Below are 114,543 nucleotides of genomic sequence, written 5' to 3'. Positions count from 1 at the left end.
CTGTTCATTGCGGTCACGCTGTTCCTGCCCGATGGCGTGGTGGGGCTGGTCAAGAAGCTCAAGGCAAAAATGACAACCACGAAGGGAGCCGCGCAATGACGCCCGATCTGATGGAAGAAGGCGCGCGGCGGCTGCAGAAGACGCTGGCCCCCGCTGCACTGGGCCAGACCGAATCGGGTGGCCGCGCTGCAGGCTTCTCGCGCATTGCCACGCCGGGCGAAGTGGACGTGACCCACGGCCGCATCCTGTACCTGGAAGACGTGCATGTGAGCTTTGACGGCTTCAAGGCCATCAACGGCCTGAGCCTCGATATCGCCCCCGGCGAGCTGCGCTGCATCATTGGCCCTAACGGCGCGGGCAAGACCACGATGATGGACATCATCACCGGCAAGACGCGGCCTGACAAAGGCACGGTGTTCTTTGGCTCCACCATCGACCTGCTGCGCCACAACGAGCCCGAGATTGCCAGCTTAGGGATAGGCCGCAAGTTCCAGAAGCCCACGGTGTTCGAGCAGCTCAGCGTGTTCGAGAACCTGGAGCTGGCGCTCAAGACCCACAAGGGTGTGAAGTCCAGCATGTTCTTCAAGCTCGACTCCGCTCAGTCGGACCGCCTGGCCGAGATCCTGCACACCATTCACCTGGCCGACAGCGTCACGCGCCAGTCCGGCAACCTGAGCCACGGGCAAAAGCAATGGCTGGAGATTGGCATGCTGCTGATGCAGGACCCCAAGTTGCTGCTGCTGGACGAACCCGTGGCGGGCATGACCGATGAGGAGACCGCCCGCACGGCGGAGCTGTTCCTCACGCTCAAGGGCAAGCACTCGCTCATGGTGGTGGAGCACGACATGGGCTTCATCCGCACCATCTCCGAGAAGGTGACGGTGCTGTGCGATGGCTCGGTGCTGGCCGAAGGCACGCTCGACCAGGTGCAGGCCGACGAGCGCGTGATCGAGGTGTACCTCGGCCGGTGAAGGTATTTACTATCAAAAATATAGCTGTCAGCGCATATTGAACCAGCGCTAGCGGCCCAAAACATCCCAAGTCACCATGCTCACCGTCCAGAACATCAACCAGTACTACGGCGGCTCCCACATCCTGCGTGACGTGAGCCTCACCGCCAGCCCGGGCAAGGTCACCGTGCTGCTCGGCCGCAACGGCGTGGGCAAGACAACGCTGCTCAAAAGCCTCATGGGGCTGGTGCCCATCAAGAGCGGCTCCATCCAGTTTGACGGTAAGCCCATCGACAAGGCCACGCCCTATGACCGGGCGCGCGCAGGCATCGGCTTTGTGCCGCAAGGCCGAGAAATCTTCGGCCGCCTCACCGTGGAAGAAAACCTGCGCATGGGCCTGGCCTACAAAAGCGGCTCCACCCCTGTGCCCCCGCATCTGTACGAGCTGTTCCCCGTGCTCAAGCAAATGCTCAAGCGCCGGGGCGGTGACCTGTCAGGTGGTCAACAGCAGCAACTGGCCATTGCGCGTGCGCTGGCCCCCGGCCCGCGTTTGCTCATCCTGGACGAGCCCACCGAAGGCATCCAGCCCAGCATCATCAAGGACATCGGCCGCGTGATCCGCATGCTGGCCGACCAGGGTGAGATGGCCATCCTGCTGTGCGAGCAGTACTACGACTTCGCGCAGGAACTGGCCGATGAGTACCTGGTGATGGAGCGCGGCGAGGTCATCGCCCGCGGGCCAGGTAGCGAGATGGAAGCCAAGGGCATTCGCAACCTGGTGGCTATCTGACGTCTCACGGCCGTTGCATCACGGCGCCGAGGGCAGGGCGCCGCCAGCGCGACACGCTCTCCATGATGAGTACGGTGCACACCATCCACGTGCCGCCCAGCAGCCAGCCTGCCAGCACATCGCTGGCGTAGTGCACCTGCAGCACCACACGGCTCCAGCCGGTGGTGAAGATGAGCGCACCTGCCAGCACCACCGCAGGCAGGTGCCAGGTGCGGGGCAAAAGCCGCGTGGCCAGGTAGGCCAGCATGGCATAGGCCACCATCGATGCGCTGCTGTGCCCGCTGGGAAAACTGTAGCCGCTGGCCTCTGCAATGCCGTGCGTGTGCTCGGGTCGCACGCGCTCGAACAGATTCTTCAGCACCTTGGTCAACGCGCCGTTGCCTGCCATGGCCACCAGCCATCCGGTGGCCAGCAGGCGGTGATGGCGCAGCCACAGCGCGGCCGCCACGCCCAGCGCCAGCACCGTCAGCACCCAGGTGTCTCCCAGGTGGGTGAGGGTGGCAAACCACTGCAGCACGGTGGCCGATGCCTGTGCTTGCAGGCCTGCGGCCAGCGCGTCGTCCAGTGCGCCCCAGGTGCCTGGGGCGCGCCCGCTTTCGGCCAGCTCTGCCAGCGCGGCACCTGCCAGAGCCAGCGTGCAGGCTGATACGGCCATGGCGGCCACCAGCACCCAGCGCGCCTGTGCCGGAAACACGCGGCCCAGCGGTGCGCCTGCGTGCTGCCGCAGGCTGCGCAAGCCGGTCAATCCAGCGCTACCCAGCAGGGCAAACGCCAGCACGCCAGCCATCCACCAGCCCAGGGGGTGTTGCGCCAGCAGGGCGCCGATGTCGGTGGCGGCCAAAACGCTGGAGGTCGTGGTCATGGAGATAGTGGGTCCTTTCTGTTGATGCACCCGCAGGGCGTCTGCCCATGGAGAGAAGCCGTGGGTTGTACCGAAGTTCCCAGCATCCCGTTGCGTGATGGGTGTATTGCATCTTCGCTGCAGCTGTCGGAGCAGGCTGACAGAGGGTAGGCGTGGCTACCGGCTGCGCGCGGGTCGGCCGCTTGTCATCATGGAGTGCCCTGTCATCCGTGCTGGCGCTCCTGGCGTGGTGTGGGCCTGCGGGTTCGCCCGGCGCCTGCGATTTGTCCAGTGCGCTGTGGGGTTGCTCTTGTTTGTTGCAGAGTTTTTGAATGACACCTTCGGAATACACCCTACCTCCCCAGCCCCGTGGCCCTATCCATCTGGTGGTGCCACGGCGGCCAGGTGCCGACCTGGACCTGCTGCGCGCCAAGCTCGAAGGTGTGCCTGCCCTGCAGGCGCATGACGTGGTGTGGCACGTGCCTGACCGGCGCGCCGACATCGTGCAGCTGGCCGAGCAAGCCGCCCAGGCCGCGCAGGACGATGGTGGACTGGTGGTGGCCGCCGGGGGCGACGGCACCATCAACGCCGTAGCGTCGGCCGCGCTGCGCGCCGGGGTGCCGCTGGGGGTGGTGCCCATGGGCACGTTCAACTATTTCAGCCGCGAGCACGGCCTGGCGCTGGACCCCGAGACCGCCGTGCAAGAGCTGCTGCAGGCGCTGGATGCGGGCGACCTGCGGCCGGTGCAGGTGGGGTTTGTGAACCGCCGCATGTTTGTGGTCAACGCCAGCGTGGGCCTGTACCCCAAGATGCTGGCCGACCGCGAGATGGCATCGCGCCGCTTTGGCCGCAAGCGCTGGGTGGCCATAGCGGCGGCGGTGTGGAGCCTGTTTCGTCCCGCATCGGGCCGCCGCTGGCGCGTGGTGATGAAGACCCACCAGGGCGCCGAGGCGCAGCAGGAGGAGCATCTGGTCACCACCCTGTTTGTGGGCAATAACCCCTTGCAGCTGGACCGCATGGGCCTGCCGCAGGCGCAGAAGGTGGCCGACGGCGGGCACTTGGCCGTGGTGATGCTCAAGCCCCAGGGCCGCTGGGCCATTGCCCGCACCGTGTGGAACGCGGCCACAGGCCAGTTGCACAAAGACAATGCGGTGGTCAGCATGGCGTGTTCCGAGCTGACCGTGGCACCCGCCAGCTGGAGGCCCCCGCAGGTCAAGGTGGCGTTTGACGGCGAGCGGGAATGGATGGCACCACCCCTGCATTTCCGCATCAGTGGGCGGCCGCTGTGGCTGGTGGCGCCCAGCCCCCTGGCGCGGGATGGCGCACCGCAGACCCAGCCCACTGCTGATGATCAGTACGCCGCAATCCCGCCCGAGTCGCCTGAGCCCGGCCCCGCCGCACCCGGCTTGCTGCCTGCATGACGCGGCAACCATTGCGTTCGCCATTGCGTCCACCCGCTGCCTTCGACCACCTACCATGACTGTTCTGATGCACCTGTCGGACCTGCACTTCGGCGCGCACGACCCGGTGGTGTGCGCCGCTGTCCAGCGGCTGGCGCAGCGCCTGGGGGTGGCGATGGTGGTGGTGTCGGGCGACCTCACGCAGCGCGCCACCGCGCTGCAGTTTGAACAGGCCTCACGGTTTGTGCGGGGCCTGCATGCGCGCAGCAACCTGGTGCTGGCGGGCAACCACGACCTGCCCCTGTTCGCGTGGTGGATGCGCTGGGGCCGGTCGTACGAGCGGTTCTCCGAACAGTTCGGCATGGACCAGGAGCCCGTACGGCAGATGGGTGCGTTCTACGTGGTGGGCGTGAACACCACGCGCGCCTGGCGGCACGAGCGCGGCAGCCTGTCGTCTGCCCAGATCGAGCATGTGGCGCTGCTGCTGGCGCGTGCACCCCCGGGTGCATGGCGCATTGTGGCCAGCCACCACCCCCTGGTGGCGCGCGACGCCGAGGACCGCGACCACCGACCCCACCGCGCAGACGAGGCCGTGGAGCGCTGGCGCATTGCCGGTGCGCAAATGCTGCTGTCCGGCCATGTTCACCAGCCGCGCCTGTTGCAGCCGGTACCGGGGCTGTGGGCCAGCAGTGCGGGCACGGCGGTGTCGCACCGCCTGCGGCACGGCAGCCCCAACAGCCTGGTGGTGCTCAGCACCGAGGCATCGGGCGCTGCGCCAGACGGTCAGGCAAGGGTGGCAGCCCGCTGGGACTATGACGGCGCGGTGGGAGAGTTTGTGTGTGTGGACCGGGTGACTGCCAGGTGACGGTGGAAAACCATCAATTGCTATTTGATTGATAGCGGTTGGCGCATGTGGTTCTAGCGCTTGGAGCTAAAAAGACCAAAAAGGCGCTGTGAAGCTGCTCACGCGTTCATGCCCTGTTCCCTGATGGGGTGTGGGTGCTGCAGCAAACGCTGTTGCTGCTTTGCCCGCGGTGTTTTCACCGGTTGACCAGCCGCTGGGCGGCGCATATTCTGGGTGGCGCGGGGCACCCTTGCCCCCACCCACAAAAGCCCAGCCGCCCCACGTCCCAGACCTCCATGCACAAAGAATTCCACCACGACGCCGTGCGCCGCCTGCAGGCGCTGATCGAACGCGAAACCGGCAAGCCCCTGGGCGAGGCGGCGCAGGCAGAGATGGCCGACATCCTGCACGGCATGGAGAACCCCGAAGGTGCTGCCGCCGACGGCCTGGCCGTGGCGCCGCGTGAGGTCACGATCCTGCTGGCCGATCTGCGCGGGTTCACCGCACTGTCGGGCTCGCAGCCGGCATCGGTGGTCATTGCGGCGCTCAACCGCTGCCTGGCACGGCTGTCCGAAGTGGTGTTCAAGTACCAGGGCACGATCGACAAGTTCATGGGCGACTCGATCATGGTGCTGTTTGGCGCCCCGGTGGCCCGCGACGACGACGTGGACCGCGCGCTGCTGTGTGCGGTGGAGATGCAGATCGCCATGCGCGAGCTGAACCTGGCACACCTGACGGAGCGGTTGCCCGAGGTGTTTCTGGGCATCGGCGTGAACACGGGCACTGTGATGGCCGGGCGTTTTGGCTCGGATGTGTATTCCGAATACACGGTGATCGGCGAGGCCGTGAACCTGGCGTCGCGCATTGAGGCGCTGAGCCTGCGGGGCCAGGTGCTTATCAGCGACTCCACCTACCAGCGCTGCTGGGGGTTGGTGTCGGCGTCTGCGCCCATGCAGGTGTTCGTCAAGGGGCGTACGCAGCCCGTCAGCCTGCGTGAGCTGATCGCCATCCCCTCGCACAAGCTCAAGGTGCCCCGCCAGGAGTTCCGCCGCAGCCACCGCGTGGACGCGCGCCTGCCCTGCCTGTGCCAGCGCATGCAGGACAAGATCGTGGTGCCCCACATCGTGCACGGCGCCATCCGCGACATTGGCTACCACGGCCTGCTGGTGGAGCTGATCGAGCCGCTGGAACCCCACAGCGAGATCAAGCTGGAGTTTGAGCTGCCGCTGGTGGACTACCGCGTGGCCGATGTGTACGCCCGCGTCGTCACCCTCAAGCAGGAGGGCGATGAATGGGTGGCCGGGCTGGAGTTCACCTCCATCAGCGCCGAATGCCGCGCCAAGGTGCAGATGTTTGTGCAGCTGCTGGTGGCGCACTGACGAACACACCGCTGGCCGTTCAGCATCCCAGCAGGCTGGCGAGATCGGTCAGGTCCTTGGCATGCAGGTCATTGCCCGGCTGCGGCGACACATCCTTGGGCTGTGCCACGCCAAACTCGTGTGGCCGTTCGATGTACGCCGTGCGCAGGCCACAGCCCCGCGCAGCGGCCAGGTCGTCGTGGTGAGCCGCCACCAGCGCCACCTGCTGTGGCGGCAGGTCAAACACCCGCGCCACGCCCAGGTAGGTGTCGGGATGCGGCTTGTAGGCCTTGAACACCTCGGCGCTCAGCACACAGTCCCAGGGCAACCCCGCGCGCTTGGCCATGTTGGTCAGCAGGCCGATGTTGCCGTTCGATAGCGTGGTGATGGTGTAGCGCTGCTTGAGCCGCGTCAGCCCCTGCACGCTGTCGGGCCAGGCATGGAGCCGGTGCCACGCGCGGTTGAGGTGGTGGCGCTCGGCATCGCCCAGGTGTGCCAGCCCAAAGCGCGGAAGGATCTCGTCCAGGATTTGCCGGTGCAGGGCATCGATCAGCGTCCAGCCCTATTCGCCGCGCATCACCCGCGCCATGGCGGGCTGGTAGCCCGCGCGCCACGCCAGTGCAAACGCATCGGCATCCACCTGGGGATAGAGTGCCCGCACCTCGCGCGCAATGCTGCCGTGCCAGTCCACCACGGTGCCAAAGATGTCGAAGGCCAGCACCTGCACCTGGGCCAGGGGATGGTCGGCAGGCAGGGCAGTGGGGTTTGTGGATGGGAGGGTGTTCATGCGCCCATCGTAGATGGCGGCGGCCAGCCCTCGTCCCCACTGCGGCATTGCCGCCACACTGCGCACAAAGGGCTGGAGTGCTGCCCGCAGCTTGCGCTACATTGGCTGCGGGCTGGCCTTTCTGCCAGCCACGTCGCTCGGACGGTTCCGGGCGCTTACGTGAAAGTCACACCGCATGTCTGCATCGCAGGGCAAGCGCCGTTTTGCGCGCATCGATCGCCTCCCTCCCTACGTCTTCAACATCACGGCCGAACTCAAGCTGGCCGCCCGTCGCCGGGGCGAAGACATCATCGACATGAGCATGGGCAACCCCGACGGGGCTACGCCACCGCACATCGTCGCCAAGCTCACCGAAGTGGCCCAGCGGCCCGACACCCACGGCTACAGCGCCAGCAAAGGCATCCCGCGCCTGCGCCGCGCCATCAGCCACTGGTACAAGGACCGCTACGCGGTGGACATCAACCCCGACACCGAGGCCATCGTCACCATCGGCTCCAAGGAAGGCCTGGCCCACCTCATGCTGGCCACGCTGGACCGGGGCGACACCGTGCTGGTGCCCGACCCGAGCTACCCCATCCACATCTACGGTGCGGTGATTGCCGGTGCCGACATCCGCAGCGTGCCCGTGGCGCCCGATGTGGACTTCTTCGCAGAGCTGGAAAAGGCCATCCGTGGCAGCTACCCCAAGCCCAAGATGATGATCTTTGGCTTCCCCAGCAACCCCACCGCGCAGTGCGTGGACCTGGGCTTCTTCGAGCGCGTGATCGCCCTGGCCAAGAAGCACGACATCCTGGTGGTGCACGACCTGGCCTATGCCGACATCGTGTACGACGGCTACCGCGCGCCCAGCATCATGGAAGTGCCCGGCGCCAAGGACGTGGCGGTGGAGTTCTTCACGCTCAGCAAAAGCTACAACATGGCTGGCTGGCGCGTGGGCTTCATGGTGGGCAACCCCGACCTGGTGGCCGCGCTGGCCCGCATCAAGAGTTACCACGACTACGGCACCTTCACGCCCCTGCAGGTGGCCGCCATCGCTGCGCTGGAGGGCGACCAGCAGTGTGTAAAAGATATCGCCGCCCAGTACCAGCGCCGCCGCGACGTGCTCTACAAGGGTCTCACCGAAGCCGGCTGGGCCGTGGACTGCCCCAAGGCCAGCATGTACATCTGGGCCCGCATCCCCGAGCCTTATCGCGCGCTGGGCTCGCTGGAATTTGCGCGGCAGCTGCTGGACAAGGCCAAGGTGTGCGTGTCGCCCGGCATTGGCTTTGGCGACCAGGGGGATGAGTACGTGCGCTTTGCGCTGATCGAGAACGAGGCGCGGATTCGGCAGGCCGTGCGGGGGATTCGGGGGATGTTCAAGGCGGATGGGTTGGTGGAATAGGCGGCCTCTGTGTCCTCGGTACCTCAGATTTCCGAACGGCAAGATAGCAATTCAGCGTGCGAAAGGACAAGTTTGAATCACGAGCAATCCAAGGACTCTACGCATATGTCAGCAATCGATCAGGCGATCTTGGCGGCCTCCGATCCACGTTTCAACATCATCTATCTCTTTCCTCATCCCAAACAGGACTTGGATAAAGCGAGTCCTTTCGGTTGGTACACACCAGGCATCCTCGCGACTGCTGAACCAATGCGACAGGCATGCGAGCTTCCAGCTGACATACGCGAAGCTCACACTGATATAGATGTTGTGCTTGTTCACCGGCTTGCGGGAACGACATGGCCGCATTTACTGCCCATTGAAATTGATTCATTTGAGCAGTCTCTGGAGATTTTGCAGTCACCATTTATCGTATGCGTGACCACCGACGTTGATGTTGCTGCATCAACTGATCTTGTATTGAAGGATTTTCCGATTCCTGTCCTGCACGTCTCAAGCGTATCAGCGCCGAATCGGGTGCCACCTCAGGGGTTCAACCTGCACGGGGTCTGTGTGCACGTACGCAAGGTACTTGATGCCTTGTCGCGGAATCCGCAGTTTGAAAATTTTGTCCGAGAGTGTCGTCGCTTGTTGACCGATGCGCCTCAGCGAAAGCTGCGAAAGCACTCGTTGCCTCTGGGGATGCACAACGTCACAGCTCCCAACGAAACTGCACTCGCGGCATTTGGGTACAAGTTCCCAACCACTCGACGAATTTCTGAACCATTCGGGCCAATGGGGGAAAGTACGCCAGAAAAATACATCAGCCGCATCTGTCAAGCCGCAGACGCGGTAGCCGCTGAGCGCGCAGGATTGCTCTCAGGTCGCACACCGCAAATACAGGATCACCGAGCGATCATCGCTGTTGCAAGCTCATATGCGCGGCTCTACAGTACTTGGCAGGACCTTGTTCAGCGTGTTTCAGGGGACAAGCGTCGTGAGCTTCGTCAAGCACTTGGTTTTGTCACACGGTCAGAGTCATACTTCCACTCCGTCCCTAGCAACTCTAGTGGTGAGCTTGCACTGAGTCCCATAGCTGAATTGGTGTCCCGCGGGCTTGCTCGGGATATGCGAGCGTTCACCTCAGCACTCAGCATGCTGTCTTCGGCGACGCTTTGCCCGGTACTGCGTTTGGAGCCAAAAATCAATGGAATTAGGGTGCAAGCTGCAGAATTTGCTCGCTGCGTTAGGACTCACGCGGAGCCGGCATACCATCGCAAACAGGCTCGCATGATGCGTGTTCTTGGTGAGAAGATGCGGTCTCTGATTGACCATGATTTCTTGAAACGAATAGACAGGAATGAGTCCCGCTACGTCGAAGGTCTCAAGCTGATCACTGATCTACCTCTTGAACTCTTGCCTTCGAATGGCATGCCTCTTGGGCTGCGCTTTGACATCTCACGTGTTTCTCCCGTACCTGGCAATCTTTTTTGGCAAACGTGTAACTTGCCCCCTTTGCGTATCTCTGTAAATGCGTTTTATGACGTTTTGGTTGTGCGCTCTTTTGATGCCTCCGACCCAATTGGTCGTCACCTAGAAAAGGCACTGAAAGTTGTTGCCCGTTCCAGCCGCTTCAAAAGACTGAAGTACCGTTTTGTAGATGTTGATACCCCAGAGCAGTTTGTTGACGCTATACAAAACTTCAACGGTGCTGTTTTGATTTTTGATGGGCACGGTCGATATGAGTCTCGGACCGGTGTTGGCCATCTAATTGTTGGTGGCAAGCCACTTGATACCTGGGCGCTGAAGCGACGGTGTCAACTTCCCCCGGTGGTCATGTTCAGCGCTTGCGACACTCAACCGATAGAAGGAAGTCATGGATCGGTTGCGACATCTGCCTTTGCTCTTGGGGCTTGCGCTGTGTTGGGCACAATGTTTCCTGTTAACTCGTTTCACTCATCTGTGATGATGGCCCGCATGCTGCTTCGCATAGATCAGTTCCTGCCCATTGCCTTAACGATTTTCCCTATATTGAACTGGCGCCACATTGTGTCTGGGATGCTTCGTATGAGCCACGTTACGGAAGCAGCGCGTACGCTTAACAAGCGAGCTCAACTCGGGCTCACCGGGGAGGCGTTGTCGAGAATTCAATTGTCGGCGAACAACGAAATCAATTCATGGTCCTCCCGCTGGTTTGATGCGTGGGTGGACGCTCTTGCAAGTGAGAGTGATCGCTCAAGCGAAGAAATCCGCAGGTTGATAAGCCTGCATGTTGGAATCACGGACGCTATGAAGTACGTACACCTCGGCAATCCAGAGAGATTGATCATTTCTGGATGATGCTGCTTATTGATCCGTAGCCAGCTTCGTCGCGAAGATTGCCGATTGAAACTGTTTGGCTAGGCTCTCCTACATCGCCCAAATCCTAGGCGCCTCCCCCTCCAGCCCCCACAACACCTCCCGCCAGGCCACCCGCACTGCCTTGAGCAGTTTCATCGCGGGCTCCACCTGCGGCGCCAGCACGCGCACCACCACCATGCGGTCGTTGGGGCTGGTTGCGCCTGCGGTGGCTTTGACCTGGGGGTGCTGGTCCATCACCGTGCGGGCCGCGTCCAAGGCAGCGTCGCGGCGGGTGCGGTCGAGTGGCGTGCCTGCGGCAAAGAACATGCTGGCCATGCAACGGTGGCCCGCTAAACCCAAGGGGCTGCTCAGCAGCCGGTCATCGGCGGCGTCGATCACGCCGCGCTCCAGCCACAGGCCGGGCACTTCCAGGTGCTGGGTGAAGCGGCCTTGTTCAAACGGCTGGCCCGCGTGCGGCAGGCCCAGCGCCGTCACGTCCCAGGTGATGCACTCGGCGCCGGGGGCGAGGTTCAACGTGAGGTGGTTTTCAGCGTGGCAGGCGCTGTAGCACAGGGCTTCCAGCGGCAGCCATTCCAGGCGCGCGCCTTCGGCCAGGGTGAGGTGGCTGCGCTGCAGTGCCAGCGGGCCGGTGGAGCGATAGAAGCGCGTGGCCCCGGGCGTGGTGACCAGGCCGTGGGCGCCGGGGCCTACGGTGGTGGTGATGTCCAGTGTGTCGCCGCCCACCAGGCCGCCGGGCGGGTGCACCAGCACGTTGTGGCAGATGGCGTCGCCCTCGGGGTACAGGCTTTGCAGGATGCGCAGCGGCCCGTTGTGCTCGTAGCGGGCTACCGTGCGGGCGCTATGTTCTGCCGTGTAGTCGAGCTGAAGGCGGGCGTGCCAGGGCATGTTTCGATGGTTTGCTACTAAATGAGTAGCTGATTATGCCCTGCAGGTAAGCGGTAGAGGCCCGTGGGTGCGACACGCGCCACCCGTTTTCTCTACGCTGTTTGGCGTACAGGTGTCTGCACGGGGGCTGTGGGTTCGGCTGTGTACCAGCTGCGCAGCTTGCCGGGGTTGAGCAGGCCCTGGGGGTCAAAGCGGCGCTTCATGCCCACCACGGCGGGGTCCAGGTGGTTCTGCTTGCCGTCTTCCACGATGTACACGTGTGGGTTGTTGATCTGCACGCCGTGGTCGCGGTAGATCTGCATGATCTGGTTCAGGCGCTCCTCGGTGGTGTAGCGGATGATCTGCAGGCCGCTGCAGTTGAAGGCGCCCTCCTTGGTGCGCAAGAACTCCAGGTGCATCATCACCTCGCCCTTCAGCGCGGCCTCCAGCGCCTTCACCTGCTTGAGGCGGTGCATGGGGTTGAAGCCGCTCTGGATATAGGTCAGGCCCTTGTCCACCTTGAGGGCGTGCAGGGTGGTGTGGTTCCAGGTGTATTCGAGCAGCGTCTTGTGGCTGCTGGCCACTTCGTCGGCCGTCTTGCGGTAGGTGACCTGACCGCCGTGCTGGGCCACCATGTCGCGCATGCCGGCTTCTGAGTGCGGGGCCACCAGCAGCAGCACGGCGTGCTGGTCGGCAGGCAGGTGTTCGGCCAGACTGGTGAAGTACTGCGGGATGGGCGCGGCCACAAAACACACCTCCTTTTTCTCCAGCCCGGGCGCGCTGCCAAAGCGGTCGGCAAACTCCAGCGCGGCGTCGAATTGCTCGAAGGTGGCGATGCATTCGGTCCACTCCACGGCGGGGGTCAGGGCCACTTCCAGCTCCAGAACGATGCCGTTGGTGCCGTAGGTGTGGTGCAGCAGCATGGCTTCGGGGCCGCGCAGCTCGATGACCTGGGGCTCGGGCTCCACCGTCATCGCGCGCACGGCCAGCACGTTGCCGGGCGCGGCCAGCGGGCCGTGGTTGATGGAGCCCGCACCACCAAAGCCGCCGCCAAACAGCCCGCCCAGCGTGGCGCTGCGGTAGGTGCTGGGCAGCCAGCGCAGCTCTTGCCCGTGGGGCTTGGCCTGTGTGTCAAAGTCTGCCAGCCGAATGCCAGACTGCGCGCGGCCCACGCCGCCGCGCACCCAGCCAAAGGCGTTGTAGCCCGACAGGTCCAGGATCACGCCGCCGTGCAGTGGCGTGCTCTGGCCGTAGTTGCCGGTGCCGCTGCCGCGCACGGTGAGAGGGATGCCCGCGCTGGCGCATGCGGCTACCACCTGGCGGATTTCTGCTTCGGTGCGTGGGCGCACGGCGATGTCGCCACGCTTGCCCGCCAGGTCGCGTTTGAGCACAGGGCTAAACCAGGCAAAGTCCTGTGAGAGGCGGCCCACGCGCAGCGGGTCGGCAATCCAGTCCAGATCGGGCAGCAGGTCGGGCAGTTGTTGGGCGGTGGTGGTCATATCGGTATCTCCTTGGCCGCTGGTGGCCGTTTTGGGCAAAAGGAAGCCCGTGCCGCGCGCCAGTGGCTGCGCGCGGTGTGTTGGCGATGGGGTTGAAAGGGCTAGTCGTGCGACGTTTCGCTGGCGTGCCAGCCGCCCAGGGCGACACGCGTCAGCCACGCCATCAGTACGAACAATGCGACCCCGGTGAGCGAGATCAGCAGCAGCGCAGCAAACATGCGGGGAATGTTGAGCTGGAAGCCCGCCTGCAAAATCTGGTACGCCAGCCCCGCACCCTGGCCCCCGGTGCCCGCCACAAACTCCGCCACCACGGCGCCGATGAGCGCCAGGCCGCTGGAAATGCGCAGCCCGCCAAAGAAGTAGGGCAGCGCGCTCGGGATGCGCAGGCGCAGCAGCGTCTGCAGCCGCGTGGCGCGGTTGAGCTGGAAGTAGCTTTGCAGATCGGGCTCCACACTGCGCAAACCCAGCGTGGTGTTGCTGATGATGGGGAACAGGGCGACCAGTGCGGCGCAGATCACCATCGAGGCCGTCGGGTCCTTGACCCAGATGATGATGAGTGGTGCCACGGCCACGATGGGCGTGACCTGCAGCAGCACGGCGTAGGGGAAGAGCGCGGTCTCGATGCGTTTGCTCTGGACAAACAGGAACGAGATCAGCACGCCCGCCACCGTGGCCACCACAAAGGCCAGCACCGTGATCTTGACGGTGACCCACAGCGAGCCGCCCAGGGCGGCCCAGTCGGTGAACAGCGTCTTCATCATCAGGATGGGTGAGGGCACCAGGTAGGGCGGTAGCTCCATGGCCGTGACCAGCCCCTGCCAGAGCGCGATCAGCACCAGGCCGACCAGCACGGGGTACACCACGCGCTGCACGCGGGGTTGGGCCATGAGCGGCGGGCGTTTGGGCGTGGCCTTGGCGGCAGGTTTGGCAGCGACTGGTGCAGGCGCTGAGCGCGGTGCGGCTGCGGGGTGGGCGGTGACCACGGGCGACGCCATCGGTCCGGAAGGGAAGGGGGTGCTCATGCCACGGTCTCCTCGGTGTCCACGCTGGCGCGCAGCAGGCTGTCCTGCAGCAGCTTGGCGTAGCGGCTGAATTCGGGCGACACCATGAAGTCGGCCGTGCGGGGGTAGGGCGCGTCGATGCAGAACTCTTCGACCACGCGGCCGGGGCGCGCGGCCATCATGATCACGCGGCTGGAGAGGAACACCGCCTCGTGGATCGAGTGCGTCACAAAGATCACGGTGAGCTTCTTTTTGTGCCACAGATCCAGCAGGTCGGCGTCGAGCTTGTGGCGCGTGATTTCGTCCAGTGCGCCAAAGGGCTCGTCCATCAGCAGCAGGTCGGGCTGGGTGACCAGGCCACGCGCAATCGACACGCGCATCTGCATGCCGCCCGACAGCGCGCGGGGCAGGGCGTTGGCAAACTTGGACAACCCCACCAGCGCCAGTGCTTCGGTCACACGCGCATCGGCCTCGGCACGCGGTACGCCCGCCAGGTCCAGCGGAAGACGCACATTGGTCAACACACTGGCCCAGGGCATGAGCGTGGGCGACTGGAAGACAAATGCCATCTTCTTGCCGCTCTCGTCCAGCTGCGCCACAGGCTTGCGCCACAGGTGCAGACGGCCGTCGGTGGGCTCCAGCAGGCCCGCCACCATTTTCAGCAGCGTGCTCTTGCCGCAGCCCGAGGGGCCGAGCAGGGTGACGAACTCGCCTTCCTCAATGGTCAGGTCCACCGGCAGCAGGGCCTGGGTGCCATTGGGGTAGGTTTTTTCGGCCGAGAGCACCTCCACGGCGGGTGTGGGGCGCGGCGCGGGTGCCAGAGGTGGCGAGGCAGCGGGAATGGACATGGTGGTGCCTTTCGATGGATGTGGCCGGGGAGGCTGGCCGCTGTGTCAGGGCGATGGGGCTTATCTGTCGTAGCGCTTGGCTTGGCTCCAGCCGCTGGAAACTGGCGCTGCCCGAGCCAGCGAACGCCGAGCAAGGGCCGCCCCGCAGCGAGGGCGTTGTCCCCCTTGGGGGAAGGCGCGAAGCGACTCAGGGGGGATCAAGGAAGAACCTTGAGGTCTTTGACGAACGACGTGGTGTAGGTCTCGGCCAGCTTCACCTTGGAGGGGTCGATGAGCTTGGCCTCCACCAGGAAGTCGTAGCTGGCCTTGGCGCGCGCGTCGGTCATGATGCCGATGCCCATGGTGGTGGCATCGCCGCCCGTGGCCATGCCCATTTCCTTGAGCTTGGCCACGCTGTAGGCGAGCTGCTCGTCGGTCATGTTGGGGTTGTCCTTCTTGATCAGCGCGTTGGCGGGGGCGGGGTCGGCCAGGTAGCTCTTCCAGCCTTCCATCGATGCCTTCACGAACGAGGCCACGGCGGCGCTGCGGTCCTTCACCGTCTTTTCCATGCACGAGATGGTGGTGGCGTAGGCGGGGTAGCCTTGGTCGCTGAACATCAGCGTGTTGGCCTTGACGCCCGCCTTGGCAATCGCAAACGGCTCGGACGTCAGGTAGCCCTGCTGGGCGGCGTTCTTGTCGGCGACGAAGGGCTGGATGTTGAAGGTGTAGGGGCGGGTCTGCGAATCCGTGAAGCCGTACTTGGCCTTGAGCCAGGGCCAGTAGCCGCGCTGGGCCGACGAGGCGATCAGGATGGTCTTGCCCTTGAGGTCTTCGAATTTCTTCACGTCCTCGTGGGCGATGAGCACCTGCGGGTCTTTCTGGAACACGGCCGCCACATTGACCACGGGCACGCCGCCTTCACGCATCTGGATCATCTGCAGGTCGCTCGACCCCATCACGCATTCGGCCTGGCCGGCGGCCATCATCTGCACGATGTTGACCTGCGGGCCGCCCATCTTGATGGTCACATCCAGCCCGTACTTTTTGTACAGGCCCGTAGCCACCGCCTGGTAGAAGCCGCCATGCTCGGCCTGCGCGTACCAGTTGGTCATGTAGGTGAACTTTTCCTGCGCGTGGGCCTGCATGGTGCCGATGGCACCAACAGCGAGCAGCGCGGCTGCACCCAATTTGGAAAGGCGGGAGGCGGTCTTCATCATGGTGGTACTCCGGTAGGGTGGTGGAGGTGGAACGAAGGGACAACGAAGGGGAAGGCGAAAAGGTTTTGCGGTGGCGTTCGCAGGTTTCAGGCCAGTGCGCTGGAGTGCTCCACGTGGCCGGTGTGATGGGCGCGGCCCCAGGTGGGCTCAGCGCGCGGTGCCCACTGCAGCTTGTGCAGCTCGGTAATGGCTGCGGCCCAGCTCACGGCCAGCGAGTCGAGGATGGCGTGGCCCTGCTCCGCCGTGGCGGGCAGCGGGTCGCCAATGATTCCGCTGGGGCCAAAGTCGCGTGCGCTCCAGGCGCAGGCGGGGCGGCCATCGGGCGAGAGCAGGGGCGAGTCAAAAACGGGCGGGTAGTTGACTACTGCGCGCTCCATATGCACGGTGTCGGGGGCCAGTGCCAGCATCAGCGCCGTCTCGGCGTGGCCTGCGTGCATGGCCAGTTTCTTTTCGGTGTCGGACAGGTACTTGCCCGCCACATGCGGCACACGCCAAGTGAAGCTGGGCACCACGATGAAGTCGCCATGGCGCAGGCGCAGCTCGCGTGCGCACATCTCCATCACCTGCGGCTGGCCGCCGTGGCCGTTGACGAACAGCAGCTTGCGAAAACCCGCGCGGTACACCGACTCGCCCACCTCGTTCATGGTGGCCAGCAGGGTCTCGCCGCTCAGCGTGACGGTGCCGGGGAAGTGCAGGTGCTCTTCGGACTTGCCGTAGGTGATCGGCGCCATCGCGAACGCGGGCACATCGGCCGGCAGGCGGGCCAGCGCATGGCCCACCACACCCGCGCTGATCACCGTGTCCACCGCGCAAGGCAGGTGCGGGCCATGCTGCTCGGTGGCGCCCGTGGGCAGCACGATGACGGTGTTCTCCTTGTCTGGCAGGTCAGCGATCTCGGTCCAGCTCAGGTAGGGCAGGTAACGGTGGGGCGGGTTGTAGCCGTGCAGCATGAAAGACTTTCGTGAGGGTGTTGGGGGTGGCTCAGCGCTGGGGCAGGTAGGCGGTCGCTTCGACCTCGATCAGGATGTCGGGCGTGGGCAACATGCCGCTCACTTCCACTACGGTGGAGGCGGGGGGCTCGCCGGGGAAGAACAGCTTGCGCACGCGGCTGTACTGCGGGAAGTGGTCCAGGTTCTTGAAGTACTGCACCAGCTTGAACACGTCGGACATCTGGCCGCCTGCGGCCTCGATGGTCTGGCGGATGCGGTCGAGCACATACCAGCTCTGCGCGAGGATGGGGCCCTCCTTGATGTCGCTGCTGAACTCGCCCGTGCGGCCAATCAGCGTGGCGGCCTCATGCGGGATGTCGTCGTAGCCGCGCACAATGCGGCTGGCGGCAGGGTCCACGGCAATGATCCCGCTCAGGTAGATGAAGTCGCCTGCGCGGCGCCACGCGGCGTAGCGGGCCAGGGGCTGGGCGATACCTGGCGCAGGTACGGGCGCAGATGTGGGGCTCATGCGAGGCTCCTTGCGGTTTGGGTGGTGGGCACATGCCAGGCAGCCGGTGCATGGCCGCTGGCGACGCGGCCCTGGCGCAGCACCACGCGGCCCTGCGCGCCTTGTGTTCGCGATGGAAAGCCCCAGTGGTCGGCCTGGGTGAAAACCAGCAGGTCAGCCACCGCGCCGGGCTGCAGGGGCAGCGCAGTTGTGCCAGTGCGGCCGGTGCGCAGCCAGTCGGTACGGCACAGCGATTCGCTCCATTGGTCGAAAGGTGCATCCAGCTGCGCAGCCAGAACGCCCGTGGCCAGGGCTTCCAGCGGGTCAAAGCTGCCCACGGGGCAGAACGGGTCTTGCACGTTGTCGCTGGCGACCAGCACCGGGATGCCACGTGCACGGGCCTCCTTCACCAGCGTCAGGCCACGCTGGCGCGGTGTGCGGCCGGTGGTGGCATCCTGCAGCAGCAGGTTGGTGATGGGCAGCGTGACCAGCGTGATCGGGCTTTGTGCCACCGCGTCGAGCGTGGCCAGGGCCGTGGCCTCGTCCTGTGCGGCCAGCGCGCAGGTGTGGCCGCAGACCACATGGCCTTCAAAGCGCAGTTCTTTGAGCAGTGCGGCGGTGGTCGCCAAGCCCTGGGCGCCGGGGTGCAGTTCTTCGTCCACATGCAGGTCCACGTTCAGGCCATGGTGTTGTGCGGCTTCCAACAGGTGGCGCAGCGCCTGCGGGTCCCAGTTGGTAGAGTGCACAAAGCCGCCCAGCAAGGCGCCAGGGCCGCTCGCAGCCACGGTGGCCGCCAGCCGCAGGGCGGCGCTGCGGTCCGTGTACAGATGCAAGGGGATCAGGCTCACGCGCTCCAGCGTGATGCGGTCGGCCCAGTCGTGGGCCAGTGCGTGCAACACGTTCCAGGCCAGCGGCTGCGCGTCGGGCTCCCACCAGTCGCAGTGGGTGCGCAGGTGGACGGTGCCTGCGTCGTAGGCCCATTGCAGCGCGCGGCTGGCGCGGGCCTGGATGTCGGCTTCGGTCCAGCTTTGGCGATCCACCATCATGGCCTCGATGGCGCCCAGCAGGCCGGGTTTGACTTCTCTCATTCGCGGCAGGGTGAAGGCCTTGTCCAGGTGGGTGTGGGCATCGACCAGGCCGGGCAGCACCAGCGCGCCTGCCACGTCCCACACAGCGCCGTGTAGCGCAGGCTGGGTGCCGTGGGGCAGCACTTGCACGATGCGGCCCTGGGCCAGGCGCAGATCGGCCAGTGCGGGCTGGTGGCCCTGCTGCGGCCACGCGGAGGGCAGCAGCCAGCGCGGCAACCGGGCGCGCAGGATGTGGTCGGGGGTGTTGGATGCGTGCATGCCGTGGCCCTTAGAACGTTGTCTTATGCAAAGCGCGCCATCGCCTGGCCCACGCGGGCCTTGAAGGCCGCCAGCCGGGGCGGTGTGGCCACGTTCATGTGGTAGTAGGCGTGGTAGTCCACCCGCGCCTTGCCGCCCGTGAGCAGGCGCATGTAGCGGGTGATGGACTTGCGCGGCGGGTCGCCCATGAACAGGGCCGTCCAGCGGGGGCGCCCGTAAGTGACCACGGCCGAGATGCGCTTGATGTGCGTGAGCGAGGGCTTGACGTTGTGCGGATCGCTGATGTCAAAGGCCACGCCGGGCATGAGCACGCGGTCGAAAAATCCCTTGAGCATCGCCGGCATGCCAAAGCACCAGGTGGGAAAGCAGAAGACCACGGCTTCGGCCCAGAGCAGGCGGTCCACATAGCCCTGCACGGGCAACTGGTTGTTGGGCACCTCGTGGTAGCCCAGGCGCTCTTCGCGTGTCATCACGGGGTTGAAGCCCTCGGCGTACAGGTCGCAGTCGTCCACCTCATGGCCCGCGCCGCGCAGCTGCTGCACCACCTCGGTGTGCAGGGCTGCGTTGTAGCTGGTCTCTACCGGGTGGCAATAGATCACGAGGATGCGCATGGCGGGGGTCCTTCGGGTTGTGGGGGATGGGCCTACAGGTCCAGCGTGAGCGTGGCGCTGTGGCTGCGCGCGCAGCACACGGCGACGTGGGTGGCTTGCTCTGCAGCGCTCAGGCAGCTGTCGCGGTGGTCGGGCTCGCCGTCCAGCCAGCGGGTCACGCAGGTGCCGCACACGCCCTGCTCGCACAGGGTTTCCAGCGGTACGCCAGCGAGCTGCAGCACATCGGCCATGCTCTCGCCGGGGGCGACGGGCAAGCGCATCTGGCTGCGCTGCAGGATCAGCTCGAATGCGTGTTCTGTGCGGGTGGCGCAGGTACTGCTGGCGGTGTCAGGGGCTGTCTGCATTGTTTGACCATGTGATTTGATCGATTGGTCAAACTATTGCAAAGGCTGTGCCAGCCACAAAAAGCGGTCAAACGTCTTTGTGGTGGATCAACGCGGCCTGAAAGGGGCTTTTGACGCCGCGTGCTGGTGCAAATTGCCCTCCATAGGACGCTCGGCAGCAGAGGGGCGCCCAAAAATGGGCAGGGGGCCTTAGTCTGGTGCGAGGCCGCAGCCCAGCAGCACAAAGCTGGTGAGTTCGCGCACGATGGGCTCGCGGTCGATGGGCTCGTCGGGCGCCAGGCCCAGCATGATGTGCACCTGCACGCCGTAGTCGGCGTAGTGCTGCGTCATGCCCCAGATCTGCATCAGCAGCACTTTGGCGTCCACCTTGCGCATGCGGCCTTCGGCAATCCATCGGTTGATGAGGTCCACCTTCTGCTGGGTGGACTTGACGGCCACCGGCCAGTACTTGCCCAGGTTGCGCCCGCCGCCCAGCACCTCGGTGGTGAAGATGCGCGACAGGCCCGGGTTGTCCAGCGCGTAGTCGAGCTTCTTGCGCACGTAGCTGCTCAACACCTTCTTGGGATCGTCGCTGTTGCTGTCGAAAATGAAGGCGCCAGACCAGCCGTTGAGCACCGAGTACAGCAGTTCTTCATACAACTCTTCCTTGCTGCTGATGTAGTAATGCAGCTGGGGCTTGGTCAGTCCCGCGCGCTCGGCAATGGCCTTGGTGGATGCCCCCTTGAAACCATGGCGGCTGAACTCGGCAATGGCCGCTTCGCGGATGGCGCCCAGGATGCGTTCGCGGCCCTGTTTGGCGCGGCTGAGCAGCGCGCCAGAGGCGGCTTCGGCTTCGGATTCGGTCATGACTTTGGTGCGAGGCATGGTGGGTTGCAGAGTGTGCGCCGCAGATTCTGCCCGCGCAGGAGCAGTTCAAACCTTCCAGAACCCGATATGGGGCGCGCTGGCTTCATCGACCAGCGCAGGGCCGATGCATTCGATGGTGTGGGGCGAGGCGGCAAACACGTCGCGGCACGACAGCTCGGCGTCGCGCTGCTCGGCGCGCTCGCCCCGGAACACACGCAGGCGTTCGGCATCAATGCCAAACACCACGCGCCCGATGCCGGACCAGAAGATGGCGCCCGCACACATCACACAGGGTTCGGCCGACGAGTACAGTGTGGCCTTGGCTAGGACATCGCGGCCCACGCGCGGGCTGAGCTGCCGCACGACATTGGTCTCGGCGTGGCCGGTGCAGTCGCCGGTCTCGGTGGTGTTGCAGTAGGCCTCGGCCAGCAGGCGCCCTTCGGCACTGATGACCACCGCGCCAAACGGGCGGTTGCCGCGCGCGCGGGCGGTACACGACCAGGCAATCGCCTGGCGCAGGTAGGTGCCGTCGGTGTCGTTGACGGGTGTCGGGTCGTCAAAACTGGCGGGGGGTACAGACATGAGCGCGTGCATGGGGTGTCTCCGTCGAGGTTGTGGTGGGGTGCTTCTTCGTTGTGCAACGCCGGGCTGTCTGCAAGCCCGCCGCTGTCATGGGCTGTGCTATGCATTTGGCATGCCAATCACAATCAGTGACATGTATGCATGGCTTTTGGCTGTGCTATGCACAAGCGAACTGTCAACGTGGGGCACGCAGGCAAGGCGTTGTGGGCACTCTTCTTGCATCACCGTTGGCAAGAGTAGAAGCGTTCACTGCGTTGCCCTCTGTGCAATCCTGCACGAGGCGATGCCAGTCGGAAATTGCTCTTGAAGCCCGCTGCGCGCGCAGCGGTGTGCACTTGCACACCGTGGCTTCAAGGGTTGAACGGCCGGCCGCAGCAGGCGGTACCAAACGCTCTTGAAGCACCCAGCGGGAGGGCCTTTCTTCCTTCCACTTGTCTTCAGGAGAACTGCATGACCACCACTGCCACCTACGACCTCGCCGAGCTGCAAAGAGAAACGCGCATGGGCGCGATGGGCTCGGAAACCGCGAGCCGCGAGATCCGCCGCATCGACCTCAGCCACTTTGCTCAGCGCAAGACGGAGATTGCCAACCAGTTGTGGGACGCCGCAGTCGATGTCGGCTTCTTCCAGATCGTGAACCACGGCATTGACCTGGCCGAGGTGCACAACGCCTTTGCGATGACCGAGCGCTTCTTTGCGCTGCCCGATGCCGTGAAGGCGCAGTACCCGCTCAAGAAGGCGCTCAACGTGGGCTGGGAGAGCCGTGCGCAGGTGCGTCCCTCCACCGGCACGCCGGACCAGAAGGAGTCGTACCAGATCACCCGCCCGCACATGGCAGGCCTGTGGCCCACAGACGAGGAACTGGCGGGCTTTCAGGCCACCATGCTGGGCTTTGAGAGCCAGTGCTGGCAGGTGGCAATGCAGGTGCTGTCGTGTTTTGCGTGGAAGCTGGGGTTTGACGAGGCCTTCTTTGCCCGTGCGCACGACCCTGCGCAGGCCAGCTACCAAAGCACCTTGCGCCTGCTGCACTACTTTGCGACCCCGCCCGAGCAACAAGCCAGCCTGGGCCTGTGGCGCGCCGGGGCGCATACCGACTTTGATTGCCTGACCCTGCTCTTTCAGCGCCAGGGCCAGGGCGGCCTGCAGGTGTGCCCGGGCAAGGAAATGGACACCCAGGCCTGGACCTCGGTGGAGCCCGACGAGCAGGCCATCACCTGCAATATCGGCGACATGCTGATGCGCTGGAGCGACGACCAACTACCCAGCAACTTCCACCGTGTGAAAAACCCTCTGCCCGGTGAGTACATGGGGCCGCGCTACAGCATCGCCTTCTTTGCCCAGGCCAACCGCGACGCCATCATCGAGGGGCCGGAAAAGAAGTACCCAGCCATTGCGGCAGGTGACTACCTGGCCCAGCGGGTGGCGGCCAACTTCAAGGCGTATTGAAAGGGGAACGGGCGGTGCTGTTTACAGCCAGGGCTTGAGCCAGCCCAGCCCGTCGGATGTGGCATGGGGCGCCGCGCCGCGTGCCGGGCGGTATTCGCAGCCAATCCAGCCGTCGTAGCCCAACTGGTCCAGCAGCTTGAACAGGTAGGTGTAGTTGACCTCGCCCACATCGGGCTCGTGCCGCTCGGGCACACCGGCAATCTGGAAGTGGCCGACGTTGCCTGTGGGCAAGTACTGGCGCACCTTCATGGCCAGGTCGCCTTCCACGATCTGGCAGTGGTACAGGTCCATCTGCACGCGCGCGTTGGCGGCGCCGATCTCGGCGATCAGCGCGTGGGCCTGGTCCTGGCGGCTCAGGAAGAAGCCGGGCATGTCGCGGCCATTGATGGGCTCCAGCAGGATCTGGATGCCGTGCGGTGCAGCCTGCTCGGCGGCGTGGCGCACGTTGGCGATGTAGGTGGCGCGCACGGTGGCCGCGTCTGCACCCTGGGGCACCAGCCCGGCCATCACGTGGATGCGGGGGCACTGCAGCGCCTGGGCGTATTCGATGGCTTTGGCAATGCCTTCGCGGAACTCGTCCTCGCGCCCGGGCAGGCAGGCCAGCCCGCGCTCACCCGCGTCCCAGTTGCCAGGCGGGGCGTTGAACAACACCTGCTGCAGACCGTTGGCTTGCAGGCTTGTGGCCAGTTCTTGCGCAGGGTAGGCGTAGGGGAAAAGGTACTCCACCGCCTGGAAGCCATCGCGGGCAGCGGCGGCAAAGCGGTCGAGAAAGTCCACGTCGTTGTAGAGCATGGACAGGTTGGCGGCAAAGCGGGGCATGAAAAAAGGCTTCCTGAAAAATATGGGTCAGCGGCGCGGTGCGTTGGTGAGCACCTGCGCCAGCCGGTCTTGGTAAAAGCGCGCCAGGCCCACCGTGCTGTGGCCGAGGGTGTCGGCGCTGGCAGGGATCACGTAGGCCTGTGCGTGCGAGATGCGGGCGATGGCTTTTTCCAGCACGCCCAGTTCGGGCGGGTTGCGCTCATCGTCGGCCGAGTTGATGGCCAGCACGCGCGCAGTAATGCGTTCCAGCCCGGGCTCGGGGTCGTAGTCGCGCGAGGCCTCCCATTGGTAGATGTGGTCGTTGGCATCGCCACGGAAAGGGGCTTTGAGGCGTTGCTCCACCAGCGCATCGGCCGCAGCGCGATTGGGGGCCAGCTTTTGCAAGCCCTGGTTGCCCCCGTTGGTGCCGGTGCCAAAGAACACCGACGCAAACTGCAGGCTGCGGGGCTGGCGGGTGTAATTGCCACCCTGCCATTCGGGGTCGTTGCGGATGGCATCGACCAGCAGGCGGCGCATCATCCAGTTGCGGCCTGACATGGCGGCGGGCAGCGAGGCCATGGGCACGGCAACGTCCATGAAATCGGGGTGGCGCTGGGCCCACACCCAGGTGTGCATGCCGCCCATGGAGTTGCCGATGATGGCGCGCACATGACGCACGCCCAGGTGCTCTGTCAGCAGGTGGTACTGGGCCTGCACCATGTCGTCATAGTTGTAGGCCGGAAACGCAGCGCGCAGGCCGTCCGACGGCTTGCTGGAGCGGCCGGTGCCGATGGCGTCCGGCAGGATGATGAAGTACTTGCGTGCATCCAGCGGCTGGCCGGGGCCAAACAGCGTGCCTGCAAAGCCGGGGGAGAGCATGCTCTCTGCCGAGCCATTGGTGCCATGCAGCACCAGTACCGGCTCGCCTGTGGGATTACCCACGGTGGAGTAGGCCAGCTTGAGTTCGGGCAGGGTCTGGCCGGTGTGAAAGCGGAAATCCTTGACGACCCACTCGCCATGCTGGGGGGCGGGGTAGTCCGCAGCCGATGCACCGCCCGTGGCCAGCACGCCCAGCAGCATGGGAGCAAAGGCTTTGCGCCAGAAAGATAGGGTCATGGTTTGTCTCCTTGTGTGTGTTCTTTCGTCCCCGCGCCATGGGCACAGCCCGCCCGTTACCAGTGGGCACCAAAGCTCTGGCGCAGCTCCTCGATCTGGGGCTCGGTCAGCGGCGTGGGGCGGGGTTGGCACAGCATCCACAGACGCGCGGTTTCTTCCAGCTCTTCCAGCACGGCCATGGCGGCGGCAGGCGTGTCGTGCCACACGTTGGGCCCCAGGCGCGCCAGCATCACGGCGCGCACAGGGCTGCCCTGTGCGGCATAGCGGGTGATGGTCTGCGCCACCAGCATTGCAGCTGCGGCATCACCGGGGCGGTGGTAGGGTATGTGCGGCACGCGGCCCACCTTCATGACGAAGTAGGGCGTGATGGGCGGTAGCAATTGCGCATCGGACATCAACTGTCCGCCTGCAGCTGTGTCGGCTTGCAGCGAGCAAGCCACCAGGTGTGTGCTGTGCGTGTGGATTACGCAGTGCGCAGGGGCTGCTGTCGATGCCGAGGCCTCGTAAATCTGCCGGTGCAGCGCAATGGTCTTGCTGGCCCGGTCGCCCGCCACCTGCTGGCCTTGCGCGTCCAGGCGCGCCAGCCGCTCGGGCTGCAGCGTGCCCAGGCAGGCATCGGTGGGGGTGATGAGGTAACCGTCGGCCAAGCGCACGCTGATATTGCCTGCGGTGGCGTGCACATAGCCCCGCTCAAACAGGCTGCGGCCCACGCGGCAGATCTCGTCGCGGGCTTGGGGCTCATCCATGAAGGCGGGGGTAGAGGTCATGCCAACAATTGTGCAAAAGCCTTGGTGAAAAAGTCGGTGCTGCCAAAATTGCCCGACTTGAGCGTGATGTGCAGCCCGTCCTTGGCGTCCGGGGCCACTGCGTGGCACCACGGCACGCCAGGGTCGATCTGCGCGCCAATGCGCATTTGCGTGATGCCCAGGGCCTGCACGCAGGCGCCGGAGGTTTCGCCTCCCGCCACGATGAGCTGGCGCACACCGCGCTGCACCAGGCCGCGTGCAATGGCGGCAATGGTTTCCTCCACCATTGCCCCGGCTTTCTCGGAGCCCAGCTTGCCCTGGATGGCACGCACGGCCGATGGCTCGGCGGTGGAATACACCAGCACCGGGCCTTGGCCAATGTGGCCCTCAGCCCAGGCCAGCGCTTCGGCGGCCACGTCCACGCCTGCCGCGATGCGCAGCGGGTCGATGGCCAGAGCGGGTTTGCCCGCCTTGATGAAATCCATCACCTGCTGGTTGGTCGCCACCGAGCAGCTGCCCGACACGATGGCCTGCAGCCCTTGCGCCGCAGGCAGGCGTGCGGCCTCGTTGCTGGGGGCCACGCCAAAGTTGCCCGGCAGGCCAATGGCCACGCCCGAGCCCGCTGTGACCAGCGGCATGCCCTTGAGGGCAGGGCCCAGGCGCAGCAGGTCGGCGTTCGACACCGCATCCACCACGGCCATGCGCACGCCCTCGGCCTTCAGTTGGTCGATGCGCGCGCGGATGGCGGCCTCGCCCTGTGCGACCACGCTGTGGTCGATCAGGCCCACGCGGCTGGGTGTTTGCGCCTGCAGCACGCGCACCAGGTTGGGGTCGGTCATGGGCGTGAGCGGGTGGTTTTGCATGCCGCTCTCGTTCAGCAGAACATCGCCCACAAACAGGTAGCCCTTGAACACGGTGCGCTTGTTGTCGGGGAAGGCAGGCGTGGCGATGGTGAAGTCGGTGCCCAGCGCCTGCATCAGCGCATCGGTCACGGGGCCGATGTTGCCTTCGGCCGTGCTGTCAAAGGTGGAGCAGTATTTGAAGTAGATCTGCTCCGCGCCCTGCGCTTGCAGCCACTGTAGCGCCGCTAGCGACTGGGCAATCGCTTCGTCCTTGGGGATGGTGCGCGACTTGAGTGCGACCACGATCGCATCGGCCTCGGTATCGAGCGGAGCCGTGGGCACGCCCATGGCCTGCACCACGCGCATGCCTGCGCGCACCAGGTTGTTGGCCAGGTCGGTCGCGCCGGTGAAGTCGTCGGCAATGCAGCCCAGCAGGGCTCGTGCGCGTGTCATGCCTTTTTCTCCTTGGCTTCGGGGAGCGTGATGCCGGGGAAGATCTTGATCACGGCGCTGTCATCTTCCTTGGCAAAGCCTGCGGTGGATGCCTGCATGAACATCTGGTGCGCCGTGGCGGCCAGTGGCAGGGGGAATTTGCTGGCACGTGCGGTGTCCAGCACCAGGCCCAGGTCCTTCACAAAGATATCGACGGCCGACAGCGGTGTGTAGTCGCCCGCCAGCACATGGGCCATGCGGTTTTCAAACATCCAGCTGTTGCCCGCGCTGTTCGTGATCACTTCATACAAGGCGCTGGCGTCCACGCCTTCGCGCAGGCCCAGCGCCATGGCTTCGGCGGCCACGGCAATGTGCACACCGGCCAGCAGCTGGTTGATGATCTTGACCTTGCTGCCTGCGCCCGCCTTGTCACCCAGGCGGTACACCTTTCCGGCCATGCCGTCGAGCACGGTGCCCGCAGCGGCATAGGCTTCGGGCTTGGCCGAGGTCATCATGGTCATCTGGCCCGATGCGGCCTTGGCTGCGCCGCCGGAGATGGGCGCGTCCACATAGTGCAGGCCCAAGGCGTTCAGGCGGGCTTCCAGCGCTACGGACCAGTTGGGGTCCACGGTGGAGCACATCACAAAGGTGCTGCCGGGGCGCATGGTGGCGGCCGCACCGCTTTTGCCATCGTCACCGAACAGCACGCTTTCGGTTTGCGCTGCGTTGACCACCACCGACACCACCACATCACTCACCGCCGCCAGCGACGCAGTGGTGGCGTGGGCTGTACCGCCTTCTGCCACGAAGGCGTCGGCCACGCCGGGGCGCACGTCACACACGTGGATGGCGAAGCCGTTGTTGCGCAAGGTTTTGGCAATGCCAGCGCCCATGGCGCCGAGGCCGATGATGCCGACGGTGGGTTTTGTCATGTTGTCAGTCCTTCAAAGAAATTCAGAACAAAGAAATTCAAGAAAAGGGGGCTCAGGCCACCAGCACCCATAGCAGGGCCGTGAGGGCAAAGCCCGCCAGACCCAGCACGGTGGTCAGCACCGTCCAGGTGCGCAGACCATCGCCCACGCTCAGGCCCAGGTAGCGGGTCACGATCCAGAAGCCCGAATCGTTGACGTGCGACAGGCCCAGGCTGCCAAAGCCAATGGCAACCGTGAGCAGCGCCACTTGCAAGGGGGAATACCCGCCACCCGCCATCGCATCGGCCAGCAGGCCGCAGGTGGTGATGATGGCCACGGTGGCCGAGCCCTGGGCAGCGCGCAGGGCCAGCGAGATGATGAACGCCAGCAGGATGAGCGGCAGGTGCGTGGCCGTGAGGCTTTGCGACAGCGCCGCGCCAATGCCGCTGGCGGTGAGCACCTTTGCAAACACGCCACCCGCACCGGTCACCAGGATCACGGTGGCAGCAGGGGGCAGGGCGGATTCCATGATGGCGTTGGTACGCTCGCGGTTCCAGCCCTGGTTGCGGCCCAGCAGGAACATGGCCAGGCCCACGGCCACCATCAGCGCAAAGATGGGCGAGCCGATGAAGCCCAGCACGTTGCGCAGGTTATCGCCCTTGGGCAGCAGCGTGGCGCCGGTGGTGCCCGCCATGATGAGGGCCAGGGGAATGATGATCAGCGCCATGATGGTGCCGACGCTCGGCGCCTTAACCGCCTTGCTGGCCTTGCTATCTTCGCTGTTGCCAAAAGCGGCAAACTGCTCTGCCGTGGTGGGCAGCATGGGGTAGCCCTTGCGATTGAGCCAACCCGACACATACTGCGACAGGGCCGCCAGCGGAATGCAGATGGCCAGGCCGATGATGGTGATCCAGCCAATATCGCCCTTGACGATGGCTGCGCCACCGACGATTCCAGGGTGCGGTGGCACCACCACGTGTGCGGCCAGCATGATGCCCGCCACAGGCAGGCCGAACTTGATGGGATTGACGCCCGCCGCCTTGCAAAAGCCGTAGACGATGGGCACCAGGATGATGAAGCCTACGTCAAAGAACACCGGGATGGCCAACACCAGCGCTGCGGCGGTGAGTGCCATGGGCACCCGTGTGGGCCCCAGCAGCTGCGTGAAGCGGTTGGCCAGGCTGGCCGCGCCGCCCGAGACCTCGATCATGCGCCCCAGCATGGAACCCAGCGCCACCAGGATGGCCACCGAGCCCAGCGTGCCGCCCATGCCTGCAATCAGCGTGCTGATGATGTCGCCAATCGGCATGCCCGTGGCAAACGCCACCAGAAAGCTCACCAGCATCATCGCCACGAAGGCGTGGACCTGCCAGCGGATGATGAGCAGCAGGAGCAGGCCAATGCTGCCGGCGCCGATGCCGAGAAGTGCGAGGGTGGACATGTGCGGGATATCTCCGGGAGGGAAGGGGCAGCAGCGCAATGGGATGGGCCCATGCAGCGTTTCGGGCGAGGCCTGAAATGCACCTCGGTTGGTGTGTTTATATGGTTATCATACAAATTATCCGATGCTTCGCTGGTACGGGTTAACCCGCGTCTGGCGAGATGTGGGCACGGGCTGTGATGCAGTTTTGACGATTTTTGGGCTGAAGCGCCAGTGGAAATTGCGTCGATAGCTATCAAATAGATAGCAAATCAGCTGTGCACTGGGTGGCGACCCCATCTGCCGCCATCGCGCAATCCCCACGCAGAGATGTGCCAGGTCCGAGTCAGGGCTTGTTCAAGCCCCGTCCTCAAACTGGCTCTCGGATATAGCTCAGAACACCAGCGGTGCCGATGCCGCCACCAGCGGCTGCGCAAGACGGGCGCCGTCCTGGGCCCAGAACGTGAGGTCGGCTTGCTCGATGCGGGCCAGCGCGTTCTTCATGTGCTGTGCCGCCGCCTTGCGTGCGGCCACCGGGTCACCCGCCTCGATGGCCCGCACGATCTGCGTGTGCTCGTGGGTTACGGCGTCGGCAAAGTCGGTGCGCCGCGCCTCGTTGGCGCGGGTCACGCGGGTGGCGCCTTTGAGGAACTGAGCCAGATAGTCCAGCGTACTGATCATGAACGGGTTGCCCGATGCCTGGGCGATGGCGCGGTGGAACAGCACGTCTTCTTCCACCCCGTCGCGGCCATCGCGTACGGCGCTGGCAATCTGTTGCATGGCCTTACGGATGGCGGCGAGGTCGTCGTCGCTGCGCCGCAAGGCCGCGAGTTCGGCCACTTCGGATTCGAGCGCGCGGCGCACCTCCACGATCTGCATCACGGCCTCGCGCGATGCCGCGAGGGGCACATCGAACTGCAGCGGCTCGATGCCAGGCGCAAGCACATACACGCCGCTGCCCTGCCGCGAGTCCACCAGCCCCAGCGACTTGAGGCGCGAGATCGCCTCGCGCACCACCGTGCGGCTGACCTGGAACTGCTGCGCCAGCACAGCTTCGGTGGGCAGCTTGTCGGCCGCCTGGATGCGGCCCGCACGAATCTCGGCCTCCAGCGCGCTGGCCACCTGGTCGGAGAGCTTGGCGCTGGGTTTGACGGCGGAGAAAGGCGAAGACATGGGTGGGGCGGACAGTGGGGCGTGAAGTCGGTGTCGGGATGTGCTGGCAGGCCGGGGGCGCAGTTGACTTTACCTGAAGGGCACTGCGCCTGAATCGTTTGTCTGCTGCGCTACTTGGGCGCCGGGCAGGAGTCGTCCAGTTTGGCCAGGCCCGCCAGCTTCTGGAGCCGGCTACGGTTGTCCAGGCAGGCCTGGTACTGCACCTCGGCCGCCTTCTGCTGGGCCTGCGCCGCCGCCTTGCTGCGCTCGGACTGCAGCTGGGCCACACGCTCGCGGATCTGCGGCATCACGGCCAGGGCGGCCTTTTCGCCTTCCACAATGGCATTGGCGCGCTGGCTGAAGTCGGCGGCGCCAATGTCCAGCACCTGCGGGCGGATGATCACATCGGCCCGCGCCAGCTCCGCCTGGCCCAGCTTCTGGCCCATGATGGCAATCGACTGGTTGAGCGCGCCCAGCATGTTGCCAGGCGTCTGGCCCCGGGCCTTGTTGGAGATGTCCACGGCAATCACGATATCGGCGCCCAGCTGGCGTGCCGCATCCACCGGCACGGGGCTCACGATGCCGCCGTCCACAAAATGGTATTTACCGATGGTGACGGGCTGGAACACGCCGGGCACGCTGCTCGATGCACGCACCGCCTGCCCCGCGTTGCCGCGTGCGAACACGGTGCGCTCGCCGTCTTCGAGGCGCGTCGCCACCACTGCGAAGGGCTTGGCCATCTGCTCCAGTGGCTTGCGGCGCACCTGCTCGTTCACATAGTCTTCGAGCTTCTGGCCCAGCACCAGCCCGCCGGACGAGAGTTGCAGGTCGCGGATCTTGGCTTCGTCCAGCGCCACAGCTTTTTCCTGCATCTCAAACGCATTCATGCCGCTGGCATACAGCGCACCCACCACGCTGCCCGCACTGGTGCCAGAGATCACGGCGGGCGCAAAGCCATTGGCTTCCAGCATCTTGATCACGCCGATGTGTGCAAAACCCTTGGCAGCGCCGCCGCCCAGGGCGATGCCGATGCGGATGGGGGGAGCGGAGGGGGAAAGAGGGGGCTGCGCGCCCGCGTCGGGCCGGGTGGGCGTGGTGCCACCACATGCGGCCAGGGCCAGGGCTGCCAGCAAGGACACGGTGGCAAGGGCGGCTAGCGGGTGGAAAAATGCGGTCAAGCGCATGCCAGGCGATCCTGCGGTGCAACGGGGCGCGAAGTATAGCGGCGGCGCTGCTCTAACACCGTGGGTGGTTCTATTTGCTCCCAAAAACGTAGCTGCTGGCGCTTTATGGAAAAGCGCTGGGCGGCATTTGTGCTGATTTGTTCACACCCGCCCGTGCAAACTCATTCGCCTTGCGAGCCCCGGTGCGCCCAGCCGGTGGTGCGCTTTTCGATCCAGCTGAACAGCTCGTACATCACCATGGCCATCGCACCCACCACCATCAGGCCCGCAAAGGCCAGGCCCATCTGCATGGACGAGCCTGCGCTGATCAGCAGGTAGCCAATGCCTTCATTCGCAGCGGTCATCTCCGACACCGTGGTACCGACAAAGGCCAGGGTGATGGCGACCTTGAGCGAGCCGTAGAAGTACGGCATGGAGCGCGGCAGGCCTACCTTGGTCAGCACGTCCCAGCGCTTGGCGCCCAGCACGCGCAGCACGTCTTCCAGCTCGGGCTCCAGCGTGGCGAGGCCTGTGGCGATGTTGACCATGATGGGGAAGAAGCTGATGAGAAACGCCGTGAGGATGGCAGGCCCCACGCCAATGCCGAACCACACCACGAGGATGGGCACAAAGGCGGCCTTGGGCAGTGCGTTGAAGGCCGTCATCAGCGGGTACACGGCGGCATAGGCCAGGCGAGAGGAGCCGATCACAAAACCCAGCAGCACGCCGACCACGATGGCAATGCCAAACCCCGCCATGGTCACCCAGTAGGTGCGCCAGGCGTGGGCAGCAATTACGCCGCTGAACTCGACCAGTTGCGTAGCAATGACCCAGGGGCTGGGGAAAAGGTATTCAGGGACGCTGAAGGCCGAGCAGACGATCTGCCACAGCAGGATGATGGCGACGAGCAGGATCCAGGGGGACCAGCGCTCCACGGTTTTCTTGTGCATGACTCGCCTTGTTTATTGCTGGATGGGCGCGCCAGCCTTACGCAGGGCGCCAATGTGGCCGCGCAGCTCGTGCACGATGTCGGTGAATTCCTTGGTGTAGGTGATCTCCAGGTCGCGCGGGCGCGGCAGCTCGATCTCCTTGCGCACCACAAACCGGCCGGGGCTCTTGCTCATCACATACACCGTATCGGCCAGAAAGACCGACTCGCGCAGGTCGTGTGTGACCAGGATCACGTTGAATTTCTGCTCGGTCCACAGGTCGCGAAGGATGCACCACAGCTCCTCGCGCGTGAACGCGTCGAGCGCGCCAAAGGGCTCGTCCAGCAGCAGCATCTTGGGCTCGTGGATCAGCGCGCGGCAGATGCTGGCGCGCTGCTGCATGCCGCCCGACAGCTGCCACGGGAACTTGTCCTCATAGCCCGCCAGTCCCACCTTTTGCAGCAGTTTGCGGGCGCGTTCTTCGTATTCCTTGCGCTTTTGCTTGAAGTTGCTGCGGTAGGGCTCGACGATTTCGAGCGGCAGCAGCACGTTGTCCACCGTGGTGCGCCAGGGCAGCAGCGAAGGCGCCTGGAAGGCCATGCCCGAGACCTTGAGTGGCCCCGTCACCGGCTGCCCGTCGATGAGGATCTTGCCCATGGAGGGCATCTTCAAACCCGTGGCCAGCTTCATGAACGTGGACTTGCCGCAGCCCGAGGGGCCGACGATAGCGATGAATTCGCCCTGGCGTACCTGCAGGTCGATGGCTTCGACCGCAAACTGGTTCTTGGCGCGCAGCTCGTCGTTGTAGGCGAGCCAGACGTCGCGGAAGTCCACAAAGTAGGAATCAGCAGCCTGCATCAGAGGTCCGTAGTGAGTAGTGTTGGTGCACCGAGGTGGATGCTGGGCGCGGCCCAGGCCAGCGCCCCCGTGCAAGGGCTGCCATGCCGCGTAGGCGGCGCTTCGCTGGCGTGCACCGGGGCGTCCCCCACCCGACTCGCGCAGCGAGTCGAGAGAGGGGGAAGGCGCGAAGCGACTCAGGGGGTGTCACTTCTTCGGCAGGATGTTCAGCTCGGCTGCGCTGGGCAAAAAGCTGGCGTTCCACACATCGTCGGCGTTCACGCGGGTCTTGGTGTTGAACGCATCCGAGACTTGTGACGCCATCAGCGAGAGGCGGCCGGGCTTGAGTTGGCCGAAGCCTTCGGCCCGGGCGTCGGGGCTGTTGATCACCGTGTCGATGGCCAGCTGCAGGCGACGGGTTTCGAGCGGCACGTTCACGATGCCGTCGCGCGCCTTCACGTATTCGATGGCGGCTGCAGGGTTGGCGATGACTTCCTTGGCGCCCTTGGTAAACGCTGACAGGAAGGCCTTGATGGCGGCTGGGTTCTCCTTGATGAGCTTGGGGCTCGCAATGATCACGTTGCCGTAAAGCTTCACGCCAAAGTCTGCGTAGGGCAGCACCACCACGTCGGCGGCCTTGGCGCCGCGCGCTTCCAGGTTGAGCAGCGAGGTGAAGGTGAAGCCGGTGATGGCGTCGACATCACCGCGCACCAGCATGGTTTCACGCAGCGGGGGGTCCATGGCGGTCCAGGTCACGGCGCCAATGCCGTTGGCCTTCTGGAAGATGGGGAACGCGCGGCGGCCTGCGTCAAACACGGGGGCGCCCAGCTTCTTGCCAGCCAGGTCGGCGGGCTTGGTGATGCCGCTCTTCTTCAGGGCCATGACCGAAGCGGGCGTGTTGTTGTAGACCACCATCACCGCCACGGGCTTGTTCTGCGCGTCGGGGTTGTTGGCGTGGAATTCCATCACGGCGGCCAGGTCGGCAAAGCCCATGTCGTACGTGCCCGAGGCCACGCGTTGCACCGCGCCGCCCGAGCCGTTGCCTGCATCCACCGCCACATCCAGGCCTGCGGCCTTGAAGTAACCCTTGGCCACGGGCTGCAGGAACAATGCGGCGGGGCCTTCAAAACGCCAGTCGAGCTGGAACTTGATGGGCGTGGTGGCCTGCGCCTGGGCCAGCGAGGTGCTGCCGATCAGGGCCAGGGCGGCGGCGGTTTGCATGAACAGTCTTTTTTTCATCGGGGGCTCCTGTCGGGCGAGGGGAAATGCGGTGAGGGAAGGTATCGGCCCCAACCAGGGCCATGTACCAGCAGTCAGCAAAAACGATGCCCGGTTTGCGCATGCGGGGGTTTTGCCGTGCCCCATTGTTCACCGAAGTGGTGCATGCCAACATGCTGGGTTTCCCGAAATGGTGCGCTCACCGTGCGGGGGGCTGTCGCGCCCATGAAAAACGGGGCCCGAGGGCCCCGTTGAAACGGTGTGTGGTCTGGGCTGCGCATGGCCTGCTCACAGCCAGCGCAGCACAGCGCGCTCAGCGTGGCCGGGCAGCAGCGCTGGCCACGGCCAGGGCCGTCATGTTGAGCACCCGGCGCACGGTGGCGGCCGGGGTCAGGATGTAGGCCGTGGCAGCGGCGCCCATCAGGATGGGGCCCACCGTGACGCCACCGCTGGTGGTCGTCTTGAGCACGTTGTAGAGGATGTTGGCTGCATCCAGGTTGGGGCAGATCAGCAGGTTGGCCGAGTCCGTCAGGGTCGAGTCCGCCATGTAGGCGTTGCGGATGTTTGGCTCCAGCGCGGCATCGCCGTGCAGCTCGCCATCACACTCGATCTCGGGGTGGGCGGCCACGAACAGGTCGCGAGCCTCGCGCATCTTGCGGGCCGATGCACGCTTGGACGAGCCATAGCTGGAGTGCGACAGGAAAGCGACCTTGGGCGGGATGCCAAAGCGTTGCACCTCCTGCACCGACATCCAGGCGATGTCGGCCAGCTGCTGGGCCGTGGGGTCTTCGTTGACGTAGGTGTCTGCGATGAACAGCGTGCCCCGGCTGGTCATCAGCGCGTTCAGCGCCGCGTAGTTGTTGGCGCCTTCCTGGCGGCCGATGATGCTGTGGATGCGTTCCAGGTGCGTTTCGTAGGTGCCCACCAGGCCGCAGATCATGGCGTCGGCGTCGCCCAGCTTGACCATCAGCGAGGCGATGATGGTGTTGGAGCGGCGCACGGCGGCCTTGGCCACTTCGGGCGAGGCGCCGTTGCGCTTCATGAGCTGGTGGTAGTGCTCCCAGTACTGTCGGAAGCGCGGGTCGTCCTCGGGGTTGCACACCTCCACATCCTTACCCAGCTGCATGCGCAGACCGGCCTTGGCGATGCGCGCGGCAATCACGGCGGGGCGGCCGATGAGGATGGGCGTGGCGATCTTGTCGTCGATGGCCATCTGCGCGGCGCGCAGGGCGCGTTCGTCTTCACCGTCGGCGTAGGCCACGCGCTTTTGTGCATCGGGCAGGGCCTTGGCCGCGTTGATCACGGGGCGCATCAGCATGCCGGTCTGGTAGACAAAGCGCGACAGCGTCTCCTTGTAGGCCTCCATGTCTTCGATGGGGCGCGTGGCCACGCCCGATTCGGCAGCGGCCTTGGCCACGGCAGGCGCGATCTTGAGGATCAGGCGCGAGTCGAACGGCGTGGGGATCAGGTAGTCGGGGCCAAAGGTCAGCTCTTTGCCGGCATAGGCGCTGGCCACTTCTTCGCTGATATCGGCCTTGGCCAGGTCGGCGATCTGGCGCACGCATGCCAGCTTCATGGCCTCGGTGATCTTGGTGGCGCCGCAGTCCAGCGCGCCGCGGAAGATGTACGGGAAGCACAGGACGTTGTTGACCTGGTTCGGGTAGTCCGAGCGGCCCGTGGCGATGATGCAGTCCGGGCGAATGGCCTTGGCGAGTTCGGGGCGGATCTCGGGCTCGGGGTTGGCCAGGGCCAGGATGATGGGCTTGGGGCCCATGGTCTTGACCATCTCGGCCGTGAGCACGCCGGGGGCCGAGCAGCCCAGGAACACGTCGGCGCCGTTGACCGCATCGGCCAGCGTGCGGGCGTCGGTCTTCTGCGCGTAGGCGGCCTTCGATTCGTCGTAGCCACCGGGGCGGCCTTCGTAGATCACGCCCTTGGAGTCGCACACAAAGACGTTCTCGCGCTTCACGCCCAGGCCCACCATCACATTCAGGCAGGCAATGGCCGCAGCGCCCGCGCCCGACACAGCGATCTTCACCTGGTCGATCTGCTTGCCCACCAGCTCCAGGCCGTTGAGCAGCGCCGCGCTGCTGATGATGGCCGTGCCGTGCTGGTCGTCATGGAACACCGGGATGTTCATGCGCTTGCTGAGTTCGCGCTCGATGTAGAAGCACTCGGGCGCCTTGATGTCTTCGAGGTTGATGCCGCCCAGCGTGGGCTCCAGGCTGGCGATGATCTCGATGAGCTTGTCGGGGTCGCGCTCGGCCAGTTCGATGTCGAACACATCGACGCCCGCAAACTTCTTGAACAGGCAGCCCTTGCCTTCCATCACCGGCTTGCTGGCCAGCGGGCCGATGTCACCCAGGCCCAGCACCGCCGTGCCGTTGGTGATCACCGCGACCAGGTTGCCGCGCGAGGTGTAGTCAAACGCCTTGGAGGGGTCGGCCGCGATGTCCAGGCACGGGTAGGCCACGCCCGGCGAGTAGGCCAGCGACAGGTCGCGCTGGTTGGACAACGGCTTGGTGGGGGTGACCGAAATCTTGCCCCGGGTGGGGTTGCGGTGGTATTCGCGCGCAGCGTCGCGCAGGGCCTGTTCGGCGGCGGAAATGTTCTGTGTCATGCGGAAATCCTGGAAGTCCTGGGCGGAAAGCAAAAACAAGGGTACCCGATGGCGTGGGCGGCGGACATGCAGGTTTATGCGTATGCAGCATGAAGCCAAAACCCCCTGGCAGCCATGGCGGACAGGGGGCGGGGCCACGCGGGCGGTGGCAGGTTTTCGGCAGCGGGCAGGCGGGATGCTAGTGGGCGTCGGCCTGGCGTGCGGCGTTGACAGCGGCGGAGGTGTCGCGGCTGGCGCCATTGAAGAAAACGTTCAGGGCTACCGCCGTGATCGAGGCCAGGAGGATACCGGATTCGATCAGCGGGTGGATGGCATGCGGCATCCACTGGCGGAAGCTGGGCGCTATCAGCGGCACCATGCCCACGCCGATGGATACGGCCACGATCATGGCGTTGAAGCGGTTGGTCTTGAAGTCCACCCCGCCCAGGATGCGGATGCCCGTGGCCGCCACCATGCCGAACATCACCAGCCCCGCGCCGCCCAGTACCATGGTGGGCAGGGACTCGACCAGCGCGGCCATCTTGGGCAGCACGCCCAGTACGATCAGGATCACGCCGCCCGCCACGCACACGAAGCGGCTCTTGACGCCGGTGACGGCGACCAGTCCCACGTTCTGCGAAAAGCTGGTGTACGGAAAGGTGTTGAAGATGCCGCCCAGCAGCGTGCCCAGGCCATCGGTGCGCAGGCCGCGCGTGAGGGCTGCCTGGTCCACCTTGCGGTCGGTCATCTCGCCCAGGGCCAGGAACATGCCGGTGGATTCGATCATCACCACGATCATCACCAGGGTCATGGTCAGGATCAGGATGGGGTCGAACACGGGGCCGGCAATCTCGAACGGCAGCACCAGGTCAAACCACTGCGCCTTGGCCACCTTGTCGAAGTTCATCATGCCCAGCGCCACGGCCACCACCGCGCCAATGACGATGCCCAGCAGCACCGAGATGTTGGCAATGAAGCCCTTGGCGAACTTGGCAATCAGCAGGATGGACAGCAGCACCAGGCCCGAGATGCCTACGCCGGTCAGGTCCGCGTATTTCGGGTTGGGTACTGTGGGTACCACCGCAAAGCCCTTGGGCACCGGCGACAGTGACGAGCCGGGGGCTCCGGCAGCGGCTTGTGCATCGGCCAGCCACTTGAGGTGCTCGGGGTTGGGCACACTGGGCGCCGTGGGACCCACCGGGTTGCCAAAGATCCAGTTGATGCCCACGCGCATCAGGCTGATGCCGATGACCGCAATGATGGTGCCGGTCACCACGGGCGGGAAGAAACGGAGCATGCGGCTCACCAGCGGAGCGATCAGGATGGAAATCACGCCAGCACCGATCACCGAACCAAAGATCAGCCCGGCCCCGGCCGTGCCGCCCGTGGTCTGCGCCATCGAGATCATGGGCGCCACCGATGCGAAGGTCACCCCCATCATCACGGGCAGCTGAATGCCAAACCAGCACGAGGCGCCCAGCGCCTGGATCAGCGTGACCAGCCCGCAAACAAACAGGTCGGCCGAGATCAGCTTGGCCACCTGGTCGGGCGTGAGGTTGAGCGCGCGGCCCACGATGAGGGGCACTGCCACGGCACCCGCATACATCACCAGCACATGCTGCAGGCCCAGCGCCGTGAGTCGCCCCAGGGGTAGGTGTTCGTCCACGGGGTGTACGGGCGGGTTCATGGGTGTCCTTCGGGGGTTGTGGGTGTGGATACGGAATGAATACCTGTGCCAGATGGTGCACAGGTGTCCATACAAAAATCGTATACAAAATGACCGGGCGCGCTTATCCCGGTAAACCCTTAGAAGACGGCGCAGTGAATCGACCGACCGCCTTCAACGAAGGCCGTCGGGAAACTTTGGGGACCTAGATGTGCGGGGTGTGTGGTTTGGCCTAGCCCAGGTCTATGGATGCAGCCTTGGTGCGTTGGCCCGTCAGCGGAGCCAGGGATTCACGCAGCCGGTCGCGCACGAGGGGCTGGCCGGGGTTCAGGGCGCCCTCCACCTGCCCGATGTGGGCCAGCATGCGTTCGCGGGCCAGCGTGGTGTTGCCAGCCTCCAGCGCTTCGACGATGGCGGCATGTTCGGCGCAGGATTGGCTGGCCGCGTGTTGCGACTGGTACAGCGAGGCGGCCAGGGTAGTGCGCGCCGTGAGGTCGCGCAGGATGTCGCTCAGGCTGCGGTGTCCCATCGCCTCGGCCAGGCAGACGTGGAAGTCTGCGAGCAAAAAGGCGCGTGTGGCGGCATCGGCGCCTTCGATGGCCTGCTGCTCATCGGCAATGTGCGCCCGCAGGCGGCGGGTCACGGTTTGCAGCGGACGGCCTGCGTCGGCAAGGATGCCTGATTCGATGATGCGCCGGGCCGAAAACGCGTCGCGCGCATCCTCCACCGAGGGCTCCACCACGTACCAGCCACGGCGCGAGCGTACTTCCACAAAGCCCCGTGCCTGCAACTGCATGAGGGCTTCGCGCACCAGGGTGCGGCTCACGCCAAACAGATCGGCCAGCTCCTGCTCGCCCAGGCGCTCGCCGGGCGAGAGTTTTTGCGCAAGGATGGATTCCACCACCTGCTGGGCGATCTGGGTCTGGTTGATGCTCATGGCTGGATTGTCGCGTGCTGCACAGGTGCCATGCCAGATCAGGCGCGCGGCGATGGAGGCTCGCGGCCGTCGAGCACTGCGTGGGCGCGTTCGCGGTCGATATCGCCTTCCCAGGCTGCCACGGCCACGGTGGCGACGCAGTTGCCGATGAGGTTGCCCAGTGCGCGGGCAATGCCCATGAACCAGTCCACCGACAACACCAGCACTAGGCCAATCGCCGGGATGGCAGGGATGGCCTGCAAAGTGGCCGCCAGCACCACGATGGCCGAGCCGGGCACGCCGTGTGCGCCCTTCGAGGTGACCAGTGAGATCGCCAGGATCGTCAGCAGGTCGGCCATGGAAATCGGCGTGTTGGTGGCCTGGGCGATGAACACGGCCGCCAGCGTGATGTAGATCGAGAACGCGTCGAGGTTGAACGAGTAGCCCGTGGGGATCACCAGGCCCACCGTGGAGTCGCGGATGCCCATGTGCTTGAGCTTGGCCATGATTTGCGGCAACACACTGTCTGACGACGTGGTGGCAAACACCACAGCCAGTTCCTCCCGCAGGTAGCGCAGCAGCTTGAACAGGCTGAAGCCCGACACCCGCATGATGAGGCCCAGCACCACCACGACGAAGATGGCCACCGCGGCGTAGAACAGTGCCACCAGCATGCCCAGCTGCTTGAGGGAACCCAGGCCATACTTGCCTACGGTGAATGCAATGGCGCCCAGCACGCCCAGCGGTGCCAGCTTGATGATCAGGCCCATGGTCTTGAACAGCACTTGCGACAGGTCGTCGATCAGGATGGTGACGCGTGCGCCGCGCTCGCCAATCAACGCCAGCGCGCAGCCAAAAACGATGGAGAACAGCAGCACCTGCAGGACATCGCCGTTGGCAAATGCGCTTACGGCCGTGGTGGGGATGAGCTTGAGCAAGAAGTCGGTGAAGCCGCCCCCGGTGAGCTTGCTGGCATTCTCGACGTAGGCGCCCATGGCTTTGGGGTCCAGCGCCTTGGGGTCCACGTTCATGCCCACGCCGGGCTCGAACCAGAACGCCAGCACCAGGCCCAGCACCAGAGCGATGGAAGTGACCACCTCGAAGTAGATCAGCGATTTGACACCCACCCGGCCCACCCGCTGCAGGTCGCCGGTGCCTGCAATGCCATGCACCACCACGCAAAAGACGATGAGCGGGATCAGCATCTTGATGAGCTTGATGAAACCGTCGCCCAGGGGCTTGAGTGCGATGGCGGTGTCGGGCCAGACCAGGCCCACCACCACACCGGCTATCAGGGCCAGCACCACCTGGCCAAAAAGGGATTTGAAAAACCGGGGCATGCCAACTCCTTCAGTAGCTTTTTGAACGCAAATCTTGCATACAAGAACTGTAGGCAAGTCTGGCGGTTGGCGGTATGGGGGTATGCCCGCATGCCGAATCGAGCGTTGAAACGAAAAAGGCCACGCCCTTGTGGGGCGTGGCCTGGTACATACAGACAACTAAAACATCCCGCGCGAGGCGGGGGGCTGGCAATCAGTAGCCGAGGGTCTTGCCGTCGGGGTTGCGGGGGTCGGAGTAGCCGTACAGCGCGCCGCCACGGATCTGGATGGTCTGCGTGCGTCCCATCGAAGGCTTCACCGCGATGTTGTGGCCACGCTGCTTGAGCAGCGCGATGGTGTCGGGCGACAGGCCCTTCTCCACGCGCAGCTCGTCCGGCGTCCACTGGTGGTGCACGCGGGGTGCTGCCGCAGCTTCCGCCGGGTTCATGCCAAAGTCGATGGTGTTCACCACCGTCTGCAGCACCGTGGTGATGATGCGCGCGCCGCCGGGGCTGCCAGTCACCAGCGTGGGCTTGCCGTCTTTCAGCACCAAGGTGGGGGTCATGGACGACAGGGGGCGCTTCTTGGCGGCCACGGCATTGGCGTCGCCGCCGACCAGGCCGTATGCATTGGCCACGCCGGGCTTGGCCGAGAAGTCGTCCATCTCGTTGTTGAGCAGGATGCCCGTGCCCTTGGCGACGATACCGCTGCCGAAGTTGGTGTTGAGCGTGTAGGTCACGGCCACGGCGTTGCCCGCCTTGTCCACCACCGAGTAGTGGGTGGTCTGGTCGCTTTCATACGGCTGGGGCTGGCCGGGCTTGATCTCCTTGGCCGGGCGCGCGCGGTTGGCATCGATGCCCTTGGCCAGCGATTCGGCGTAGCGCTTGGAGGTCAGGCCCTTCAGCGGAATTTTCACGAAGTCCGGGTCGCCCAGGTATTCGGAGCGGTCGGCATAGGCCAATTTGCTGCTCTCGGCCATGTGGTGAATAGTCTGTGCGCTGTTGGGCCCCCACTGGGCCAAGGGCAGGGGCTCCAGCATGTTCAGGATCTGCACCAGATGCGGGCCGCCGGAGGAGGGTGGCGGCATGGTCACGATCTCATAGCCCCGGTAGGTGCCGCGCGTGGGTGCACGCTCGGCCACCTTGTACTCGCGCAGGTCCTGCAGGGTGATGGCGCCTGCGTGTGGTGCCATCTCGGCAGCGATCTTCTGGGCGATCTCGCCTTCGTAGAACGCCTTGGCGCCCTGCTGGGCGATGAGGCGCATGGACTGCGCCAGGTCTTTTTGCACCAGCGGGTCACCCACCTTCAGGGGTTCGCCGTTCTTCCAGAAGATGGCCTGGGTGGCAGGCCACTTGCCCATGTTCTTCTTTTCCTGCTGCAGGATCTTGGCGAGCGTCTCGCTCACCGGGAAGCCCTTGTCCGCCAGTTCGATGGCTGGGGCGATCACACGCGACAGGGGAAGGGTGCCCCAGCTCTTGAGTGCGTGTTCCATGCCCGCCACGGTGCCGGGCACGCCCACGGCATAGTGGGTGTAAAGCGACTTGCCGTCCACCACATTGCCCTTGGCATCCAGGTACATGTCGCGCGTGGCCTTCAATGGCGCCACTTCGCGGAAGTCCAGCGCCACGCTCTTGCCGGTCTTGGCGTCGTGCACCATCATGAAGCCGCCGCCACCCAGGTTGCCCGCGTTGGGCAGGGCCACGGCCAGTGCAAAGCCAATGCCCACGGCCGCGTCCACCGCGTTGCCACCTGCCTTGAGGATGTCGAGGCCGATCTGTGAGGCCAGCTCCTGCTCGGTGGCGACCATGCCATTGCGCGCCACCACCGGGTGAAACACATCCATGTCGAAGTCGTAGGCGGCGCTGGCGGCCTGGGCTGATGCCGTCTGCTGCACTGCGGGCGCGGGTGCAGCCGTGGATACCGGCGGCGTGCTGCCGCAGGCCGTGAGGCTGGCCAGGGCCAGCACAACGCTGCCAGCCAGCAGCGTATGACGAATGTTCATGGGATATCTCCTGGTGTGTGGAATCTGGAAATGACAACGGGCGCACCCAGCCGATGGATGCGCCCGCGCCAGTGTAGGTCGGTCAAGGGGCTGCCAGAGGCAATCTCGTCATGACATTGCAGCTCAGCACGGATGTGCTGCATGCATTACTGACGGCCCTTTTTGGCCCTTCACGCGAGCAAGTCGCTCAACGTCCGCGCAATCACCTTGGTGGCGCGGCGCAGGTCTTCGAGTTGCAGGCGCTCGTCGGCGCGCTTGGCGTGAGATTCGAGCACCGTGCGGGGGCCTGCGCCGTAAATCACGCCGGGAATGCCGCGCTCCACATACAGGCGCACATCGGTGTAGAGCGGTGTGCCCACGGCAGGGACAGGTTCACCAATCACGGCCTGGGCATGTTGCTGGATCGCATCGACCAGGGGCTTGTTGCCCGCCAGCGGCGTCATCGCATTCGCCAGCAGCAGGCGCTTGATCTCCACGCTGATACCGGCGCGCTCACCTGCTGCCTGTTCAATCACGCGGCGAATGTTGGCTTCGACCTCCACCGGGTTTTCCTCGGGGATCATGCGGCGGTCTAGCTTGAACATCACCTTGCCGGGTACGACGTTGGTGTTGGTGCCGCCCTCGATGCGGCCCACGTTCAGGTAGGGGTGCTTGATCCCCTCGACCTTGGACGTGACCTTCTTGTACTCGTCGTTCTGTGCGTACAGCGCGTTCAGGATGTGCACGGCGCCCTGCAGGGCATCCACTCCGGTGTGGGGCACGGCGGCATGGGCCATCTTGCCGTGCACCGTCACTTCCATCTGCAGGCAGCCGTTGTGTGCGGTGACCACTTCGTAGCTGAAGCCGGCGGCAATCATCAGGTCGGGCTTTGTCAGTCCCTTTTGCAGCAGCCAGCCGGGGCCGAGTTCGCCGCCAAACTCTTCGTCGTAGGTGAAGTGCAGCTCCACCGCGCCCTGGGTGGGCCTGGCCACAGCTTCGAGGGCCCGCACGGCAAAGGTGAAGCTTGCAAAGTCGCTCTTGCTCACGGCGGTGGCGCGGCCATACATGGCGCCATCGACGATCTCGGCGCCATAGGGGTCGTGTGCCCAGCCTTCGCCGGGCGGCACCACGTCGCCGTGGGCGTTCAGTGCGATGGTCTTGCCGCCGCTACCGTAGGGGCGGCGCACGATGAGGTTGGTGATGGATTCCATGCCGTAGGCCAACACATCAGCGGCAGGCACGGCGTGTTTTTCTGCCGTGTAGCCAAACTCGGTGAGCAGCTCTGCCGTGCGTTCGGCATGGGGCGCGTTGTTGCCGGGCGGGGTGTCGGTGGGTACGCGCACCAGGGCCTGCAAGAAGCGCACTTCTTCATCAAAGTGCTGGTCGATCCAGGCGTCCAGGGCGGCGTAAGAGGCCGGGGTGGGTGTAGTCATGGGTGGGTTTCCTCGGCAAGCTGGTGCAACACCTGGGTGAAGGCGTCCACGGCCAGCTGCATGCCGTTGTTGGTGGTGGATTCGAGCGGGTTGTGGCTGATGCCGGAGTTTTCTCCGCGCACAAACAGCATGGCCTGCGGCATGATTTCGTGCAGCTTCATGGCATCGTGGCCTGCGCCACTGGGCATGCGGAACACGGGTACGCCCAGGTGGTCCACCGCGCGCTCCCAATGGTGCTGCAGGGCCGGGGCGCTGGGGGCTGCTGCAGCGCGCATGGATTCCTCCAGCGTGTAGCGCAGGCCGCGCCGGGCAGCGATCTGGCCCAGGTGGTCCAGCACATCGCGCACCAGCGCGTCCCGTTGCGGATCGGTGGGCGCACGCAGGTCCAGGCTGAACTGGCAGCGGCCCGGCACCACGTTGATGGAGCCGCCGGGCACGTTGAGCAGGCCTATCGTGCCCACCGAGTCTCCGTCCTGGGCGGCGCGCTGCTCGACATACAGCGCAAGCTCCGCCACAGCCACTGCCGCATCGCGGCGGCGGTCCATGGGGGTGGTACCTGCGTGGCTGGCGGTGCCGATCATCTCGCCCACAAAGCGCACGCCCCCATTGATGGAAGTGACCACGCCCAGGGGCAGATCTAGCTCATTGAGCACCGGGCCCTGTTCGATGTGGACTTCAATGAAGCCCAGGTACTGCGCCGGGTCGCGCTGCAGCCTGGCAATGTCGTCGATGCACAACCCTGCGTGCTGCATGGCCGCGCGCATGGTCACGCCATCGGCATCCTTCTGGTCGAGCCAGGCCGGGTTGAAGTGCCCGATGAGCGCGCCCGAACCCAGGAAGGTAGCCTTGTAGCGCTGGCCCTCCTCTTCGGCAAAAGCGATGACCTCGATGCCAAACGGCAGGCGCCGGCCCGCACGGTGCAGTTCGCGCACGCAGGCCATGGGCACAAAGATACCCAGGCGCCCGTCGTACTTGCCGCCATTGCGCACGGTGTCGTAGTGCGAGCCCGTCATGAGGTATTTCGCACCGGGTGTTGCGGCGCGATACCGTCCTACCACGTTGCCCACGGCGTCCACTTCCACCTCGTCAAAGCCGCAGTCGCGCATCCAGTGGCTGATGCGCTGGGCGCAGGCGCGGTGTGCGTCGGTGAGGTAGGTGACGGTGAGCTGGCCCTTTTCGGCAAAGCCGGGGTCAGAGTGTTCGGCCAGCTTTTCATGCCAGTCCCACACGTCGTTGCCCAGCAAGGGCTCGGCGCTGAACTTGTCGTTCAGGCGGATTTCGGCGATGCGGTGGATGTTGCGCAAGGCCTCTGCCACCTCGAACTCCGGGTGGTTGTCGAGCCGCCGCGCAAAGGTATCGATGATCTGCTGCTTGTTCAGCCCCGCGCCACGCGGTCCACGCACGGCCAGGATGAAAGGGAAGCCAAACCGCGCGTTGTAGGCCGCGTTGAGCTGCTGGATGCGTGCGAACTCTTCGGGCGTGCACTGGGTCAGGCCCGCCTTGGATTGTTCGTTGGTCGATTCGGCCGTGAGGTTTTTTGCCACCATGGCCTTGCCCGCCAGCTCGGGGTGGGCGCGGATCAGGCCCAGCTGTGCATCGGTGCTGGCGGTGCGCACGGCGTGGGCCATGGCGTGCTTGAGGTGCGCCAGCGAGCGGAACGGCCGCTGCGCGAGCGCCTGCTCGGCAATCCAGGGGGAATGCTCGTACACGCCGTCCAGCGCCTCCAGGGCCTGCGCTGGCGTGGCGGCGTTCAGTTGGTCAAGGGTCCATGCCATGGTCGTCAGGCCTTTGTGGTGGGGTAGGGGTGCACGGCCTTCCAGTGGCGCGCGATGTCGATGCGGCGGGCCACCCACACCTTGTTATGCTGTGCGATGTGGTCCAGAAAACGCTGCAGCGCCGTGATGCGGCCTGGGCGGCCCAGCAGGCGGCAGTGCATGCCAATGCTCATCATCTTGGGCGCGTTGTCGCCAGCGGGGTCGCCCTCGGCGTACAGCGCATCAAAGGTGTCCTTCATGTACTGAAAGAACGGGTCGGCGTGCGAATAGCCCTGGGGCAGCGCAAAGCGCATGTCGTTGCAGTCCAGCGTGTAGGGCACGATGAGCTGGGGCGCTGTGCTGCCGTCGGTCTTTTGCACCTTCATCCAGAAGGGAAGGTCGTCGCCGTAGTAGTCGCTGTCGTATTCAAAGCCGCCATAGTCGGCCACCAGGCGGTGGGTGTTGGGGCTGTCGCGGCCGGTGTACCAGCCCAGACCATGCACCTGGCCTTCCGAGCCTCCTCGTGGGCCCGTCAGGCGCTCGATGATGGCCATGGCCTCGGCCATGTGCGCGCGCTCGACGTCTTCGGGGATGTGCTGGTAGTGGATCCACTTGAGGCCATGGCAGGCAATCTCGTGGCCCAGCTCCACAAACGCCGCAGTGAGGTCTGGGTGGCGCTGCAGGGCCGTGGACACGCCAAACACCGTGAGGGGCAGCTGGCGCTTTTCAAACTCGCGCAGGATGCGCCACACGCCAGCGCGCGATCCGTATTCATAAATGCCCTCCATGCTCATGTGCCGCTCGGGGTAGCTGGCCGGGTTGAACATTTCGGACAGGAACTGCTCGCTGCCCGCATCGCCGTGCAGTACCGCGTTCTCGCCGCCTTCTTCGTAGTTGAGCACGAACTGCACGGCAATGCGCGCACCGCCCGGCCACTGTGCATGGGGCGGGTTCTTGCCGTAGCCGATGAGGTCGCGGGGGTAGGCCTGGGTTGCGTCGTAGATCATGGTGTATGGGTTTTCAAGAGGCCAGCGCGGCGGCCAGGTCGCTGGCCGGGCGCTTGCGGTCAAAGGTCAGGCTGGCTTCGACATGTTCGAGGTGGCTTTGCATCAAGGCGACGGCACGTTCTTCGTCGCGCGCGGCCAGGGCTGTCACGATGTCGGCATGCTCCTCGTGCGAGTGTTCTGCTGCGCTGGCCGACTGGTACATCAGCGTGATGAGGGCGCAGCGCGAGATCAGGTCGCCCAGCATCTGCGCCAGCACCTCGTTGCCCATCAGTTCGGCCATGCGCACATGAAAGTCGCCCAGCAGCTCGGTGCGGGTGCTGGCGTCGTGCGTGCCCATGGCCGCCTTCTCACTGGCCACATGGGCGCGCAGGGCCTTGATCTTGGCAGGCGTCACGCTGCGCACAAAGGCGCGGGTCATCTCGGTCTCCAGCATGCGGCGCACGGCAAACACCTGGCGCGCCTCCTCAACCGAGGGCGTCGCCACAAACGCGCCACGCGCGGGCTCCAGCGTGACCAGGCGGTTTTGTGCGAGTTGGAACAGCGCCTGGCGCACGAGCGTGCGCGATACACCAAAGTGGTCGGCCAGCTTTTGCTCGGCCAGCTTGGTGCCAGGTTGCAGGCGGTGCTCTACGATGGCGCGGGTCAGCGCTTCGACGATGGCGCTGGTGGAGGAAGATTCCATGGCTGCATGATACGGTGGATGGTGAAAAGTGTATACACTTTTGGTCTACACACTGCGATCTGCAATCGTCGCCGATCGGACCGACTCTTACTTCAGGAGATTCCCCCATGGGATTGAGCACCCACGTTCTGGACACCATGAACGGCTGCCCCGCCGCCGGCATGGAGGTGGCCCTGTATTCCACCGACGGCGACAATGCCACCCTCATCAAGCGCCTGGTGCTGAACCACGATGGCCGCACCGATGCCCCGCTGTTCGACAACGCCAGCCTGCGCACCGGTACCTACCGGCTGCGCTTTGACGTGGCGGGCTACTTCAAGGCCCGGGGCGTGCAACTGCCCGAGCCGAATTTTTTGAACCAGGTGAGCCTGGACTTTGGCATTGCGCATGCCGACCAGCACTACCACGTGCCACTGCTGGTCAGCCCCTGGAGCTATTCGACCTACCGGGGCTCGTAGTGTGAAGACCCTTGAGTCGCTTCGCGTCTTCACCCTCAGTGGGACGCCGCCAGCGCGGCGGGGCGGCCCTTGCGCGGCGGCCCTGGCCTAAGCAGCGACAGTTGCCAGGGTCGGTGTGTATCCGCACTACCAGCGCGCGGGTAAGACGCCAGCTTCTAAAGCTGCCCTTCGGTCAGCGTATCGAGCTGAAAGTGCCCGCTCTTGTCCCACAGCCAGGTTTCGGTATAGGTGACCTTGCCCATGCGGGCCGGGACAGGGAAGGGGGCCGCAGCGCGCACCGTGCGCTCGATCTCGGTGACCACCTCGGGGGCATGGCGCGGGGCGCGCATCCAGTGCAGGCGGGTGATCTTGCCCGCGCGGTCGATGTCGAGCTGCAGCACGCCGATGGCATACAGCTGCGGCGGCAGCTTGCCTTTGAAGATGCGCTCGCGGTTCAGGCCATAGAGGTGCGTAGCCGCATCCTGGCGGTAGGCCAGCGGCGTGGCAGCGGCCGAGGGGCGCGCAGATCCAGCCGTGGCGGGCACGGGGCCCTTGACGCCACTGGCATCCGGACCGGTGGAGGGGACGCTGTCGGGAGCGGGGGCTGGCGTGGGCTCTGGCGGGGACTTGCAGGCCGAGACCAGCGCCGCACCCACGGCCATGATGCCTGCCAGCAACCAGTGGCTGCGCTTTCCGGTGGAGCGGGGAGAGGGCGTGTCGGGCATGGTGTGAAAGGTTCCTGAGGCTGCGGGCACGATAACCCAGCGGCGAAGGTGGTACGTTACAAAATGACGACGGCTGCAAAGGGGGATGCAGCAGCAGCCTCACCGGAGGGTGAGCCGCTTGCCTGGCCCCGTTTTGCGTCCGTCACGATAAGGATCGCGGTGACAAATTTGCAAATGCTGCTGGACGGCCTGAGGGCCGCGCCAGCCTGTCTGGTGACCGTGGAGTCTACCCAAGGGTCTGTGCCCCGGGAGCCCGGCGCCTGGATGGCGGTATTTGCCGACCAGCTGGTGGGCACCATCGGCGGCGGGCATCTGGAGCTGCAGGCGATTGCCGAGGCGCGCCGCCGCCTGGCGGGTGGGCCGGTGACGGCGCTTGGGCCGATGCGGTTTGCGCTGGGCCCGGCGCTGGGCCAGTGCTGCGGCGGGGTGGTGCACCTGGGATTTGAGCTTCTCGCGGCGCAAGACGCGGCGGTGCTGGCCCGGCGCCTCACACCCAACCTGCACCCGGTGGCCCTGTTTGGCGGCGGGCATGTGGGCCACGCGCTGGCCCGCGTGCTGGCGCCACTGCCCTTTGCCCTGACCTGGATCGACAGCCGGGACGGCATTTTCCCGCCCGACCCGCCCGAGGGCGTGGTCTGCGAACACTCCGAGCCGGTGCAATGGGCCGTGCCCCGCCTGGCACCCGGCAGCCGCGTGCTGATCATGAGCTTCAGCCATGCCGAGGACCTGGACGTGGTGGCCGCCTGCCTGCGCCGCCAGCGCGAGCAGGGCGACCTGCCTTTCATCGGGCTGATCGGCAGCAAGACCAAGTGGGCCACCTTCTGCAACCGCCTGCATGGGCGCGGGTTTGCACCCGAGGAGCTGGCGCAGGTGACCTGCCCTATCGGCATTCCCGGCATTGGCGGCAAGGAGCCTGAGGTGATTGCCGTTGCCGTGGCAGCGCAGTTGCTGCAGACGGTGCAGACAACGCCAAGGGCCGGGGAATGAGGGTAATTCCGGCCCCGAATGCCCCAGGTTGGGGCTGGAATCGGGAACAATTCCTGCATACACTTTGACGTACCGGTCGCAGCGGTGCCCCGGCCAGCAATCCACTGGCCAAGGTGCGCGACCTCAATGTCTGCTCAGAGCGCCCGCAGTGGTGAGCAGGTTTGCTATTGCAGCGCCCCGCGCTGCCAAGGTTGAGATATGGAAAGCTACTTTCTCGACTGGGCCAACCTGCTTTTGCGCTGGGTCCATGTCATTACGGCCATCGCCTGGATCGGCTCGTCGTTCTATTTCGTTTTTCTGGACAGCAGCCTCACGCCGCCCGAGGATGAAGACCTCAAGAAACAAGGCGTGAGCGGCGAGCTCTGGGCCGTGCACGGCGGCGGGTTCTACCACCCGGTCAAGTTTGCGGTGTCGCCGCCGCAGTTGCCCAAACACCTGCACTGGTTCTTCTGGGAGAGCTACAGCACCTGGATCAGCGGGTTTGCGCTGTTCACCGTGTCCTATCTCTACAGCGCCAGCACCTACCTCATCGACAAGTCGCGCATGGACTGGGCGCCCGCCACGGCCATCGTGGTGGCGCTGGGCTTCTTTGTGGTGTTCTGGCTGCTGTACGACGCCATCTGCCGCATCTTCGGCCAGCGCAAGAATGGCGATGCCATCGTGGGCGCGCTGGTCCTGGTGCTGGTGTGCGTGGCGTCGTGGCTGGCCTGCCACTGGTTTGCGGGCCGCGCGGCCTTCCTGCTGGTGGGGGCGATGATCGCCACGTCCATGAGCGCCAACGTGTTCTTCTGGATCATCCCCGGCCAGCGCACGGTCATCAGCCAGATCAAGGCCGGCCAGCCCGTGGACCCGATCCACGGCAAACGCGGCAAGCAGCGCAGCGTGCACAACACCTATTTCACGCTGCCCGTGCTGTTTGCCATGCTGAGCAACCACTACAGCTTCACCTGGAGCCACCCGCAAAACTGGCTGGTGCTGATCTTGATGATGTTCGCGGGCGCCGCCATCCGCCAGTTCTTCGTGATGCGCCACGGCTACAAGCTGGGCCGCAATGGCAATCCGCTGCCGTATGCGCTGGTGGGCGTGGCCGTGATCGTGGGCGCCATCGTGTGGATGCGCCCCGTACCGGTGGCCGCTCCCGTGGCGAATGCTACTGTTTCAGGAGCTGCCAGCGCAGACAAAACGGGCGCTAGCGGCCAAAATGACTTCAAGGCCGTGCAAGCGGTGCTGGAACAGCGCTGCTACATGTGCCACGGCGAGCAGGTGCAGATGAAGAACCTGCGGCTTGATTCGCCCGACAGCGTCAAGCAACACGCCCAGGCCATCTACCAGCAGGCCGTGGTGCAAAAGCTCATGCCCATGAATAATGCCACGGGCATTACCGATGCGGAGCGTGCTCTGATTGGGAAGTGGTTTGAAGCGGGGGCGCCTACGGGGCCTTGAATGTGTTGAGTGCGGCGGCAATCGGCCAGGAGCAGTCGGTGGCTCTTGGGTAAAGCGGACACTCAACGTTTGGCATGAGGCGCAGTCTTTTGGGCATCCCTTCGATGGCAGGGTTAGTTCTCATCGTTTCAGGTGCCTAGTGATGGACCTGGTGCTCAAGTTGATACCACTGCTCATCCTCTGGCGCCCGGTTAGACACCAGCCTGACAGAGAACTTTGCAGCTGACCGCAGTATTGGCTGGTGTCGGGGACTGGTCTGCGAGCTGAAATCGCCATTCCACCTTCGATGATGCTCCACGTGCACGACCTTAGAGTTTGATTGGAAGACCAGAACGAATTCACCCCCATTCACTTCGGCAGGTAGTGTCATGCGGCACTTGAGCCAGCCAAGTTGTAAAACCCGGCAGTTGCTCTCGCGGGTCGAGTACGGGCCAAACGCGAACAGTTCATCCCAGTCCAGTGGGAGTACGTTTGCCAAATCTACCTCGTGGACCTTCTCGGATCGAACCAACTTCCCGAGGGCTGTGCTGAACTCACCTGCTGGCTCGGCGGTAGTACAGGCGACGAGTATTGCGAGGACGCTCGCGAGCGCGATGGCTCTTGCAAAATTCAGGATGGATCGCATTGAGGTCTAACGCTTACGGTTGCAAGCTACGCTCGTAGAACGGAATTCATGAAACGAAGGCTAAGTTGGTCGGGGTTAGGCCCTAGCGCCTTGACTACCATACCGGCTGTCGGCCAGAAGCGGCCTTCCGGGCAAGTGGCGTTGCATCAGCCAAAAATCCCAAAATCAACTTGAGACACTGCAGTTATGGGTAGAACTTGCGAATCAATGTTGCACCGCGATGCGCTCCTTCGCAGTGAGGTCGCCGCGTGCTACTACTGCCTAGAGAAGTATGCGCCCAGTACCATCATTCAATGGTGCGATGGAGACAACCAGAATCAAACGGCCATCTGCCCCCGATGCGGCGTTGATGCAGTAGTTGGTTTCAATGACCCGCCCGATGATGTTTGGCTGAGGACCACTCGCGTACGCGCCTTCGGCGAGGATTGAGCTTCAGCTTTGGGCACACAGCGGACCTGTTTGCCCCAAGACGTGCGGTGTCAATGACCTACTGCCGTTGAGCCTGATCACCGTTTTTGCGTCGGTGTTGCGTGCTTGGGACGCGGTCCAAACAGGCCCTACGCCGCCAGCACGTCCTGCAGAGCCCGCGTAGCAGCCACCGCCCCCAGGCTGGATTCGGTGAAGCCGCCATGCAGCACCACGCCCGTGGATGTCTGCTTGGCCTCGTGTTTGGCCACGGCGGCCAGGTTAGCCACTTCTTCGGCATGCCGAAAGCGCCCGGGCGTGATGCGCACGGCACCAATGGCCAGCGTGGTGCACGGAAAGAACCGCTGCACGCCATGCCGGTCCTCTGCATGAATACCGCCCGCCTGCCGGGCGCTGTCGTCAAACAGCGTGACCGCCTCGCGCGCGAACTCGTCCACGATGTTCTTGCAGCGCTGCAGCCAGTTGCTGCTCTGAAAGATCAGCATGAAGTCGTCCCCGCCCACGTGGCCCACAAAGTCGCTGCGCGCGTCGCAATGTGCTGTGGCCAGGCGTGCCACCAGGCGGATCATCTGGTCGCCGCGCCAGTAGCCGTAGTGGTCGTTGAAGGGCTTGAAATTGTTCAGGTCCGCATAGCAGGCCACGAACTCGGTGCCGCTTTCCAGCAAGCGCTGGATGTGCAGGCTGATGGGAATGTTGCCGGGCAAAAAGGTCAACGGGTTGGCGTGGCGCGCGGCCTCGATGCGGGTCTCGGTCACGGCGCGCACCAGCTGGTCGCCTGTGCCCAGGCCCAGGTAGCGGCCGTTGTCGGTGACGATGTAGCCGTCGCTCAGGTAGCGCTGGTCCTGCGAAGTGAGGATGCCCACGAGCTGATCCACATCGCAGTCCAGCTCCACCACGCGCGGCGCCAGGTTGGCAAACGCCAGGCAGGACTTGCGGCCATGCACCTCGCGGAAGTACGGCGTGGCGTAGTGGTTCATGAACTGCTGGCGGTTGATGAGGGCCACGGGGCGCGACCCGTCCACCACCGCCAGCGCGTGCAGGTCCGTATGCTGGCGGAACAGGGCTGCCACGGCATCGTTGTTGGTGGCGGGCGCTGCGGTGGGCGCCTGCACCACCAGGAGGCTGCGCAGGATGCCTGGGCGAGCGGTCTGCCCCAGGTGCGGCAGCACGGCCACGCGGCGGTCGTGCATCACCTCCAGCGCTGCGTCGTCCACCGCCTCGCGCGGCGCCATGGCCGGGCGGCCCAGCAGCCAGCCCTGTCCCAGGGGGATGTCCAGGTCGCGCAGCGCGCGCAGGTCGTCGCGGGTTTCGATGCCTTCGGCGATGAGCTGGGTGCCGAACACATCGGCAATGCCCTTGATGGCCTGCAGCATCTGCAGGTTCTCGGGGTGGTCGCTGATGTCGCGGATGAAGTATTTGTCGATCTTCACGAAGTCGGGCTTGACCTCGGACCACAGCCGCAGGCTGGAGCGGCCATCGCCAAAGTCGTCCAGCGCCAACCGCGCGCCGCAGGCATGCACTGCCTTGATGGCCTGGCGCAGCTGGGGCATGTCGGTCACGCGTTCGTGTTCGGTGATCTCCAGCACCAGCATGCGGGCGCTCAGGCCCAGGCTGCGCACGGTGGTGCCCAGTTCTGTGGCACCGATCAGCTGGACGCCATGCACCAGCGCGTCGGCGCTGATGTTCACAAACAGCCGGCCCGGGGCGTCGTGCCGTCCCCATTGCTCCAGCGCGGTGAACACGCACAGCAGCTCAAAGTCCTGCAGGATGCCCTCGCGCCGGGCCAGCTCCAGCAGTTTGTCGGGGGTGTGCAACGGGGTGTTCTGGGGGCCCCGGATCAGCGCTTCGTGCGCGTACACCTGGCCCTCGCGCAGGTCGGCCAGGGGCTGGAACACGCAGTACAGCCCGCCCTCGCGCATCAGCCGCGCCAGGGGGCCGGTGCCCTGGCGGGCGGCGGGTGACAGCAGCGCCATCATCGCCTCCAGTCGGCTCCATGGGGTGTTGTGCATGGCTGTTGTGGGTCCCTGAGCAAGGGTGCCGACGATACCTGTGGCGTGTGACAGCCCGGTTACAGCACGGTGACTGGCCCCGCCGCTGCACAATGCGCGGCATGCACCCAGAAACCCAGCCATCCAGCCCCTCCCTGCCGGACTACCGCACCCATCCCCGCGCCTTTCTGAAGGCGCTGTTTGATGCCGCCGTGCACAGCGCGCAGCCGCTGCACGGCATGCGCCAGTGGCTGCCTGAGCCGCCCAGCCGCGAGAGCGGGGGGCGGACCCTGGTGCTGGGTGCGGGCAAGGCGGGCGGCGCCATGGCGCAGGCACTGGAGGCCCTGTGGCCGCAGGACGCGCCCCTGTCGGGCCTGGTGGTCACCCGGTACGGGCATGTGCCGCCCCGGCCTGTGGGTGTGCCGCAGCGCATCGAGGTCGTTGAGGCCGCGCACCCCGTGCCCGATGCGGCGGGGCTGGCCGCGGCGCAGCGCATCCTGGACCTGACCCAGGGGCTGACGGAGCACGACCTGGTGCTGTGCCTGATCTCGGGCGGGGGCTCGTCCCTGCTGACCCTGCCCTGCGACGGGGTGACGCTGGAAGACAAGCAGCGCATCAACCGCGCCCTGCTCGACAGCGGCGCCCACATTGGCGAGATGAACTGCGTGCGCAAGCACCTCTCGCGCATCAAGGGCGGGCGCCTGGCGGCGGCCTGCGCGCCGGCGCGCGTGGTCACACTCACCATCAGCGACGTGCCGGGTGACGACCCCTCGGTGATCGCCAGCGGCCCCACCGTGCCCGATGCGACCACCTGCGCCGATGCGCTGGCCATTCTGGCGCGCTATGGCATCGACGTGCCACCGGCCATCCGCACCGCACTGGAGGCAGGCCGTCTGGAGACGCCCAAACCCGGCGACGCGCGTTTTGCCGCACATGCCGTGCACATGATCGCCACCCCCCAGCAGGCGCTGGAGGCCGCGGCCGCGCTGGCCCGTTCTGCGGGGCTGCCTGCGCATGTGCTGTCGGACGAGATCGAGGGCGAGTCGCGCGAGGTGGGCAAGGTGCATGCGGCACTGGCCCGTGCGGTGGCGCGGCGCGGCCAGCCGTTTGCGGCGCCGTGTGTGGTCCTGTCAGGGGGCGAGACCACCGTCACCGTGCGTCCGCGTGCGCCCGATGTGCCCCGTGGGCGGGGTGGGCGCGCGGGCGAGTTTTGCCTGGGCCTGGCGCAGGGGCTACAGGGCGAGCCCGCCGTATGGGCGCTGGCCGCCGACACCGATGGCATCGACGGCAGCGAAGACAACGCGGGGGCCTTTGTGTGCCCCGACACGCTGGTGCGTGCAGGCGCTGCGGGCCTGCGCATCGACGACCACCTGGCGCGCAACGACGCCTGGGGTTTTTTTTCGGGGCTGGACGACCTGCTGGTCACCGGCCCCACGCACACCAACGTGAACGATTTTCGAGTGCTACTGATTTTGTAGCTGCTCAGGCATATCGCACCAGCGCTTGGGGCTGCTGGGGCTTGAAAAAGGCCCCAGGCGCCGTGTGCAGGCCTCAGAACCGGTGGCGGATGCCCACGCCGAAGCTGTTGCCCTTGGTCTGGTGGGTGATGCGGTCGTTCATGGCCATCACGTACACATCGGTGCGCTTGGACAGGAAGTAGTCATACCCCACGGTGAAGGTCTTGCGCGAGATGTCGGTGGCCGTCATCTTGGTCTGCGCCCACGATGCCAGCACCTTGCCGGTGGCGCCTGCGGGCACCGACACCCCCAGCTGCGTCGTCTTGGCCTTGTTGGTGGTGTTGTCGGCCTTGGCCTGGCCGTAGCTGGCAAAGGCCTTCACGACGGCAAAGTCATACGCGCCGCCCAGCATCCAGTCGGTTTTGGTGGTGCCCAGGTAGGTGCTGGGCACGGCGGGGTTGCTCATCTGGTCGCGCTCGTAAAAGCCGGTGACGGTGATGGGGCCGTTGAAGTACAGCGCGTTGATGCCCACGTTCTTCTTGCTGCTGTCGCCCGCGACCTCTCCAAACTGATAGTGCAGGTTGGCGGTCAGCCCGCCCAGGTTGGGCGTGCTGTAGATGATTTCGTTGGACCAGCCCGTGTCGGACGGTGTGGTGGAGCCCCAGCCGGTGCCGTTGAACAGGGGCACGTTCATGTGCAGGATCAGCGGCGCAAAGGTGAACGAGTCGCCCAGCGGGTTGGACAGGATGGACGGCAGAAAGTTGGGCGCCAGACCACGCCCCACGGTCACGGTGCCCCAGCTGTCGCTCAGGCCCACGTTGGCGTCGCGCGAGAAGAAGGTGTCATTGGCAAAGCGGCCTTGAATGCCGCTGTCCACCTTGATGAACGAGGTGAGCGCAAAGTTGGCCTTGAGCCCGCCGCCCAGGTCTTCGGTGCCCTTGACGCCGAACCACGACGTGGTCATGCCGCCGCTGTTGACCACCTTGCTGCTGCCGGCGTCGCCGGCGTTTTTCATGGAGCCCACAAATACGTCGGTCAAGCCCATCAGCTGGACTGAGCTTTGTGCCTGGGCCCCGGTGGTGCACAGCAGTGCGCCACCAATCGATAGAGACAGTGCAATCAGGTTTTTTTTCATGGAGTGATTCCTGGGGGTGAAGACGCCGGATGTCCGGCAGGTGCAAGGGAGAGTGGCGGCCCCTGTTGCACCGTGGTGCAGTGCGGGGCCCGCCGGTGGGACACCGCAAGTTCCATGCCCTGGTGCAACAACTGTTTACAAGGTTGCCGGGCCTTGCTGGGTGCGCCCATGCACGTCGGTGGCGCAGTTTTCGTGTGTTTTGGCGCAAACCTGGGGCGTGCAGGGCGGGCGACATGGTGCGGCTTTGATGTGGCTCAATGCTGCAGGCGCAGCCGCACGGCAAAGTGGCTTCCATGCTGCCATCTACCCTTTTTTCTCTGCCCGCTGACACCGAGGTGATCGCCCCCGGCGAAGTGCTGCGCAGGCGCAACGAGGTGCTGACGACGGTGTTGCACCTCGAAAGCGGCCGCGTGCTGCGCGGCGTGCTGGACGACGGTTTTCTGCGCCACCAGCTGGGTGCTGTCGAGGGACCGTTCTGGCTTGACGCCGCGTCGGCCCTGATGGGCTTGCCGCTGCCGGTGGACATGGTGGCCGACACGCGTGTGCATGTGCGGCGCATGCCCATCGAAGAGTTTCGCCGCAGCTTGGCAGCCATGCCTGCAGGCGCGCGTGGTCTGCTGCTGGACATGGCCCAGGGATACCGGCAGCAGTCTGAGCTGGCCGTGAGCCGGCTCGCACAAGACGCCGAATCGCGCTGCGCGCAGTGGCTGCTGAACCACGCACAGCCCGACCAAAGCGGTGCCATGCAGGTCACCCTGCACCAGCGCAAACGCCTGATTGCCGCGCAGCTGGGCATTGCGCCCGAGACCTTCTCGCGCGTACTGCGCCACCTGCGCGAGCTGGGCCTGATCCACGGCACCGGCAATGTGCTGGCGCTGCCCGAGCCCAGAGCGTTGCAGTCCATGGCAGGCTGTTAGGGCTCTTGCACAAACTGCAAGGCCTGTAGTGCCTTGTAGTGCCGCTTAGCAGCGGCGCCCGGCTGTAGCAAGGCCTGCTGCTCCATAGGGCTGTATTGGAGACTCGGCAACGGATGCCCTGCGCACGCCTGCTTCGCGCACCCGCAGGCTCAGGGTTTTTCCTCGGCTTTACCCAAGGGTTCCACCCAAGCCCCCGGGCACAGGGCCTGCGTATATTCGTTGGGACATGTCTGTGATGACCCGTCCCCATGCCCTATTCTGAGCGTGCCCATCAGCCTCCAGTGCGGGAGCGTCCATGACGCCGCCGCCCGCCACCACGGCTGCGCCGAACCCCGAGCCGGGCTGGTTGGTACCTGGCGCACTGGTGCTGCGGCTCATGCTGGTGGCGGCGCTGGCGGTGGCCCTGTCAGGGGCGGTGGCGGCGTGGCTGGTGACGCGCGCCTCAGGACAGGAGGCGATGCGTCGGGTGGTGAGCCAGCAGACCGATGAGGTCGAGGTGGTGGCCCGGTTGCTCGCCAGCAAGATCGAACAAAGCCAGAAGGTGCTGCGCACCGTGGCCGCCGGCATCACGCCGGGCATGCTGGAGTCGCCCTCGTCGCTGGAATGGCTGCTGCAGCAGGGCCTGCCTGCCGTGCAGTTCTTTGACACCATGCAGGTGGCCCGTGACAACGGCGAACTGCGCCTGAGCCTTCGCGCCGGGCAACTGGAAAAAGCCGCCGATCTGGACCCCACCGAGCGCGATGCCCTGCGCCGCACGTTGGTGGATGGCAAGCCGCTGGTGTCCGAGCTGATCACCGGGCGCACGGGCGAGGCGCGGGTCATGTTCACCATGCCGCTGCACCGCGAAGACGGTACGGTGATGGGGGTGGTGGCAGGGGCGTTGCGCCTGCAATCCCAAAGCTTGCTGCCACCGTCGATGACGCTGCCTGCCCGCGATGACTCGCAGCTCATCGTCTTCACCCGCGACGGCACCATCCTGTCGCACTCCGACCCCACCCGCGTGCTGGGCCAGGTGCGTGACGAAGTGGGCCTGGCCCCCGTGTACGCGCACTGGCAAAGCCAGGCTCAGCCTGTGGTGGGGCGGGGCATGACCCATGTGCAGTCCGACCATATCGTGAGCATGGCGGGCATGCCGCTGCCGCAGTGGATCGTGGCGCGCGTGAGCCAGTCGCAGGCGTTGCTTGCACCGCTGCGTGGCGCTCAACGCGAAGCCTGGTGGCTGGCGGTGGCCAGCATGTTGTTGTGCATGCTGCTGGCTGTGGCCTTGATGGGCTGGATGGCGCAGCCCTTGGCGCAGCTCACCTTCAAGGCGCGTCAGTTGCTCAAGACCAGCACGCGCCAGTTGCCAGCGGCCGAAATGCACTGGCCCCAGGCGGGGGGCGAGGTGGGCGAGCTGGTGCGTGTGTTCCAGGGCCTGGTACAGCAGGGCAGCCTGCAGCAGTCGCGCAAGGACACGGTGGTCGGCCAGTTTCAGGCCGTGCTGGACAGCGCCACCGTAGGCATCGTCATCACCCGCCACAGCATGCTGGAGGTAGTGAGCCACCAGGCCTGCGTGATGCTGGGCTACACCGCGCAAGAGTTGCAGGGCCGCCCCGCGCGCACCCTGTACGCCAGCGACGCCGACTATGCCCAGGTGGGCACCCGCGTGCGGGCCGAGGTGGCGGCGCACGGCGCTTTCGACGGCGACATCTGTTTTCTGCGCAAGGACGGCACCCCCGTGTGGGCCCGCGTGCAGGGCCGGGGCGTGCGCCCCGAGGAGGTGCATGGTGGCACCGTGTGGATCCTGGAAGACATCACCGCTGCGCGCGAGGCCCAGGTGCAGCAGTCCTGGGGTCGCTCGCACGATGCGCTCACGCAGCTGTACAACCGCGCCGCGTTTGACGAGCGTCTGGGCCAGCTGATGGCCGAGCGGTCCGCCCGCCAGCGCGCACCTGCCGCCGAGGAGGATGGCAGCGATGTGCAGGGCGACGGTGTGGTGCTGTTCCTCGACCTGGACCACTTCACCGTCGTCAACGACATCGCGGGCCACGACGCGGGCGACGATGTGCTGCGCCATGTGGCCCGTCTGCTGGCATCCCATGTGCGCCAGATCGGCTGGGCGGCGCGCCTGGGGGGCGATGAGTTTGCGGTGGTGTTGCCCGGCTGTGCGCTGGCACGCGGCCAGGCCGTGGCCGAGCAGTTGCGTGCGGCGGTGCATGCGTGGGAGCCGTCGTACCAGGGGCGCAGTTTTACGCTGGGGGTGAGCATCGGGCTGGTGGTGCTGGATGCCAGCTTGCAGGATGTGCCGTCGGTGCTGTATGCGGCGGACATGGCCTGCTATGACGCCAAGCGGGCGGGGCGTAACCGGGTGGAGACGCGGCATGCGAGGGATGCGTCGGCGACTTCGTCGGGACGGATGGCGTTGGGACCTGTTTGACAGGTTTTGGGGTGGATGCGATAGTGGGATATGCGGTGGTAGCTATTGATTTTGTAGCGTTTTCTTGTGGTTGCTGATTGGGCCGCATGCCTTTGTTAAGGGCGGAGGCCGGGAGTCGCCCGGCGTGCGAGTAACTTTCTTTTGCTTCGCCAAAAGAAAGTCACCAAAGAAAAGTCGACCCCCAGTCTGCGACCCCTTCGCGTTGCGAAGGGGCAAACCTGCGGCGGTGCGGTTGCGGGGTGCGCCGTGGAACTCACTGCGCTGCGTTGCAGCTTCGTTCAGACAGCCACGGCGAGTCTGAGCACGAAGCACGCGCGCTGCGACGCGCGTGCCACCCCCCAACCGCCCCGCCGCAGACGCAGCCAGCAGGGGGTGGGACAGCCGAACATCCAAACAGCCGGACATCCACTCGGGCCATTGCTGCGCTCGGCCGCGCCTACGCAGCGCGTGGCGCTTGCGCCCGCGAGAGAGGCCGAGCGAAGCAAAGGCCCGTGTGGATGTTCTGCTCCCCTTGCCCCTGTGGATGCGCCGAGGAGCGCAGGGTTTGGCGGACCAGGGCTCGCGTGTGTCTGAGCGACGCGCAGCGGCGCGAGTTGAGCGAGACCCCGCCAAACCCGAGCACCGCAGGTTGCCCCGTAGCGAAGCGCAGGGGACGCATACAGTGGGGTCGCCCTTTCTTTGGTTCCTTTCTTTCGGCGACGCGAAAGAAAGGGACTCGCCTGCCGGGCGACTCCCGGCCTCCGCCCTCAACCGAGGCATGCAGTCACACCCGCACACCGACCTCCGAATAAAGACGTTGATACAAAAATGATAGCTACCAGCGCATATCCCACCAGCGCCAACAGCCAAAAGCATCACTCTCCCAACCGCCCCAACGCCTTCAGCACATTCTCTGCAGTCGCCGGTGCAGTCAACACCACTGGCGCCGCAGCATCCACGCCGCTACGCCCCGCTGCCACCGCATTGCGCAGCGCCTCATACACACTGATCGCCAGCATGAACGGCGGCTCCCCCACCGCCTTGCTGCCACCCACGTTGTCCTCCCGGTTCGCCTCGGGCCACAGGTCCACCTTGAAGTGCGCCGGAATGTCCCCCGTCGCCGGGATCTTGTAGGTGCTGGGTGCGTGGGTGGCGAGAGTCCCCTTGTCGTTCCACACCAGCTGCTCGGTGGTCAGCCAGCCCATGCCCTGCACAAATCCGCCTTCGATCTGGCCGATGTCGATGGCCGGGTTGATGCTGTGGCCCACGTCGTGCAGGATGTCCACTTTCAGCACGCGGCTCTCGCCGGTGAGGGTGTCGATGGCTACCTCGGTGCAGGCCGCGCCGTAGCTGAAGTAGTAGAACGGGCGCCCGGTGAGGGTCGTCTTGTCGTAGTGGATCTTGGGCGTGCGGTAAAAACCGTCGCTCCACAGCTGGATGCGGTTGGCGTACGCGGCCTGTACCACCTCTTCAAAACTGCGCACCGTCTTGGGCGAGATCACCTGGCCGCCCGCAAACCGGATGGCGCCTGCGCCGCAGCCGTCCAGCCCGCACACGAACGAGGCCAGGTTGTCGCGCACGTTGCGCGCTGCATATTGCGCAGCGCGGCCGTTCAGGTCGGTGCCGCTGCTGGCAGCGGTGGCGCTGGCATTGGGCACCTTGCTGGTGTCGCTGGCCGTCACCAGCACACGGTGCAGGGGCACGCCCAGCTCGTCGGCCACGATCTGCGCCACCTTGGTGTGCAGGCCCTGGCCCATCTCGGTGCCGCCGTGGTTAACCTGCACGCTGCCGTCGGTGTACACATGCACCAGCGCGCCCGCCTGGTTGAACAGCGTGGCCGTGAAGCTGATGCCGAACTTGACGGGCGTGATGGCCAGGCCGCGCTTGATGACGGTGTTGTGCGCGTTCCAGTCCGCAATCTCGGCCTGGCGCTGGCGGTAGTGCGAGGTCTGCTCCAGCGTGGGCAGCAGTTCGTGCAGGATGTTGTCTTCCACCGCCATCTGGTAGTGGGTGACGTTGCGGCCCGTGCTCGCATCTTTGCCATACAGGTTGGCCAGGCGCACGTCCTGCGCATCGCGGCCCAGCGCGCGCGCGATGTCGCCCAGGATGGCCTCGATCACGATCACGCCCTGCGGGCCGCCAAAGCCGCGGAAGGCGGTGTGGCTTTGCGTGTTCGTCTTGCAGCGGTACGACGCGATCTCGACATCGCCCAGGTAGTACGCATTGTCGGCATGGAACACCGCGCGGTCGGCCACGGGGCCCGACAGGTCGGCGCTGAAGCCGCAGTTGGCGGCCATCTGGAGCTTCAGGCCCGTGATGCGGCCCGTGTCGTCAAAGCCCACGTCGTACTCGTACGCAAACGGGTGGCGCTTGCCGGTGACCATGAAGTCCTCGTCCCGGTCCAGCCGCAGCTTGATGGGGCGGCCCAGCTTGTTGGCAGCCACGGCGGCCCAAACAGCCAGGTGCCCGGCCTGCGTCTCCTTGCCGCCAAAGCCGCCGCCCATGCGGCGGCATTCCACCTTGACCGCGTGGTTGTCGATACCCAGCGCGTGCGCCACCCAGTGCTGCACCTCGCCAGGGTGCTGGGTGCTGGAGTAGATCCACCACTGCTTTTGCTCCAGCGGCATGGCGTAAGCGATCTGGCCCTCCAGGTAGAAATGCTCCTGGCCGCCGACTTCAAACGCTCCCTGCATGCGGTGCGCCGATTGCACGAGGCCCGTGGCCGCATCGCCCCGGCGCACGAACACCGGCGGCAGCACATAGCTTTGCGCCTTCAGCGCGTCCTGCACCGTGAGCACGGCGGGCAGGGGGGAGATGTCGAGCTTCACGGCGCGCACCGCGCGGCGCGCCTGCATGACCGAATCGGCCACTACCAGTCCGATCACCTGGCCCACAAACTGCACGCTGTCCAGCGCAAACACGGGCTCGTCGTGCCCGAACGCGGCCAGGATCTTGTCGCCGGGCACGTCGCTGGCCAGCACCACGCCACGCACGCCGGGCAGCGCGAGTGCTGCGGTGGCGTCCACCCCATTCAGGGTGCCGTGGGCCACGGTGGAGAGGATGGGCGCTGCGTACAGCGTGCCCTTTACTTCCGGCAGGTCGTCTATGTAGTGCGCGGCACCTGCCACCTGGGCGCGGGCGCTTTCGTGGATGTGCGATTGGCCCATGGCGGCGCGGGTGGGCGCGGGCAGGGCGGTTTCGGCGATGGTGTGGGGCGCGTTCATACGGCGGCCTCCAGAGTCAAGGTGTCCAGGCTGACCGAGGGCTGGCCCTGGCTCTCCAGCCAGTAGCGCTGCAGCAGGCTGCCCAGCACCTGGCGGCGGTAGGCGCCACTGGCGCGCATGTCGGAGATGGGGCTGAACTCGGCCTGCAGCACGGCGGCGGCGCGCTGTGCGGTGGCTTCGGTCCAGGGCTGGCCGGTCAGCGCCGCTTCGGTGTGCCGTGCGCGGGCTGGGGTGGCAGCCACGCCGCCCGCGCCGATGCTGGCGCGCTGCACGGTGCCGTCCGCGATGTCGAGGTTGAGCACCAGACACACAGCAGAAATATCGTCGTCAAACCGCTTTGAGATCTTGTACGCCCGCAGCTGTTCTTGGGCAGAAGGGCGGGGTACCACGATGCGCACCAGCAGCTCATCGGCCGCCATCACGTTCTGCCGGTAGCCGGTGTACAAGTCTTCCAGCGGCAGCTGGCGCTCGCCCCGGGCCTGGCTGGCCAGCACCACCTGGGCGCGCAGTGCGATCAGCAGCGGCATGGAATCGCCAATCGGCGAGCCGTTGGCCACATTGCCGCCCAGCGTGCCCGAGTTGCGCACGGGCAACCCCGCAAACCGCGTGGCAAATCGGTGCAGCTGCGGCCACTGAGCGGTGAGGGCTGCAAACGCGTCGGTCAGCGTGACAGCGGCGCCGATGTGGATGGCGTCGGCGTGCTGTGCCACCTGCCGCAGCTCGGCCGCGCGGGTCACGTCCAGCACCTGGCTGTATTGCTTGTGCTGCTTGGTCACCCACAGCCCCACGTCGGTACAGCCAGCCACCACCTGGGCGCCTGGGTGGGCCGCGCGGGCTGTGAGCAGCTCTGGGAGGGTGGAGGGCGCGATGTAGGCCGAATCGGCTGCTTGCGCCAGTGCATCATGCCGCAGCAGCTTCAGTTTTTGTAGCACTTCGGCCTCGTTGACCGCCATGCCGGGCAGCGATGCCATCTGTTGGGCGGCATCAAGGATGGGGCGGTAGCCGGTGCAGCGGCACAGGTTGCCCGAGAGTTCTTCCTGCGCCAGTTCGCGGGTGATGGGTTGGCCGTGGCGGACGTGGTCGAGCGCCGACGGGCCGCCCCTAGGCGCGAGGGCCCCCTCGGGGGGCAGCGAACCACACGCAGTGGGGAGCGTGGGGGCAATGTGCCTTTGGTACATGCCGAACAGGCTCATGACAAAACCGGGGGTGCAGAAGCCGCACTGGGAGCCGTGGCACTGGACCATGGCCTCCTGTACTGGATGGAGCGTGATGGTTTGTTGTGCAGCGGGAGCTGTATCGCCCACAGGCTGGATCAGCGGGTCTTCGGCCAGGTCTTCCACCGTCCACAGCGCCATGCCGTCCACCGAATGCGCCAGGCGGATGCAGCTGTTCACGGCGCTGTAGTGCAACTGGCCGTCGCGTTCTTCGCCCAGCACCACGGTGCAGGCGCCGCAGTCGCCTTCGCCGCAGCCCTCCTTGGTGCCAGTGTTGCCCAGGTCTTCGCGCAGCACCTCCAGCAGGGTGCGGTCGGGTGGTACATTGCCCAGCGCCACGGGCTGGCCTCGGCGCAGGAATTGCAAGGGTCTTGTTGTCATGACAAACGCCACTTCGATCTTTGATGGAAAGGTTCAGCAGAGGGTAGAACGCAGTACCGTTACCGGCATATGCGCAAGCTTATGGCACCCATGCCCACACCGCTATGAGAGACCACGCCCTTTTCGACAAGATAGACCTCCATCTCATAAGGGTCTTGCACACCGTGCTCACAGAACGCAGCGTATCGAGGGCCGCCGTCCGCCTGGGCATGCACCAGCCGGCGGTGTCGGCTGCGTTGAAAAGGCTGCGCGACCTGTCGGGCGACCCGCTGCTGGTGCGCTCCGGCGCCAGCATGATGCCCACCGATGCCGCACTGCGTATGGTGGAGCCCGCGGGGGCCATCCTGCGCGCCGCGGAGGCGCTGTTTTCAGATGCACGCGGGTTTGACCCGCGCACCGCCACCCGCACCTTCCGCGTGGCGGCCAGCGACTACCTCGACCCCCTTTTTTTGCCCCAGCTGGTGGCCCGCATCAAGGTCGAAGCGCCTTTGTGCCCTATCGAAATCCTGCCCCTGTCGGCCGACGCGCACTACCACGCGCACCTGGCGCAGGGCGATGTGGACGTGGTGATCGGCAACTGGCCCCAGCCGCCCGACGACCTGCACATGGGCCGGCTGTTTGGTGACGAGGTGGTCTGCCTGGTGGGCAAGGACCACCCCGCCGTGCGGCGCGGCTGGGATGTGGAGAGCTGGCTGGCCGCCGAACACATCGCGCCCACGCCCACCCACCCCGGCGCGCGCGGCGTGATCGACGCTCACCTGGACAGCCTGGGCATGCAGCGCCACATCACGGCGCGCTGTGCGCATTTCAGCCTGATCCCCAGCATCGTGGCATCGAGCTTGCTTGTGCTGACCACGGGCCGCCAGTACTGCGAACGGTATGTGGACCAGCTGCCCCTGGCCATCCTGCCGTGCCCGGTGCCCTTTCCCCGGCTCATGTATTACCAGCTGTGGCACGCCCGCACGCACCACTCGGCGGCCGCCGCCTGGCTGCGAGATTGCGTGAAAACCGTGGCTGCTTCGCTACGAAAAGAATAGCTGCTTGGGTATGCTGAACAAGCGCCAAGAGGTATTTTCATTCTTATAACAAGTTGTAAAACTGAGAGACAATCCCCGCATGAGTTCTCCCCCCAATCCTTCAGCGCCTGGTGCGGCGCCGCCACGGCTGCAGCTGGTGGGCATCACCAAGCGCTACCCGGCCGTGGTGGCCAACAGCGGCGTGTCGCTCACGGTGCTGCCGGGTGAAATCCACGCGGTGCTGGGCGAAAACGGCGCGGGCAAGTCCACGCTGATGAAAATCATCTACGGCTCGGTCAAACCCGACGAAGGCAGCGTGTTCTTCAACGGTCAGGCCGTGCAGGTGCGCAACCCGCAAGAGGCGCGGGCCCTGGGCATTGCCATGGTGTTCCAGCATTTCAGCCTGTTCGACACCCTCACGGTGGCCGAGAACGTCTGGCTGGGCCTGGACAAGAGCCTGACGCTGGCCGAAGTGACCGGCCGCATCACCGCCAAGGCCGCCGAATACGGCCTGGACATCGACCCCCTGCGCCCTGTGCACACGTTGAGCGTGGGCGAGATGCAGCGGGTGGAAATCATCCGCGCGCTGCTCACCAACCCCAAGGTGCTGATCCTGGACGAGCCCACTTCGGTGCTCACGCCCCAGGCCGTCGAAAAGCTTTTTGTGGTGCTGCGCAAGCTGGCCAGCGAGGGCTGCAGCATCCTCTATATCAGCCACAAGCTGCACGAAATCCGTGCGCTGTGCACCGCCTGCACCGTGCTGCGCGGCGGCAAGGTGACGGGCGTGTGCAACCCGGCCGAGGAATCCAATGCGTCCCTGTCGCGCCTGATGATTGGCGCCGAACCGCCCGCGCTGGAACACCGCGCCGTGCAGACCGGCGCCACGGTGCTGCGCGTCAAGGGCTTGTCGCTGCCGCGCGCCGACCAGTTCGGCGTGGACTTGATCGACCTGCAGTTCGAGGTCAAGGCGGGCGAGGTGGTGGGCATTGCCGGAGTGTCGGGCAACGGGCAAAAAGAATTGCTTTATGCGCTGTCGGGCGAAGACCAGCGCGCCGAGCCTGCCAGCATCCAGGTGTCCGGCCAGAACGCGGGCCGAATGGGTCCCGGCCAGCGCCGCGCTTTAGGCCTGCACTTTGTGCCCGAAGAGCGCTTGGGCCGGGGCGCCGTGCCCACCATGGGGCTGGCACACAATCTGCTGCTCACGCGCACCAACTCGGTTGGCGGCAGCGGCTGGATCAAGGTGGGGGCGCTGCAAAAACATGCCGAGGACATCATCCGGCGCTTCAATGTGAAGGCGGGTGGACCCAACGCAGCGGCCAAGTCGCTGTCGGGTGGCAACCTGCAGAAGTTCATCGTGGGGCGCGAGATTGACGCCAATCCCAAGCTGCTCATCGTTTCGCAGCCCACCTGGGGCGTGGATGTGGGCGCCGCCGCACAGATCCGGGGCTCCATCCTGGCCCTGCGTGACGCAGGCTGCGCCGTGCTGGTGGTCAGTGAGGAGCTGGACGAATTGTTTGAAATCTGCGACCGGCTGCATGTGGTGGCCAAGGGGCACCTGTCGCCCTCGGTGCCGCGCGCCGAGGCCACGGTAGAGCGCATTGGCGAATGGATGAGCGGGCTGTGGCATGCCGATGTCCAAGCGCACCTCGCACAACAGGACAAGGCAGCGGAGGTGCAGCATGCTTAAGCTGGAACCACGCCCCCAGGCTTCCAAGCTCTGGACCTATGGCTCGCCGCTGCTGGCGCTGGCCGTCACGGTGTTGATTGGTGTGGCCTTGTTCGTGGCGCTGGGCAAAGACCCGGTGCGCGGGCTGCAGGTCTTCTTCTGGGAGCCGATCAAGACGCCTTATGCCGTGGGTGAACTCATGGTCAAGGCCACGCCGCTGTTATTGATTGCGCTGGGGCTGGCCGTGTGTTTTCGCTCCAACGTGTGGAACATCGGTGCCGAGGGCCAGTTTGTCATCGGCGCCGTGGTGGCGGGTGGCGTGGCGCTGCTGGCCGACAAGACCACGGGCCCCTGGATCGTGCCCGCCATCCTGCTCGCCGGGGTGCTGGGTGGCATGGCCTGGGCGGGGCTCACAGCGCTGCTGCGCGACAAGTTCAACGCCAACGAAATCCTGGTGAGTCTGATGCTGGTCTATGTGGCCACGCTGGTGCTGGGCTATCTGGTCTATGGCCCGTGGAAGGACCCGGTGGGCTACAACTTTCCGCAGACCAAGACGTTCGAGAAAGTCACGCAGATCCCGCGCCTGATGCAGGGCTCGCGCGTGTCCATCGGGTTGCTGCTGGCGCTCGCAGGCGCTGGGGCCTTGTGGGTGTTCCTGTTCCGTACTCGGGCGGGCTTTGCCCAGCAGGTGGGCGGGCTGGCACCAGCGGCGGCGCGTTATGCGGGCTTTTCGTCGCGCCGCGCGCTGTGGACGGCGCTGCTGATCTCGGGCGGTGCCGCTGGCCTGGCCGGTGCGTTGGAGGTGGCAGGGCCCATCGGCCAGCTCACCCCCTATGTGCCTGCGGGCTACGGCTTCGCGGCCATCATCGTGGCCTTCGTCGGACGGCTGCACCCGGTGGGCATGATCCTCTCCGCCATCCTCATGAGCATGTTCTACATTGGTGGTGAACTGGCGCAGTCGCGCCTGGGCCTGCCCAAGTCGCTCACCGGCGTGTTCCAGGGCCTGCTGCTGTTCACGCTGCTGGCCTGTGACACGCTGATTGCCTACCGCATCCGCTGGGTCGGCAGCAAGAAAGGAGGTGTCTGATGGAGTCTTATGCACTGCTCATCGGCGCCACGCTCAGCGCGGGCACCGTGCTGGCCATTGCGGCCCTGGGCCTGCTCATCAACGAAAAGGCGGGCATCGTCAACCTGGGGGCCGAGGGCATGATGCTCTGCGCCGCCATTGCAGGCTTTGCCACCGTGGTGCACACGGGCAACACCTGGCTGGGCTTTGCGGCAGGCATGGCGGCCGGTGCCGTGCTGGCCGCCATCTTTGGTGTGCTGGTGATCTGGCTCAACACCAACCAGTACGCCACGGGGCTGGCGCTCAGTCTGTTCGGCGTGGGCTTCTCCGCGTTTGCGGGCATCAGCTACGTGCAGGCCAAGCTGCCCGAGTTGCCCAAGTACGCCATCCCGGTGCTGGGCGATGTGCCGCTCCTTGGGCCAGCGCTGTTCCAGCAGCACCCGCTGGTGTATCTCACCATGCTGCTGGTGGCGGGGTTGATCTGGTTTCTTTACCGCTCGCGCGCCGGGCTGGTGCTGCGGTCGGTGGGCGAATCGCCTGAGTCAGCCCATGCGTTGGGCTACCCGGTGCGGCGCATTCGGCTGGCGGCCGTGGTGGTGGGCGGGGCGCTGTGCGGTCTGGCCGGGGCTTACATCTCCACTGTCTACACCCCGCTGTGGGTCGAGGGCATGGTGGCCGGGCGCGGCTGGATTGCGCTGGCGCTCACCACCTTTGCCACCTGGCGCCCGGCACGGGTGTTGCTTGGTGCTTATCTGTTCGGCGGCGTGACCATGCTGCAGTTCCATTTGCAGGCCACCGGCGTGCAGGTGGCCAGTCAGTTGCTGAGCATGCTGCCTTATGTGGCCACCATCGTGGTGCTGGCGCTGATCTCGCGCAATCCGGCGTGGATCCGCATCAACATGCCGGCATCGCTGGGCAAACCGTTTTATCCGGGCTCCTGAAAGGGCTAGCCCACCGGAAAATCTGGTTACCCTGCGGTAGATCGCACCATAATCATTGTTTTCGTCCCCCAACCTTTGCAAGTCCTACTTCTTCGATAAGGAAACCGACATGACTGATCTGCAGAAACGCTCCCTGCTCAAGGTGGCAGCGCTCTCCGCTGTGGCTGCTGCTGCCCTGGTGGGCTGTGGCAAGAAGGAAGAACCGGCACCGGCCCCTGCGCCTGCACCGGCCCCTGCCGCAGAAGCTCCGGCACCCAAGCCCGAGCCACTGAAGATCGCGTTTGCCTATGTCGGCCCGGTGGGCGACGGCGGCTGGTCGTTCGCGCACGACAACGGTCGCAAGGCCATCGAGAAGGAATTTGGCGACAAGGTCGTGACGAGCTTTGTGGAAAGCGTGCCCGAGTCTGCTGACGCAGAGCGCGTGCTGCGCGACCTGGCCGGCCAGGGCAACAAGCTGATCTTCGGCACCACCTTCGGCTACATGGAGTCCATGCTCAAGGTCGCGGAAGACAACAAGGGTGTGAAGTTCGAACACGCCACCGGCTACAAGACCGCCGAAAACCTGCGCACCTACGACAGCCGCACCTACGAAGGCGCGTACATGGCCGGCATCATCGCTGGCGCCATGACCAAGTCCAACACGCTGGGCGTGGTGGGCTCGGTGCCGATCCCTGAGGTGATCCGCAACATCAACAGCTTCACGCTGGGTGCGCAGTCGGTCAATCCCAAGATCAAGACCAAAGTGGTGTGGGTGAATGAATGGTTCAGCCCACCGAAGGAAACCGAAGCTGCGACCAGCCTGATCAACGGCGGCGCCGACATCCTGTTCCAGAACACCGACTCTCCCGCCGTGCTCAAGACCGCCCAGGAAAAGGGCAAGCGCGCCTTCGGCTGGGACAGCGACATGACCGCCTACGGCCCCAAGGCCCACCTGGCATCGGCGGTGATCAACTGGGGTCCGTACTACGTCAAGGCCACCAAGGACGTGCTGGATGGCACCTGGGCTTCGAGCCAAAGCTGGTGGGGTGTGAAGGAAGGCGCTATCGACATCGTCTCCATCGCCGAAGACGTGCCTGCTGACACCAAGGCCAAGGTCGAAGCCGTGAAGAAGGGCCTGGCCGACGGCAGCTTCAGCATCTGGAAGGGCCCCATCGTGGGTCAGGACGGCAAGCCCGTGCTGGAAAAGGACGCTGTGGCCGACGACAAGTTCCTGGGCGGCATCAACTTCTACGTCAAGGGCGTGGAAGGCAAGATCCCTGGCGGCGACAAGAAGTAATTCGCACCGCGTTCATCAGCAGTTCTTGCGAGCTGCTGTGACAAAGGGCCGCCCTGGGGTGGCCCTTTTGTTTTGCAGGGGCATTTTGTGACCTGCAGTCTTTTGAGGAGCAGGGACGATGGTGGAATCAACTTTGTGGCATCCGGTGGCCCTGTCAGGGGCCGTGGCTGGGCAGGCACCGCTGGCGGTGCAATTGCTGGAGCAACCCGTGGTGTTGTGGCGCGACAGCGAAGGCGCCGTGCTCGCGCTGGCCGACCAGTGCCCGCACCGGGGCGCCCGCCTGTCGCTGGGCCGCGTGACGCCCCAGGGCCAGCTGGAGTGCCCCTACCATGGCTGGCAGTTTGCGGCCGGTGGGCAATGCACGCACGTGCCTGCACTACCCACCTTTGTGCCCCCGGCCACGCACTGCGCCCGCCATTTCGAGGTGCAGGAGGCCTATGGCCTTGTGTGGGTGCGCATCGCACCAGGCGAGCAGGGACTGCCTGTGTTTGCGGCGGAGGGGGATGCCCGCCTGCGCAAGCTCAACTGCGGTCCCTACGACGTGGCGGCCAGCGCGCCGCGCATCGTCGAGAACTTTCTGGACATGTCGCATTTCGGCTTTGTGCACGAAGGCTGGCTCGGCAGCCGTGAGGCGACGGCCATCGACGATTACCGCGTGGAGCCCACGCCCACGGGCCTCCTGGCCACGGGCTGCAAGGCCTGGCAACCGCAATCCAACCTGCATTCCACGGCGGCCGCCCAGGTCGAATACACCTACGAAGTCACCGCCCCCTATGCAGCCGTGCTGACCAAGGTGCCCGAGGCGGGCACCACGGCGGTCGATGGCTGGCGCGAGTCCATTGCGCTGTTCATCTGTCCGGTGACGCCGGTGCGCAGCCGGGTGTGGTTCCGGCTGGCGGTGGCGGATTTCGATTCGCCGGACGAGAAACTGCAGGCCTTCCAGCACACCATCTTCACGCAGGACCAGCCCGTGCTGGAGTCGCAGACACCACAGTGCCTGCCGCTCGACCTGCGCGCGGAGTTGCATACCGCTGCCGACAAGGCATCATCTGCGTACCGCCGCTTTCTGCGCCAGAGTGGCATCACCTTTGGAGTCTGCTGATGTTCAAGATCCCCCCCATTTCCGCAGAGCGCCTTCCCAGCCTGCTGCGTGCCATGCCCAAGGCCGAGTTGCATATCCACATCGAGGGCTCGCTGGAGCCTGAGTTGATCTTTGCGCTGGCGCAGCGCAATGGACTGACGCTGCCTTATGCCAGCGTGGACGCCTTGCGCAGCGCGTATGCATTCACCAATCTTCAGAGTTTTCTGGACATCTATTACGCCGGTGCGAGTGTGCTGCTGCATGAGCAGGACTTCTACGACATGGCGCGCGCCTACCTGGGCCGTGCGGCGCGCGACAACGTGCTGCACACCGAGCTCTTCTTCGACCCGCAGACCCATACTGCTCGTGGCGTGGCGATGGAGACCGTTATCAACGGCCTGCACCGGGCCTGCCACGATGCCCGCGCCGAACTCGGAATCAGCGCCACGCTGATCCTGTGCTTCCTGCGCCACCTGAGCGAGGAGTCGGCGTTCGAAACGCTGGAGCAGGCCATGCCGCTGCGCGACAAGATCGTGGGTGTGGGTCTCGATTCCAGCGAGCTGGGCCATCCGCCCGAGAAGTTTGCCCGCGTGTTCGCCCGCTGCCGCGAGCTGGGCCTGCACTTGGTAGCCCATGCGGGCGAGGAGGGCCCCCCTGCCTACATCTGGAGTGCGCTGGATGTGCTCAAGGTCGAGCGCATCGACCACGGCGTGCAGGCCGTGCACGACGCTGCGCTGATGCAGCGCCTGGCGCAAGACCGCATTGCGCTCACGGTGTGCCCGCTGTCCAACCAGAAGCTGTGTGTCTTCCCCAATCTGGCAGACCACAACCTCGGCAAGCTGCTCGATGCCGGGCTGGCTGCCACAGTCAATTCAGATGACCCGGCGTACTTTGGCGGCTACATCAACGAGAACTTCACCCAGGTGTTTTCTGCGACGGGCCTCACGGCCAAACATGCTTACCAGTTGGCTTTCAACAGTTTTGAAGCCAGCTTTGCAGGCAATGCCGACAAGCGGGTGTGGGAGCACAAGCTCAAGGAAGCGTTCGAGCGGTGCGTAGAGCACGACTACTGAGCTTCGGGTTGTGCGCGCACAGGGGTTGGGACACTGCGTCAGAGGTACTGTCGCCAGTGCGGCAGGGGCCTGATCTGGGTAAACCCTTAAAATGGTAAGTATTCGTTCGAATTGCGTCCGGTCCAGGCCCAAGGGGTGATCCACCACCATGGCCCTTACCCTGCGCTCCCTTGTGGAGTGCACGGGTGCCGTGTTGCCCCCTTTTTTGGAGCCTTCCATGTTTCTCAGTCAAATCTCCATTGGCAAGCGCCTGACCCTGGTGCTTGGCCTCATCCTGGCGCTGTTTTTTGCCAGCAGCGTGGTGGCCGTGGTCAAGCTCAGCCAGCTGGGCAGGGAGATCGACGCCATGGTCAACGACAACATCAAGACCGAGCGCGCTGGCTCGGACTGGCTGCGCCACACCACATCGGGCGTGCAGCGCGCGGCAGCCATCGCCAAGAGCAGCGACGCGAGCCTGATCCCCTACTTTGCGCCCGCCACGGCCGCGTCGATCCGCGACACCAACGAGCTGCAGAAATTCATCGAGTCCAAAATGGACACGCCGGAGAAGAAGCAGCTTTTTGCCAAGGTGGGTGACCTGCGCAAAGACTACCTGGCGGCCCGCGAGGAAGTGAGCAAGTTCAAGCAGGCGGGCGATGCCGAGAACGCCAACAAGGTTTTCACCGAGCGGTTTGAGCCCACCTCCCGCAGCTATCTGGCGGGTGTGCAGCAGATGGTGGATGGCCAGCGCGCCGAGCTCGATGCGGCCGGCAAGCGCAGCGAAGAGCTGCGTGCCCAGACCACGCTGCTGCTGCAGATCTGCACCGGCGTGTCGCTGCTGCTGGGCGCCTTGCTGGCCTGGCTGCTGACCACCAGCATCACGCGCCCGCTGCGCAAGGCAGAGGCCATTGCAGAGACCATCGCCAACATGGACCTGACGGGTGCCCCCCAGGCGAGCTACGCCAATGACGAAACCGGTCACCTGCTGCGCGCGCTGGATGCCATGCGCAGCGCGCTGCACCGTTCGCTGCAGCAAGTGCGGGGCGTGGTGGACAGCATCTCCACCGCCAGCACCCAGATCGCGATTGGCAACCAGGACCTGAGCGCGCGCACCGAGCAGACAGCTAGCAGCCTGCAGGAGACCGCCAGCTCGATGGAAGAGCTGACCAGCACCGTGCGTCAGAGCGCCGATTCGGCCGTGCAGGCCAACCAGCTGGCCGTGTCGGCGGCGCAGGTGGCCCAGCGCGGTGGCGATGTGGTGGCACAGGTGGTGACCACCATGGACGAGATCAACACCAGCAGCAAGAAGATCGCCGACATCATCGGCACCATCGACGGCATCGCGTTCCAGACCAACATCCTGGCCCTCAACGCCGCCGTGGAAGCCGCCCGTGCGGGCGAGCAGGGCCGTGGCTTTGCCGTGGTGGCCAGCGAAGTGCGCTCGCTGGCCCAGCGCTCGGCCCAGGCGGCCAAGGAAATCAAGACGCTGATCGGCGTGTCGGTGGAGAAGGTCGAGTCGGGTGCTGCCCTGGTGCAGAACGCCGGCACCACCATGGGCGAGATCGTGAGTTCCGTGCGCCGCGTGACCGACATCATTGGAGAGATCAGCGCAGCCGCGTCGGAGCAGAGCCAGGGCATTGGCCAGGTGAATGTGGCGGTGACCCAGCTGGACCAGATGACCCAGCAAAATGCAGCCCTGGTGGAAGAGTCCACCGCCGCCGCCGAAAGCCTGAAGGATCAGGCTTCGCGCCTGGCCGAAGTGGTGGGTGCCTTCCGCCTGGGCGCAGGCCCGCAGGCGCTGCGGCTGAACTGAAATTGCTCACGGGGCTCTGCGCGCTGCCGCAACGCCCTCCCGTGCTTGAAAGCCCTTTTTTCCGGCAGTCTTTGCAACATCGCTTCATGTAGTTTTCGCACAGTCTGACCTTCCCGGTGGCACCGTCGTCCTGCGGTGCTTCCGGTCCATTTCATCAGGGCCATGTAGAGGAACACCATGTACAAAAACCTCGCTGCCACGCTCGTGGCCGCCTGTTTTTTCTCCCCCGTTTTTTCCCAGCCGACACCCGCCAAGGGTCATACGGCCGAGTCGGTCAAAGCCGGTTTTGTCTATGTCTCACCCATCACCGAGGCTGGCTGGACGCGCCAGCATGACGAAGGCCGCAAGGCCGTCGAGGCCGCACTGGGCAATCAGGTGAAGACCACCTTTGTCGAGAACGTGGCCGAAGGCGCCGATGCCGAACGCGTGATCCGCGACCTGGCCGCCACCGGCCACCAGATCATCTTCACCCCCAGCTTTGGCTACATGGAGCCCACGCTCAAGGTGGCGCAGGACTACCCGCAGGTGAAGTTCGAGTCCATCACCGGCTACAAGACCACACCCAATGTGGCCGCCGCCAATGCGCGCTACTACGAGGGGCGTTACCTGGCGGGCATCGCCGCGGGCCGCATGAGCAAGACCGGCGTGGCAGGGTTCGTGGCCGGGTTTCCCATCCCCGAAGTGCTGCAGGGCATCAACGCCTTCACGCTGGGCATGCGCTCGGTCAACCCAAAGGCCACTGTCAAGGTGGTGTGGCTCAACGTATGGTTCGACCCGCCCAAGGAGCGGGATGCCGCCATGGCACTGTTCAACCAGGACGTGGATGTGATTGCTTTCCATACTGGCTCCACTGCCGTGATGGCGGCTGCGCAAGAGCGCGGCAAGATGGCCGTGGCCTATCACTCGGACATGCGCAAGACGGGCCCGGACGCGCAGATCGTGGCCGTGACGCACCAGTGGGGCAGCTACTACACCGAGCGCGTGCGCGCCGTGCAAAACGGCACCTGGAAAAGTGCCAACCTGTGGGGCGGCGTGCGCGAGGGCATGATCCGCGTCGGTGACTTTGGCACCCGGGTGCCGGCGGCCGTCCAGCAGGAGGTGCTGAATGCCCAAAAGGCCGTAGGCGCGGGCAAGCTCCAGCCCTTCCGTGCGGGCAAAGTGTCGGTGCGCGACAACGAAGGGCAGGAGCGCATTGCTGCTGGCCAGGCACTGCCGGATGCCCAGATATTGCAAATGAACTGGCTGGTGGAAGGCGTGGTGGGCAAGGTGTCCCGCTGACCCTGCAGGGCATATCGCCCATCGCTTTCGCTGATCGGCGCTCCCCGAACCCCATAGCCACTATGGGGTGCTGCATATACAAACGGCGCCCCCTGCCGCTAAGCTTGGCGCCATGCCTGTTTACCGTTCCGCTCTTTTGCGTTTTGCCGACGACGGCAGCGCCCTCTATGACGAAGATGGCCTGCTGGCCGTTGGCCCTGACGCTCAGGGCTGCCAGCGTGTGCTGGCGGCAGGCGCTTGGCAGACTCTCGCGCCACAATTTGCCGGGGAGCCTGTGGTGCATCTGCCGGGGCGCATCCTGGCGCCGGGGTTTGTGGACATGCACATCCACTTCCCGCAGACGGACGTGATCGGCTCGCCAGCCGATGGCCTGCTGCCCTGGCTCGAGAACTACACCTTTCCCCACGAGTCCCGGTTTGTAGACTCCGGCTACAGCGCACAGGTGGCCGAATTTTTTGTGGTCGAGCTGCTGCGCAACGGCGTGACCACAGCCCTGGCGTTTTCGACCTCACACCCCGCGTCGGTGGAGGCCCTGTTCACCGAGGCCCAGCGCCAGCGGATGCGCCTCATCACCGGCAAGGTGCTGCAGGACCGCCACTCGCCTGACGGTGTGCGCGACGACACCGAGCAGAGCCTCATCGACACCGAGGCGCTGATCCGGCGCTGGCACGGCGTGGACCGCCTTGGGTATGCCATCACCCCGCGTTTTGCGCCCACCAGCACCCACGAGCAATTGCGCGGCGCGGGCGAGCTGGCTGCGCGCTACCCCGATGTGTGGATCCAGTCCCACGTGGCCGAGAACCGCGACGAGATCCGCTGGGCGCGCGAGCTGTTCCCCGCCGCGCGCAGCTACCTGGGCGTGTACGACGACTTTGGCCTGATGCGCGAACGTGCGGTGTATGCGCACTGCATCCACTTCGATGACGACGACCGCGCGCTGATGCGCGACACCGGCGCGGTGGCGGCGGTCAGCCCCACTAGCAACCTCTTTCTGGGCAGCGGGTTTTTCGACTATGCCGGTGCCGACCGCGTGGGGTTTGGCTATGGCCTGGCCAGCGACGTGGGCGGGGGCACTAGCTTCAGCCCGTTTCACACCATGCTGGCGGCGTACTACGTGGGGCGTGAGGGTCAGACCAAGCAGGGCCTGAGTCTGTCACCCCAGCAACTGTGGTGGCAACACACGGCGGGCGCGGCCAGGGCGCTGGGCCTGGCGGGTGTGGTCGGCAATCTGCAGCCGGGCTGCGAGGCCGATTTTGTGGTGCTGAACCCCGAAGCCACGCCGCTTTTGGCGCGCAAGACCCGCCAGGCGCGCAACCTCGATGAGCTTTTGTTTGCGCTGATCGTGCTCGGCGACGACCGTGTGGTGCAGCAAACGGTGATTTCTCAAGCAAAATACGGCTCTAGCGCTTGATATTCATGCGCTACCAGCTACGTATTTAATAGCGCCCGGCAGTCCACCACTGTGCGGGCCACAGCGCAGGGAGTTCTGCTATGAGCATCAAGAGCGACAAATGGATCCGCCGCATGGCGGCCGAGCACGGAATGATCGAGCCCTTCGAGCCCGGCCAGGTTCGCGAGGTCGAAGGCCGCAAGATCATCAGCTACGGCACCAGCAGCTACGGCTACGACATCCGCTGTGCGCCCGAATTCAAGGTGTTCACCAACATCCACAGCACGGTGGTGGACCCGAAGAACTTCGATGAAAAGAGCTTTGTCGATTTCGAGGGTGACAGCTGCATCATCCCGCCCAACAGCTTCGCGCTGGCCCGCACGGTCGAATACTTCCGCATCCCGCGCAATGTGCTCACCATCTGCCTGGGCAAGAGCACCTATGCCCGCTGCGGCATCATCGTCAACGTCACGCCGTTCGAGCCCGAGTGGGAAGGCTATGTGACGCTGGAGTTCAGCAACACCACGCCGCTGCCAGCGCGCATCTACGCAGGCGAGGGCTGCGCACAAGTGCTGTTCTTCGAGAGCGACAAGGACGACGTGTGCGAGGTCAGCTACCGAGACCGGGGCGGCAAGTACCAGGGCCAGGTGGGCGTGACACTGCCCAAGGCCTGACCACGCGCACATGGCGGGCGGTGGCAGGGGTTGTGTCCTACACGCGCCATGCGCCTTGGCTGAAATGCAAGCATCGGTAAGTTTTCTAGCATCGGTGACACGCCTCCCGGGAGATGGAGGCTGATGGAGTTTCACCATGCTGATGTCCGCTGCCGCCTCAACCTTGTTCTTTGCGCCCAACCGCGCTCTGGCGCCAGCGCTGGCCGATCCCGCTCCAGCCTCTGCGCCTTCTGTCATCCCGCCGCCCCGGCGCCCAGACGCTGCGCCGCATTCCGCCGACGCCGACTGCCAGGCACACCACACCTACTGGCCCTGTGAGTTGCTCAATGCCTTTGTGCTGCGCATGGCAGCTCACGGCCACTGCGTGAACATGTCGATGATGCTGGGCCACCGGCCCTATGCCCTGGAGCGACTGACGCTCGCGGCCAGCGTGCCGGATGCCGGCCTGCAGGAGTTGTCGTCACAGCTGCAGCCGTATTTCGATGCGCCGGTGTCGCAGGCGCAAAGCGCGGAGCCACTGCCTGCTGTGCAGGGCGACGGCGGTCCCGTGCCATCGGGCAGCCCTCACGCCTGCACGCAGACCCTGTTGCGTCCCTGGCCCTTGGCCTCGTAGAGCGCTGCATCGCCTCGACGCAGCATGGCGGCGCCGTTGTCATCAGCGCTGCGCATTGTGGCGACACCTGCACTGACGGTGATGGTGCCTGCGACCGGGTCCTGTTGCTCTGCCATGGCTGTGACCAGGGCCTGCGCAATGGACTGGGCGCCGTTCAGGTCGGTGTCGGGCAGCAATGCCACAAACTCTTCTCCCCCCAGCCGCGCCACCACATCGGAGCCGCGCAGGCGTGCCTCCAGCGTGCGCGCCAGGCGCCGCAGTACCTCGTCTCCGGCTTCATGCCCGTAGGTGTCGTTGACCCGCTTGAAGTGGTCCACATCCACCGTGATCAGGCTTAATGGACGGCTGCTGCGCCGCGACAGGGCGACGGCAAAGGCCATCTGTGTCTCAAAGCCGCGCCGGTTCAGCAGCCCGGTGAGGGCGTCGGTGCGCGCCTGCAGGTCCAGTGCGCGGTTCGCGGCCTGCAGCTCCAGCGTGCGCAATCGCACTTTTTCTTCCATGGCCTCGCGGGCCGCCAGCAGGCGGTGCGTCATGTGGCCCAGCGACTGGGACAGCTGCTGCACCTCGCGGCTGCTTTGCATGGCTGGAATGTCGCTGCCCGCGTGTCCTGCCTCTACCGCGCTGGCCGCATCGGCCAGTGCATACAGGTCCACGCTCAGGCGCCGGGCTGCCAGCCAGGCCAGGGCCGAGGCCAGCAGCGCGGCTGTCAGGCCAATCACCAGTGCCAGTTGCACCGTGTTGTCTGCCTCGGCAAAAGCCAGCTCCACGGGCTGACGCGCCACGATGCGCCAGCCCAGGTCGCTGGCCGTGTTGCGGGGTTGCAGCTGGGTGGCTGCGGTCAGGTAGCGCTTGCCGTCTTGCCACCGCACCACGTTGGTCTGCGTGCGGCCACCATCGCGGTTGTTGTTGACGCTTGTGCCGTCGGGCAGTCTCTGCCCGGCAGCCCGCATCACCTCGGTCCGTCCACCCGGCGCAAATATCAGGAAGCCCTGTCGGTCAAAAATGAACAGTTCCAGCGCGGTTTCATCGGATGACGCCGGGGTGAGGCTTTCCAGAACCTCGCGGGTCCATTGCCAGCTGCCATGGATGGCCAGCACGCCCACTGTGGTGGGGCCGATGCGGATGGGGGCTGCAAAGTCGACAAACCGGTGCGGCTCGCCAGTGGCGGTGGGGGGCAGCAGGGACTCCAGCAGCTGGGCAGGGTGCACATCGCCCACATGCACTCCTTCGAGTCCGTGTTGAAACCACGGGCGCTGGGCCACGCTCTGGCCCTCCAGCAGGCCACCTGTGGCGTTGCGCACCACACCTTGCGCATCGGCCACGCCGATCCAGACGTTGGTGGGCTGCATCGCCTGGCTGCGGGCCAGCATGTGCTGTGCCTCGGCAGAGTCGAGGCCCTTGGACCAGACCACTTCGGCGCTGGCCATCACCTCGGCCTCCAGGCTGCGCTGCATGAGGCCGAGGGCCAGGAGCTTGCCCGCGTTTTCGGCCACCACCTGCAAGGAATTGCCGGCATCGCGCTGGATGCGGTGCTTGAGCAGCTCGCCAAACCCCAGCGACAGCAACACCGATAGGCCCACCACCAGCGTGCCAAACACCAGCGCGATCTGCATGCGCAGGCTGTGGTCTGAAAAGCGCGTGATAAGCATCATGCAGAAGGTGTCGGCAAGGAAGCCACCGAAGCCGGTGCCTGGCTGGCGCAGCGCAAGGCCAGCCGTGCGGCTGCCAGATCCCAGCCTCCCCAGCCGCAGCTCTTGAACAGAACTGGGCCCGAGTGCTGCGTGGTTGCTGCAGCGTGGAGGCCCCTGACCACGTCGCCCAGCGTGGGCAGCGCGGCCACGTCCAGGCCCGCCTGCAGCAGGTCGCCCGCCTCATGCAGTGCATCGCTGGTGTCCACCACGATGCGTCCATGCCGCGCCACATGCTGGCACAGGGCTGGGGCCAGCTCTGCCATGGTGGGCGTGAAGGCGCCCACGGCCGCCACAAACGCGTCGGGCCGGGGCGGGGCGCTCAGCACCACCACGCTGGCTGTGGTGCAGGTCGCTATCAGCGGGCAGTGGGGGACGGCGGCATCGGCATCGGCCACCACCCGCGCCTGGGCGCCCAGGTCGCGCACCTTTGCTGCCAGGGCCTCGGCGCTGGCGTTGCTGCGCGAGGCAATCCATACCTCGCGCACGTCCAAACCGTGGATGAAGGCCTCGGCATGTGCCAGGCCCTGCACCCCCGCGCCTACGATGAGCAAAGGCCCATGTGGCACCTGCGCCAGATGCCGCGCTGCCAGCAGCGAGACAGCGGCGGTACGCCGTGCGGTGACGGTGGGCCCATCCAGCACCAGCCGACGTTCGCCTGTGGCGATGTCAAACACCACCACATCGCCCTGGATCGATGGGCGCCCTGTGCCCGCGTTGCCCGGGGTGAAGGTGATGAGCTTGGTCATGGCCACCGATTGATCTGTGGCAGGCATCACAAACAGGCTGCCGGCTCGCGCAAGCGGCAGCACGGCACGTTGGGGCACCACCACGGTGTGGTCTTGCAGCAAGGCCGCTATTTCGTCGGCCAGATCGGACCAGGGCAACCGCGCAGCGGTGGCTGCTGCGTCCAGCACGCCGAGGGAGGCGAAAGAGGGGGCTAAAAGCATGCGCGGACTGTACACAGCATGCTGCTGGCATGGGAGCGGAGAAGCCCTCACATGCGCACTGCCCAGCGTAGTCCGGGAGGTGGTGGGTGCCGTGTCAGGGCCGCCATGGCGGCGGCGTCCATCAATGCGTGGCCCCTGCCTGCAGCGCGATGTCCTGCGGCGTCAGCACTGCAGCCCACAGGGCCGCATGGATGCCGCGCACCATGTCGCGCAGGGGCAGGTGAGGCTCGCCCTGGCCGCTGAGCCAGGGCACATGCGCAAAACCGCCCCGCGCGCCCTTGGGGCCTACGCCTTGTGCCAGCAGGTGCATCAGGCCGTACAGCACATGGTTGCAGACAAAGGTGCCTGCGGTTTGCGACACCTCGCACGGCACGCCTGCGCGCTGCACGGCGTTCAGCATGGCCTTGATGGGCAGGCTGGCAAAGTAAGCGGCGGGTCCATCAACCTGCACCGGGGTGTCGACGGGCTGGGCGCCACAGTTATCGGGGATGCGCGCGTCGTTGATGTTGATGCCAATGCGCTCTATGGACAGCGCTGCCCGTCCTCCTGCCAGGCCCAGGCACAGCGTGAGGGCTGGCTGGTGCGCCTGCACCAGCGCTTGCAGCCGCTGCAACGACTCTTCGAACACCGTGGGCAATTGCGCGGCAACCACCTGGTGCCCCGCGATGCGCTGGCCGTGCAGCGCTTGCGCGATGAGCCAGCTGGGGTTGTGCGAACCACCACCGAACGGGTCAAAGCCGGTCAGGAGAATGGTCTGCCCGGCATGGGGCGCGCTGTGGTGTGCTGCGGGTGTCATGAGAGGCGGGCAAAAGAGGGGCGGAACATATCGTAAATCGTCCGCGCCAGGGCGGCCCCGCGCGTAACATGCAGGCTTGGCCGCCCCATCTTGAGGGCGGCGGTGGAGAGACGCAATGAAATGGGAAGGCAATCGCGAGTCCGACAACGTGGAAGACCGCCGCGACGAGGGAGGGGGTGGCGGATCCCAGGTGTTTGGTGGGCGCAGCATCGGCATAGGCACCATCGTGATCGCGCTGCTGGGCGGGTGGGCGCTGGGTATCAATCCCTTGACCATCCTGAGCCTGCTCAGCGGTGGTGGCCCGGCACCCCAGGTACAGACGCAGCCCCACGCGCCCGCGCACCGCCCTCCCGCCGACGACACCATGGCGCGTTTTGTGTCCACGGTGCTGGCCGACACCGAGGACGTGTGGGGCGAGGTGTTCCGCCAGGGCGGCGGGCGCTATCAGGACCCGCGCCTGGTGTTGTTCCGGGGCGCTACGCCCACCGCATGTGGCACGGGACAGGCGGCGATGGGGCCGTTCTATTGCCCCGCTGACCAGAAGGTCTACATCGACCTGGGCTTTTACGAAACTCTCAAGAACCGGCTGGGTGCCCCAGGCGACTTTGCCCAGGCCTATGTGATTGCCCATGAGGTGGGCCACCATGTGCAGAACCAGCTGGGCATCAGCGCCAAGGTGGACCAGATGCGGGGCCGTGTGAGCAAGGTCGAATACAACGCGCTGTCGGTGCGGCTGGAGCTGCAGGCCGACTGCTTTGCCGGGGTGTGGGCCCACCACGCCCAGAAGTCCCGCCAGATCCTGGAGCAGGGCGATGTCGAAGAGGCCATGAATGCCGCCGCCAAGATTGGCGACGACGCGCTGCAGCGTGCCAATGGCGGGGCGGTGGTGCCCGAGAGCTTCACGCATGGCACGAGCGCCCAGCGCCAGCGCTGGTTCAACAGCGGCCTGCAAAGTGGCAGTGTCAAGACCTGCGACACCTTTGCCGCGCGCAGTTTGTAGGCTCGCAATGACTGCGGTTTGCTAGCTCCCCTCCATGCCATCGACCGCGCCTGTGGCCGCCTCGCTGCATCGCCGTGCCGAGCCCTCCCCGGGTGCTGAGGTGGGCCCGTCAGCGCCACAACCCTCCGGCGCGGCGGCGGCGTGGTCTGCGGCGGCGGTCACAGTGCCCCATGCGGTGGGCCTGGGGCTGCTGGCTTTTGCGCCACTGGCGGGCGAACATTCGCTGGCGGCACTGGCTCTGTGGTCGGCTGCACTGCCTGGCCTGTTGCTGACCCTGGCGATACCCCGCGCCGGGGTGGTGTATGCGCCAACCACGGTGGTGGCGCTGTTGTTTGCTGCCGTGCTGGCTACCGCCCATGGTGCGGCGCCCACCCTGGGCCTGAGCGCACGCCAGGTGCTGGCCGTCAGCGGTGTCACAGTAGCCTTGGCCTTTGTGTTCCAGTGGCTGCTGGGTGTGCTGCGGCTGGCGTCGGTGGCGCGGTTTTTGCCCATTTCGGTCACCCACGGTTTTGCGGCGGGCGTGGGCCTGTCGATGGTGGTGGGGCAGGTGCGCAATGGCTTTGGCGCCGGAGCCGATGCACTGTGGGACGCACGCACCGGTTGGCACCTGCTGGCTGCACTGGCGGTGGTGGTACTGGCCTGGGGGCTGCGCCGGCGCTGGCCAAGCATGCCAGGGTTGCTATCGGCCGTGGCCGTGGTGGCACTGGGCGTGGCGCTGGCGGGGGTATGGAGCGTGGGGCTGGGCAGCGTGTTCGTGCCTGCCGTGCCGCCCAGCGTATTTGCCTGGCCCATGTTGCCCGATTGGACCGGCATTCCCTGGATGGCCCTGGCACGGCAGCAGGGTTCGGCCCTGGTGGTGTTGGCCGTGCTGATGGCACTGGTCAACAGCCTGGAGATTCTGGTGTTCAACCAGGAGCTGGAGCTGGACCATGGCCTGCGCGGCAATGCCAATCTGGCCCTGCGTCGCGAGAGCCTGCTGGGCGCTCTATGTGGGCTGATGGGGATGATTCCCGCATCGACCAGCGCGTCTCGTTCGCGCATTGTGCTGGCCCAGGCAGGGGCCTCGCGCGATGCCCCGCGCTGGCATGCCGCCATCATGCTGGGGGTGGCCATCACAGGGGCGTGGTGGCTGCACTGGGTGCCCATGGCCTGTCTTGCGGGTGGTCTGGTGCTGGCAGGATTGATGCAGGTGCCGGGTCTCATGTGGTCGCTGCGCTACGCGCGCCGGTCGCGGGTGACCTGGGCGCAGAGCTGGCTGGTGGCGCTGGTGTTTGCCGTGATGGGTGGCGTGGGGGCTCTGGTGGCGGGCCTGGTGGTGGCCACGTTTGTGCTGCTGCACGACTCTGCCGCCACGGTGCTGCGCCACGTGCGGCTGGATGGCGAGCTGCGGTCGCGCCGCCTGCGCCGCGCAGGGTCGGACAGCTGGCTGTCGCCGCGCATGAACCAGGTGGCGGTGTTCGAGCTGCAGGGCGTGATGTCGTTTGGGGTGGCCGCCCATCTGGCCGAGCAGGTGCGCATGCTGCTGCTGCCGCGCCACCGCTGGGTGATTCTGGACGCGGGCCGTGTACCGGCGTGGGACAGCACGGCACTGGCGCAGTTGCGGGCGCTGGTGCGTGACTTGGACCAGCAGGGCATTGCGGCCGCCGTGGCAGCCCTGGACCCCATGGCCGCCGAGCATGCCGGGGAGCATGTGCGTGCCTTTGCTGATCTGGACCGGGCGCTGGAATGGGCTGAGGTAGGCATCCTGTCCCAGCGTCCCATCGAGCAGCGCCCTGCGCGACTCGAACGTGATTTACTGGGGGAAGTGGGCGAGGGCGTGCCCAAGGCCGCCGCAGAGGCCTTGCAGGGCCTGCTGGTGGCACAGGCTGTGCCACCGCAGGGTGTGGTGTTCCACGCTGGGGACACCGACCACGACCTGCTGGTGGTCAAGTCCGGTCATATCACGTTGGTTACCCAATGGCCACCCGACAAGGGCTTGCGCCTGGCTACGGTCGGCCCGGGCATGGCGTTTGGTGAGATGGCTTTCCTCAACGGTGCTGCCCGCAGTGCCTGCGCTGGCTCCGAACGTGGCCCGGCGCACCTGGTGCGGTTGTCGCGCGCGCATTTCGATGCCTGGGCCCGGCTGTACCCCGAGGCGGCGCTCACGGTGATGAACAACCTGGCCCAGATCGGCGCCCGGCGCCTGGCGGTGACCACGCGGCAATTGCGAGCTGTGCTGGAGTAGCGAGGGCGAGCAGTGGTCCTTCAGGCATGGCGTGAGGCGTGACTCGTTCATGCGGCCTGCAGGCGCGTAAAAGCCGTGAATTTCTATAATCGAGCACTGGCCAACAGCGCTTGGCGATCTCCTCTCACCGCCCCATGGAATCCACTACCCCGTCCCCCGCTGCTGAAACTCCCGTGGCCATCACCCCCTTCGAATGGATCGGCGGCGAAGAGCGTGTACGTGTGTTGACCGAGCGTTTTTACGACCTGATGGACCTGGAGCCCGGCTACGCCGAACTGCGTGCCGCCCATGGCAGCGACCTGGGCCAGGCCCGGCAAAAGCTTTTCATGTTCCTGTGTGGCTGGCTGGGCGGCCCGTCGTATTACACCGACCAGTTTGGACACCCGCGCCTGCGTGCGCGCCACATGCCGTTTGCCATTGGCATCAAGGAAAGGGACCAGTGGGTGGCCTGCATGGACCAGGCCATGGGAGAGACCGGTGTGCCCACAGACCTGCGTGTGCGGCTGAAGGAGAGCTTCATGGGCACTGCCGACTGGATGCGCAACAAAGGGGTGTAGCCAGCCAGCGAGGGTGCTCCCGGTCGGAGACCGTTGACGATTCCCAGGAGGTTCGTCAACAGGCTCTAAGATGCCCGCTCCAACAAATACAGGAGGTGGGGTATGTCGGCAACCGCTTGGGTCGTGGTCGTTGTGCTGGTGGCTGTGCTGGTATGGGCCGTCACGGTTTACAACCGACTGGTGCAATTGCGCAACCGCATCGCCAACGCGTTTGGCCAGATCGACGTGCAACTGAAACGCCGGTACGACCTGATCCCCAACCTGGTGGAGGTGGCTCGTGGCTACTTGGCGCACGAGGCCGCCACGCTGGAGGCCGTTATCAAGGCCCGCAGCCAGGCACAGGGGGCGGCCGCTGCGGTGCGCGCAGACCCCCAAAGCGCCAGCGCCATGGGTGCGCTGGCCGCTGCTGAAGGTGTGCTCGGCGGCAGCCTGGGACGTCTGATGGTGGTGGCCGAGAGCTACCCTGAGCTCAAGGCCGACGCCACCATGCAGTCGCTGTCCGAAGAGATCACCAGCACCGAAAACCGCCTCGGTTTTGCCCGCCAGGCCTACAACGATCAGGCGCTGGAGTTCAACGATGCGGCGGCGCAGTTCCCCGAGCTTGTCGTCGCGCGCCTGCTGGGCTTTGCGCCAGCGCCCATGCTGGCTTCCACGCAGTCCGACGAAGAGCGCACGGCCCCCCGCGTGAAGTTCTGACTTTTACACCCCCGCTCCCATGAAGTTCTGGGACCACCAGCACAACGCGCGCAGCGAGACACGCCGCCTGCTGCTGGGCTTTGCGCTTGCCGTGGCCATTCTGGTGGTGGCGGTGCATGCTGCCCTGGCGCTGGCCTGGTGGTTGATGGCCGCAGTGCTGCCGGTGCACTTGCCGTTTCCACAAGGTTTTCTGGCCGCCAATGTGGGTGTCTCGCTGATGCTGGTGCTGGGCGGCTGGTGGGTCGAGACGTCCAACTTGCGTGCGGGCGGCGTCAAGCTGGCCCGCCGTGTGGGCGCGCGCGAGTTGCGGCCCACGCTGTCGCACGCCGAGCAGCGGTTGTCCAACATCGTGGACGAGTTGTGCATTGCCGCGCACATGCCGCGCCCGCAGATCATGGTCATGCCGCGCACCGATGCCATCAATGCGTTTGCTGCGGGGTGGGACGAGAGCGACGCCGTCATTGCCGTGACGCAGGGTGCCTTGGACTACCTCACCCGCGAAGAAATGCAGGGCATGGTGGCCCATGAGCTGAGCCATCTGCACGAGGGCGACACGCGCCTGAAGATGCGGCTGGCGGGCATGGTGTTCGGGCTGGAGCTGGTCTACAACTTTGGCGACACGATGCGAGAGCGACATGGCCTGTCCTGGTGGTTTGGGTCGGCCATCATGGTGGCGGGTTTTGCGGGCTGGCTCACGGGGCGCATGCTCAAGGCCGCCGTGTCGCGCCAGCGAGAGTACCTGGCCGACGCGCGCGCAGTCCAATGGACACGCAGCCGCGACGGCCTGGGCGGTGTGCTGCGCAAGGTGATGGCCCAGTGCCGCGACACCCCGGCCGGGTATGCCGAGAACCCCGTCCACACCGGTCTGGCCCATCCGGCCGTGCAGCACATGCTGTTGGTGGATGTGGATGGCGGCAGCCGCATGGCGCGCTGGCTGGACACCCATCCCACGCTCGACGACCGCGTGCAGCGCGTGTATGGCCGGCGCATGCAGCCCTTGCCTGCCGTGCCGGTGGCTGTGGTACCCGAGTCTGCGCGGCGTGACGCTGGCGTAGCGCCCGGCGCGGTGTCGATCGCCTCGCTGGTAGACCCTTTTGCGCGCTTCATGTAGACCGCAGCGAAGGCCTTTTTTTTGCAGGAGACCCATTTCAATGTCACGCGATGCACGATTCCAGGAACAAGCCCAGGCGCTGGGCTATAGCTTTGATGGAGAGATCAAGATTGGTGGCAACTACGTCCCGCTGGTGCGCGACGGCCACCATATCTACCTGAGCGGGCAGATCCCGCGCGTGGGCGACACCGTGGTGGTCACCGGCGCTGCGGGTGCCGGGGCCTCGCTGGCCGCCGCGCAAACAGCCGCCAAAGTGTGTGCGATGCGTGCGTTGGCCTTGCTGCAGCGCTCGCTGGGATCGCTCGATGCCGTGCAATCCATTTTGCGCATCACCGTGTATGTGCAGTCGGCACCCACCTTCACTCAGCAAAGCGAGGTGGCCGATGGTGCGTCAGAAGTGCTGTTTGCCGTGCTGGGAGAGGCAGGAGCCCACACCCGCACGTCGGTAGGCGTGCTGCAGCTGCCCAAGAGCGCGACGGTGGAGGTGGATTTGATCGCGTCGGTGGTGGCCTGATGGTTTCCCGTGTCTGGAGAACACCCTGTGGCCGCCGCTGAACCATCCCCTGCACCAGGTCAACACCGGGAAGCCCATGGGCACCCCCGTTTCCATGTTTTCGGCCGCGTCGTCGAGGTGCGGCGTGAAGGTGCACTGTGGCAGGCCTACCGCGTGGGCGCCGATGGCAAACGCACGCCTTCGGGCTTTGTCATCCCCGACTTTGTGCAAGAGCAGGAGCTGGCGCAGTTTCTGGAAGACCTGTTCCACGAAAGCGCCTCGCCGCACAACGGTGATGTGTATCGCATCGATTGAGCCGTCGCAAGGCTCGCTGACCGCCGCATGCGGCACGGGTGTTGTGGCCACGTGGCCACGTCACACCGCTGTCAAACCCTACCCAGACACTCGGTCCCTTGTTTCAAACTGGGACTGTTCATGTCTGAACGCACTCTGGGCTTTCTGATTTCTTCCTCGCGTGTCTCGCGCCGCGTGGCCACGCTGGGTATGGTGGCACTCGCCGCTTCGCTGGCTGCCTGTGGCGGTGGCAACGACAACGCCAGCAGCAACGCGGGCGCCACGGCCACCCTGGCCGTGCTGGAGACCACCGACCTGCACTTCAACGTGCGCAGCTACGACTACTTCAAGCTGGCCGAAGACAAGAGCTACGGCTTTGAGCGCACGGCCACGCTGGTGCGCGCGGCGCGCAAGGAGTTTGCCAACACGCTGCTGGTGGACAATGGCGACACCATCCAGGGCACCGCGCTGGCCGACTACGAGGCCACCATCAGCCCCATCCCCTGCACCCAGCAGCTGTCCATGTACAAGGCCATGGGCGCGCTGGGCTTTGACGCCGGCACGCTGGGCAACCACGAGTTCAACTACGGCCTGCCCTTTTTGAACCAGGTGCTGGGCGGCGGGCTGGATGTGGAAGGCGTGGACGCCACCAAGAAATGCGCAGGCGCTGGCTACCCCGCCGTGCTGGCCAACGTGTACAGCAGCAAGACCAAGAAGCCGCTGGTGCAGCCCTACACGCTGCTGGAGCGCACGCTCGTGGCCAAGGGTACGGATGGCAAGGAAGTGAAGCTGCCGATCAAGATCGGCGTGATCGGCTTCACCACACCCGGCATCATGAACTGGGACAAGCGCTACCTGGAAGGCAAGGTCTATACCGAAGGCGCCGTTGAGGCCGCCAACAAGTACGTGCCCGAACTGCGCGCCAAGAGCGCCGACATTGTGGTGGCGCTGTTGCACGGCGGGCTCGACAGTGCCGCCTACTCGGCCACCATGGAGAACCCGGGCCTGTACCTGTCCAAGGTGGCAGGTATCGACGCGATGGTGATGGGCCACCAGCACGGCGTGTTCCCCGACACGGCCGCCACGCCCGGCTTCAACCTAGCCGGCGTGGACCACAAGGCGGGCACCATCAACGGCGTGCCTGCCGTCATGGCCAGCTCGTGGGGCAAGGCCCTGGGTGTGGTGCAGCTGGCGTTGCAGTGGGATGGTGCCAAGTGGGTGGTCAACAAGTCCGCCAGCAAGAGCGAGCTGCGCAACATCCAGAGCAAGAATGCCGCAGGCGCCACGGTGACCGTGGATGCCGACCCCGCCATTGACCCGCTGATCGAGACCCAGCACCAGGCCGCGATCAAGTACGTGAAGACGCCCATCGGCCAGACCGACTTCCGCATGAGCACGCTGTTTGCCGATGTGGGCGACGCGGGCGCGATCCAGATCGTGAACCAGGCGCAGCAGGCCTATGTGGCGGCGTACATCAAGGCCAGTCTGCCGCAGTATGCGCAGCTGCCTGTGCTGTCGGTGAGCGCGCCGTTCAAGAGCGGCTTCCAGGGCGGGGCCGACTACACCGACGTGGCGGTGGGCCCGCTGGCCATCAACAACGCGGCCGACCTGTACCTGTACCCCAACACGGTGTATGCGGTGAAGGTGAATGGTGGCGACATCAAGAACTGGCTGGAGGCAGCTGCCAAGCGCTTCAACCAGATCGACGCGGCCAAGACCACCGAGCAGCAGCTCATCAGCACCTTCCCGGGCTACAACTTCGACATGTTCACGACGGCCGATGTGCAGTACGAGATCGACGTGACCCAGCCCGTGGGCAGCCGCATCAAGAACCTGACCTACCTGGGCAAGTCCATCGATGTGGCGCAGGAGTTTGTGATCGCCACCAACAACTACCGCGCCACCAGCGGCAAGAGCTTCATCGACAAGCTGGACGGCTCGGGCACCATCTGGGCCTCGCCCGACGCCAACCGCGACGTGGTGATTGACTACATCCGCAAGAACCCGGCAGTGACCCGCGCTGCCAACGGCGCGGCCAAGAGCTGGCGCTTTGCCAAGGCCACTGTGGCGGGGCCGGTGGTGTTCAGCTCCGGCGCCAATGCCCTCAGCGTGGCGCAGGCGGCCGGGCTGGGCAATGTGTCGCTGCTGGCGGCCGATGATGGGTCGGGCAAGGGCACGTCGAAATACGGCGTGGACCTGTCGAAGTAGTCGTCCGCCTCCCGTTGCGGAGGCCGTAGCGGTGCAGGCGCTCGCAGCACGGCCACGGAGCGGCCTGCTGTAGAGTGCTGAAACGCTATTTTTTCGATAGCTGCAAGCGCATGAGAATCTAGCGCTTGCAGCTATTTTTATGAGTTTTTGCGCAGAACGGGTTGCAGCAGCACTACCAGCGCTCCAGCGCCCCCGTCCATCGGCCGGGCCTGCACAAAGGCCAGCACCTCGTTCTTTTGCACCAGCCAGCGCTGCACGCGGCCCTTGAGGACGGGGCTTTTTCCGGGCGATCCCAACCCCTTGCCATGCACCACGCGCACGCAGCGCAGGCCCGTCTTGTGGGCATGACGGATGAAGTCGCCCAGCGCTTCACGCGCCTCGTCCACTCGCAGGCCGTGCAGGTCGAGCTGGCGCTGGATGCTCCAGTGGCCCGAGCGCAGGCGGCGGGTCACCTCCACGCCAATGCCGGGGCGCCGAAAGCTCAACTGGTCGTCGGTGTCGAGCAGGGTGCTCACGTCGAAGTCATCGCTGATGGATTCGAGCAGCACCCGCTCTTCGTCCAGCCAGTGCTGCACGGGCAGCGGTGGGGGCAGGTGCTTGCGCAGCCGCGCTACGTTGGGGTTGCGCAGCGGGGTGACGGGGCCCACGCTGCGGCTGAAAAGGTGGCGTTCGGCCTCTGCCCGGGCTGCTGCTTCGCGGCGGGCTTTTTCTTCGGCCTCGCGGCGTTCCTGATCCTCGCGCAGGCGGCGGGCCACGGTGGCCAGGTCCTGCAGCTGGGTGATGCGTTCGCCCGCCCGGCGCGGGGCGGGGGGCGCGCGGCGCCGGGGCGGTGCCGGGTTGTCACCGGCGGCGGGCGGCGCGGGGGCATGGCGCAGGGGGCGCATCGCTGCCTTGGCCGCTGCCTTTTTGTCGGCCAAACCTGCGCGCCGTGCGGACCGGGGCACGGCGGGCACGGCGGGTGCAGGGGCGGGCTTGGCGCCGCCCATGGGGCCTTCGGTGCCGCGCGCGGCGCGTGCCAGCGCGGCGTGCAGTGCCGTAGGCGGGTGGGCTGGTGCAGGTGCAGTCACACCAGGCCCTTTTCGGCCATCGACAGTGCCTGGCCCGGCGCCACGATCACATGGTCGAGCACGCGCACGTCCACCAGCGCCAGCGTGGTCTTCAGAGTCTGCGTCAGCGCCTCGTCGGCCCGGCTGGGCTGCACGCTGCCGCTGGGGTGGTTGTGGGCCAGCACCACGGCGGCAGCCTGGTGGTGCAGGGCGCGCAGCACCACCTCGCGCGGGTACACGCTGGTCTGCGTGAGCGTGCCGCGAAACAGCTGTTCCATGGCCAGCAAGCGGTTTTGCGCATCAAGGAACAGCACCGCAAACACCTCATGCCCCTTGGCGGCCAGGTGCAGTTGCAGGTAGTGCTTGACGGCATCGGGCGAGTCGAACACCTCGCGTTCGCGCAGCTGCTGGGCGAGGGCGCGGCGCGCGAGTTCGAGCACGGCTACCAGTTCGGCACGCTTGGCAGGGCCCAGGCCCTTGATGCGCTCCAGGTCGGCCGCGCTGGTATGCAGCAGCCCGGCAATGCCACCAAAACCGCCGGTGACGGCACCCGTGTCCGGGTCGATGCCGGGTGGGTCCAGCAGCTCTTGCGCCATCTGCAGCACACCCTTGCCCACGATGCCGGTGCGCAGCAGGATTGCCAGCAGCTCGGCATCGGCCAGGGCGGCAGGGCCGCGTGCCAGCAGTTTTTCGCGGGGCTGGGCGTCGGCGGGCAGGTCTTTGAGGGGCATGGCGCAGGGTTTTTGAAACCCGTCAGGGGCCGACGGGCGTAGGGCTTTGCCCGGTTTTCTACAATGCAGGCCAGTTTATCGGGACTTTCATGACCTCTATCGACGCTTCCCTACCCACGGTGCAACCCGGCTCCTTCCTCACGCTGCACTACCGCCTGGCTGGCCCGGCGGGGGATGTGATCAACACCTTCACTGACAAACCCGCCACCCTGTCGCTGGGTACGGGCGAGTTGTCGCCCGCCATGGAGCAGCGCCTGCTGGGCCTGGCCGAAGGCACCCGCACCACTTTCGAGCTGCCTGCGGGCGAGGCCTTTGGCGAGCGCAACCCCGACATGCAGCAGTGGGTGGCGCGCAAGCTGATGAACGAGCTGGGCGACCCTGACGAAAAGTACAACGTGGGCGATGTGGTGCAGTTCCCCACGCCTGACGGCCAGGGCAGCTACGCAGGCGCCGTGATGCAGGTGCGCGACGACGGCGCCGTGCTGTTCGACTTCAACCACCCGCTGGCGGGCCAGGCGGTGACCTTTGAAGTGCAACTGATCGGAATCCTGTGATGCAGGCGCCGCAAGAGATCCTGCTGGCGGAGCCGCGCGGGTTTTGCGCCGGTGTGGACCGTGCGATCGAGATCGTGGAGCGCGCCATCCAGAAGTTCGGCGCCCCTATCTATGTGCGCCATGAGATCGTGCACAACACCTACGTGGTGAACGACCTCAAGGCCAAGGGCGCGATCTTCATCGAAGAACTGTCGGACGTGCCCCCCGGCGCCACGCTGGTCTTCAGCGCCCACGGCGTGAGCAAGGCCGTGCAGCAAGAGGCCGTGGCACGCGGCTTCAGCATTTTTGATGCCACCTGCCCGCTGGTGACCAAGGTACACGTCGAAGTGGCCAAGCTCGCCAAAGAGGGCTACGAGTTCATCATGATCGGCCACAAGGGCCACCCCGAGGTGGAAGGCACCATGGGCCAGCTCGACCAAGGCATCCACCTGGTGGAAGACGTGGAAGACGTGGCGCGCGTGCAGCCCCGGCAGACCGAGAAGCTGGCGGTGGTCACGCAGACCACGCTGAGCGTGGACGACGCGGCCGAAATCTCTGCCGCCGTGCGCGCTCGGTTTCCCAGCGTGCGCGAGCCCAAGCAGCAGGACATCTGCTACGCCACCCAGAACCGACAGGACGCCGTGAAGGTGCTGAGTCCGCAAGTGGACGTGGTGATCGTGGTGGGCAGCCCCACCAGCTCCAACAGCAACCGCTTGCGCGAACTGGCGGCCAAGCTGGGCACCACCGCCTACATGGTGGACAGCGCCGAAGAGCTGAGAGGCGAATGGTTTGATGGGCTGGCCCGTGTGGGGCTGACGGCCGGAGCCTCGGCGCCGGAAATCCTGGTGCAGCAGGTCATCGACCGCATCAAGGCGCTGGGTGCTGTGTCGGTACGCACCATGGCAGGCATCGAGGAAACCATCAAGTTCCCGCTGCCCAAGGGGCTCAAGATCGACGCGGCCACCGGGCTGGAAATCTCGCAGCGCCAGCCGGAGACGGGGCCCCCAGTGGGCTAGCCGGCCCAGGGTTCTTTTGCTCCTGAATCAATAGCTGCTAGCGCAATAAATATGTGCGCTAGGGACCTATTTGGTACATTTTTCAGGATGGGCGTGCACTGGCGGGCCACTACAGCGACACCGCAGGCCCGCTCCACAAATCCAGTGGCGGGTTAGCGGCTACCGCCCGCAGGATGTCAGTGCGTGAGATGAAGCCCGACAGTACTCCCGCCTCATCAGTCACCGGCAGGCCGGGCAGGCCGGTGTCCAGCAGCACGGCGGCCACGCGGCGCAGCTCGGTGTCTGGCGACACGGTGGGCACAGGGCTCACCATTACTTCGGATACCGGGCGGCGCGCCAGGTCGATGGCCTGCTTGACGGCTCCGGGCTCGGGCAGCAGGTCCAGCGGCGCCATGTCGGCCCGCAGCAGCAGGCCAATCACGCGGCCCAGCGCATCCACCACGGGTGCCTGCGCCACCGTGTTCTCGGCCAGGGTCTGCCAGGCATCGTTCACGCGCACATCGGGCGCCACGCTCACGCCGCCAGTGGTCATCACATCGCTTACCTTGGTCAACGGCTGGCGGGTGCTGGCCTGGGGGCCTTGCTCTGTCTGTGCGTAGGCGCTCACGGCGTCGTGCATGCGCAGGTTGACGATGGGGGGCGGGGCGGCGGCGCTCGTGTCGGCAACAGTGGGGCGGTGCGGGGCTGTGAAGACGGGCCCCGGCTGACCATCTTGCGCGTCCATGGCCCGCGTGCGCAGGGCCTGTGGGCGCTGCACGCTGCGCACTGCAGAAATACGCGCCAGATTTTCGGGGCCGCCCCGGTACATCTGGCCCGACGGGCCGAACACAAAGAACATGCTTTTTCTCCTGCGCGCAGACCTGCCAGATGTGCTGGTACGGGGGCTGCTCTGCCCATGTTATCGGCAGTTGCATGGCACGCATGCAGTCAGTGTTGTGTCTGTATGTTGCGGGCAGCCCCTACACTGCCCCTTCTTTTGACACCACCTGCCTCTCGGAGCCCCGCATGATCGACCGCGCCGCCATCGCCGCCGCCCGCCGCCAACTGGCCACCCAGCCCGACTTTCTGCGCACCACGCCGCTGATGCGCGTGTCTGGCAAGTCCTTGGGCGTGAACTGCGCCGAGGTCTGGCTCAAGCTGGAGCACCTGCAGGTGGGCGGCAGCTTCAAGGCGCGCGGCATGTTGTACCGGCTGCTGGCCAACCCGGTGCCCCAGAGTGGCGTGATCATCGCGTCAGGCGGCAACGCCGGTATCGCCGTGGCGGCTGCCGCCAAGGCGCTGGGTGTGCGCTGCGAAGTGTTTGTGCCCGAAGTCTCACCCGAAGCCAAACGTGCGCGCCTGCGCGCACTCGGGGCGGAGGTGGTGGTGACCGGCGCCGCGTATTCCGAAGCCTTTGAAGCCTGCGTGGCCCGCCAGAAGGCCACGGGCGCGCTGCAGGCCCACGCCTACGACCAGCCCGAGGTGGTAGCCGGTGCAGGCACGCTGGCATTGGAGATGGAAGAGCAGGGTGGCCGCCTGCCCGACACGGTGCTGGTCAGCGTGGGCGGCGGTGGCCTCATCGGCGGCGTAGCCGCATGGGTAGAGAGCCGCGCACATGTCGTCGCGTTGGAACCCGAACGCGCGCCGACCCTGCACGCGGCGCGTGCTGCGGGCCAACCGGTGGATGTGGAAGTGGGTGGCGTGGCCGCCGATTCTTTGGGTGCCCGCCGCATCGGCGCCATTGGCTGGGAGGTCAGCCAGCGCCATGTTCACGATGCACTGCTGCTGCCCGACGACGCCATCCGCACCGCCCAGCTGTGGCTGTGGAAGGAACTGAAATTGGCCGTGGAACCCGCCGCTGCGCTGGGCCTGGCAGCATTGCAGACTGGCGCCTACCGGCCCCAACCGCAGGAGACGGTGGGCCTCATTCTTTGCGGCGCCAATTGTGACCCCGCCAGCCTCGCCTGAGCTAGACCGACCACCCCTTTAAAATCCAGCAATGCTTGACATTCTTCTTCTCCGCAAAGACCTCGACACCGCCATCGCGCGGCTGGAAACCCGCAAAAAGCCCCAGGCCTTCCTTGACGTCTCCGCTTTCCAGTCCCTGGAGTCCGAGCGCAAGACGCTGCAGACCCGCACCGAAGAGCTGCAGGCCCAGCGCAACCAGCTGTCCAAGCAGGTCGGCATGCTGATGAGCCGGGGTGACAAGGACGGCGCCGAGGCCGCCAAGGCCCAGGTGGCCGCAGGCAAGGTGGAGCTGGAGCAGTCCGCCGCCCGCCTCGAACAGATCCAGGCCGAGTTGCTGGCCATGCTCGTTGCCGTGCCCAACCTGCCGCACGAATCCGTGCCTGTGGGCAGTGACGAATCGGGCAACGTGGAAGTGCGCCGATGGGGTACGCCCGGCACCTTTGCTTTCGAGGTGAAAGACCACGTGGACGTGGGCACGCCGCTGGGGTTGGACTTCGACATGGGCGTCAAGCTCTCGGGCTCGCGCTTCACGGTGATGAAGGGCCAGATCGCCCGCCTGCACCGTGCCCTCAGCCAGTTCATGCTGGATGTGCAGACCCAGGAACACGGCTACACCGAGTGCTATGTGCCCTATGCCGTGAACGCAGATTCCCTCAAGGGCACCGGTCAGTTGCCCAAGTTCGAAGGCGACCTGTTCGCCGCCAAGAAGGGCGGCCAGGATGGCGAACCCGTGCCAGACAACGCGGCGCTTTACCTCATCCCTACCAGCGAGGTGCCGCTGACCAACTTTGTGCGCGACATGGTGGTGGCCGAATCCGAACTGCCCATCAAGCTCACGGCCCATACGCCATGCTTCCGGTCCGAGGCCGGCAGCTACGGGCGTGACACGCGCGGCATGATCCGCCAGCACCAGTTCGACAAGGTCGAGATGGTGCAGATCGTGCACCCCGACAAGAGCTACGAAGCGCTGGAAGAAATGACCCGCCACGCCGAAGCCGTGCTCCAGAAGCTGGGCCTGCCTTACCGCGTGATGAGCCTGTGCACGGGTGACATGGGCTTTGGCGCCGCCAAGACCTATGACCTGGAAGTGTGGCTGCCCGCGCAGAACACTTACCGCGAGATCAGCTCGGTGAGCAATTGCGAAGCCTTCCAGGCGCGCCGGTTGCAAGCCCGCTTCAAGAACGCACAAGGAAAAAACGAACTGCTGCACACCCTGAACGGCTCTGGCCTGGCAGTGGGTCGCACCCTGGTGGCGGTGCTGGAAAACTACCAGCAGGCCGACGGCAGCGTGACGGTGCCCGAAGTTCTGCGCCCCTATCTGGGTGGCCTGGCTGTTTTAGCACCCTGAAAATCCGGCTATAATCTGAGGCTTCGAGCGGAGAGGTGGCAGAGTGGTCGAATGTACCTGACTCGAAATCAGGCGTAGTGGCAACACTACCGTGGGTTCGAATCCCACCCTCTCCGCCAGTAAGTAAGCAAACAAGCGCCCTTCGGGGCGCTTTTTTGTTTATATCTACCAATCGTTACACCATCAATCGTTCTGATTGGGCTGGATCTGATCGGACTTTGCTGGACACAAACGCTGCGTGCCTGCTGACCCTGTCGTCAAATATAAAAACGCGGGCGCTCGGCCAACATCGCAATCGCGCTTGACTTCATCAGGCACATCCCATTAACATTTAATTTCGTTGAGCAGGCGCTCAGGTGTGTCTTCGAGACACAGGCCATTACTCCGGACACTAGGGCCGGAAGGCTCCGAAAGCGTTTGAAAAACGTCCACACAAGGAGGACGAACTCGTCATTTTTTTGGCGTTGTTGGAGTTCGTCCCTATGGTTTGTGTTGGTTCCTCTGTCGGTCCTCGTACCGGTGTCTCAGTCAGCTCTGGCTATGTGCCCGCTGGGAAAGCCTCTGTTCCCCGTTCTGCTTTGCCGAGTCGCAAAAACGTTGAATCACTGGCGGATTCATCGCTAGCTTTCACATGTGAAAGCTGTCCTCATGCTGAGCACGGCGGTAAGCCCTCCAGACTCACCTCCCTATTGCGCGTTGGTGAAGTTGCCAAGATTCTTGGTATCTCGCGATCAACGATCTACGCGCAACTCCAGCAGCGCAGCGATGAACTGCACTCTGATTTCCCTCGCCCCATACGCCTGAACGCAGGCCCGCGCTCCTCTGTGCGTTGGCGTGCCGATGACGTACAGGCCTGGATCGACTCTCGTCATCGCGCTCCGTAGCGCGCTCTCTTTTTCTCCGCCCCGACGTTCCTGCCACATCGACTGTGGCTGGCGGAGCTTTGCATGCCAAAGCTCTGGGCAAGGCGAAAAGTTAGCGCGTTCTGATGAATCGCCGGCCCCGTCGGATTTGTTAATCCAACGCATGGGCGCGAGCATGAGCTCGAGTTGAAGAGGGGGGGTCATTGGCTGCCGTCGATGTTCACGGTACTGCCAACACCAACTGCGGAGATTTCTACTCCGCGGAGAGATCCAGCTATCCGGAAATGCGCGCGAGCGCATGTACCGGCAACTCGCCCGTCCGCTTTCCAAGCGCCGGGCCACCTGAGGATTGAAAAATGTACGAGCGAAAGTACGACCCGAAAGTCCACCTTGACATGGCCCCGAAGCTCCTACGGCACGCAGTTCACGCCGCTGACCTTCAAACTCAAGCGCCGATAGAGATCGCCTTGGTCTCTGCGTTGACTGCTATGGCGCTGTGCTGTCAAGGAGTGATCGACGTCAGGTCTCCCCCTGGTTTCCTGTCGCCTGTGAATCTGTTTTTTTGGGTAATCGCCAAGTCGGGAGAGCGTAAGAGCGCCACTGACAAGCTACTACTCCAACCGATCGTCGATCGGGAAATACTCGCTGAAGTATTCCGCGCGGCGCTGAAGGACCGTCATGAAGCTGCCTGCACAGTGTGGCTGATTCGACTGAAACAGTTAGAGGCGGACTTGGCGCAAGTTGTGAAGACTGGCAAAGACTGCACAGGTTTGGAAGAGGCGATTGCTGAGCATCTCGGCACCAAACCAGTGATGGAGCTCCATCCCCGATGGCTTTATCACAACACAACCATCGAGGCTCTGTTGAGGAATTTGCGCGATGTCTGGCCCTCCGCAGGGCTTGTCAGTGCGGAGGGTGCGATCATTGCAAACAGTCGGGTAATGCAGCACTTGGGCACGCTCACGGAACTGTGGCAAGCGCCTGAGCTGTTGCGAGTCGATCGTATTACGACGGGCGGCCTTTGCCTCCAGAGTCCGCACTTGACGTTCTCCGTCATGACGCAGCGCGCTGTCTACGACGAGTTCATCCGTCGCAACAACGGTATGGCTGTGAAGTTGGGGCTCACCTCTCGCTTGCTGTTGTGCGAGCCGATTTCTCGCCAAGGTGAGAGGGAGGTCACCGTGGCAACTGCCGAGTCCACCCAAGCGCTTGAGGCCTTCCACGCCCGGACTGCTGAATTGCTGGAGGAAAGCGTCGTCGCGATTAAAGAGCGCAGGCCTCGAAAGGTGGTCACATATACCCCTGAGGCCGCACAAGTTTGGTACGACAGGGCTAGGGCCATTGAGTCGGATTTGCAGCCCGGGCGGTTCTTTCACGATATCCCTGGTTTTGCTTCGAAGATCGCGGAAAACGTTTCAAGAGTAGCGGCCCTTCTGCAATATTTCTGCAATGGAACCACTGAAATTGACGTCGATACCCTGCAGGCCGCTCGGGATATTTGCCAGTTTTTTGTGGATGAAATGAAAGAAATATCCACGCCATACGATCCTATGGAGAACGCAGCTATGTACGGGCAACTGCTTGAGGAGTACCTGATTCGTTATCAGCTGACTACGCGCCGCACGGAAGTGGATATTAACCACCTTAAACAGTATGGGCCGAACAGGATACGCCACAAGGAAAAGATGTGGATGGCTATCAATAATCTTTGTTGGTTGAACCGTGTCCACACTGAGCAGCGTGGGCGCCGCACGGTTGTCGTGCTCCATTGGGGCTACGTCTGACAAGTAGATCGTTGCTAAAGCTGCTAATAGCGGCTTTAGCAGCTCTTTTGGCCATGCCCAGGCGTCCTGTGTCCTTTTGGAAGGGGCGCTTGAGCATATTTCGGATGTAAGTGATTTGATGATAGTTGGTGTTGATGCTACCAATTTTGGAATTTTCTGCGTAATTCCTTAGGCTATTTGGTGGACTACGTCGATAGTCTTGATTAATTTTCTGGGATTGTATGTTATGAATATCAGTAATGTAATAGGCGATGGCTGTGTGAGTGCCAATGATCAGATGGGAATAGCTGATGACTCTGCTAAAGACTTACCAAATGCAAGTGTTAAGTTGCCTCTCCAGGAGGGGTTGGAGCTCAGTTTTGCAAATGGTTTACATTCCTCATGGTCGCCAGGTATGGTGATCAACGCAATAGATCACCAACTCTGCGATGGGCAGAAATTACGATCAATAGGGGAGATCGAGATTCGGTGGATGGCTGAGATTCATGAAGCTGCGGTGAAGTGCAAGCGCAATAAGCGCAAGCTTATGGTTGGAAAGAGGCTGAGTGCCCTTGGAGAACGGACAGCCTCTAGATTCGCAAGCCTGCTGGTCGGTCAGACGTGGCAAGGTGCTCTTGATCGCCTCGCTAAGGTTCGCCAGCCTTACCTGCAGTGGGTCGCTAGGGCGTTCGAACGCTTGTGTCACCACACGGACCCTGATGTGCTGATTGACGAAGAGCATGCCATTAACCTTGCCCGACGCCTGGTCGCAGAGATGGTTGGCCTATTGGAGAACAAACTTGTCCTGGCACGCCTCGATACGGTGCGCCGAGAGCATCAGCGAAAGCGCTCTGTCCTGGTTCGGCGTCTCGTTGCTTTCAAGCGAGCCTTCCCGAAACTTATGGTCCTACGCCTGGACCTTGGCTACGGCAAGGAGCATGCATCTGCCTCAACAAATAGCATCATTTGTGATTGGGAGGCTCTCAAGGCCTTCATCACCGAGAACTTTTCCAGCTACCTGAGCCATGTCGTCAAGCTTGAATATGGGGTTCAGAAGGGTGCTCACATGCATGTGTTGCTGATGTTCAATGGCGCAATGGTGCGTCAGGACGTGACTATTGCCAAGCTGATCGGAGAGCATTGGTCCAACGTGGTTACTTGCGGTATGGGGGTGTACTTCAACTGCAATGCTGCGCCTTATAAGAACAGGTTCAGTCACTGTGGTGTGGGGGTTTTCAACAAGCTAGATGAGGCAACGGTGGCTGGATTTCAGGCGGTGGCCGACTACATCACTAAACCAGATCCGTTGGTAACTTTGGTGATGCCCAGTGAAAAGCGGTTTTATCGTGCCCACCTGGTATTGCCAGAGAGAAGGCGCCGTCCGTGCTCCAGGGCGGCGGCTGTGGCAGCGTAGGCAGGCGCGGAGTCGGAAGGGGTACAACGCCGCCCCTTCCTGCACATGTCAGGTCGGGCTCACGCAGCCCTTCCTCGCCAAAGACTTGTGCCTGTCGCTGGATCAGCTCCACAGGTTCATGCTCATCTGGTTGGTACTTGGGCAAGACCCGCGTGACCATCAGCCGCAGCCTGGCCTACAAGCTCTCGCGTTCGGATCAGTCCAGAAGCTAGTTTGGCAAAGATTCTCGGCTTGCTGGTGGGCGATTCTCTTGAGCATGTACTGGTCAGTGTGTCATTTCCAAGTTCGACGCACTGCTTCATCGCTCATCCATCGGAAAGGGTGCTCGCGCCTTGAGCGCAGTGAATTGGGAAGCACCTCTTCAATCGCGGCTTCGACAAGCGCTCTCAATGAGGGCCCAGGTTTCCCGACTGTGCACGCGTTCACGACAAGATCCCCTTGGCGGTAAATCAGCTTGAGCCGTTCCTGAAAGTACGCCCTCGCTCCGCTGTCCCATGCCTCACGGAACACTTTGCTCCTGTAAAGGCGAGTGGCCTGACCGAGCGAGCATTGATAGGGGATGGCGTTGATCAAGTAAAGCTGGGTCTCGTTCTTATTCCAACACGGAGGCACGAGCAATCCTGCTCGTTTGCGGATGTGGCGCCCAGTGGCGCCGTTTGCGGGCCAGGGTGTGTAGGGCTGCTTGGTCCCATATTCATCGATGTGAGGTGACTCAAGAACCAATACGATGCACGGCACGTCCGTGCGCCTCATGGGGGGCTGCTCTGCCACGAAGGCCCAGTCTCGCAGTGAAGCCAGTTCTGAAATGTGGCCAACGAATCTGTCGGGACACTCACGACTATCAAAGGACGATAGCGGAGATGGGCACACGTTGTACACGGAACATTCGAAATCATCGGAGGTGAATGTTGAGATGCTTTCCATTGACGGCGGATAGGCACTTGCTTGATCGGTATTGAGAGAATGCATGGTTGAGAGGAATGACTTCAAGTCTACTTTTTTGCTAGCTCTTCCCCAGGGCGCCTGCCCACTCACGCTACAAGCTCTACGTTGGACTAATGGTTACCTCGACCTGTTTCGGCGATGGATCCCAGTCGCGCCAAACGCTACCTGAATTTGACTCAGCGCAGCATTGCTATTTGAGCTGGTCCCGACGACCGTTCTGTCTGGCATGCAGGTTGGGGGCTCTGGGCCGAAAATATTTATCGTTTGCGGTCACGGTATGGCTTCATTCCGCCGCCGATAGCGGCCATCCCGGCCGTCCTTTCTGCAGCGATCTCGGTCGGTCCGCGCCGTGCCTCGCACGACGAGTCCTGAGTGAATTTCGGTCATCGAGCCAATAGCCGACACAAGGTTCGACCAACTGGTCTGGGGGCTGAACCGGTCGTTCTTTGCGTGCATGCTTGCGAGCCGACTTCAACATCAGCGGATGTCTACTTACCGCTGCAGGTCAACCGCTGCCAAACGCGAGCGACGCCAAGTTCGAGACGGACAGGCCCCACGATGCGCTGGTCCGCAACCTGTTTCCTGGGCGGCTGAATGAGCCGTCGTGACCTCGCGCCCGCAACTTTGAATCCCGTTCTTCGAGTTGGGGCCCATGGCTGGGATCTGGGAGCGGGTAAGGAGCAAGCCCGTTAGCCAGCGCTGGGCGGCTGAGGCTTCAGAGCGTCCCGACCCTTCTGCATCACCTCTGCCAAGCACTTCTTGAGCGCGACGAGCGAATCTGGCTTATCGCGGTCGAGATCGTCCATGCCCAGCACCGCCCACCATTGGGCGATCTCGGCAGCGGCTGCATCCAAATCGGCACCCCATCTCAACAAGATGGCCAGCTTGTCAAAAGCCATCGACATGAAGGTGCCATTGCGATTGAAAACTTCGTCGAGGTGCTCCGCGCTGATGACTTCCCGGGGGGCGCGGAACAAACCGTCGTAGTCAACATACAGGGAGGCGTTCTTGAGGTCGTTAGACTTCTCGTGGAAATCGGCCTGCAGCTCGTTGAAGGCCTCATGAGCGGCGCCTATGTCGTCCTGCTGCTCGGCCGCTAGTTCGGCCTCGGATTTGGCCAGAAAGTAGGCGTTCGTTCGGTTCTTCGCTGCATGCTTGCTGAAGGCGCGGCTGAGGCGCTTCATGTCTACAGCTTGCCCGCGAAGGACCTCCGCAGTGGCCACGTAGAGCATTTCCAGCTTCCCGCATTCCTCCAGAGAAATCTGGTGCAGCAAAAGCGCACGGGCGACGTGGCCGGCGTCGGCCAGAAGGCGTGCTTCGTCAAAGAGCTCGTCGGCGTTCTGGACGGTCTTGCGGGCACCATCGATGAGGGTTTCCGCGAGGAAACGGGCTTCGGATGTGAGGGGCATGTCCGGATTCTCGCAAACCGGATTGCGAGGCATCGGCCGGCCTAGGTTGCTTCGAACTCCAGCACCGAGCGACGCCCAAAAGCTCCTGAGGCGTGCACACGTAACGAAAGGTTATTGCATACTGGCTGGTGGAAAACCGACCGCCGTCGGCTCGGCATTGCGGGTCATCTCAACCCGCGACGCCCCGACAGCTTCCGATTTCCGGCTCATCTTGCGACTAAGTGATGCGAGGGGGGCATTCCCCTGAAACGAGAGGGGGGTGTTCGCATGACCAACGGAAAACAACGATGTACACACGAGAACCTGACGCGGCCGTAGAGGCCCTCGATGACCGCGCCTTGCTGGCTAGGCTGGCGCGTACAGACTGGGAGCACGACCCACTGTTCATCCCTGATGAGCAGGTCTTTCGCATGTTCAGGCGCGCTCGGGATGCTGAAAACACCAGCCGGGCGGGGATTCTTTCAAGGGTGCTGTCGCGGCGCATGCTGGGCCTCGCCAAGGGCTTCGCAGTGCGCAGCGGCATCTACCCCGGGAACATCGGAAACATCGACCAGGCCGCGGAAGAGCTGTCGCAGTACGTCTGGGAGTGCCTCGTTACGCGACCAGGCGACGCAGCGCATGCCGAAAAACTGTTTGGGCAGTTTTTTAAACGGCGCGCGCTCGATTTTCAGCGCCGTCTGCTGGCCAAGAAGCGCAACCTCCAGGACAGCCTGGATGCCATGGAACGCTCTGACGAGGACGATGACCCCGACAAGACCATTCGCAAGGTCTCTGCGCTGCGCCAGCACGATACGCCAGCTGACGCCCTGGCCGCCCAGCAATGGCACGCGGAAGTTGCTAAGCGGCTGCAAGCTGTGCTGACCAAGCAAGAGCACTACGTCTATACGATGCTTTTCGTCGAAGACATGCCGGTCAAGGACATTGCAGCTGCGCTGGGGGTCACCCCTCGAACCATCAACACCTATAAGAACACTGCCATTGACAAAGTCGCAGAGATGCGGAAGGAGTTCATGCAATGACATCGCCCACCCGCAGGCTATCGCTCGAGGAAGTTCTGGACGAGTTCTTCTTCTCCGCCGACAAGCCATCGCCCGCCATGGTTCTTCGCGCCTGCGAAGCCCATCCTCAATATCGCGAGGACATCCTTGAGTTTGCAGCCCTTTGGTCAGTACACGACGCCTCACCCGAGACCCTAGCTGCAGAGATTGCCAACGTCTCTGAGGAGACTGTCTCGCGCCTGCAGAGCTTTGTACTCAACCGGCTCCATGAACTGGACAACGGGGCTGGGGCAAACTCGCAAGCTGAAGCTGCACGCAAAGCCATCGAGTCGCTCGCCGGGAAACGCCTCAAGCAAGCCGCCGCTGCCGCGGGCCTGGGCGCTTCTGCGCTGCTGTTAACGAAGGTCCTCACCAAAAGCATCGTCGACGTTCCTATCAAGGTGCTGAGCGACTTGGCTGCGCATCTCGATGTTGCGCTTGACGGGCTCCAAAGATGCTTGGGACCAGAATTGGCAGGGACGAAGAGCTATCGGTCGAAAGCCGCGCCAAACGCTTCGTCTCAAGAAACCTGGAAAGCCGCGGTCCAGTCCCTGTCGGTCAGCGACGAAGAGAAGCGACGATTGCTCGCGCTACAGCAAGTCAGGGAGGGCGACTCGTGACCCCCTTCCATAGAGCTAGAGAGGCTGCGACGCTGCTGAGGCACCAGCTGTTCGGCAACGAGGCGTCGTCCGGTATCCCATCGAAGCGAGTCATCGAAGCCACCGAAGACGCTGAGGACTTCGACATCTCGGATGCGGCACCTGACGACGAGGCTCTAGGAACCGCTGATGCTGTTTTGGTTCGCAAATTCCGGCAAATCGTTGTGCGCAACGACGTGCCGAGCGGGGAGCGGGCGTTTCTCATCGCACATGAATTCGGGCACTGGAAACTTCATGACGAAGGCCACGAGGGTTGCCACAAGGTCGTCGATTCGACCTTGAAGCCAGAGGACGGCGATACGTTCGGTTCCCAGAAAGTCGAGGCCTACGGCGCTCGAGAACGCGCCGAACTGCAGGCGAACATCTTCGCCAGAGAGCTATTGCTGCCGCGATCGGTGGCACGCGACCTGTTCCTCACCGGGAAAAACGCGACGCAGTTGGCGCAAGAACTGGACCTCTCCTTGGAGCTGGTTCGACAACAGCTGCTCGACGGATTGCTTCTTCCCGAACCAGCTGCGCCCGGTGAGGAGCAGTCCCAACCCATCACACCGACCGAAGAACAGCTCGCCGCTGCCACATCCTCTGCGACGACTTCACTGGTCGTAGCCGGGCCAGGGACTGGCAAGACGGCTACGCTCCTGATGAGAGTGCAACACCTGCTCGCCAAGGGAGCCAAACCCGAGGAACTGCTACTGCTCACGTTTTCAAATCGGGCTGCACGAGAGCTCGTTGACCGGTTGCAGCAGTTGGGCGTCCAGAATGCTCATGACATCTGGGTCGGCACGTTTCACGCTTTTGGCCTGGAGTTCCTGCGTAAGAACCATGACCAGTTCGGCCTCCAAGCTCGCTTTGGCGTTGCCGACAAAATGGCTCAGATTTCGGTCCTCGAGCCACACATCTACGGACTCGGCCTAACCGCATTCAATCCCCTTGGCGATCCGCTTGACTGGCTTAAAAAAGTCACCTCGGCCATCCAGAGAGCCAAAGACGAGCTTGCAGATTCAACTGAGTTTGCCGATGCGGTGGACCGGTCGGCTCTAGACACTTCGGATGAGGCGCTGGCCAAGCAGTACGACGTCGTCAAGCTGTACAGGTGCTACGAGTCGAAGATGCAAGCCAATGGCAATCTCGTCGACATGGGAGACCTCGTCATGCTCCCTGCCATTGCACTGACTAAGGACTTTGCCAAGTACACCGCAAGCGTCGGTCGGTTCAAGCACATCCTTGTCGACGAGTACCAGGATGTGAACCGGGCCAGCGCCCAGCTCGTGAAGGCCCTTGCTGCTCACGCCAAGACCCTCTGGGTCGTCGGGGACGCTCGACAGGCCATCTACCGATTTCGCGGCGCGTCCATGCGCAACATCGTCCGTTTCGGTGATGACTTTCCTGCGCACAAGACCTTTCGTCTTAACGAGAATCGACGCAGTTTCGAAGAGGTCATCCGCGTCTTCGAGCACACGGGTCGCGAGGGAAACCCTCTGCAGATGGTGCTTCCGCTCGATGACGTTGGTTCGGCGCGGGGAAACAGCGGCATCAAGCCGCGTCACGTGAAGTGCCCCACCGACGATGTTGTCCACGGCGAACTCGCAGCCAACGTCCGCCGCATTCACGGCCTTGGCGTAGCGTTCCGCGACCAAGTCATCCTCGCGAGCACTCATGAGACCTGCAGCACTGCGGCCGACCGCCTGAATGCGGTCGGGGTGCCTGCGCTGCATCTCGGCGACATCTTCCAGCGCCCTGAAGTCAAAGACCTGCTGGCTCTGCTGCAACTCTTCATTGACCGCTCCGGGAGCGGCCTGCTTCGAGTCGCACGCCTTCCAGGACTAGAGCTGCCGCCGGCTGACGTCGAGAAGCTGCTTAGCTGGTGCAAGGCGAATCGACCGGCACCGCTCTCCTGGGTCTCTGCCCCACCCTCCGGGCTCTCGGCAAAAGGCATTGCCACGCTGGGCCAATGGGCAACTGCTTTCGCCGACCTCGACTCGTCGGATTCCCCTTGGGAGGTCGCCTGCCAGTTGCTCCTCAACCGGACGGGCATCCTCCGAGCTCATCTTGGCGGTAGCAGCATCCTCGACATCACGCGTCGTATTGCGCTCTGGCAGTTCATCTACTACCTGCGCGTGCCGGATGGCAGCCGGGCGTATCAGACCGTCGGCAGCTTCATCACTCGTTTGCGCCGACGTCTGCGCATCGGCGATGACCGTGAGCTTCGCATTCCGCCCCCTGAGGCGGACAGCCTCGACGCGGTAGCTGTCATGACAATCCACGGAAGCAAGGGCCTCGAGTTCGAAGCGGTCCACCTTGTGGATATCGACGCCAAGCATTTCCGGATGGGCACCGACTCCGAGCTCGTGCCCCAGGCCTTGCTGCAGTCCATCGCTCCCATTGAGAACTTCGAGGAGCAGAGCGAGGCGTCGAACAAGCTTTATGTGGCGCTATCGCGAGCCCGCGAGCACCTCGTACTCTATGAAACCAAGGCCATGTACAACGCTGAATGCGTTGCGGCCATCACCGGCGCCGCGCATCTACTCGAGCGCATTCAGGGCAAAGCCACCTTGCCCAAGTCGCCGGTTGTTTCCATCAAAGGCAGCGTGGCCGCCCCACCTGCCTCATATGAGCTCGCAGGTTTCTTGTCGTATCGAGTGTGCCCTCGACGGTACTACTACGACTTCATCAAGGAGCTGAGCCCGGCAGCGGGCCTGCACCCAGCTGCCCTGGTCGAAGGCGCGGTCATGCGAGAGCTGTTCGTGCCGTATGGCCAAGGGACAGGCGAACCGCCTGCGGAAGTGGAAAAAGTGCTTGCCTCTCTCGGCCCTGCCTTCAAGGATTCAGTACCGCACTTAAGGGCCTACGCTGACCAGCTGCGAGGCAACGGTCGGAGGTGGCTCGGCACGAACCGCGCCGCGATGGGAAAGCCGTTTGACATCGAGTGCGTGGGCGTCCCGCTACACGTCACGCCGCATCGCACCACCAAATCTAGCAATGGGTCAGTGGTGAAGTTGGAATTCGTGCGCATCAAGCCGTCCGGCAAGTGGTCGCGGCAGCATAAGGTTTTGAAGTGGGTGTTGAAGTACCTCGCCGAAGCGTACCCGCGGCACTCGTTCCAGGGCCGCATCTTCGACCTGAGCACAGGCACTGAAGAGTCCGTCTCCCCGTACGGCCGGCTCCCGGACGACTTCTTCCTGGTGCCGATTGCCCAAGGATTGGCGGCCAGCAAGTTCGAGGCGAAACCCAACTCCTGGGAATGCCCGAAGTGCAGGCACTTCCTGCACTGCCCGGCTTGAGCCGCTTCCGCACCAGCACTTCCGATTTCCAGGCCTTCCTGCGACTTACCCAGCATGAGCAGCGCATCCCGTGCCGCTCAACCAACTGTAAGGAGCAGCAATGCCAACCCGCATTTACATCCAGTCTGAGTATTTCCCTGAGATCAAGTTCGTCGAAGTCAACGACGATGCCACCGTCGCTGAGCTGAAGCACGCAGCCCTAGCGCTGCTGCCGCCCGGTACCGAAACGTCCGACCTGACCCTCTCGGTCGAGGACGATGACGATGACGATGACGCCCACGGCTACGCTACCCACGTCAAGCACCTCAAGAAGGAGCATGGCGTGCGCGTACACCTCCACCGCTGCAAGCAGGTAGAGGTGAAGGTCCGCTTCGGCGCCGAGGTCGTGCACCACAAGTTCCGCCCGGCGACTACCGTCGGCCGCGTGCGCCTGTGGGCCGGAGAGAAGTTCGGCATGGCGCCGGGCGACATCGCCGAGCACGTCCTCCAGATTGCCGGCGCTACCGAGCAGCCTGACGTGGACATCCACATCGGCACGCTCACCAAGTGCCCGCAGTGCGAGGTGGCCTTCGACCTGGTGCCCGCGCACCGCATCAACGGCTAAGGGGCGAGGTATGGCACCGGACGAGCAATCGCTTCGTGCCGACCTCGCGTCGGCGCGCTTTCTCTCTGGCGAAGACCGCAACCGCTGGCAGTTCAAGAAGCTAGAGTGGCCTTTCGTCTATATCAACGTCATCGCCCGCGACCGGCGCGAGTACACGCTGCGCCTGGACTGCAGCGGCTTTCCGACCACGCCGCCCACTGGCACGTTCTGGGACCCGTCGACGAACAGCAAGCTGTCCTTCGACAAGTGGCCCCAGGGCGGCGAGCGTCTGCAGCTAGCCTTCAAGCCTGGGTGGAAGAGCGGCGACGCGCTCTACATCCCCTGCGACCGCGAAAGCATCGTCGGCCACGACTGCTGGTTCGCCCAGTACCCGCAGCTCATCTGGAACCCCGCCAAGGGCATCAGCCACTACCTGGAGGTCGTCCATGAACTTCTTCAAAGTCGCGACTACACCTGCGCCCCTGCTTGAGGTGCCGGCCGCGCTCTGGGCGGAGCTGATGGCCCACCTGCGCGAGCAAGGTGCCGGCGTTCGCGAAAGCGGCGCCTTCCTCCTTGGATGCAAGACCGATGCCGGACGCATGGTCAAGCGCTTCATGCCATACGAGCAGCTGCAGCCCGACGCCTTTAGCAACGACTACGTGTCTTTGAAGGCCGACAGCTTCGCCAAGCTCTGGGAGGTCTGCCGCGCCACCGGCATGACCGTCGTGGCCGACGTCCACACGCACCCCTTCGGCCCCGGGCAGAGCCGTTCAGACCGCACCAACCCCATGGTCGCCCTGAAAGACCACATTGCCCTCATCGTGCCCAGGTTCGCCAAGGGCAACCCGCGCCCGCGTGACCTCGGCCTCTATGTCTACCAAGGCAACCACCAGTGGGCGTCGTACTCGGGTTCCGATGTCGGCCGCCTCCTACGAGTTACCAATGCTGGAGTTTTTCAATGACCGAGTTGAACGCTGATTCCATGCACCGGCTGGCCAAGATGGCGCTGGACGCCGGTGAAGTTGACTCGCCCGAGGAGGCAGTAGCCTTGTTTTCGCGCTACCGCCTGCGCATCCACCTCGGCCACGGCTGGGCCGACACGCTGGCCGGGCAGGCCAGCTTTCTGACCGCGCTGAACACGGCCGTGCGCGCCTTTCTTGGCGGCGTTGAGGTCTACGACGACCTGAGCCATGTCCTTGATGTCCCGCTGTATCGAGGTCGCAGCGCACGGGAAGTCGCCAAAGAGCTCGGCGCGGCGGTGGTCACCTGCACCACGACCGAGCTGCCGACGCTCGTGCTCGGCGCCGCGCCCGACGCCGCTGCACCTGCCTTCTGCGTTCAGCTCGGCTGGGACCACTGGCGCTTCCAGATTGCGCCAGTCGGTGCCGAAAGCGCGCTGACCTGCGTCGATGACAACCCACTCGCCGGCATTGGCGCCGCCGCGCTGGGCGTCAACGAAGCCTTCATGCACGTCCGCGGCGACCTGGTCGAGGCTGGTCATCGCACCGTCGGCATGTCCCTCTGGAATCCGCTGGCCGTCGCAGACTGGCGCGACGATGCACACAAAGGCCCCCCGCTCGCCTATCTGCCGAAGTCCCTATGGCTCGTCGGTTTGGGCCACCTTGGCCAAGCATATGCGTGGACGCTGGGCATGCTGCCCTACCCGGTCGACGGCCGGCCGCACCTGGTGCTTCAAGACTTCGACAAGGCAGCCAAGTCCAACCTCAGTACCTGCTTGCTGCTCTGGGCGGCTGACCTGCTCAAGCCGAAAGTCAGGGCCCTCGCTAGCCGCCTGGAGGCCGCCGGCTTCACCACCGCGCTGGTCGAACGCCGGTTCGGTCCTGGACACCGCGTAATGGTCGACGAGCCGACCACGGCCCTCTTCGGCGTCGACAACGTCGCCGCCCGTCGCGACCTCGACACGGCTGCGTTCGCAATGGTCGTCGAGACCGGGCTGGGCAGCGGCTACCGCGACTTCCGCAACATCCGCCTGCACACCTTCCCGGGGCCGCGCCTGCCTTCCCAAATCTGGAGGGCTGAGTCCGCCGCGCAAGCCGAGCCCGAGCTGAACGATACCTACAAAAAGCTCGCCGACGAACGCAAAGACATCTGCGGGATGACGCTGCTGGCTTCCCGCGCAGTGGCCACGCCGTTCGTTGGCGCGCTGGCGGCGGTGCTGGCCCTGGCCGAGGTGATGCGCCCGCTACACGGCGGCTTGGTCTACGCGGCCCTGGACGTGCAGATGAGAGCCCTGCGCCATCGCACCGGCGCAGCGCCCAGCACCTATCAAGGCCTCCAAACCGCCTTCGTTCAAGCGGAGAAGCGGCCGGTCAGCTCGACGCGGGAGGCGGCGTGAGCAGGCGCGGCTACAGGCGCCACGGCCGCGGCGGCCTTTCCACGGCGGTGGACAACACCGCGCACCTCGCCGCGTCGTTCGGCCCCGTCGGTGCCCTTTGCACGGGCGCGATTGGCTTTGCCGTCTTCTACACGGTGTTGCCGCTTTGCATGATGGCCTGGACCGCCGAGCGCAAGGCCAGCCTCAAGGGCTCGGCCGCTGCGGTCTTCGCGAGCTTGTTGGACCAGGTCATGTGGCACCGCCTCATCTCGCCTTGCCAATGCGCCGGCATCGCCATCCTGTTGGTGTGCTCGGCCATCGCTGTCTGGAAGTTCCTCGACCGAGCCGAGCTCAATGATGAAGACATGACCTTCCTGAGTTTCATCTCTAAAGGCATCGGCCGACTGATGGGGAACTGAGATGCATCCTTCAGAGCTTGTCGACCACTTCAACTGACGCCACAAATTCGTCCGCGTTGGCCACCTGCCCAGCCACTGCAAACAGCTGTCGAGCGTCCTCGTCCCACTGACGGTGCATTTGCTTTTCCAGCTTGTATTCGTCAAAGCGGCGGTAGACGAAAGGCAGCACTTCTTGATGCCAAATCAACTGCGGAACCGATGGATGGCTTCTCGCAAGACCAGAGTTGTGCCGATTGCCGAAACACACGATATGGATGACCAAGGTCTCGTCTTGCCACACACCATGACCGTAGAGGGCCCTAGCAATCTCCTCTACCTGGTGGGCTGGTCGGAATCCACCGGCGCAGAGCACCTTCTGCATGTTCTGGCGCTCTGGGTCAGTCCATGGCCCATTCAAGCCGCACTGCCCCGTCTTCACTTCAGAAAGCACCACCATCGGTCTGCGACGTTCAGCCATGAACAGCGGGTGGTCTGGCATGGGCCGCCGTCGGTTCTCCGCACGAAACGGGAATCGCACCCCCAGCACATCGACGTCAGTCTGCTGCGGATAGGCGCCGTCGTCCCGAGGCCCCTCGGGATGCACGATGAAGTTCGGGATAGTGAGAAAGCCGTTGAGCCGCAAGAACCAGAAGGCGAGGCGTTCGGAGGGGATGCGCATGATTCACAGCATCCATGCCGTTGTTGGGTGTGTCAACAAGCCTCGTACGCCACGTTGTCCGGCGAGCATCCCTTGCGTGACAACGAGCGGGCCAGCTTGGCGTCAGCGATTCGAGCCAGCCAGCCTGGCCGCCACGATCGGAATGCGCCACGGGACTGTCTCTACTGGCAGCGATAACTCAAAATGCCCAACCGCCTCCACATGCGCCCGACGGCCGCTTCCTTCGGCGAAGCTGCCGGATAGGCCGCGTCAGGTCGGGGGACCGCTGCTGGAACCAGCTGCCGCTTAGGTCCCCGCCGACGAGCGACCGAGATCAGCCTGAAGCAGTCAGGATCTCTGAGACGTTCCTAGCGACCACAAAGTGGCTGTGCACAATTTTTAGTTGCCTAAAACTGTCCTCCATCTAGAGTGCGGTCGTAGGAGGGGATATGCACGCCGCAATCGACAAGACAGTTTTTCATCGTCACGAGTCATCGCTTTCAATGAGCTCTGTTACGCGTCAGTTCGCGACGGTTGCGATCGCTCAGGCTCTTTCCAGCGCAGCCATGGCCTTCCAGATCGCCCCCATGGGCTCAGCCTTTGAGTCCAAGCTGACCAACGAAACAGAAAACTCCCTGGCGAGGGCTGCCGATCGCTTGGGTGTCCTGATCAAGGGCCGCGTCCATGAAGAGATCACCCAGATTGGCATGGGTTGTCCGATAGAGCCGGGCACCCTGGCCCAAGACGTCAGCTGCAGCTCTCGGGATCTGCCCTTTGCCACGCCCTATGTCATCTACGGCGTGCGTTGGAATGATCTACCTCCGTTCAAGCTTTCACCCGACGAGGGCAACTGCACCTACCTGGGCAAGTCCTGCAACGTGTCCCAGACCATCCGGTTCTCGACCCAACCGCTGTGTTGGTACTGTCTCTTCAAGGATGCAGAGAAGAAAGCGCAGACCCAAGCGATCGTTGGGTGCAGCAAGACCAAGGGTAGTCTGTAAGGCAATGTGATGACCCGCTCGCACTTCGGCGACTTGCAGTTCCTGCATGCCATGGCCAGTGAGGAGGCAGTACACCCTGGCGCGACCCGCGCCAAGGTGCTGGACTGGCTGGAGTTCGCCTGGAAGGTGTCCTCGCGAGAAATCAAGCCCGACACCTTTCTTCGAGACATCGACAACGCCACGTTGAAAGAGCACTTCGGATGCACACATTGGAGAGTCTCGGACCTCTACATCCTGGGGCGTCAGGACAAGCTGCTTCCGTACTTGCATCATGTGGCGTTCGGATCTGTGCTCCACACAGTCCAGGACTCGTTTGCTGGAGCCCATGCCTCACGTGAGAACTCACCTCCAAGTGGCATGTGTCAGGAAACTGGCTTTGCAAAACCGAGGCGGATCGTGGAGTTCCATACCTATGGCGCGCAGGACGGAAGTCTGCACGACGAGCAAGACAGCCGGGAAGCTATGACGCGCGTGAGCGCTACAGACAGGTGGCCAGATGCTGTGGAGGCGACGCGCAATCTGTCGCGCTTCTATGAAGACCGCGCCCGATGGAGCGACGTCCAGCCCTACATGCAGTGTCTGTTCGAACTGGCGGACGAACGCAATGACTCGTCACCAGGAGAGCCGTACCGTCGCCGCTGAGAGCATGGCGGGGGAGCCCTCCGACTCACTATCCGCCGTTCACTGCGGATTGAGCAGTGCCAGCG

The 114,543-nt window shown here is 64.6% G+C and carries 99 protein-coding genes, 1 tRNA gene and 2 pseudogenes (2 of these 102 only partly in view); 53 read left to right on the top strand and 49 right to left on the bottom strand.

Features of this window, described 5'->3' with window-relative positions:
- From urtC to urtE, 3 genes are all read left to right on the top strand, one after another.
- Positions 1–99, top strand: partial view of an urea ABC transporter permease subunit UrtC gene (urtC, locus tag AC1Q64_RS06160; RefSeq protein WP_056060630.1) — the end only. The gene continues 1,041 nt to the left of window position 1, outside the view; 99 of the gene's 1,140 nt are visible here — the last part of the coding sequence; its start codon lies beyond the left edge, outside the window; the stop codon is at positions 97–99.
- Positions 96–971 carry an urea ABC transporter ATP-binding protein UrtD gene (gene urtD, locus AC1Q64_RS06155; RefSeq protein WP_492250773.1) on the top strand — a complete coding sequence of 292 codons (876 nt, stop codon included), beginning with the start codon at positions 96–98 and terminating at the stop codon, positions 969–971. The genes urtC and urtD overlap by 4 nt, the downstream gene beginning before the upstream one ends.
- A gap of 76 nt (positions 972–1,047) precedes the next feature.
- Complete coding sequence (gene urtE, locus AC1Q64_RS06150) at positions 1,048–1,740, top strand: urea ABC transporter ATP-binding subunit UrtE (protein WP_492250772.1); 693 nt, start codon at positions 1,048–1,050, stop codon at positions 1,738–1,740.
- Positions 1,741–1,744: 4 nt separating this feature from the next.
- Here the strand turns inward: urtE and AC1Q64_RS06145 are convergent, their stop codons facing one another.
- Complete coding sequence (locus AC1Q64_RS06145; protein WP_492250771.1) at positions 1,745–2,602, bottom strand: phosphatase PAP2 family protein; 858 nt, start codon at positions 2,600–2,602, stop codon at positions 1,745–1,747.
- Positions 2,603–2,913: 311 nt separating this feature from the next.
- Between AC1Q64_RS06145 and AC1Q64_RS06140 the strand changes: the two are divergent.
- Positions 2,914–3,285: pseudogene (locus AC1Q64_RS06140) on the top strand (diacylglycerol/lipid kinase family protein); the annotation flags it as partial.
- Here AC1Q64_RS06140 and AC1Q64_RS06135 read toward each other — a convergent pair.
- A complete protein-coding gene (locus AC1Q64_RS06135) occupies positions 3,234–3,851 on the bottom strand; it encodes a hypothetical protein (protein ID WP_492250901.1) in 618 nt (205 codons plus the stop codon). The pseudogene AC1Q64_RS06140 and the gene AC1Q64_RS06135 overlap by 52 nt on opposite strands.
- 206 nt (positions 3,852–4,057) lie before the next feature.
- On the opposite strand from AC1Q64_RS06135, the gene AC1Q64_RS06130 reads away from it, so the two are divergent.
- Positions 4,058–4,846, top strand: a complete 789-nt coding sequence (locus AC1Q64_RS06130) for a metallophosphoesterase family protein (protein ID WP_492250770.1) — start codon at positions 4,058–4,060, stop codon at positions 4,844–4,846.
- Positions 4,847–5,121: 275 nt separating this feature from the next.
- On the top strand, positions 5,122–6,204 hold the full coding sequence (locus AC1Q64_RS06125) for an adenylate/guanylate cyclase domain-containing protein (RefSeq protein ID WP_291435566.1): 1,083 nt from the start codon (positions 5,122–5,124) through the stop codon (positions 6,202–6,204).
- A 19-nt stretch (positions 6,205–6,223) separates the two neighbouring features.
- Here the strand turns inward: AC1Q64_RS06125 and AC1Q64_RS06120 are convergent.
- Positions 6,224–6,970 (bottom strand): annotated as a pseudogene (locus tag AC1Q64_RS06120) (haloacid dehalogenase type II).
- 175 nt (positions 6,971–7,145) lie between these two features.
- On the opposite strand from AC1Q64_RS06120, the gene alaC reads away from it, so the two are divergent.
- Complete coding sequence (gene alaC / locus AC1Q64_RS06115; protein ID WP_492250769.1) at positions 7,146–8,351, top strand: alanine transaminase; 1,206 nt, start codon at positions 7,146–7,148, stop codon at positions 8,349–8,351.
- Positions 8,352–8,456: 105 nt separating this feature from the next.
- Positions 8,457–10,670 carry a hypothetical protein gene (locus tag AC1Q64_RS06110; protein ID WP_492250768.1) on the top strand — a complete coding sequence of 738 codons (2,214 nt, stop codon included), beginning with the start codon at positions 8,457–8,459 and terminating at the stop codon, positions 10,668–10,670.
- Between the two features lie 69 nt (positions 10,671–10,739).
- On the opposite strand, the gene AC1Q64_RS06105 is transcribed toward AC1Q64_RS06110, so the two are convergent.
- The 12 genes from AC1Q64_RS06105 to AC1Q64_RS06050 form a co-directional block, all read right to left on the bottom strand.
- The gene (locus AC1Q64_RS06105; RefSeq protein WP_492250767.1) at positions 10,740–11,576 is read right to left on the bottom strand and encodes an urease accessory protein UreD; all 837 of its coding nucleotides are present in this window, start codon (positions 11,574–11,576) and stop codon (positions 10,740–10,742) included.
- Positions 11,577–11,668: 92 nt separating this feature from the next.
- Positions 11,669–13,054 (bottom strand): FAD-binding oxidoreductase, encoded by a 1,386-nt coding sequence (locus tag AC1Q64_RS06100; protein WP_492250766.1) that lies wholly within the window; start codon positions 13,052–13,054, stop codon positions 11,669–11,671.
- Positions 13,055–13,155: 101 nt separating this feature from the next.
- The gene (locus AC1Q64_RS06095) at positions 13,156–14,076 is read right to left on the bottom strand and encodes an ABC transporter permease (protein WP_492250765.1); all 921 of its coding nucleotides are present in this window, start codon (positions 14,074–14,076) and stop codon (positions 13,156–13,158) included.
- A complete protein-coding gene (locus tag AC1Q64_RS06090; protein ID WP_492250764.1) occupies positions 14,073–14,903 on the bottom strand; it encodes an ABC transporter ATP-binding protein in 831 nt (276 codons plus the stop codon). Before AC1Q64_RS06090 ends, AC1Q64_RS06095 begins: the two co-directional genes overlap by 4 nt.
- 197 nt (positions 14,904–15,100) lie before the next feature.
- On the bottom strand, positions 15,101–16,099 hold the full coding sequence (locus AC1Q64_RS06085) for an ABC transporter substrate-binding protein (RefSeq protein WP_492250763.1): 999 nt from the start codon (positions 16,097–16,099) through the stop codon (positions 15,101–15,103).
- Positions 16,100–16,185: 86 nt separating this feature from the next.
- Positions 16,186–17,049: a creatininase family protein gene (locus AC1Q64_RS06080; protein ID WP_492250762.1), complete on the bottom strand. Its 864-nt coding sequence runs from the start codon at positions 17,047–17,049 to the stop codon at positions 16,186–16,188.
- 31 nt (positions 17,050–17,080) lie between these two features.
- The gene (locus AC1Q64_RS06075) at positions 17,081–17,557 is read right to left on the bottom strand and encodes a RidA family protein (protein WP_056060685.1); all 477 of its coding nucleotides are present in this window, start codon (positions 17,555–17,557) and stop codon (positions 17,081–17,083) included.
- Positions 17,554–18,882 carry an amidohydrolase family protein gene (locus AC1Q64_RS06070; RefSeq protein ID WP_492250761.1) on the bottom strand — a complete coding sequence of 443 codons (1,329 nt, stop codon included), beginning with the start codon at positions 18,880–18,882 and terminating at the stop codon, positions 17,554–17,556. Before AC1Q64_RS06070 ends, AC1Q64_RS06075 begins: the two co-directional genes overlap by 4 nt.
- Before the next feature lie 23 nt (positions 18,883–18,905).
- On the bottom strand, positions 18,906–19,493 hold the full coding sequence (locus AC1Q64_RS06065; protein WP_476498422.1) for an NAD(P)H-dependent oxidoreductase: 588 nt from the start codon (positions 19,491–19,493) through the stop codon (positions 18,906–18,908).
- A 32-nt stretch (positions 19,494–19,525) separates the two neighbouring features.
- Positions 19,526–19,837, bottom strand: coding sequence for a 2Fe-2S iron-sulfur cluster-binding protein (locus AC1Q64_RS06060; protein WP_395456080.1), 312 nt, complete (start codon positions 19,835–19,837; stop codon positions 19,526–19,528).
- A gap of 189 nt (positions 19,838–20,026) precedes the next feature.
- Positions 20,027–20,683, bottom strand: coding sequence for a TetR/AcrR family transcriptional regulator (locus AC1Q64_RS06055; RefSeq protein ID WP_056747723.1), 657 nt, complete (start codon positions 20,681–20,683; stop codon positions 20,027–20,029).
- Between the two features lie 66 nt (positions 20,684–20,749).
- Complete coding sequence (locus AC1Q64_RS06050) at positions 20,750–21,265, bottom strand: nucleoside deaminase (RefSeq protein WP_492250900.1); 516 nt, start codon at positions 21,263–21,265, stop codon at positions 20,750–20,752.
- Positions 21,266–21,715: 450 nt separating this feature from the next.
- Here AC1Q64_RS06050 and AC1Q64_RS06045 point away from each other — a divergent pair, with 450 nt between their 5' ends.
- Positions 21,716–22,711, top strand: coding sequence for an isopenicillin N synthase family dioxygenase (locus AC1Q64_RS06045; protein ID WP_492250760.1), 996 nt, complete (start codon positions 21,716–21,718; stop codon positions 22,709–22,711).
- Positions 22,712–22,732: 21 nt separating this feature from the next.
- On the opposite strand, the gene otnI is transcribed toward AC1Q64_RS06045, so the two are convergent.
- The 20 genes from otnI to AC1Q64_RS05945 form a co-directional block, all read right to left on the bottom strand.
- Entirely contained in the window at positions 22,733–23,530 is a 798-nt protein-coding gene (gene otnI, locus AC1Q64_RS06040) for a 2-oxo-tetronate isomerase (RefSeq protein ID WP_492250759.1), read from the bottom strand.
- Between the two features lie 27 nt (positions 23,531–23,557).
- Complete coding sequence (locus AC1Q64_RS06035; protein WP_291435597.1) at positions 23,558–24,625, bottom strand: alpha/beta fold hydrolase; 1,068 nt, start codon at positions 24,623–24,625, stop codon at positions 23,558–23,560.
- Between the two features lie 56 nt (positions 24,626–24,681).
- Positions 24,682–25,371 carry a class II aldolase/adducin family protein gene (locus AC1Q64_RS06030; RefSeq protein ID WP_492250899.1) on the bottom strand — a complete coding sequence of 230 codons (690 nt, stop codon included), beginning with the start codon at positions 25,369–25,371 and terminating at the stop codon, positions 24,682–24,684.
- Positions 25,372–25,388: 17 nt separating this feature from the next.
- Positions 25,389–26,666: a 3-oxo-tetronate kinase gene (gene otnK / locus AC1Q64_RS06025; protein ID WP_492250758.1), complete on the bottom strand. Its 1,278-nt coding sequence runs from the start codon at positions 26,664–26,666 to the stop codon at positions 25,389–25,391.
- The gene (gene ltnD, locus AC1Q64_RS06020) at positions 26,663–27,577 is read right to left on the bottom strand and encodes an L-threonate dehydrogenase (RefSeq protein ID WP_492250757.1); all 915 of its coding nucleotides are present in this window, start codon (positions 27,575–27,577) and stop codon (positions 26,663–26,665) included. Before ltnD ends, otnK begins: the two co-directional genes overlap by 4 nt.
- Positions 27,578–27,629: 52 nt before the next feature.
- Entirely contained in the window at positions 27,630–28,997 is a 1,368-nt protein-coding gene (locus AC1Q64_RS06015) for a GntP family transporter (protein WP_492250756.1), read from the bottom strand.
- 372 nt (positions 28,998–29,369) lie between these two features.
- A complete protein-coding gene (locus AC1Q64_RS06010) occupies positions 29,370–30,149 on the bottom strand; it encodes a FadR/GntR family transcriptional regulator (RefSeq protein WP_492250755.1) in 780 nt (259 codons plus the stop codon).
- A 110-nt stretch (positions 30,150–30,259) separates the two neighbouring features.
- The gene (locus AC1Q64_RS06005) at positions 30,260–31,312 is read right to left on the bottom strand and encodes a patatin-like phospholipase family protein (protein WP_291438776.1); all 1,053 of its coding nucleotides are present in this window, start codon (positions 31,310–31,312) and stop codon (positions 30,260–30,262) included.
- Positions 31,313–31,473: 161 nt separating this feature from the next.
- Positions 31,474–32,241 (bottom strand): ABC transporter permease, encoded by a 768-nt coding sequence (locus AC1Q64_RS06000; protein ID WP_063462470.1) that lies wholly within the window; start codon positions 32,239–32,241, stop codon positions 31,474–31,476.
- Positions 32,242–32,253: 12 nt separating this feature from the next.
- Positions 32,254–33,078: an ABC transporter ATP-binding protein gene (locus AC1Q64_RS05995; RefSeq protein ID WP_291438769.1), complete on the bottom strand. Its 825-nt coding sequence runs from the start codon at positions 33,076–33,078 to the stop codon at positions 32,254–32,256.
- Positions 33,079–33,264: 186 nt separating this feature from the next.
- The gene (locus AC1Q64_RS05990; RefSeq protein ID WP_492250754.1) at positions 33,265–34,296 is read right to left on the bottom strand and encodes an ABC transporter substrate-binding protein; all 1,032 of its coding nucleotides are present in this window, start codon (positions 34,294–34,296) and stop codon (positions 33,265–33,267) included.
- 292 nt (positions 34,297–34,588) lie between these two features.
- Positions 34,589–36,895 (bottom strand): NADP-dependent malic enzyme, encoded by a 2,307-nt coding sequence (locus tag AC1Q64_RS05985; protein WP_492250753.1) that lies wholly within the window; start codon positions 36,893–36,895, stop codon positions 34,589–34,591.
- A gap of 178 nt (positions 36,896–37,073) precedes the next feature.
- On the bottom strand, positions 37,074–38,561 hold the full coding sequence (locus AC1Q64_RS05980) for a nucleobase:cation symporter-2 family protein (protein ID WP_492250752.1): 1,488 nt from the start codon (positions 38,559–38,561) through the stop codon (positions 37,074–37,076).
- A gap of 211 nt (positions 38,562–38,772) precedes the next feature.
- Positions 38,773–39,477 carry a GntR family transcriptional regulator gene (locus tag AC1Q64_RS05975; RefSeq protein WP_492250751.1) on the bottom strand — a complete coding sequence of 235 codons (705 nt, stop codon included), beginning with the start codon at positions 39,475–39,477 and terminating at the stop codon, positions 38,773–38,775.
- A gap of 38 nt (positions 39,478–39,515) precedes the next feature.
- Positions 39,516–40,796 carry a C4-dicarboxylate transporter DctA gene (locus AC1Q64_RS05970; RefSeq protein ID WP_492250750.1) on the bottom strand — a complete coding sequence of 427 codons (1,281 nt, stop codon included), beginning with the start codon at positions 40,794–40,796 and terminating at the stop codon, positions 39,516–39,518.
- A 193-nt stretch (positions 40,797–40,989) separates the two neighbouring features.
- Complete coding sequence (gene ggt, locus AC1Q64_RS05965) at positions 40,990–42,777, bottom strand: gamma-glutamyltransferase (RefSeq protein ID WP_492250749.1); 1,788 nt, start codon at positions 42,775–42,777, stop codon at positions 40,990–40,992.
- A 170-nt stretch (positions 42,778–42,947) separates the two neighbouring features.
- Positions 42,948–44,189, bottom strand: a complete 1,242-nt coding sequence (locus AC1Q64_RS05960) for a M20 family metallopeptidase (RefSeq protein WP_492250748.1) — start codon at positions 44,187–44,189, stop codon at positions 42,948–42,950.
- The gene (gene uraD / locus AC1Q64_RS05955) at positions 44,186–45,964 is read right to left on the bottom strand and encodes a 2-oxo-4-hydroxy-4-carboxy-5-ureidoimidazoline decarboxylase (RefSeq protein WP_492250747.1); all 1,779 of its coding nucleotides are present in this window, start codon (positions 45,962–45,964) and stop codon (positions 44,186–44,188) included. Before uraD ends, AC1Q64_RS05960 begins: the two co-directional genes overlap by 4 nt.
- 5 nt (positions 45,965–45,969) lie before the next feature.
- Positions 45,970–46,950, bottom strand: a complete 981-nt coding sequence (gene puuE / locus AC1Q64_RS05950) for an allantoinase PuuE (RefSeq protein WP_492250746.1) — start codon at positions 46,948–46,950, stop codon at positions 45,970–45,972.
- 13 nt (positions 46,951–46,963) lie between these two features.
- Positions 46,964–47,632, bottom strand: coding sequence for a GntR family transcriptional regulator (locus AC1Q64_RS05945; protein ID WP_291437936.1), 669 nt, complete (start codon positions 47,630–47,632; stop codon positions 46,964–46,966).
- Positions 47,633–47,739: 107 nt separating this feature from the next.
- Between AC1Q64_RS05945 and uraH the strand changes: the two genes are divergently transcribed.
- On the top strand, positions 47,740–48,090 hold the full coding sequence (gene uraH, locus AC1Q64_RS05940; protein WP_015012870.1) for a hydroxyisourate hydrolase: 351 nt from the start codon (positions 47,740–47,742) through the stop codon (positions 48,088–48,090).
- A gap of 155 nt (positions 48,091–48,245) precedes the next feature.
- On the opposite strand, the gene AC1Q64_RS05935 is transcribed toward uraH, so the two are convergent.
- A complete protein-coding gene (locus tag AC1Q64_RS05935) occupies positions 48,246–48,794 on the bottom strand; it encodes a hypothetical protein (RefSeq protein ID WP_082522390.1) in 549 nt (182 codons plus the stop codon).
- Between the two features lie 159 nt (positions 48,795–48,953).
- Between AC1Q64_RS05935 and xdhC the strand changes: the two genes are divergently transcribed.
- Complete coding sequence (xdhC, locus tag AC1Q64_RS05930) at positions 48,954–49,781, top strand: xanthine dehydrogenase accessory protein XdhC (protein ID WP_492250745.1); 828 nt, start codon at positions 48,954–48,956, stop codon at positions 49,779–49,781.
- A 198-nt stretch (positions 49,782–49,979) separates the two neighbouring features.
- Positions 49,980–51,224, top strand: a complete 1,245-nt coding sequence (locus AC1Q64_RS05925; RefSeq protein WP_492250744.1) for a urate hydroxylase PuuD — start codon at positions 49,980–49,982, stop codon at positions 51,222–51,224.
- A gap of 1,182 nt (positions 51,225–52,406) precedes the next feature.
- Here AC1Q64_RS05925 and AC1Q64_RS05920 read toward each other — a convergent pair.
- A complete protein-coding gene (locus AC1Q64_RS05920; protein WP_492250743.1) occupies positions 52,407–54,284 on the bottom strand; it encodes an EAL domain-containing protein in 1,878 nt (625 codons plus the stop codon).
- Between the two features lie 101 nt (positions 54,285–54,385).
- Between AC1Q64_RS05920 and AC1Q64_RS05915 the strand changes: the two genes are divergently transcribed.
- A complete protein-coding gene (locus AC1Q64_RS05915; protein WP_492250742.1) occupies positions 54,386–55,741 on the top strand; it encodes a glycerate kinase type-2 family protein in 1,356 nt (451 codons plus the stop codon).
- A 73-nt stretch (positions 55,742–55,814) separates the two neighbouring features.
- Here the strand turns inward: AC1Q64_RS05915 and AC1Q64_RS05910 are convergent, their stop codons facing one another.
- Positions 55,815–56,855, bottom strand: coding sequence for a porin (locus AC1Q64_RS05910; protein ID WP_492250741.1), 1,041 nt, complete (start codon positions 56,853–56,855; stop codon positions 55,815–55,817).
- A gap of 293 nt (positions 56,856–57,148) precedes the next feature.
- On the opposite strand from AC1Q64_RS05910, the gene AC1Q64_RS05905 reads away from it, so the two are divergent.
- The gene (locus AC1Q64_RS05905) at positions 57,149–57,772 is read left to right on the top strand and encodes a Crp/Fnr family transcriptional regulator (protein WP_291437942.1); all 624 of its coding nucleotides are present in this window, start codon (positions 57,149–57,151) and stop codon (positions 57,770–57,772) included.
- A gap of 295 nt (positions 57,773–58,067) precedes the next feature.
- Positions 58,068–60,188 carry a sensor domain-containing diguanylate cyclase gene (locus AC1Q64_RS05900; protein WP_492250740.1) on the top strand — a complete coding sequence of 707 codons (2,121 nt, stop codon included), beginning with the start codon at positions 58,068–58,070 and terminating at the stop codon, positions 60,186–60,188.
- A gap of 854 nt (positions 60,189–61,042) precedes the next feature.
- On the opposite strand, the gene xdhB is transcribed toward AC1Q64_RS05900, so the two are convergent.
- Positions 61,043–63,391, bottom strand: a complete 2,349-nt coding sequence (xdhB, locus tag AC1Q64_RS05895; RefSeq protein ID WP_492250739.1) for a xanthine dehydrogenase molybdopterin binding subunit — start codon at positions 63,389–63,391, stop codon at positions 61,043–61,045.
- The gene (xdhA, locus tag AC1Q64_RS05890) at positions 63,388–64,986 is read right to left on the bottom strand and encodes a xanthine dehydrogenase small subunit (protein ID WP_291439595.1); all 1,599 of its coding nucleotides are present in this window, start codon (positions 64,984–64,986) and stop codon (positions 63,388–63,390) included. Before xdhA ends, xdhB begins: the two co-directional genes overlap by 4 nt.
- A 104-nt stretch (positions 64,987–65,090) precedes the next feature.
- On the opposite strand from xdhA, the gene AC1Q64_RS05885 reads away from it, so the two are divergent.
- The 12 genes from AC1Q64_RS05885 to AC1Q64_RS05830 all read left to right on the top strand — a co-directional run bounded on the left by AC1Q64_RS05885 (position 65,091) and on the right by AC1Q64_RS05830 (position 78,852).
- Entirely contained in the window at positions 65,091–66,023 is a 933-nt protein-coding gene (locus AC1Q64_RS05885) for a LysR family transcriptional regulator (RefSeq protein WP_082522392.1), read from the top strand.
- A 79-nt stretch (positions 66,024–66,102) separates the two neighbouring features.
- Positions 66,103–67,689, top strand: coding sequence for an ABC transporter ATP-binding protein (locus AC1Q64_RS05880; RefSeq protein ID WP_492250738.1), 1,587 nt, complete (start codon positions 66,103–66,105; stop codon positions 67,687–67,689).
- Complete coding sequence (locus AC1Q64_RS05875) at positions 67,682–68,755, top strand: ABC transporter permease (RefSeq protein ID WP_492250737.1); 1,074 nt, start codon at positions 67,682–67,684, stop codon at positions 68,753–68,755. The genes AC1Q64_RS05880 and AC1Q64_RS05875 overlap by 8 nt, the downstream gene beginning before the upstream one ends.
- The gene (locus AC1Q64_RS05870; RefSeq protein WP_056060799.1) at positions 68,755–69,675 is read left to right on the top strand and encodes an ABC transporter permease; all 921 of its coding nucleotides are present in this window, start codon (positions 68,755–68,757) and stop codon (positions 69,673–69,675) included. Before AC1Q64_RS05875 ends, AC1Q64_RS05870 begins: the two co-directional genes overlap by 1 nt.
- Before the next feature lie 109 nt (positions 69,676–69,784).
- Positions 69,785–70,951 carry a BMP family ABC transporter substrate-binding protein gene (locus AC1Q64_RS05865; RefSeq protein ID WP_492250736.1) on the top strand — a complete coding sequence of 389 codons (1,167 nt, stop codon included), beginning with the start codon at positions 69,785–69,787 and terminating at the stop codon, positions 70,949–70,951.
- Positions 70,952–71,069: 118 nt separating this feature from the next.
- Complete coding sequence (locus tag AC1Q64_RS05860) at positions 71,070–72,053, top strand: aromatic ring-hydroxylating dioxygenase subunit alpha (RefSeq protein WP_492250735.1); 984 nt, start codon at positions 71,070–71,072, stop codon at positions 72,051–72,053.
- A complete protein-coding gene (locus AC1Q64_RS05855) occupies positions 72,053–73,105 on the top strand; it encodes an adenosine deaminase (protein WP_492250734.1) in 1,053 nt (350 codons plus the stop codon). Before AC1Q64_RS05860 ends, AC1Q64_RS05855 begins: the two co-directional genes overlap by 1 nt.
- Positions 73,106–73,322: 217 nt before the next feature.
- Positions 73,323–74,897 carry a methyl-accepting chemotaxis protein gene (locus AC1Q64_RS05850; protein WP_108498050.1) on the top strand — a complete coding sequence of 525 codons (1,575 nt, stop codon included), beginning with the start codon at positions 73,323–73,325 and terminating at the stop codon, positions 74,895–74,897.
- A gap of 177 nt (positions 74,898–75,074) precedes the next feature.
- Positions 75,075–76,175 (top strand): BMP family ABC transporter substrate-binding protein, encoded by a 1,101-nt coding sequence (locus AC1Q64_RS05845; RefSeq protein ID WP_492250733.1) that lies wholly within the window; start codon positions 75,075–75,077, stop codon positions 76,173–76,175.
- A 112-nt stretch (positions 76,176–76,287) separates the two neighbouring features.
- Positions 76,288–77,586, top strand: a complete 1,299-nt coding sequence (guaD, locus tag AC1Q64_RS05840) for a guanine deaminase (protein WP_492250732.1) — start codon at positions 76,288–76,290, stop codon at positions 77,584–77,586.
- 80 nt (positions 77,587–77,666) lie between these two features.
- The gene (gene dcd / locus AC1Q64_RS05835; protein ID WP_015012892.1) at positions 77,667–78,239 is read left to right on the top strand and encodes a dCTP deaminase; all 573 of its coding nucleotides are present in this window, start codon (positions 77,667–77,669) and stop codon (positions 78,237–78,239) included.
- A 136-nt stretch (positions 78,240–78,375) separates the two neighbouring features.
- Positions 78,376–78,852, top strand: coding sequence for a hypothetical protein (locus AC1Q64_RS05830; RefSeq protein ID WP_492250731.1), 477 nt, complete (start codon positions 78,376–78,378; stop codon positions 78,850–78,852).
- Here AC1Q64_RS05830 and AC1Q64_RS05825 read toward each other — a convergent pair.
- From AC1Q64_RS05825 to pcp, 3 genes are all read right to left on the bottom strand, one after another.
- A complete protein-coding gene (locus tag AC1Q64_RS05825; RefSeq protein WP_492250730.1) occupies positions 78,804–80,504 on the bottom strand; it encodes a diguanylate cyclase in 1,701 nt (566 codons plus the stop codon). The two genes, AC1Q64_RS05830 and AC1Q64_RS05825, sit on opposite strands and share 49 nt — an antisense overlap.
- Complete coding sequence (locus tag AC1Q64_RS05820) at positions 80,501–81,490, bottom strand: delta(1)-pyrroline-2-carboxylate reductase family protein (RefSeq protein WP_492250729.1); 990 nt, start codon at positions 81,488–81,490, stop codon at positions 80,501–80,503. Before AC1Q64_RS05820 ends, AC1Q64_RS05825 begins: the two co-directional genes overlap by 4 nt.
- A 121-nt stretch (positions 81,491–81,611) precedes the next feature.
- Positions 81,612–82,286 (bottom strand): pyroglutamyl-peptidase I, encoded by a 675-nt coding sequence (pcp, locus tag AC1Q64_RS05815; RefSeq protein ID WP_492250728.1) that lies wholly within the window; start codon positions 82,284–82,286, stop codon positions 81,612–81,614.
- A 115-nt stretch (positions 82,287–82,401) separates the two neighbouring features.
- Here pcp and ypfJ point away from each other — a divergent pair, with 115 nt between their 5' ends.
- The 8 genes from ypfJ (at position 82,402) to AC1Q64_RS05775 (ending at position 90,869) form a co-directional block, all read left to right on the top strand.
- Positions 82,402–83,286 carry a KPN_02809 family neutral zinc metallopeptidase gene (gene ypfJ, locus AC1Q64_RS05810; protein WP_291437888.1) on the top strand — a complete coding sequence of 295 codons (885 nt, stop codon included), beginning with the start codon at positions 82,402–82,404 and terminating at the stop codon, positions 83,284–83,286.
- Positions 83,287–83,320: 34 nt separating this feature from the next.
- The gene (locus AC1Q64_RS05805; RefSeq protein ID WP_291437887.1) at positions 83,321–85,510 is read left to right on the top strand and encodes a SulP family inorganic anion transporter; all 2,190 of its coding nucleotides are present in this window, start codon (positions 83,321–83,323) and stop codon (positions 85,508–85,510) included.
- Between the two features lie 134 nt (positions 85,511–85,644).
- Positions 85,645–86,067, top strand: a complete 423-nt coding sequence (locus tag AC1Q64_RS05800) for a group II truncated hemoglobin (RefSeq protein WP_492250727.1) — start codon at positions 85,645–85,647, stop codon at positions 86,065–86,067.
- 102 nt (positions 86,068–86,169) lie between these two features.
- On the top strand, positions 86,170–86,763 hold the full coding sequence (locus AC1Q64_RS05795) for a LemA family protein (protein ID WP_291437885.1): 594 nt from the start codon (positions 86,170–86,172) through the stop codon (positions 86,761–86,763).
- 19 nt (positions 86,764–86,782) lie between these two features.
- Positions 86,783–87,874, top strand: coding sequence for a M48 family metalloprotease (locus tag AC1Q64_RS05790; protein WP_492250726.1), 1,092 nt, complete (start codon positions 86,783–86,785; stop codon positions 87,872–87,874).
- A gap of 40 nt (positions 87,875–87,914) precedes the next feature.
- Positions 87,915–88,388, top strand: coding sequence for a RidA family protein (locus tag AC1Q64_RS05785; protein ID WP_291438201.1), 474 nt, complete (start codon positions 87,915–87,917; stop codon positions 88,386–88,388).
- Positions 88,389–88,415: 27 nt separating this feature from the next.
- On the top strand, positions 88,416–88,682 hold the full coding sequence (locus AC1Q64_RS05780) for a DUF7661 family protein (protein ID WP_291438202.1): 267 nt from the start codon (positions 88,416–88,418) through the stop codon (positions 88,680–88,682).
- Between the two features lie 120 nt (positions 88,683–88,802).
- Positions 88,803–90,869 carry a bifunctional 2',3'-cyclic-nucleotide 2'-phosphodiesterase/3'-nucleotidase gene (locus tag AC1Q64_RS05775; protein ID WP_492250725.1) on the top strand — a complete coding sequence of 689 codons (2,067 nt, stop codon included), beginning with the start codon at positions 88,803–88,805 and terminating at the stop codon, positions 90,867–90,869.
- 137 nt (positions 90,870–91,006) lie between these two features.
- On the opposite strand, the gene AC1Q64_RS05770 is transcribed toward AC1Q64_RS05775, so the two are convergent.
- Together AC1Q64_RS05770 and radC are read right to left on the bottom strand one after the other, a co-directional pair.
- The gene (locus tag AC1Q64_RS05770; RefSeq protein ID WP_369804332.1) at positions 91,007–91,753 is read right to left on the bottom strand and encodes a Smr/MutS family protein; all 747 of its coding nucleotides are present in this window, start codon (positions 91,751–91,753) and stop codon (positions 91,007–91,009) included.
- 179 nt (positions 91,754–91,932) lie between these two features.
- A complete protein-coding gene (gene radC / locus AC1Q64_RS05765; protein ID WP_492250724.1) occupies positions 91,933–92,646 on the bottom strand; it encodes a RadC family protein in 714 nt (237 codons plus the stop codon).
- Between the two features lie 89 nt (positions 92,647–92,735).
- Here radC and AC1Q64_RS05760 point away from each other — a divergent pair, with 89 nt between their 5' ends.
- A complete protein-coding gene (locus AC1Q64_RS05760; protein WP_492250723.1) occupies positions 92,736–93,200 on the top strand; it encodes an FKBP-type peptidyl-prolyl cis-trans isomerase in 465 nt (154 codons plus the stop codon).
- On the top strand, positions 93,200–94,195 hold the full coding sequence (gene ispH / locus AC1Q64_RS05755) for a 4-hydroxy-3-methylbut-2-enyl diphosphate reductase (RefSeq protein WP_492250722.1): 996 nt from the start codon (positions 93,200–93,202) through the stop codon (positions 94,193–94,195). Before AC1Q64_RS05760 ends, ispH begins: the two co-directional genes overlap by 1 nt.
- A 109-nt stretch (positions 94,196–94,304) precedes the next feature.
- Here ispH and AC1Q64_RS05750 read toward each other — a convergent pair whose 3' ends face one another.
- Positions 94,305–95,033, bottom strand: a complete 729-nt coding sequence (locus AC1Q64_RS05750) for a CBS domain-containing protein (RefSeq protein WP_492250721.1) — start codon at positions 95,031–95,033, stop codon at positions 94,305–94,307.
- A 167-nt stretch (positions 95,034–95,200) separates the two neighbouring features.
- On the opposite strand from AC1Q64_RS05750, the gene AC1Q64_RS05745 reads away from it, so the two are divergent.
- From AC1Q64_RS05745 to AC1Q64_RS05720, 6 genes are all read left to right on the top strand, one after another.
- Complete coding sequence (locus AC1Q64_RS05745; RefSeq protein WP_291438207.1) at positions 95,201–96,142, top strand: threonine/serine dehydratase; 942 nt, start codon at positions 95,201–95,203, stop codon at positions 96,140–96,142.
- Between the two features lie 31 nt (positions 96,143–96,173).
- Positions 96,174–97,490, top strand: coding sequence for a serine--tRNA ligase (gene serS, locus AC1Q64_RS05740; protein WP_492250720.1), 1,317 nt, complete (start codon positions 96,174–96,176; stop codon positions 97,488–97,490).
- A gap of 29 nt (positions 97,491–97,519) precedes the next feature.
- A tRNA-Ser gene (locus AC1Q64_RS05735) sits at positions 97,520–97,609 on the top strand.
- A gap of 363 nt (positions 97,610–97,972) precedes the next feature.
- Positions 97,973–98,374, top strand: a complete 402-nt coding sequence (locus tag AC1Q64_RS05730; RefSeq protein ID WP_288852079.1) for a helix-turn-helix transcriptional regulator — start codon at positions 97,973–97,975, stop codon at positions 98,372–98,374.
- A 374-nt stretch (positions 98,375–98,748) separates the two neighbouring features.
- Positions 98,749–100,137 (top strand): YfjI family protein, encoded by a 1,389-nt coding sequence (locus AC1Q64_RS05725; protein WP_444824281.1) that lies wholly within the window; start codon positions 98,749–98,751, stop codon positions 100,135–100,137.
- A gap of 259 nt (positions 100,138–100,396) precedes the next feature.
- Positions 100,397–101,530, top strand: coding sequence for a YagK/YfjJ domain-containing protein (locus tag AC1Q64_RS05720; RefSeq protein WP_492250719.1), 1,134 nt, complete (start codon positions 100,397–100,399; stop codon positions 101,528–101,530).
- A gap of 1,634 nt (positions 101,531–103,164) precedes the next feature.
- Here AC1Q64_RS05720 and AC1Q64_RS05715 read toward each other — a convergent pair.
- On the bottom strand, positions 103,165–103,884 hold the full coding sequence (locus tag AC1Q64_RS05715) for an AbiV family abortive infection protein (RefSeq protein WP_056162905.1): 720 nt from the start codon (positions 103,882–103,884) through the stop codon (positions 103,165–103,167).
- Between the two features lie 410 nt (positions 103,885–104,294).
- On the opposite strand from AC1Q64_RS05715, the gene AC1Q64_RS05710 reads away from it, so the two are divergent.
- The 8 genes from AC1Q64_RS05710 (at position 104,295) to AC1Q64_RS05675 (ending at position 112,198) form a co-directional block, all read left to right on the top strand.
- Positions 104,295–104,903 (top strand): sigma factor-like helix-turn-helix DNA-binding protein, encoded by a 609-nt coding sequence (locus tag AC1Q64_RS05710; RefSeq protein WP_492250718.1) that lies wholly within the window; start codon positions 104,295–104,297, stop codon positions 104,901–104,903.
- The gene (locus AC1Q64_RS05705) at positions 104,900–105,541 is read left to right on the top strand and encodes a hypothetical protein (RefSeq protein ID WP_056162901.1); all 642 of its coding nucleotides are present in this window, start codon (positions 104,900–104,902) and stop codon (positions 105,539–105,541) included. Before AC1Q64_RS05710 ends, AC1Q64_RS05705 begins: the two co-directional genes overlap by 4 nt.
- A complete protein-coding gene (locus tag AC1Q64_RS05700; protein WP_288852075.1) occupies positions 105,538–108,861 on the top strand; it encodes a UvrD-helicase domain-containing protein in 3,324 nt (1,107 codons plus the stop codon). Before AC1Q64_RS05705 ends, AC1Q64_RS05700 begins: the two co-directional genes overlap by 4 nt.
- A 100-nt stretch (positions 108,862–108,961) precedes the next feature.
- Complete coding sequence (locus AC1Q64_RS05695; RefSeq protein WP_056162896.1) at positions 108,962–109,465, top strand: hypothetical protein; 504 nt, start codon at positions 108,962–108,964, stop codon at positions 109,463–109,465.
- Between the two features lie 10 nt (positions 109,466–109,475).
- Entirely contained in the window at positions 109,476–109,934 is a 459-nt protein-coding gene (locus AC1Q64_RS05690) for a DUF7665 family protein (RefSeq protein WP_056162893.1), read from the top strand.
- Positions 109,891–110,406, top strand: coding sequence for a M67 family metallopeptidase (locus tag AC1Q64_RS05685; RefSeq protein WP_056162890.1), 516 nt, complete (start codon positions 109,891–109,893; stop codon positions 110,404–110,406). The genes AC1Q64_RS05690 and AC1Q64_RS05685 overlap by 44 nt, the downstream gene beginning before the upstream one ends.
- Positions 110,403–111,800: a ThiF family adenylyltransferase gene (locus AC1Q64_RS05680; protein WP_056162887.1), complete on the top strand. Its 1,398-nt coding sequence runs from the start codon at positions 110,403–110,405 to the stop codon at positions 111,798–111,800. The genes AC1Q64_RS05685 and AC1Q64_RS05680 overlap by 4 nt, the downstream gene beginning before the upstream one ends.
- Entirely contained in the window at positions 111,797–112,198 is a 402-nt protein-coding gene (locus AC1Q64_RS05675) for a hypothetical protein (RefSeq protein WP_209817996.1), read from the top strand. Before AC1Q64_RS05680 ends, AC1Q64_RS05675 begins: the two co-directional genes overlap by 4 nt.
- A 10-nt stretch (positions 112,199–112,208) precedes the next feature.
- On the opposite strand, the gene AC1Q64_RS05670 is transcribed toward AC1Q64_RS05675, so the two are convergent.
- A complete protein-coding gene (locus AC1Q64_RS05670; protein WP_209817994.1) occupies positions 112,209–112,856 on the bottom strand; it encodes a hypothetical protein in 648 nt (215 codons plus the stop codon).
- Positions 112,857–113,284: 428 nt separating this feature from the next.
- Between AC1Q64_RS05670 and AC1Q64_RS05665 the strand changes: the two genes are divergently transcribed.
- Positions 113,285–113,836: a hypothetical protein gene (locus tag AC1Q64_RS05665; RefSeq protein WP_288852072.1), complete on the top strand. Its 552-nt coding sequence runs from the start codon at positions 113,285–113,287 to the stop codon at positions 113,834–113,836.
- Positions 113,837–113,845: 9 nt separating this feature from the next.
- The gene (locus AC1Q64_RS05660) at positions 113,846–114,478 is read left to right on the top strand and encodes a hypothetical protein (protein ID WP_288852071.1); all 633 of its coding nucleotides are present in this window, start codon (positions 113,846–113,848) and stop codon (positions 114,476–114,478) included.
- Positions 114,479–114,517: 39 nt separating this feature from the next.
- Here AC1Q64_RS05660 and AC1Q64_RS05655 read toward each other — a convergent pair whose 3' ends face one another.
- Positions 114,518–114,543, bottom strand: partial view of a helix-turn-helix domain-containing protein gene (locus AC1Q64_RS05655; RefSeq protein WP_288852070.1) — the 3' end only. 427 nt of this gene lie beyond the right edge of the window; the window shows 26 of its 453 coding nt (coding positions 428–453); the start codon falls outside the window, past its right edge; it ends in the stop codon at positions 114,518–114,520.

It is taken from the genome of Acidovorax sp. GW835-FHT14G06 (assembly GCF_058793595.1).
This window is presented reverse-complemented; position numbering and strand designations above follow the sequence as displayed.

Coding starts and splice junctions, on each gene's coding strand:
- urtD (WP_492250773.1), top strand. CDS start 96: ATGACGCCCGATCTGATGGAAGAAGGCGCGCGGCGGCTGCAGAAGACG.
- urtE (WP_492250772.1), top strand. CDS start 1,048: ATGCTCACCGTCCAGAACATCAACCAGTACTACGGCGGCTCCCACATC.
- AC1Q64_RS06145 (WP_492250771.1), bottom strand. CDS start 2,602: ATGACCACGACCTCCAGCGTTTTGGCCGCCACCGACATCGGCGCCCTG.
- AC1Q64_RS06135 (WP_492250901.1), bottom strand. CDS start 3,851: ATGCGGAAATGCAGGGGTGGTGCCATCCATTCCCGCTCGCCGTCAAAC.
- AC1Q64_RS06130 (WP_492250770.1), top strand. CDS start 4,058: ATGACTGTTCTGATGCACCTGTCGGACCTGCACTTCGGCGCGCACGAC.
- AC1Q64_RS06125 (WP_291435566.1), top strand. CDS start 5,122: ATGCACAAAGAATTCCACCACGACGCCGTGCGCCGCCTGCAGGCGCTG.
- alaC (WP_492250769.1), top strand. CDS start 7,146: ATGTCTGCATCGCAGGGCAAGCGCCGTTTTGCGCGCATCGATCGCCTC.
- AC1Q64_RS06110 (WP_492250768.1), top strand. CDS start 8,457: ATGTCAGCAATCGATCAGGCGATCTTGGCGGCCTCCGATCCACGTTTC.
- AC1Q64_RS06105 (WP_492250767.1), bottom strand. CDS start 11,576: ATGCCCTGGCACGCCCGCCTTCAGCTCGACTACACGGCAGAACATAGC.
- AC1Q64_RS06100 (WP_492250766.1), bottom strand. CDS start 13,054: ATGACCACCACCGCCCAACAACTGCCCGACCTGCTGCCCGATCTGGAC.
- AC1Q64_RS06095 (WP_492250765.1), bottom strand. CDS start 14,076: ATGAGCACCCCCTTCCCTTCCGGACCGATGGCGTCGCCCGTGGTCACC.
- AC1Q64_RS06090 (WP_492250764.1), bottom strand. CDS start 14,903: ATGTCCATTCCCGCTGCCTCGCCACCTCTGGCACCCGCGCCGCGCCCC.
- AC1Q64_RS06085 (WP_492250763.1), bottom strand. CDS start 16,099: ATGATGAAGACCGCCTCCCGCCTTTCCAAATTGGGTGCAGCCGCGCTG.
- AC1Q64_RS06080 (WP_492250762.1), bottom strand. CDS start 17,049: ATGCTGCACGGCTACAACCCGCCCCACCGTTACCTGCCCTACCTGAGC.
- AC1Q64_RS06075 (WP_056060685.1), bottom strand. CDS start 17,557: ATGAGCCCCACATCTGCGCCCGTACCTGCGCCAGGTATCGCCCAGCCC.
- AC1Q64_RS06070 (WP_492250761.1), bottom strand. CDS start 18,882: ATGCACGCATCCAACACCCCCGACCACATCCTGCGCGCCCGGTTGCCG.
- AC1Q64_RS06065 (WP_476498422.1), bottom strand. CDS start 19,493: ATGCGCATCCTCGTGATCTATTGCCACCCGGTAGAGACCAGCTACAAC.
- AC1Q64_RS06060 (WP_395456080.1), bottom strand. CDS start 19,837: ATGCAGACAGCCCCTGACACCGCCAGCAGTACCTGCGCCACCCGCACA.
- AC1Q64_RS06055 (WP_056747723.1), bottom strand. CDS start 20,683: ATGACCGAATCCGAAGCCGAAGCCGCCTCTGGCGCGCTGCTCAGCCGC.
- AC1Q64_RS06050 (WP_492250900.1), bottom strand. CDS start 21,265: ATGTCTGTACCCCCCGCCAGTTTTGACGACCCGACACCCGTCAACGAC.
- AC1Q64_RS06045 (WP_492250760.1), top strand. CDS start 21,716: ATGACCACCACTGCCACCTACGACCTCGCCGAGCTGCAAAGAGAAACG.
- otnI (WP_492250759.1), bottom strand. CDS start 23,530: ATGCCCCGCTTTGCCGCCAACCTGTCCATGCTCTACAACGACGTGGAC.
- AC1Q64_RS06035 (WP_291435597.1), bottom strand. CDS start 24,625: ATGACCCTATCTTTCTGGCGCAAAGCCTTTGCTCCCATGCTGCTGGGC.
- AC1Q64_RS06030 (WP_492250899.1), bottom strand. CDS start 25,371: ATGGATGAGCCCCAAGCCCGCGACGAGATCTGCCGCGTGGGCCGCAGC.
- otnK (WP_492250758.1), bottom strand. CDS start 26,666: ATGACACGCGCACGAGCCCTGCTGGGCTGCATTGCCGACGACTTCACC.
- ltnD (WP_492250757.1), bottom strand. CDS start 27,577: ATGACAAAACCCACCGTCGGCATCATCGGCCTCGGCGCCATGGGCGCT.
- AC1Q64_RS06015 (WP_492250756.1), bottom strand. CDS start 28,997: ATGTCCACCCTCGCACTTCTCGGCATCGGCGCCGGCAGCATTGGCCTG.
- AC1Q64_RS06010 (WP_492250755.1), bottom strand. CDS start 30,149: ATGTCTTCGCCTTTCTCCGCCGTCAAACCCAGCGCCAAGCTCTCCGAC.
- AC1Q64_RS06005 (WP_291438776.1), bottom strand. CDS start 31,312: ATGCGCTTGACCGCATTTTTCCACCCGCTAGCCGCCCTTGCCACCGTG.
- AC1Q64_RS06000 (WP_063462470.1), bottom strand. CDS start 32,241: ATGCACAAGAAAACCGTGGAGCGCTGGTCCCCCTGGATCCTGCTCGTC.
- AC1Q64_RS05995 (WP_291438769.1), bottom strand. CDS start 33,078: ATGCAGGCTGCTGATTCCTACTTTGTGGACTTCCGCGACGTCTGGCTC.
- AC1Q64_RS05990 (WP_492250754.1), bottom strand. CDS start 34,296: ATGAAAAAAAGACTGTTCATGCAAACCGCCGCCGCCCTGGCCCTGATC.
- AC1Q64_RS05985 (WP_492250753.1), bottom strand. CDS start 36,895: ATGACACAGAACATTTCCGCCGCCGAACAGGCCCTGCGCGACGCTGCG.
- AC1Q64_RS05980 (WP_492250752.1), bottom strand. CDS start 38,561: ATGAACCCGCCCGTACACCCCGTGGACGAACACCTACCCCTGGGGCGA.
- AC1Q64_RS05975 (WP_492250751.1), bottom strand. CDS start 39,477: ATGAGCATCAACCAGACCCAGATCGCCCAGCAGGTGGTGGAATCCATC.
- AC1Q64_RS05970 (WP_492250750.1), bottom strand. CDS start 40,796: ATGCCCCGGTTTTTCAAATCCCTTTTTGGCCAGGTGGTGCTGGCCCTG.
- ggt (WP_492250749.1), bottom strand. CDS start 42,777: ATGAACATTCGTCATACGCTGCTGGCTGGCAGCGTTGTGCTGGCCCTG.
- AC1Q64_RS05960 (WP_492250748.1), bottom strand. CDS start 44,189: ATGACTACACCCACCCCGGCCTCTTACGCCGCCCTGGACGCCTGGATC.
- uraD (WP_492250747.1), bottom strand. CDS start 45,964: ATGGCATGGACCCTTGACCAACTGAACGCCGCCACGCCAGCGCAGGCC.
- puuE (WP_492250746.1), bottom strand. CDS start 46,950: ATGATCTACGACGCAACCCAGGCCTACCCCCGCGACCTCATCGGCTAC.
- AC1Q64_RS05945 (WP_291437936.1), bottom strand. CDS start 47,632: ATGGAATCTTCCTCCACCAGCGCCATCGTCGAAGCGCTGACCCGCGCC.
- uraH (WP_015012870.1), top strand. CDS start 47,740: ATGGGATTGAGCACCCACGTTCTGGACACCATGAACGGCTGCCCCGCC.
- AC1Q64_RS05935 (WP_082522390.1), bottom strand. CDS start 48,794: ATGCCCGACACGCCCTCTCCCCGCTCCACCGGAAAGCGCAGCCACTGG.
- AC1Q64_RS05925 (WP_492250744.1), top strand. CDS start 49,980: ATGGAAAGCTACTTTCTCGACTGGGCCAACCTGCTTTTGCGCTGGGTC.
- AC1Q64_RS05920 (WP_492250743.1), bottom strand. CDS start 54,284: ATGCACAACACCCCATGGAGCCGACTGGAGGCGATGATGGCGCTGCTG.
- AC1Q64_RS05915 (WP_492250742.1), top strand. CDS start 54,386: ATGCACCCAGAAACCCAGCCATCCAGCCCCTCCCTGCCGGACTACCGC.
- AC1Q64_RS05910 (WP_492250741.1), bottom strand. CDS start 56,855: ATGAAAAAAAACCTGATTGCACTGTCTCTATCGATTGGTGGCGCACTG.
- AC1Q64_RS05905 (WP_291437942.1), top strand. CDS start 57,149: ATGCTGCCATCTACCCTTTTTTCTCTGCCCGCTGACACCGAGGTGATC.
- AC1Q64_RS05900 (WP_492250740.1), top strand. CDS start 58,068: ATGACGCCGCCGCCCGCCACCACGGCTGCGCCGAACCCCGAGCCGGGC.
- xdhB (WP_492250739.1), bottom strand. CDS start 63,391: ATGAACGCGCCCCACACCATCGCCGAAACCGCCCTGCCCGCGCCCACC.
- xdhA (WP_291439595.1), bottom strand. CDS start 64,986: ATGACAACAAGACCCTTGCAATTCCTGCGCCGAGGCCAGCCCGTGGCG.
- AC1Q64_RS05885 (WP_082522392.1), top strand. CDS start 65,091: ATGAGAGACCACGCCCTTTTCGACAAGATAGACCTCCATCTCATAAGG.
- AC1Q64_RS05880 (WP_492250738.1), top strand. CDS start 66,103: ATGAGTTCTCCCCCCAATCCTTCAGCGCCTGGTGCGGCGCCGCCACGG.
- AC1Q64_RS05875 (WP_492250737.1), top strand. CDS start 67,682: ATGCTTAAGCTGGAACCACGCCCCCAGGCTTCCAAGCTCTGGACCTAT.
- AC1Q64_RS05870 (WP_056060799.1), top strand. CDS start 68,755: ATGGAGTCTTATGCACTGCTCATCGGCGCCACGCTCAGCGCGGGCACC.
- AC1Q64_RS05865 (WP_492250736.1), top strand. CDS start 69,785: ATGACTGATCTGCAGAAACGCTCCCTGCTCAAGGTGGCAGCGCTCTCC.
- AC1Q64_RS05860 (WP_492250735.1), top strand. CDS start 71,070: ATGGTGGAATCAACTTTGTGGCATCCGGTGGCCCTGTCAGGGGCCGTG.
- AC1Q64_RS05855 (WP_492250734.1), top strand. CDS start 72,053: ATGTTCAAGATCCCCCCCATTTCCGCAGAGCGCCTTCCCAGCCTGCTG.
- AC1Q64_RS05850 (WP_108498050.1), top strand. CDS start 73,323: ATGTTTCTCAGTCAAATCTCCATTGGCAAGCGCCTGACCCTGGTGCTT.
- AC1Q64_RS05845 (WP_492250733.1), top strand. CDS start 75,075: ATGTACAAAAACCTCGCTGCCACGCTCGTGGCCGCCTGTTTTTTCTCC.
- guaD (WP_492250732.1), top strand. CDS start 76,288: ATGCCTGTTTACCGTTCCGCTCTTTTGCGTTTTGCCGACGACGGCAGC.
- dcd (WP_015012892.1), top strand. CDS start 77,667: ATGAGCATCAAGAGCGACAAATGGATCCGCCGCATGGCGGCCGAGCAC.
- AC1Q64_RS05830 (WP_492250731.1), top strand. CDS start 78,376: ATGCTGATGTCCGCTGCCGCCTCAACCTTGTTCTTTGCGCCCAACCGC.
- AC1Q64_RS05825 (WP_492250730.1), bottom strand. CDS start 80,504: ATGATGCTTATCACGCGCTTTTCAGACCACAGCCTGCGCATGCAGATC.
- AC1Q64_RS05820 (WP_492250729.1), bottom strand. CDS start 81,490: ATGCTTTTAGCCCCCTCTTTCGCCTCCCTCGGCGTGCTGGACGCAGCA.
- pcp (WP_492250728.1), bottom strand. CDS start 82,286: ATGACACCCGCAGCACACCACAGCGCGCCCCATGCCGGGCAGACCATT.
- ypfJ (WP_291437888.1), top strand. CDS start 82,402: ATGAAATGGGAAGGCAATCGCGAGTCCGACAACGTGGAAGACCGCCGC.
- AC1Q64_RS05805 (WP_291437887.1), top strand. CDS start 83,321: ATGCCATCGACCGCGCCTGTGGCCGCCTCGCTGCATCGCCGTGCCGAG.
- AC1Q64_RS05800 (WP_492250727.1), top strand. CDS start 85,645: ATGGAATCCACTACCCCGTCCCCCGCTGCTGAAACTCCCGTGGCCATC.
- AC1Q64_RS05795 (WP_291437885.1), top strand. CDS start 86,170: ATGTCGGCAACCGCTTGGGTCGTGGTCGTTGTGCTGGTGGCTGTGCTG.
- AC1Q64_RS05790 (WP_492250726.1), top strand. CDS start 86,783: ATGAAGTTCTGGGACCACCAGCACAACGCGCGCAGCGAGACACGCCGC.
- AC1Q64_RS05785 (WP_291438201.1), top strand. CDS start 87,915: ATGTCACGCGATGCACGATTCCAGGAACAAGCCCAGGCGCTGGGCTAT.
- AC1Q64_RS05775 (WP_492250725.1), top strand. CDS start 88,803: ATGTCTGAACGCACTCTGGGCTTTCTGATTTCTTCCTCGCGTGTCTCG.
- AC1Q64_RS05770 (WP_369804332.1), bottom strand. CDS start 91,753: ATGCGCCCCCTGCGCCATGCCCCCGCGCCGCCCGCCGCCGGTGACAAC.
- radC (WP_492250724.1), bottom strand. CDS start 92,646: ATGCCCCTCAAAGACCTGCCCGCCGACGCCCAGCCCCGCGAAAAACTG.
- AC1Q64_RS05760 (WP_492250723.1), top strand. CDS start 92,736: ATGACCTCTATCGACGCTTCCCTACCCACGGTGCAACCCGGCTCCTTC.
- ispH (WP_492250722.1), top strand. CDS start 93,200: ATGCAGGCGCCGCAAGAGATCCTGCTGGCGGAGCCGCGCGGGTTTTGC.
- AC1Q64_RS05750 (WP_492250721.1), bottom strand. CDS start 95,033: ATGTTCTTTGTGTTCGGCCCGTCGGGCCAGATGTACCGGGGCGGCCCC.
- AC1Q64_RS05745 (WP_291438207.1), top strand. CDS start 95,201: ATGATCGACCGCGCCGCCATCGCCGCCGCCCGCCGCCAACTGGCCACC.
- serS (WP_492250720.1), top strand. CDS start 96,174: ATGCTTGACATTCTTCTTCTCCGCAAAGACCTCGACACCGCCATCGCG.
- AC1Q64_RS05730 (WP_288852079.1), top strand. CDS start 97,973: ATGGTTTGTGTTGGTTCCTCTGTCGGTCCTCGTACCGGTGTCTCAGTC.
- AC1Q64_RS05725 (WP_444824281.1), top strand. CDS start 98,749: ATGGCCCCGAAGCTCCTACGGCACGCAGTTCACGCCGCTGACCTTCAA.
- AC1Q64_RS05715 (WP_056162905.1), bottom strand. CDS start 103,884: ATGCCCCTCACATCCGAAGCCCGTTTCCTCGCGGAAACCCTCATCGAT.
- AC1Q64_RS05710 (WP_492250718.1), top strand. CDS start 104,295: ATGTTCAGGCGCGCTCGGGATGCTGAAAACACCAGCCGGGCGGGGATT.
- AC1Q64_RS05705 (WP_056162901.1), top strand. CDS start 104,900: ATGACATCGCCCACCCGCAGGCTATCGCTCGAGGAAGTTCTGGACGAG.
- AC1Q64_RS05695 (WP_056162896.1), top strand. CDS start 108,962: ATGCCAACCCGCATTTACATCCAGTCTGAGTATTTCCCTGAGATCAAG.
- AC1Q64_RS05690 (WP_056162893.1), top strand. CDS start 109,476: ATGGCACCGGACGAGCAATCGCTTCGTGCCGACCTCGCGTCGGCGCGC.
- AC1Q64_RS05685 (WP_056162890.1), top strand. CDS start 109,891: ATGAACTTCTTCAAAGTCGCGACTACACCTGCGCCCCTGCTTGAGGTG.
- AC1Q64_RS05680 (WP_056162887.1), top strand. CDS start 110,403: ATGACCGAGTTGAACGCTGATTCCATGCACCGGCTGGCCAAGATGGCG.
- AC1Q64_RS05670 (WP_209817994.1), bottom strand. CDS start 112,856: ATGCGCATCCCCTCCGAACGCCTCGCCTTCTGGTTCTTGCGGCTCAAC.
- AC1Q64_RS05665 (WP_288852072.1), top strand. CDS start 113,285: ATGCACGCCGCAATCGACAAGACAGTTTTTCATCGTCACGAGTCATCG.
- AC1Q64_RS05660 (WP_288852071.1), top strand. CDS start 113,846: ATGACCCGCTCGCACTTCGGCGACTTGCAGTTCCTGCATGCCATGGCC.